The sequence below is a fragment of the Micromonospora maris AB-18-032 genome (assembly GCF_000204155.1).
In the GTDB taxonomy this organism is placed as follows: Bacteria; Actinomycetota; Actinomycetes; order Mycobacteriales; family Micromonosporaceae; genus Micromonospora; species Micromonospora gifhornensis.
The window spans coordinates 2919247-3034589 of sequence record NC_015434.1 but is presented as its reverse complement, the minus strand read 5'-3'; the positions used below and the strand labels follow the sequence as shown (position 1 = coordinate 3034589).

Here is a 115343-nt window from a genome sequence, read left to right as displayed (position 1 = left end):
AGCGAGTGGTACCGGATCCTCGGTGAGAGCTTCATCGACCTGACCTTCGAATACGCCGACGAGGCGTTCAACGACGTGTACGCCGCCGAGGGCGCTGACCGTCCGGTCACCCTGTTCATCAACGACTACAACACCGAGCAGAGCGGCAAGCAGGCCCGTTACCTGGCCCTGGTGCAGCGACTGCTCGCCCGCGACGTGCCGGTGCACGGGGTGGGTCACCAGTTCCACGTCTCGCTGGCCATGCCGGTCAGCGCCCTGGAGACCGCGTTGGAGACGTTCGCCGACCTGCCGGTCACCCAGGCCGTCACCGAACTCGACGTCACCACCGGCACCCCGGCCACCCAGGCGAAGTTCATCGACCAGGGCTACTACTACCGGGACGCCTTCCGGATCTTCCGGGCGTACGCCGAGGATCTGCTGGCCGTCACGGTCTGGGGGCTCACCGACGGGCGGTCCTGGCGCTCCGGCAACGGCGGTCCGCTGCTGTTCGACGACAACCTGCGCGCCAAGCCGGCCTATTACGGGGCGGTCGACGGTGAGCTGCCCGCCCGGCTGCGGACCGCGAACGTCTTCGCCGGTGACGTGCCGCTGGCCGCCGCCGCACCGACGGACCTGACCTGGCGCAAGCTGCCGCTGCACTCCGTCGAGGACGTCGCCGGGTTCCAGCTGCGCTGGGCGCCGGACCACCTGACCGCGTACGTCACGGTCGACGACACCACGGTCTCCGGCACCGACCGGGTCAGCTTCGTGCTGGGCGGCGAGACCTACCACGTCGGCCGGGACGGCAGCGGTGACGTACCGGCCGTGGCGGCCGCCCGGGACGGCGGTTACCACCTGGTCGCCCACCTGCCGCTGGCCGCAGCGGCCGAGGGCGACACCCGCACCCTGGACGTGCAGGTGCGCGACGGTGACATCACCTCCGGGTGGAACACCCCGGGCGCGGTGGGCACCCTGACCCTGGTCGAGGAACTGTCCTACGTGGAGGTACGGGAGGCCGCCGAGGCACCGGTGATCGACGGCTCGGTCGACGCCGGCTGGGCGAACGCGACCACGGTGACCACGGACAAGCAGGTCTCCGGCACCGACGGGGCGAGCGCGCAGGTCCGTACCCTCTGGCGGGGTCAGACGCTCTACGTGCTGGCCGAGGTCACCGACCCGGTGGTGGACGTCTCCGGTTCCGATCCGTGGATCCAGGACTCGGTCGAAATCTACGTCGACGCCGGCAACTTCAAGAACGGCAGCTTCCGGTACGACGACACGCAGATCCGGATCAACGCCGACAACGTGGTGTCGTTCGGCACCGGCGACGAGGGGTTCCAGGCGAACCGGCTGGAGAGCGCGACGGTTCGCACCCCGACGGGTTACACCGTCGAGGCGGCGATCAGCCTGCTCGAATACGGTGGCCTGGGCACCTTCCACGGCCTGGACTTCCAGGTCAACGACGCCTCCGACGGGGCCCGGACGAGCATCCGCAACTGGGCCGAGCAGGAGGGCGCGGGCTACCAGAGCACCGCGCGCTGGGGGGTCGGCCGGTTGGTGGCCGGGTCGAACGTGGAGGTGGCGCTGAAGCAGATCACCCGCTGGTACTCCGACAGCGGCGGCGGCTACTGCGCGACCATCACCGCGACCAACACCAGCGACAAGCCGGTCGACTGGTCCGCCGTGGTGCAGCTCGAAGGAGACATCTACGACGCCTGGAACTTCAAGCGCGAACGCCTGGCCGACGGTAGCTACCGGATCAGGGGTGTGGACTGGAACCGCACCCTGAAGCCGGGGGCCAGCACCTTCAGCGTCGGTTACTGCGCCAACCTGTAGCGACACGTACGACGGGAGGGCACATCGTTGTCGGATGTGCCCTCCCGTGCTGTCCGGGTGGCCTGTCACTGCGGGGAACCGACGGCGCGGCTCAGTTCAGGCCGGCCGACCACCTGCCCTCGTCGGCGAGCAGCTCGGCCAGGTCGACCAGGTCAACTGCCGACCGAGGGCCAGCCCGGTCTGGTACACGGCCGGCGGCGGGCGACGGGTTATCCGGCGGCAGTGCGGACACGGAGGCAGACACGACGCTGGGGTGCCGGCGATTGCCGACACCCCAGCGTTGCCGTTCAGATCAGCCGGTGGAGCACGTCGCGGTGGGCGTCGTGCTGTTGCCGTTCTTGTAGAGCGTGATGCCGAAGTTGTTGCCGTTGCCGTTGGGCGGGCAGTGAGCGTGCCGCTGTTGCCACTGATCGAGGCGTTCCAGCTGCTCTGCAGGCTCTGGCCACCGTTGGTGCGGATGGTGACCACCCAGTTGTTGGTGCCACCTCCCTGCAACTTCCGGAAATATTCCGAAACGTTGACTCCGCAGCTGCTCGTCGCGTACGCCCGTTGTCGCTGTTCAGTAGCCGCATGCCGGTGCCGCGCGCAGCAGGAATTCGCCCGACCGCCGCCCGATGACCACGCTCCGAGGCCGCCGGTGTCGGAAGTCCAGCCCGCTTTCGCCGGTCGATCGGGGAAGAGCGCCGCCACGAGGCCGGTCGGCGTTCACGAACGCCGGGGCCGCACCGGTCGACCGGCACCCGGGTACGCGCGCCGATCACACAGTACCGCCGACGTCGCACAACACGATCGGATCATCGCCCTGTGCGCAGCAGGTGATGTCGCGGGGGCGGCGGCCGCCACCCGCGCCAACACCGACACCCCTGGGTCACCCGGCTGAGGTCGCACACCAGCCCTCCACCGCCCCGGCCGCTTCGCGCGTTCCGCTCTCGAGACGCCCCTTTAGTTCGTGACGCTCAGGGCGCCGCCGAGGGCGCGACCGGCCTCCCGCGCCGACTCCAACGCCCCGGCATGCATCTCCGCGGCCACGTCGGCGAAGGCGTCGAGCGCGGGTGCGACCCCGACCAGGGTGAACTCCCGTTCGATCACGGTGAGGTCGGCGCCCCAGCAGTCGGCGAGGATCCGGCGCAGGTACGCCGTCGAGTGGTCCCAGCCCTCCCGGGGAGTACCGGCACCGTACGCGCCACCACGCACCGTGGCGAGCACGACGGGCTTGCCCGCCAGGAACGGCTGCCCATTGGCCCGAGGGTCGGTCAACACCAGGTCGATGTACGTCTTGAAGTGCTGGGAGACGCCGTAGTTGTAGAGCGGCACGGCGAACAGCAACGCCTCGGCGGCCAGCAACTCGTCCACCAACGTCGCGGCGAGAGCGACCGCCTCCTGCTGCTCGGGGGTGTGTTCCTCGGCCGGCGTCATCGAGGCGGACAGCGCCGCCGCCCACGCGGTCGACGGCAGGGTGTCCACGCCGACATGACGGCGCTCGACGGTGTCACCGGGACGGTTGGCCAGCCACTCCTGTTCGACGATGTCCGCGATCTCCCGACTCGCGGACCCGTGCGTACGGATGCTGGCGTCCAGCCTGAACAGGGTCACGGTTACTCTCCTCGGCATGTAGGTTCAAGGTTGAATCCGAGGCTAGAGCATCTGCTTCAAGTTTGAAGTAGGTTGAGAGATGCCTCACTCATGGCCGAACCGAGCGGCATACTCTTGCGACATGTCTGACGAACCTCGGTGGTTGACCGACCACGAGCGCGACGCCTGGCTTGCGCTGGCCAAGCTGATGTTCAACCTGCCGAGTGCCCTCGACGCCCAACTGCTGCGCGACAGCCACCTCACGCTGTTCGACTATTTCGTGCTCAGCGGCCTGTCCATGACACCCGGCCGGACCATGCGCCTCAGTGACCTGGCCAGTTTCGTCAGCTCTTCGCTGTCGCGCCTGTCGAACGTCGTCAAACGGCTTGAGCAACGAGGGCTGCTGCGCCGCGCGCCCGACCCGGAGAGCCCTCGCTACACCGTGGCCACGCTCACCGACGCCGGCTGGGATCTCGTGGTCGCGGCGGCCCCGGGGCACGTCGCGGCCGTGCGCCACTACGTCATCGACGGTCTGACCCCGAGCCAGATCGACGTCCTGCGCGAGGTGGCCTGCCACGTGACCCGCCAGATCGCCGCGGCGCCGGAGTCCGCTAGCCAACCCCGGTGACACCAGTCCCCCGCGTGCTGTTCGAATGCCGTGCGGGCCACCCGGGTAGATCGCGAGGGAGGGGCCTTCGGCGAGGTTCCCGGCACTGCTGCGAACCGGGCCGACGTCCGGGCCACCTCGCCACCGCCGGTGGAGGAGCCGATCAGCGTCGCCCTCCGCAGGTCCAGAGCCGTCAGCACGGCGGCCAGGCGTCCGCGTAGTGGTCCATTTGGTGCCGGCGTGCGTCACAAATTTTGGCGTGACGACCATCTGTCTGAAATATTATCGGCAGTGCCGAGCATTTCATTGAGCGACAACAGCGGCACCAGCCCGCCGAGGGCCGGCTGCGACAGAGGTCAGACCGCGCGGAGACGACTCCTCGTGGGCACGAGTCCGGGATGAGGAATGGTCATGGAGATCGGCATCGCTCTCGACGTGTCACGGTTGGCCCACGCCCCGCAGGAGACCGTCGCGCTGGCCCGCCTGGCCGAGGAACGCGACCTGGACCTGGTGGTCGTCGCCGACGGGACGGCGGAGCGGGCCACCGGCCTCGACCCGTGGACGGCGGCGGTCTGGCTCGCCGGATCGACCAGCCGGATCACCATCGGCGCCCCCGCCAGCGACATGTCACCACCCGATCCGACCGACCCCGAGGCGCCGTACCCGAAGGTCCAGGCCAAGGCAGCGGACAGCCTCGACATCCTGGCGCCGGGTCGGATCATCTCCGACCCGGCAGGCTGGGTCGTCGCGTCACCGGACGCGACGCCGGAGGATCTGGCCGGCGCTGCCGAGACCGATCTGCCCGTCGTGGTCCCGGTGCAATCGCGCGAGGACGTCGAGCGTCTCGCCGCGCTGGTCGCCGGGCGCGACGACCGAGCCGGGGTACGCCGACGCCCGGCGGCGGTACGCGCGCACCGCAAGCCGGCCATCGACTACGACGGCGTACCGGCGTCACTCGCCGAGACGGCGGTCGAGCCCGGTGACCCGCCCTACCGCGCCCTGTCCTCGACCTACCTGCGCGGTGGTGCTCCCGGACTCGTGCTGCGACCCCGGACACCGGCGGAGGTGTCGGACGCGATCGAGTTCGCCCGGCGACACCGGCACCTGCCGCTGGGCATCCGCAGCGCCGGCCACGGCATCAGTGGCCGCTCCACGAACCGTGGCGGCCTGGTGATCGACCTGGGCGCGATGAACACCATCGAGGTGGTGGACCCCGCCCGCCGGCTCGTACGCACCGGTCCCGCCGCGACCTGGAAGCAGATCGCCGCGGCCCTGGCCCCGCACGGGTGGGCGCTGGGCTCGGGAGACTACGGCGGGGTCGGCGTCGGCGGGCTCGCCACGGCGGGCGGGATCGGCCTGCTCTCCCGCAACCACGGCCTGACGATCGATCATCTCCGGTCGGTGGACCTCGTGCTCGCCGACGGCCGGCAGGTGCGGGCCAGCAGGCAGCAGCACCCGGAGCTGTTCTGGGCCGTACGTGGCGCGGGCGCCAACTTCGGCATCGCCACCTCGTTCGAATTCGAGGTCGACGAGGTGGGTGAGGTCGGCTGGGCGCAACTCGCCCTGGTCTCCACCGACATCGAACAGTCGCTCCGACGCTACGGCGAACTGGCAAGCGCCGCGCCCAGGGACACGACGGTCTTCCTCGTCACCGGGCAACCCCGCGACGGCCTCTCGACCATCCAGCTCTTCGCGGTGGTCGACAACCCGGATCCCGACATCGTCGTGGCGCGCCTGACACCGTTCCTGGAGCTCGGCATGCTCGCCCGCCAGCAGGTGGTGATGACCCCGTACGCGGGTGTCATGGGTAGCGCCGCCGACGTCGGACCGGACGGCCAGCACGGCTTCGGCGAGCCGAACTCCCGGTCGGCGTTCCTGCCCACGCTGACCACCGAGTTCGCCCGCGACGCCGCCGCGATGCTGCGCAGCGGCGCCGTCTACTTCTTCGAGCTGCGGGCGATGGGCGGCGCGATCGCCGACGTGGCACCCGACGACACCGCCTTCACCCACCGCACCCCGGCCTTCCAACTGGCCGCGATGGGCCAGAACGACAAGCGCCTCACCGCGGTGTGGGAGCCACTGCGCCGGCATTTCGACGGCCTCTACCTCAGCTTCGAGACCGACCGCAGCCCGGCGCGGCTGCTCGACGCCTTCCCGGCACCGGTGCTGGAGCGCCTGCGCGCGTTGAAACGCCGGTACGACCCGGACAACCTCTTCCGGGACAACTTCAACATCGACCCGACGGTCGACCCCGCAGCGGTGCAGGAGGCACGCGCATGACCGACTACGGACACGACCTGCTCTTCGGCGTCTTCGCCACGCCCGTCGCGCAGCAGGCCCGACAGGTTGTCGACCTGGCCGTCACCGCCGACCGGGCCGGTCTCGACCTGGTCAGCTTTCAGGACCACCCGTACCAGCCCTCGTTCCTGGACACCTCGACCCTGCTCGCCTTCACCGCGGCCCGCACCGAGCGCATCCACGTCAACGCCAACGTCGCCAGCCTGCCGCTGCGACCGCCGGCGGTGCTGGCCCGGGCCGCCGCCTCCCTCGACATCCTCAGTGGCGGCCGCTTCGCACTCGGCATCGGTGCCGGTGCGTTCTGGGACGGCATCGCCGCCATGGGGGGACGGCGGCTGAGCGCCGCCCAGGGCGTCACCGCGCTGGGCGAAGGCATCGAGATCATCCGCGAGATCTGGGACACCGATGCCACCGGGGCCGTGAACTACGACGGGCGGTACTACTCGGTGAAGGGGGCCCGACGTGGCCCGCGGCCCGCCCACGACATCCCGATCTGGGTCGGCGCGTACAAGCCGAAGATGCTCGCCCTCACCGGTGCGGTCGGCGACGGCTGGCTGCCCACCATCGAGTACCTGCCCCGGGGGGCCGATTCCCTACCCGAACTCCATGCCCGGATCGACGCCGCGGCGCACGACGCCGGTCGCGACCCGGCCGCCGTACGACGGCTGATGAACTTCATGAACGTCCAGTTCTCGTCGGCGCCGCGCGGGCTGCTCAACGGCCCGTCCGACGCCTGGGTCGACCAGATCGCCGAGCTGGCCCTGCGGCACGGCGTCAGCGCCTTCATCATCGGCGGCGACGACCCGAGCATGACGCAGCGCTTCGGCGCCGAGATCGCACCTGCGGTACGGGCGATCGTCGAACGGGAACGCCGACCCGCCGCGCCGGATCGGACGCAGGGCGAGGGGTGACCGCGTGGTGGGGTGGCCCGACCCACCCCACCACGCGGGGATCAGCTGCGCAGGGACCACTGCTGGTTGGTGCCGCCGTGGCAGGCCCAGAGGTGGACCTTTGTGCCGTTGGCGGTGCCGTATCCGCTGGCGTCGAGACAGAGCCCGGACGCGACACCGGTGATGGTGCCGTTGCTGTTGACGTTCCACTGCTGGTTGGTCTGACCGTTGCAGTCCCAGATGATCGCCAGGGTGCCGTTGGCGGTGCCCTGACCGGAGGCGTCGAGGCACTTGTTGCCGTACACCATCAGTTGCTTGCCGGCGGTGTACGTCCACCGCTGGTTGGTGCCGCCGTGGCAGTCCCAGAGCTGCGCCTGGGTGCCGTTGGTGGTGCTCGACCCACCGATCTCCAGGCAGCGGCCGGACTGCCCACCGACGATCTGCACGCTCTGCGGGGTGCCGCCGCCCTGCGGTCCGGCGGCGGCCATCACGGCCTGGGCGCCCGAGGGCCAGTTGCCGCCCGTCACCGTCACGTTGCCGGAGACGACGTTGCCCCGGTCGCCGTTCGTCACGTTGGTGCTGCCGTTTGTCGACCAGTTGTTGGTGACGGTGAAGTTGCCCATGTTCTCGGCGTACCAGTAGTTGGCCGTGGCCCACGTGCCGGTCGAGGAGAAGACGTTGTTGCGGGCGGTGAAGAAGCGTGAGCCCTCGTCGAAGTAGAGCCCGAAGTGGCCGTTGGTCCGCAGGCAGTAGTTGTCGCTGATCAGTGCGCCCGGGTTCGCCGACAGGGTGTAGATGCAGCCGCCGTCGTTCATCTGCTGCATGACGTCGTGCACGTAGTTGCCGATCAGCCGGTTGTTGGCCGCCGTGGTGGCGGTGGTGTAGCGCGGCTGGTAGTTGTACAGGCCCCGGTCGGCGTAGTGGTTGCTGCCGCCGGCGTCGTTGGAGCCCCAGCCGTAGCCGATGGACATGCCGGTGTACGGCATGTTGTAGACCTCGTTGTACGAGATGGTGGCGTTGGTGACGTACGTGGTCAGCACCGAGACGATGCCCCGGTACTCGATGCCCAGGTCGTGCAGCCGGTTGTTGCTGATGGTGATGTCCCGGTTGACCATCCGCTGGTCGCTCGGGTGGTGGGCGTCGGCCCGTACGCCGCCGACGACGATGCCCCCGGCCGCGTTGCGGGCGATCTCGGATCGGGTGACGGTGATGTTGCTGGCCCCGAGGCCGACCCCGCTGGCGTGGGCGTTGGCGTCGTTGCCGATGCCGATGGCCGTCTGACCGAGGTTGACGAACGCGGAGTCGGTGAAGGTGATGTTGTCGGCGGCGGAGATCTGCACGGCGGCCGGCATCTGCTGCCAGTTCGGTCGGGTCGCCTCGAACTGCGAGCAGCCGTTGTGGCACGAACTGAAGGCCGGCCAGTTCCAGTTGCCGTAGATGTACGCGCCGGTCTGCTGATCCACGTAGCCCTGGTTGCTGCTGGCGCCCAGCCAACTCGTGCCGGTGAAGGTGATCCCGGAGAACGTCACGTGGTGCGCGGGCGCGGCGTACGTGCCGCCGAGCTGGAGCAGGGACTGCAGCGTCGGCAACTCCACCCGGGCGGTGCTCATGTTCTGCCCGGCGAGCGGGATGTAGGACAGCGCGCCGCTGCCCGGATCCAGATACCACTCCCCCGGCGAGTCCAGGAACTCGTAGGCGTTGCTCAGGTAGAGCGGGCCGGGCCGGTGCGGGCTGGTGAAGGTGTCGTACCCGAAGTTGTTGTTGCTCCAGCCCGGCTGCTGCATCCGGATCTGGTTGCCGCTGATGCTCTGCACCGACACGTACCGGTCGGTGAAGGAGTTGACGCTCTCCATCTGGATGCGGCTCTGGTTGGCCAGGTTGTTCAGGTAACTCAACGCGCTGCTGGTGAACCGCATGCCGGTGCTGTCGGCGGTGAAGTCGGCCCGGTTGACCTGGGTACGGGCCCGGGTGGCGACGGCACCGTCGACATAGAGTTGCCGGCTGTCCAGCCCGGCGCCGACGTTGGCGCGCCAGATGTTGCGGCCGGCGTCGACCAGCGACCAGCCGGTGACCGCCCGCGCGCCACTGATCACGGGTCGGGCCGACGGTGCCGCCTGCCACAGCACCCGGTAGCCGTTGGTGCCGGAGTCGGCGGCGGTGAACCGCAGTGGCGACGACAGCCGGTACACCCCGTCGGCGAGTTGCACGACGATGTCGCCGGACATCGAGCTGTTCAGCGCCCGTACCGCGGTCTGCGCGGCGGTCAACGAGCACGGCTGGGCGGCGCTGCAACTGCTGCCGCTACCGGACGGGGATGCGTACAGGGTGGTGGTGGCCGCGAGGGCGGGTGCGGCGGAGGCGGCCACGACGGTGGCGGTGACCGCGCCGGTGAGCGTCACCGCCGCGATCGCGGCCAGCACCCGTCCGGGTGCGGCCGACAAGGGAGGTACGGACACAGAGGTCTCCTTACCTGGGACGGGAGTGTGGTGGGTGGGGGTGCGTGCTCAGGGCTGCACGGGATGTCGCTGGCAGGTCAGCCGAGGATTCCGCGCAGGTGGGCCAGGCCGTCGAGGGCGAGCCGGTCCGGTGAGGGAGCCAACGGTCGCCAGATCGAGGCGGCGGTGGCGATCGTGTCGTTGTCCGGGGTGAACGACTCGATGCAGACCGCGCCCCGGTATCCGGTCGTGGTCAGCACGGCGAGGAACCGGGGCCAGTCCAGGTGGTCGGCGCCGGGAGCACCCCGGTTGGTGCCGCTGACCTGCACGTGCTTGATGTGCGAGCCGGCGACGGCGAGCGCAGCGTACGGGTCGGCCTCCTCGATGTTCATGTGGTACGTGTCGATCATGAGACCGACGTTCGGCGGCAGACCGTCGATCAGGTCCAACGTCTGCTCGATGGTGTTGACCACGCTCGTCTCGTAGCGGTTGAGCGCCTCCACGCCGATGGCCACACCCCGCTCCCCGGCGTAGTCGGCGACCGGCGTCAGCGCCCGACGGAAGTCGGCGTAGCAGGCGGCGCGCTCGGCCACGCTCATCCGCCAGGTCCGGCCCACCGAGGCGTAGACCGGCCCGCCGACGGTCGGCGCGCCGACGGCCACCGCAGCGTCCACACAGCCCCGCAGGTACGCCCGGGTCGCCTCGACCACCTCCGGGGTGGCGTCGACCAGGTCCCGACCGGGCGGGGTGACCGCGCAGACGCCGGCGGCGGTCAGGCCGTGGGCCGTGAGCAGGTCCCGGGTCCGTGCCGGATCCCAGTCCCCGGGCTGCTCGATCGGCAACTCCACCGCGTCGAAGCCGAACCGGGCGATCCGGGGCACCAGGTCGGCGAGGGCCGCGTCGTCGACCGGTGAGGCCCACACCCACGGGTTGACGCCGATCTCGTACATCGGGCCTACTTCCAGCGCTGGGGGTATCCGGGCAGGTCGGTGCAGCCGCACATCGCGTAGTGCAGCGGCGGCATGTCCGCATCCAGGTAGCTGTCGAGGTTGTCCTGCGTGATCGTCGGCTGGGGCAGCTTCCACGGGCTGGACACCTGCTGGCCGTCGAGGATGCGCAGCGCCGCGATGATCGGGGTGCGCCACTGGTAGGTCGGGTAGGTCGGCGCGATCGCGGTGAGACCGGCCTCCTTCCACACCTTCAGGAAGTCGAGCTGGTCCTCGCCGTTGATCGGGGGCACCGGCTTGCCGGCGTCCTGGAACGCCTCGACCGCCGCGACCGCGACCGCCCCGGCGTCCATCCAGACGCCGTCGATGGTGCCGTACCGCTGGAGGTAGTCGTCGACGATCTTCTTGGTCTTGGCCGGGTCACCGTCGGTGAACTCGACCCCGACGACGTCGACGCCCGCCTTGTCGAAGGCGACCTTCGCGGCGGACCAGCGGGTCTCCAGCACGTCCACGCCGGGCAGGATGCGCAGGGCGAGCAGCTTGCCGCCGGGCTTCATCCGCTGGCTGACGAACTCCGCGCCGACATGACCGAAGCCGTACCCGCCGATGGGGTTGATGAAGGTCACCGGGCAGTCGGTGTCGACGCCACGGTCGAAGACGATCACGGGCAGACCGGTCTGGCAGGCCGCTTCCACGGCAGGGGTGAGGGTGGCGGTGGTGTTCGGCGAGACGATCAGGGCGTCGCAGTCCTTGCCGAGCAGGTCGTTGATGTCGGCGATCTGCTTCTGGTCCTTGCCCTCGGCCTCGACGTGCACGAACTCCTTGATCCGGTCGCCCTGCGCCGCCACCTCGGCCTGCATGGTCTTGTAACCGACCTGCCGCCACGGGTTGTTCAACGCCGCGTTGGAGAAACAGATCTTGTACGGGCCGGCCTTCTTGAACTTCGTGGTGTCCACAAGCGTGGGGTTGAGCGCCTGCTCCCACGGCTTGTCCGCCGGCCCGGTGGCGGTGGCGTCGAGCAGTGCCAACTCGTTGTCGTAGTCGGCCTGGTCGAAGAACTTCGACTGCTCGCCGGTGCCGGCGCCGGCAGGTGCGGACTCGGTGCTCGATCCGGTGGCCACCGGCGTGTCCGTGGCGCAGCCGGCGAGCGTCAACAAGGTCACCGCGGCGACCGCGGCCAGGCAACGTTTCATGAGGCAATCCCCTTTATCTGGATGAGAAACGCCGGGCCGAGACCGCCACGGCGAGCAGGATGATGGCGCCTTGCACGCTCGGTCTGAGCGCGCCGGAGACGCCGTAGAAATTCATCAACGCGAAGAGCAGTTCGAGGGTCAGCGCGCCGAGCATCGCGCCGACGACCGAGCCTCGGCCGCCGCCCAGGGCGACCCCGCCGAGGACGACCGCGGTGATGGCACCGAACTCCAGGCCCGCGCCGGCCTGGAAGGAGACGCCGCCGTAGCCGCCGATCAGGATCGCCGCGACCGCCGCGGCGAGGCCACTGAGGACGAAGGCGATGGTGCGGGTCCGCCACACCCGCACCCCGCTCAGCTGTGCGGTCCGCGGGTTGTCGCCGACGGCGACCAGGGTCCGACCGAAGTCGGAGCGCATCAGCAGCACCGCGGCCACCGCGAGGACCAGCAGGACCAGCAGCGCGTACGGCAGCCGACCGAGCACCGGTACGTCCTCGACGGCCCGGCGACCGAGTTGGCGGAACTGGTCGGTGAGGCCGCCCTTGGGTGCGCCGTCGGACCAGAGGTAGACCGCGCCGACGAGGATCAGGAACATGCCGAGGGTGGTGACGAACGAGGGCACCCGCAGCCGGGTGGTGATCAGGCCGTTGACCAGGCCGACGAGCGCACCTCCGGCGAGCAGCACCAGCACCACCGGCCAGGTCCGCGACGGGTCGCTGTCGATGAGCCGGGCGGCGACCACCACCTGCGCGGTGACCAGGGAGCCGACGGACAGGTCGAACTCCCCGGAGACGATCACGAAGTACTGACCGGCGGCGAGCAGGATGATCGGCGCCGAGCGGCCGAGGAACGACATCAGCGACGGCGGGCTGAGGAAGTCGGGTTGGCGGGCGGCGACGAGGGCCAGGAGCACCACCAGCACCGCGAGGATCGGCAGGATCCCACCGGCGTTGCCCCGCCGCAGCGGTGCGAGGCGGCGCGAGACGGTCTGTGCGGTCACCGGTCCGCCTTCCGCAGGGCCCGACGGGCGTAGACGGCCACGGCGGCGATGATGATCACGCCTCGGACGACCTGCTTGGCGAAGGCGTCCACCGCGAGCTGGTTGAAGATGGCGTCGATGCCGGCGAGCAGCAGCACGCCGCCGACGGTGCCGACGACCCCGCCCCGGCCGCCGGCGAGGGCGGTGCCGCCGATCACCACCGCGGCGATCGATTCCAGGTCGTAGAGGCCCTCGGTGCCGACCCGGGGAGCGCCGGAGCCGAGGCGGCTGGCGAGGTAGATCCCGGCGAGCCCGGCGCACAGGGAGCAGAGCACGTGGGCGGTCACCCGTACCCGGTCGTTGCGGACACCGGAGAGCCGGGCCACCTCCGGGTCACCGCCGACGGCGATCAGGTGGTGACCGAACCGGGTCCGCGACAGCAGGAACCAGCAGGCCCCGGCGACCGCGAGCAGCAGCAGGAAGGACAGCGGTACGGGCCCGACCCGCTGGTAGCCGAGGGTCTGCACGAGGGCCGGGGCGGTGCTGCCGGCCGGGCCGTCGTACCTGCTGTCGAGATAGCCCTTGAGCAGCAGCCCGACACCGAGGGTGGCGATGAACGGGTTGATCTGACCGGTGGTGACGAGCAACCCGTTGAACAGCCCGATGCCGGCGCTGACGAGCAGGGCGAGGCCGATCGCGGGCAGCAGCGCCGCGTCGCTGCCGTTCATCGTCTCGGCCGCGACGAGGGTGCTGAGGCTGACCACGTACGCCACCGAGAGGTCCAGTGAGCCGCCGAGGATGACCAGGGTCTGGCCGACCGCGACGAACCCGAGCCCGGCGGCGACGTGCAGCAGACTCACCGTCGTCGACTGGTTGAACAGTTGGCCGCCGTCGATCGCGACGACCAGCCAGCCGATGGCGAGGGTGAGGCCCAGGGCCACGAACACGCCCGGCACCGGTCGGCGGGCGGGCAGCAGGGGCAGGGCGCTCACGCGGCCGTCTCCCGTACCGTGCCGACGGCGAGCGCGACGACGTCCTCCTCGGTGGCGCCGGCCGACAGTTCACCGGCGATCCGCCCGTCGCGCATGACGATCATGCGGTCGCTCATGCCGAGCAGTTCGGGCAGGTCCGACGAGATCATCAGTACCGCCGCGCCGTCGCGGGCGAGTCGGCGCACCAGGTCGTGGATCGCCGACTTGGCACCCACGTCGATGCCCCGGGTGGGTTCGTCGAAGAGCAGGATCCGCGGGTTCACGGCGAGCCAGCGGGCCAGCACCACCTTCTGCTGGTTGCCGCCGGACAGGTACCGGATCTCCTGCTGGTCACCGGCGCTGCGGACCTCGACGGCGGCGAGCAGTTCCCGGACCCGTACGGTGCGGGCGGCGCGGCCGGAGCGGAGGGCGAAGACGGCGCGGCTGGCCAGCAGCGCGTTGTCCAGTACGGACTGGCGGGCGACGATCCCCTCGCCCTTGCGGTCCTCGCTGACGTAGGCGACCCCGGCCCGCATCGCGGTACGCGGGGAACGCAGGCGGGTCGGGGTGCCGTCGACGACGACCTCGCCGGCGGTGAACGGTGCCACCCCGAACAGGGCCCGGGCCAGGGCGGAGCGCCCGGAGCCCTGGAGGCCGCCGACGCCGAGCACCTCTCCCGCGCGCAACGTCAGGTCGATGTCGCGCAGCTTGCGGTTGCCGCCCGCGCGGACGGTGAGCCGGACCTCGCCGATGTCCTGCGGGGCGGCTCGCGGCGGGTAGTAGTGGGACAGTTCCCGCCCGACCATGTGCCGGACCAGCTCGTCGGCGGTGGTGTCGGCGGTGGGCACGGTGGTCACCCGTCGGCCGTCCTTGAGCACGGTGATCCGGCTGGACAGGTCGAAGACCTCGGTGAGCCGGTGCGAGACGTAGAGGATGCCGATGCCCTGCTCCTGAAGGCGGCGTACCAGGCGGTAGAGCAGGGCCACCTCGTGGTCGGCCAGCGCGGCGGTGGGTTCGTCCATGATGATCAGTCGCGCGTCGAGGGCGAGCGCCTTGACGATCTCGACGACCTGTTGCTGGGCGACGCTGAGGCGTCCGACCGGCGCGTCGGCGGGCAGGGCCGTCTCGCCGATCGAGTCCAGCAGACGTCGGGTGGAGGCGAGCATCTGACGCCGGTCGACCAGGCCGCGGCGTACCGGCTCGTGGCCCAGGTAGACGTTCTCGGCGACGGTGCGCTCCGGCAGCAGGTTGAACTCCTGGTGGATGATGCCGACGCCGGACCGCTGGGCGTCGCGTGGGCTGCCGAACACCTGCGGCTGCCCGGCCAGGGTGATGGTGCCGGCGTCCGGGGCGTACCCGCCGGAGACGATCTTCATCATGGTGGACTTGCCGGCGCCGTTCTCGCCGACGACCGCGTGCACCTCGCCGGCCGCGACGTCGAGGTCGACCTCGTGCAGGACACCGACGCCGAAGAAGGACTTGCTGATGCCCCGCAGGGCGAGCAGGGCACCGGAGTGTCCGTCTGGCATCGTCGAAATCCCTTACGGATAGTAGTCAGAATCGAGGTGCATCGGCGGCGCACAGAGCACTTCCGCGTCGGCGACCCGCCCGTTTTCGTCGCCGAGCACGGCACTTCCTGTGGTCGTGCTCAAACTTTCGCTTGACACAACCGAAACATCACACGTATGAAGATAGATGTTCGGGTATGAGTTCGCAATCCCCCACCTGGCAGCGGCTTTCGATCATCTCACCGCCCAGGTGAGCGTCCATACGGGCACCTTCAGGACGCGCGCTACCGCACCACACCGCTCCAGATGTTGTCGTTAACATCAACGACTTCCCATATATAGAGCTTCCGGCCCCGGCCCTCCCGACCACGGGACGGCAACCGATCCGGCATGACGCTGCGTGACCGCCGGCCGTGCGACCGGGCGACGCCAGGCACGACGACGCGACCAGGCTCGCGCCCACCGCACGGCACCCTGCGCCGTGCCCGGACCGGTGACCGGCTCCGTGGTCGCACCACAGTTGCCCCGCCCCACCCCGCACCGCACCGCCACAGAGGAGACGGAATGCGTCGTAAGACAACAATCATCGGTGTGACCCTGGGTCTGTTACTGGCGCTCGCGCTGGTCAACCCGGCGTCGGCGGCGCCCGCCTTCCGGGCGCTGCTGTTCACCAAGACCACCGGCTACCGGCACGACTCGATCCCCGCCGGGGTGTCGATGTTCCAGCAGCAGGCGGCAGCCGACAACTTCGAGCTCGTGCACAGTGAGGACTCGAGCGTCTTCACCCCGGCCAACCTGGCCACCTTCGACGTCCTCATCATGTTCCAGACCTCCGGCATGGTCTGGACCTCGGCCGCCCAACGCCAGGCGGTGGAGGGCTACCTCGCCTCGGGCAAGGGAATCGTCGCCATCCACAACGCCACCGACATGGGCATCGAGGGCGAATACCCGTGGTGGGACCAGACCATCAACGCCGGCGCGCACATGCCCGAGCACTCCCCCGGCGTGCTGCCCGGCACCGCGATCGTGGCCGACAGGAAGCACCCGTCCACAGCCAGCCTGCCGGATCGCTGGAACCGCAGCGAGGAGTGGTACAACTTCGACAAGAACCCCCGCGGCGACGTGCACGTGCTGGTGACCGCCGACGAACGGACGTACAACCCCGGTTCCCGGGCGATGGGCCCGGATCACCCGATCTCCTGGTGCCGCAGCGTCGGCGGCGGTCGGGTCTGGGCCACGGCCATGGGTCACGCCATCGCGTCCTACAGCGAGACCCACTTCCGCAACCACGTCCTCGGTGGCGTCAAGTGGGCCGCCGGCAACCAGCCCGGCGACTGCGGTGGCACCGTCTGGGGCAACTTCGAGAAGCGCACCCTCGACGACAACACCGTCGACCCGATGGCGCTGGCGGTGGCACCCGACGGCCGGGTGCTCTACGTGCAACGCGGCGGCCAGGTCAAGATCTTCAAGCCGAGTACGAACAGCACCGTCACCGCCGGCACGCTGAGCGTCTACACCGGTGGCGAGGACGGACTCACCGGGCTGGCCCTGGACCCGAACTTCGCCAGCAACGGGTACGTCTACCTGTACCACTCACCGGCGAGCAGCAGCACGGACGTCAACCGGGTGTCCCGCTACACGTTGACCGGTGACACGCTCAACATGTCCAGCGGTGTCACCATCATCGACATCCCGGCGTACCGGGACCGGACCTACCCGGAGCCCGGCCACACCGGCGGGTACATCGACTTCGGTCCGGACGGCAACCTCTACATCGGCACCGGCGACGACGTGGCACCGAACCTCGACCCCAACTGGCAGGGCTACGCCCCGCTGGACTGGCGGTCGGGCAAGCACATGCTCGACGCCGCCCGTACCGCCGGCAACACCAACGACCTGCGTGGCAAGCTGCTGCGGATCCGGCCCTCGGCCGGCGGCGGCTACACCATCCCGTCGGGCAACCTCTACCCGCAGGGCACCGCGCAGACCCGCCCGGAGATCTACGCGATGGGTTTCCGCAACCCCTTCCGCTTCTCCATCGATCCGGCCAACGGCTGGGTCTACCTGGCCGACTACGGGCCCGACCGCAATCCCCCGACGACCAACCGCGGCCCCGAAGGTCTCGTCGAACTCAATGTGATCAAGGCACCGGGGAACTACGGCTGGCCGTTCTGCCACGGCGACAACCAGCCGTACGCGCCGTACAACCCGGACACCGGTGCGGTGGGCGCCAAGTTCAACTGCGCGGCGCCGGTGAACAACTCGCCCAACAACACCGGCCTGACCAGCCTGCGGCCGGTGGTCGCGCCCAACATCTGGTACGGCTACGGCACCTCGCAGACCTTCCCCGAACTGGGCTCCGGCGGCTCCGCCCCGATGGGTGGACCGGTCTACCGGTACAACGCGGCGAACCCGTCGGCGACCAAGTTCCCGCCCTACTACGACGGCGTGCACTTCTTCTACGAGTGGTCCCGCAACTACATCAAGGAGGTGCACTTCGACTCCGCCACGGCGGTCACCCGCACCAACCCGTTCCTGCCGACCACCCGGTTCAACAAGCCGATGGACATGGAGTTCGGCCCGGACGGTTCGCTGTATCTGCTGGAGTGGGGCACCAACTTCGGCGGCGGCAACAGCGACTCGGGTCTCTACCGGATCGACTACATCCAGGGCGGACGTACCCCGATCGCGAAGGCGAGCGGGACGCCGACCAGCGGCAACGCCCCGCTGACCGTGCAGTTCTCCAGTGCCGGGTCGATGGACCCCGATCCGGGCGACACGCTCAGCTACCAGTGGACCTTCGGTGACGGCACCACCTCGACGGCGGCCAACCCGTCCAAGGTCTACACCAGCAACGGCAACTACACGGCCCAGTTGAAGGTGACCGACAGTTCGGGCAAGAGCGGCTTCGCCAACGTCCAGATCACCGTCGGCAACACCGCCCCGGTGGTCACCATCACCACCCCGGCCAACGGAGGCATGCTTACCTTCGGCGACCGGGTCTCGTACCAGATCTCCGTCTCCGACCCGGGTGGCGCGGCGATCGACTGCTCCAAGGTGTTCCTCAATCCCGCGCTCGGGCACGACGACCACGCCCACGAGACCACCGACTATCCCGGCTGCTCGGGCACGATCCCGACCGACCTGCTCGGCGGGCACCCCGACGGCGCCAACCTGTTCTACGTGCTCAACGCCCGCTACACCGACAACGGCGGGGCGGGTGGCGCGGCGCCGCTCACCGGTCACGCGCAGGTGATCCTCCAACCCAAGCACAAGCAGGCCGAGTACTACAGCAGCCAGTCCGGCACCCGGGTCGTCGAGCAGGCCGGCGCGCAGAGCGGCAAGCGCATCGGGGACATCTCCAACAACGACTGGGTGGCGTTCACCCCGATGAGCCTGTCGGGGATCAACACGGTCAGCTACCGGCTGTCGTCGCCGTCGGGCGGCGGCACGATCGAACTGCGGGCCGGCTCACCCACCGGCACGCTGCTGGCCACCACGCCGGTGCCCGCCACCGGCGGCTGGGACAACTACCAGTCCACGCCGCCGGTGAACGTCACCGCCCTGGCCGGGACCCACACCCTGTATCTGGTGTTCAAGGGCAGCGGCAACAACTGGTTCGACCTCGACTCGCACACCTTCGGTGGCCCCGGGGTCGGCACCGGCGGCCCGGTCACCCCTCCTCCCGGTGACGGGGTGGCGGGCCGGACCTGGACGCTTACCGCGCAGCACAGCGGCAAGCTGATGGACGTCAACGGTGTCTCCACCGCCGACGGCGCGCAGATCCATCAGTGGGCGTCCACCGGCGGCAACAACCAGAAGTGGCAGGCCGTCGACGCCGGTAATGGCGCGGTCTACCTGAAGGCGGTGCACAGTGGCAAGTGCGCCGAGGTGATCGGCGGCTCCACCACAGCGGGGGCCTTCCTCCAGCAGGCCACCTGCAACAACAGCAACCAACAGAAGTTCACCGCCACCCCGACCGGCACCTCCGGGGTCTACACGGTGAAGAGTGTGCCGAGCGGGCTCTGCCTGGACGTCAACTCCGCCGCCACCACCGACGGAGCCCGACTGTTGCAGTGGACCTGCCACGGTGGCACCAACCAGCAGTGGCGGTTCAGCCAGGCCTGACCGGCCACAGCTGACCAGTGACACCTCCGATCGGGACCGGCGTCGCACCACGGCGCCGGTCCCGACACCGTTGGCACCCGAGTCGCTCAGGGAAGCAGCCGGCGCCCCTCCCAGGTTCCGTGTTCGGACAACGGGCGGAATCGCATGAACGCGGACTCGTGGTGGAAGTCCCGGCGATGCTGTTCGACCATGGCGACGGCGTGGGTGTCAGCTTGTGGGACGGCGCTACGGCCGTGGACCATGTCGGTCATCTCGCGGACGCTGCGCCAGATCGTGAAGGTGGAGAAGGTGTGCGGCGGGCGCATCGCTGCGGTGGCGAAGGTGGCGCCAGGGTGGCTGGCGACCAGGCGTTCGACCGGCCGCCCCCACTTCAGGAACCGGGGCAGTTCGAGAAGCTTGAGCCGGGCGAGGGTGACGGCCACCATCGGCTCCTCCGGATCCCACCGGCCCGCCTGCACCGGCAGGCCGGCGAGCGCGGCCACCTCGCCGTAACGCCGCAGGTACTGCAATCGCACATGCCATCCGGCGGCGAGCCGCCGCCCCAGCGCGTCGTCTGCGAGGAACCGTTCCAACGCCGATTCATCGGCCCACTCGGCGAACATCGCCAGGCGTCGCAGCTGCATCCGTTCCACCGACAGCACCGGGGAACCGAGCCGCATGAGCGGGAAACACTCGGCATGCCGCAGCCCAGCCGCCCGAGGCCCGCGCCGCAGTGTGCGCAAGGTCAAGGCCGGTGGAAGCAGTACGAGATGGAACGAATGAATCATCGGCCCATCCTTCCAGTCCTCACAGCCTGACCGCGGATCGCGGCTGATGCGGGCACCTGCTCGGAGTCGGCTTGGCTAACGACGCAGTTTGGTGCCAACCACCGTTGCGATGGGTTCAGGTTCGTCGGTGGCCGCGTCACAGCCAGCGGCTGGGGTCGACGACGCATGTCCTGGCCAAGCGCGCTTCTCTCCGTCAGGCGCGGCAGACGATCTCGCCGTGCAGCACGGCGAACCAGGCATCCGCTGCTTCGGCCCACTCCCGCCAGCCGTCCGAGATGTTGCGTAGGTCCTGCGCCGTGGCGACGCCTGCGGCCAGCACCTGTCGGGCCAGGTCCGAATTCAGGATCCGCTCGGCCCACATCCCGCCCCACCATTCCCGGTCCTCCGGCGTGGCGAAGCACCAGGTGCTCGCCGTCGCCCTGACGTCGGTGAACCCGGCGGCGTGCGCCCAGGAGAGCAGACGCCGCCCGGCGTCCGGTTCGCCTCCGTTGGCGCGGGCGGCCTGCTGGTACAGGGCGAGCCAGTCGTCGAGCGCCGGCACGCGCGGAAACCAGGTGAACGCCGCATAGTCGCTGTCCCGCGCGGCGACGATTCCACCGGGACGGCAGACCCGGCGCATCTCGCGCAGGGCCTGGATCGGATCGGCGACATGCTGAAGCACCTGGTGGGCGTGGACGACGTCGAACGTACCGTCGGAGAGGTCCAGCGCGTGCACGTCGGCGACCGCGAAGTCGATGTTGCCCTGACCACGGGCGTCGGCCTCCGTGCGGGCGAGTTGGAGTGCGTCGTCGGTGATCTCGACGGCGGTGACTCGTCCGGGTGCCACGCGGGCGGCCAGGTCGACGGTGATGGTGCCCGGTCCGCAGCCGACGTCGAGCACCGACGAGCCCGGCGCGAGGTGCGGCAGCAGGTACGCCGCCGAGTTCTCGGCGGTACGCCACCGGTGTGAGCGCAGCACCGACTCATGGTGCCCGTGGGTGTAGACGTTCGGTGCGGCCGGCATGCACGAGTCCCCTCGATCGACTACCGCAACCCTAACCATCCATCCCACTATTCGGTAAGGACTTCCCATGATATGAACCGCGCCGATCAAGACCCGTACTGCCACCAGCGCCGAGCGCCGCAGCCGCGTTATTCAACTCGGTGAGGCGCGCCGTCGGCGGCAGCGGCAAGGACCCTCATGACGCCACCGTCCGGTGGATCTGTCCGTCGGGCTCGTGGTTGTCACGGGACGCTGGGGTGGGTGCCGCGACGGGCCACCGCCGGTGGGGAGGTACCCCGTCGGCCTCCGCCAGCAGGCGGCGTCCGGCCTGCTCCGGCCGTACGTTCGGGCTGTCATCCGGGTGGGCCTGCGGACGCCGGCCGGCGGCGATCACCCGTTCGTCGACGTGGATGCCGAGCCCCGGCGAGTCGCCGAGGACGAAGGCACCGTCCTCGACGTGCAGGTCGACGGTGAGGCCGACCGGTGGACGCAGATCCTGCAACTCGCTGGTCAGGTGGTTCGGCACCGAGGTCGCCGCGTGCAGCAGCCCGACCGGGCTGTTGCCGATCGGGCTGATCGGCAGGTCGTGCGCGTGGGCCAGGGCCGAGGCGCGCAGGAAGTGCGTGACCCCCCAGACGGCGGCCGTCTGGATGATGTCGACCGCGCCGGCGGCGATCAACGGGCGGTACTGTTCGAGCCCGGTGAGGTTCTCGCCGGTGGCGACCGAGGCGCGGATGCCCCGGCCGACTGTGGCGAGGCCTTCGGCGTCCCAGCGTCGGACGGGTTCCTCGATCCAGATCAGGTCCAGCACGCGTTCGATCTCGCTGACGTGTCGGACCGCCTGTTTGCGGGTCCACGCCTCGTTGACGTCGAGCATGAGGCCCGGCCTGCGGCCCTGACCGGCCTCGGTCAGCACGTCCCTGATCAGGCACAGCCGGTGCCGGTCACGCTCGATGTCCAGGCCGCCCTTGAGTTTGGCGGCCCGTAGGCCGTACTGGGCGTACTCCTGGTATGCCTTGACCAGTTCGTCGTCGGTGAGGCCGATGTCGAGACCGGAGGCGTAGGCCGGGACCCGCCGGTCGCGGCCGCCGAGCAGCCGCCACAGCGGCTCACCGGCGGCCTGCGCCTTGATGTCCCACAGGGCGGTGTCGAGCGCGCCGATGGTGCCGAAGACCGGGCCCGCGTGCCCGGCCTTGAAGGTGTGCCGCAGCATCCGGTCGTAGAGCGTGGTGACGGCGCGGGGATCCTCGCCGTCGATCGCCGCGAAGATCCGTTCGATCTCCACGGACGGGCCGATGCCCACTCCGCGGATGCCCTCGTCGGTGTCGACGACGACGATCGGCACCGGGACGACCCCGTCGGCGAAGACGCCGTTGGCGTCGCCGACGGGCCGCCCCCATTCCTGCACGGTGGTGAGCGTCCGATATCCGGTGATCCGCATGTCAACCCTTCGTGGAGCCGGCGGCGACGCCGTCGGCGATCTGGCGCTGGAGGAAGAGGTAGACCACCAGGACGGGGATGGCGGCGATCAGCACACCGGACGCGAAGGTGGGGATGTCGTCGGAGTACTGCCCCCGCAGCGAGGTCACCCCCACCATGAGCGTGCGGTGTTCGGCCGACGGCATCATCACCAACGACATGAGTACGTCGTTCCAGCAGAACAGCGCGTTGAGGATGCCGACGGACAGCAGCGCCGGTGTGCCCAGGGGCAGCATGATCCGGCGGTACACGCCGTAGATGCTGTTGCCGTCGATCCGGGCCGCGTCGATGATCTCCGGTGGCACGCCCCGGTAGTAGCTCGTCATCAGAAAGACGGTGAAGGGCAGGAACTGCGCCACGTAGACGAGGACCAGCCCCGGGTACGTGTCGATGAGCGCCGTGTCGGCCATGATCCGGGCCAGCGGCACCATGATCACCTGGAACGGCACGAACAGGCCCGCGAGGCAGCCCAGGAACAGCGCCGACGAGCCGCGGAAGCGCAGTTGGCTCAGGGCGAAACCGGCCATCGAGCCGAGCAGCAGCAGCAGGATCACCGACGAGGTCACCACGACCAGCGAGTTGATGAAGTAGCGGCCCATCCCGACGCTGGTCCACGCGGTAATGATGTTGTCCCAGCGCAGGGCATCGGTGAGGGCGAACCGGTCGAGGATGTAGTCGCGTCGGGTCTTCATCGCCACGTTGGCGGTGAACAGCAGGGGGTAGATCGTCGCCAGGGCGAGCAACGACATCGGAAGGGCGATCAGCCATCGCCCGCGTCGCAGGTGGGACATCAACTCTCCTTCCCCGCCCGCCTGAGCAGCTGGATCTGCAACAGCCCGACGACGAGCATGATCACGAAGAGCACGGTCGAGGCCGCCGAGGCGAGGGCGGGGCGGTTCATCTGGCCCTGCTGGATCCAGATGTAGTACTCCGGCAGGTAGGTCGAGCCCTCGGGGCCGCCGCTGGTCATCACGTAGAGCAGGCCGAACATCGAGGTCAGCATCCCGATCATCGTGGTCACGAAGACGAACTGGATGGTCCGGGACAGCCCTGGGATGATCACGTGCCGGATCACCTGTGGCAGCGATGCCCCGTCCACCCGGGCCGCGTCCAGCAGGGCGCTGTCCAGCGTCGCGAAGCCGGCCAGGAAGACCACCAGGGACATGCCGAACGTGGCCCAGACGTGCACCCCGACCACCACGAACATGGCGATGTCCGGGTTGCCGAGCCAGTCGGTCGGCGGGACGCCGACCGCGCCCAGGACGGCGTTGAGCGGGCCGTCGAAGGCGAGCAGCAGGTTGAAGATCGCGCCCACGATGACCGGGGAGAGCACCGCAGGGAAGAAGTAGACGCTGCGGTAGACGCGGTGGCCGGGCACCCGGAGGTAGATGAAGGTGGCCAGCAGCCCGGGGATCGCCACCGCCACCGGCAGCAGCAGCACCAGCCACCCGACGTTGCCCAGCGCGGTACGGAACAGCGGGTCCGTCAACAGCTCGCGGTAGTTGTCGATGCCCACCGCCGTTCCGTTGCGTGCCCCGTCCCCGGTGAAGGAGAAGTTGACTCCGAGCAGCAGCGGATAGAGCCGCAGCAGCACGATGATCAGTACTGCCGGTGCGACCAGGATGTAGGGGGCGAGGCGCTCGGCCCGCAGGCCGCCGCCGCTGCCGGCGCGGCGCGCAGGGCGGCGGGCGGAGGTGTCACCCGCGGGACCGTCGGTCCGACCGGACAGAGCCGGACGGACCGACGGCTGCGTGTTTCCGATCGGCACGCGCTCAGCCCGCCTGGTCGGAAGCGGCCAACTGCTTCACCACCTCGTCGACGGTGATCGAGCCGCTGAGCAGCTGCTGGGAGAGCCGCCCCATCAGGTCGATCGTCTTGGAGGAGAGCGCCACGTGCAGGGCCGGCTTGCCGCCCTTGAGCTCGGCGACGATGCCGGCGACGGCCGCGCCGCCCTGGGAGACGTCGATGGTGGTGTCGGCCGCGACCGCGCCCGCGTCGGCGTAGAACGCCTTGAGCGCGTCGGTCGAGGTCAGGGAGCGCACCAGGTCGGCGGCGACCTTGGGGTCCTTCGTCCACTTCGCGACCGCGTACCCGATGCCGCCGTCGTAGGCCAGGCTGGGCGTGGTGCCCTCGGTGACCACCGGTGCGCTCATCACGCCGAGGTTCTCGGGGGTGAGGAACTCGTTGAAGTCCTTCCAGTGCCCCACGTCGGACATCAGTCCGATGATGTGGGCCGCCTTGCCGGACTGGAAGATGGCGAAGGAGTCGTTGAACATGGCGGTCGAGTTGGCGCCGTCGTTGTTGAGGCCCGCCGCGCCGGCCTCCTTCCAGAGCGCGAAGACCCGCTTGACGTTCGGCGAGTTCCAGTCACGCTTGCCGGCGATCCAGTCGTCGTACTCCCCGGCGGTGAGGATGCCCGAGCCCAGGGCGGAGAGCCAGAACTGGATGCCCACGCCTTCCTTGTTGCCCAGGGCGAAGCACTTGGCGCCGGCCCGGGCGATGGCGGTGCAGTCGGCGAGGAACTTGCTCCAGGTGGTGGCCGGCGTCGCCGGGTCGAGCCCGGCCTTGGCGTAGAGCGCCTTGTTGTAGTAGATGGGGTGGCCCTGCAACGTCACCGGGCCGGCATAGGTCTTGCCGTCGGAGGTGAAGGCGTCCCAGCCGGCGAGTCGCTGCTTGTCCTCGGCCACGTACTCGTCCAGCGGCACCAGGGCGTCCACCCGGTCGCGGATCTGGCCGCCGCCGTTGAAGAGCATGACGTCCGGGCCCTTGCCGGCCTGGATCGCGGCGCCGAGCAGGGTGTAGTACTGGTCGAACGGCTGCGCGACGAACTCGACCGTCACGTCGGGGTGCTTCTTGGCAAAGTCGGCCTTCGCCTTGTCGAGGTACTGTGCGGCGGAAGCCTCGCCCGACTTCCAGTCCCACACCACCAGCTTGTCTGCGGAGCCGCCGGAGGAGTTGCCCGATCCGGTGGCACTTCCGCAGCCCGCCATCGTCACCAGTCCGACAACAAGGGCGGCTGACCATAACGCGCGCTGTTTCATCGTTGTTCACCTCTGAACGGGGTTGGCTGACGGCCCGGCCGCCACGCCGACAATCGATCGATGGAACGTAACTCGTATGACGTCTGATGGTCAACAGGCGGGACGTACACTGATCTCTTGGACGTCGTGCCACGGCAAAGCAAATCGGAGGGGACATGACGCCACCGGAGACGACCCTCGAAGGCCTCGTGACCCCGGCCTGGGTCCGGCGACCCACAAACCTCGCCAGGGCGGTCACCGCCGAGCTGGTGCAGCGAATCGTCCGTGGGGTGCACCCCTCGGGCACGGCCCTGCCACCGGAACCGGTCCTCTGCGAGACCTTCTCGGTGAGCCGCACCGTGGTGCGGGAGGCGGTCAAGGTGCTCCAGGAGAAAGGCCTGGTGCAGGTCCGCCAGGGTGCCGGCACGATGGTCACCCCGCAGTCGATGTGGGACATGCTCGACGAACTGGTCCTGGCGGCCACCATCGCCGAGGACGACAGCCTCGCCATCCTCGACGACCTCGTGGTCACCCGGCGGCTGCTGGAATCGGACATGGCCCACGTCGCCGCCCGGCTGGCCGGCCAGGAGACCCTCGACCGACTCCGCGCCCTGGTGGACCGGATGGACGAGCTCGTCGACGACCAGGTCGCCTACCACGACCACGACCGGGCCTTCCACGACGTGATCATGCAGGCCTCGGGCAATCGCATCGCCCGTGGCGTCGTCCGGTCGTTGGAGAGCCAGGTCGTCAACACCGCGCGCTACATGGGTCGGACCCAGCGTTCGCTGTGCGTGGCGTCCAACCGCGGGCATCGCCGCATCTACGAACGGATCGCCGCCCGGGATCCCGACGGTGCCGCCGAGGCGATGTTCACCCACATCACCGAGGCGTGGCTGGTCCGCCGCAAGGGCTCCGGCAAGGTGCCCCGACTCCAGCGCTGATCGACGGCCGGGCCCCGCTGGCAACGGCGGCCGGCCGGCGCAGGTCAGGAGAACTGGGCGAAGAACCGCCAGATCTCACCCTTGGTCCAGGTGGTGACGCCGCTCTCGGCGTACGTGCCGTCCACCGGCCCGGGCATGTGCCCGTTGTCGAAGGCAGCCCACTGCACCGGGTAACCCGCCCGGCAACCGGAGTACGCGGTGGTGATGTGGGTACGGCTGCCCGCTCCCGGCTCCGGCGGGTTCTGCGCGGTGCATCCGTTGTTGCGGACGAACGTGTCGCGCAGCGACCGCCCCTGGCCGATGCTGAGCACGTTGTCCGAGATGCCGTGCAGCCCGAAGTACGCGATCGGCTGCGAACCACCGGAACAGCCGCTGATCTGCGCACCGGCGATCACCGCGACGGCCCGGAACACGTCGGCCCGGGCACAGGCGAGGGCGTAGCTCATGCCGCCACCCCAGCTGAAACCGAGCGCGAAGCGCTGCCGCGGGTTGACGCAGAGGGCGCTCTCGATGTGCCTGATCATGTCGTCGACGAAGACGACGTCCTCACCACCGGCATTGCCCCAGCCGTTGCCGAGCCCCTGCGGGGCGACCAGGATGGCCGAGTTGTTCGACTGTTCCTGCTGGCCGTAGTAGGACCAGGCGGCGCCGCTGGTGCCGCCGGAGGAGACGTCCTGCATGGTGCCGCCCCGCCAGTGGAAGCCGAAGATCAACCGGTAGGGGTTGTTCTGGTTGTAGTTGGCGGGCACCCGCAGGATGAACGACCGGCTCTTGCCGCCGCTGGAGATCGTGTGCGTGCCGCTGTTCAGGGTGGGCGCCTTGCCGCAGCCCGTGCCGCCGGTGGGGGGTGGCGGGGTGGTGCCCCCGCCGTCGACGCGGACGAGTTGCCACTGCTGGTTGGCGCCGTTCCAGTCGGCGTACTGCACGATGTTGCCGCCGTCGGCGGTGGACGCGCCCTGCACCTCCACGACCTTGTTGCTGTGCCGGCTGATCAGCCGGACGTGACCGCCGTCGGAGTCGGCCAACCGGAACTGCTGGTTGGTCCCGTTGTGGTCCGACCATTGCACGATCGCCGCACCGTCGGCGGTCGAGAAGCTGTAGACGTCGAGAACCTTGCCGGAATGCCGGGACTTGATCCGGTAGTAGCCGCCGCCGGAGTCCACGAACTGCCACTGCTGGTTGGCGCCGTTGTTGCGGGTCCACTGGCTGATCCGGGCGCCGTCGGCGGTCGACGAGGCGTACAGGTCCAGCGCCTTGCCGCTGTTGCGGTTCACCAGGACGTACCAGGCGTTGGTGTCAGGCGTCGCCGCGGCGGCCGGGGCGGCGTGCACCGCGACGAGGGTGCCGGCGGTCAGGACGGCGGCAGCGACCGCCGCCAGTCCTGACCGCCATCTGCGGCGTGGTGGAGAGGCGGGACGGGCCTCACCGATGACGTTCATGGCCGACTCCTTCGATCGGGGTCTCACCCGGGGCGTGCGCCCGAGCGTGCCCGGCCGCGCCGGCATGGTGGTGGCGCCGGCCGAGCAACCCAGCCATCGAAAGTTAACTATGAAAACGTCATACGTCAAACGACAGAGGTCTATCCGGCGGAGTGCGCGTGCCGGGCCGCCCGCTCGGCCAGCCACAACCAGCGTCGCTGCACCTCGCCGCTGGTGGCGGCAACCATCGCCAGGGCGTCGCCGCGCACCTTGCCCAGCGCGTCGGCGTCGGTTGCCGGGTCGTCCAGCAGGGCCGCGCCGTCGCGGAACGCCTCCGCCTCGGCCGAGCCGCCGAACCGGGGGGCCACCTCGTCGCGCCAGAAGTCGGCCCAGGCCAGCTCCGGGTTCCAGGAGAACCGGGCGTACGCCAGGTAGCTGACCTCGTTGGTCGGGTGGTACGCGGACGCCTCGGCGAAGATGGTCAGTCCGCGCATGCCGGCGGCGGCGGTCCGGGTCGCCATGTCGGTGTACATCTCCGGCACCCAGGAGTGGCGCTGGCGGTTCCACTGCGATCCGGCGTGGGTGCGCAGCACGTTCGTGGTGTGCGGCAGCGCCGCCACGTGCTCGGCGGTCAGCCGCTCCCGGTTGTCGTACCAGAAGCCCCGGTTGATGCAGTACTGGTAGGCCACGTCGTCGGGCAGGTCGGCCAGCGGGCGCTGCGCGTCCAGGTCGAAGATGTTGTCCCAGTACACCTCGACCAGGTGCCGCAGCGGCACCCCGGCCGGGCCGGTACGCCGGGCGGTGTCCAGCAGGGTCGGGTACACCGACCGCATCGCCTCGTACGACCAGGAGGTGCGCTCGCCACCGGTGTGCGCGGTGCAGCGCGCGCAGGCACAGCTGCCGTAGTCGCCGGTCTCGAAGTTGATCCCGCCGACCGGCAGGGTGTCCAGCAGCCAGTCGATGGCGTCGCGGTTCCAGGCCAGGTTCTCCGGCTGCGACGGGCAGGCGGCCATCATGTACTCGCTGGCCGGGAAGTGCAGGTCGCCGAACTCGTCGATGTCGAAGCCGACCTTCTTCGGCAGCTCGGCCGCCAGGTCGGGGCGCTGACGCAGCCAGGTGGCGAGGTTGTACCGGTGTCGGCCGTCGAAGTAGACGCCGCCGTAGGCGTTGATGCCCACCCCGGCGATGATCCGCACACCTCGGGCGTTGGCGTACTCGCACAGGTCGCGGGCCGCGTCGACGCCGCCGTGGGCGTCGCGCAGCAGCCCGTACACCACGATCCCGCCGATGCGTTCGGCGCTGCAGAAGTCCACCAGCCGCCGGTAGTCGGCCCCGAAGGCGTCGGCACCCTTGGCGTACGGGTTCAGCGCGCCGATCTCCTGCAGGCCCAGTTGACGCAGGTCCCAGTTGGTGGAGTGGTCCCAGGTCCAGAGGGTGCGCAGCGGCAGCCCGGGGGCGCTGTCGTAGGTCCCGACGGGCAGCCCGGCCGGGGTGGCCCGGGCCAGCAGGTCCCGCACGCCGTAGATCAGCCCGGCGAACGGGTCACCGACGATGCGGATCTCCCCGGTGGCCGGCACCTCGATCCGGAAGCCCCCCTCCGGCAACGCCGGGTCGGGCGTGAGCCGTACCGGCTCCGTGCCCTGCCCCAACGCCTCGACCAGCAGCGTGGCCGCGAACGGCGCGTGTTCGGCGCCGAGCACCTGGACGCCGGAGAACGGACGGTACGACATCATGACCTCCCGAGGGATTCAAGGGGTGGCGGCGAGGTAGTCGACGACGTCGATGGCCGTCCACACCCCGTTGCGCCAGTAGGGATCGTGTTCGACGAGGGCGCGGGCCGCCGCCGCGTCGGCCGCCCGCAGCACGAGCACGGAGGCGCGCAGGTCGGCGTGGGCGCCGGCGATCAGGGCGGTGCCGTCGGCCAGCAGGTGCCGCACGTACGCCAGGTGGGCCGGCCGGTGCGGCTCGCGGCGCACGGCGGCGTCGGCGGTGAAGGTGGCGGTGACCAGCCAGGTCTGTTCGAATCTCACGCGTCCGCCCCGATCGCCCCGACGAGACGTTGCAGGGCCACCCGGTAGACGGTCTGCGGCCGGCCCGCGCCGGTGCTGACGTGCACCCCGACCTCCTCGGCGAACCCGGCCGCGCGCAGCGCCTTGAGCAGCCGGCGCGCCGATCGGGCCTCCACCCCGTACGCGTCGGCCAGTCCTCGGGCGGTCACCTGATTCGGGTCCATCTGGTGCAGCGCCTCCAGCAGCCGCCGGGTGGACAGCGGCCCGAGGCGCAGTTGCTCGGAGACACGCAGCACGCCGGGGGCGGTCTCGCGCAGCCGCTGCTTGACCGCGCTGCCCCGGGTGGAGTAGATCTCGCCGTCCGGGAAGACCACGTGCGTGTCGCCACCGCCCCGGCCGAGGGCGAGGGCCTGGCGGGCGTTGGCCTCGGCGGCGGCGATGGTGGTGCCGGCGCCGAAGCCGACGGTGTGTTCCCCGTCCACCCCGCGCAGGGTGAGCAGGGAGGCGTGTCCGGCCCGGTGCCGGGCGATGGCGCTCTCCACGGTGCCCCGGGTGGTGGTGATGACCAGGGTGCGGTCGTCGATGGTGTTGAGTCGTCCGCGCATCCGCTCGGCGTGCTCCAGCAACGCCTCGCGCAACCGCAGGCGCTGCCGTTCGGCCTGGTACGGGTCCTGGGGTCGGGTGGCCGACTCGGCCACCTCGATCATCATCACCGCGATCTGGGTGGCCCGGGACTGGCGTACCTCGGCGGCGAGCCAGGCCCGACGCAGCGCGTCGCGCACCGACGCGCGGGTGTGCTCGACACGCCACACCGGCACCCCGCGTTCGCGCAGCTCCCGGTGCACCGCGCCGAGGCAGGTCAGGCACGCCTCGACCGCTCCGGATTCGTACCGCTCGCGGTGGTAGGCGGTGACCTCGGCCAGCGACGACAGCAGCAGGCCGGACGAGTCGGCGATGGGCAGGATCTCGGTGGGCGGGGCCAGCTCGATGTCGTGGTACGTCTCCCGGACGGTGTCCGCCTCGATGGTGTCCACACTGACCCGGGGCAGCTGGCCGGCACCGGCCAGCAGCATCCGGGACAGGGTGCGGTACAGGTCGATCCCGGCGTGCCGGATGTAGTCGATCTCGGCGCGCAGCCCACCGGCCGCGGCGGCGAAGCTGTACGGGATGCGCCCGGTGAACAGCAGCACCTGGCACACGTCGTCCAGCTCGCGAGCCAGCTCGGGGGCCTGCTCCGGGTCGGTGTACGTGCGGACGCTCACCTCCTCCGCGCGACCTTCCCCGGCTGCCACCTCCTGCACGAGCCGGATCGAGTCCTCCGGGCCGATGATCCCGATCACGCTGCCGCCTCCACGTCGTCGCCCTGTCTGCCGGTCGGGCTGCTCAGCCGGTGTAGACGGTGCCGGCGATGCCGGCGCTGGCCGGTGAGGCCAGCAGCACCAGCACCGACGCCACGTCCTCGGGGCGGCCCAGGGCCGCCTCGATCCGGGCGACCTGGGCACCGTTGACGCCGTTGGCCCGCGCCTCGTCCAGCGACCGCCGCATCAGCGGGGTGTCGATGTCGCCGGGGCACAGGGTGTGCACCCGGATCCCCTGTGGACCGAGGTGCCGGGCCAGCGTCAGGGCCAGGCCGTGCAGTCCTCCCTTACTCGCGCCGTAGGGTACCGATCCGGATCCGGTCAACACGCCGGCCTTGGAGCCGACCAGCACCAGCACCCCGTCACCGCCGCCGAGGTGCCGTACGGCGTGCTTGGCGACGAGGAACGGCCCGGTGAGGTTGACCGCGATGACCTGCTGCCACAGCTCCAGCGGCAGGTCGGCCAGCTCCGTGCCCTGACCTCGCATGACGCCCGCGACGTGCAGCACCGCGTCGATTCCGCCCAGCTCGGCGGCGACCGCGTCGAGGGCCGCGGACACCTGCGCCTCGGCGGTCACGTCGACCGGATGGGCGCAGGCGGTCGCCCCGGCGGCCTGGGCCTGCTCGGCGGCGTCGGCCGCGCCGGTGGCGTCGGCGTCGAGCACGGCGACGGCCGCGCCGGCCGCGGCAGCGGCCCGCACGGTGGCCAGCCCGATGCCGGAGGCACCGCCGACGACGACCACCCGACGGCCGGTGAGCAGGCCGGCCGCCGGGGCGACGCCGGTCACCGGTTGACCGTCCGCCGGACCGCCTCGACCACGTGCGCCGCCTCGGGCACGACTGCCTTCTGCAGCGCCGGTGCGGCGGGCATCGGCACGTCCGGCGCGGCCACCCGGGCGACCGGGGCGCGCAGGTCGGTGAAGCACTCCGACGCGGCCCGTGCGGCGATCTCCGCGCCGAACCCGCCGGTCAGGTTCGCCTCGTGGGCGACGACCAGCCGGCCGGTGCGGGAGATCGAGGCACCGACGGTCTCGAAGTCCAGCGGGTTGAGCCAGCGCAGGTCGATCACCTCGGTCTCGATGCCCTCGGCGGCGAGTTCGTCGGCGGCGGCCAGTGCCGCCGGAACCATCCGGGACCAGGCCACCACTGTGGCGTCCCGGCCGTCGCGGACCACCCGAGCCCCGCCGATCGGCTCGACCGGCGCGTCGGTGCGGACCGGACCGCGGGTCGGGTAGAGCATCCGGGCCTCCGCGACCACCACCGGGTCGTCGCTGACCACGGCGGTCCGCAACATCTGGTACGCGTCGTCCGGCGTGGACGGCAACGCCACCCGCAGACCCGGGGTGTGCGCGAGGTACGCCTCGATCGACTGCGAGTGCTGGGCGCACGCGCCCGGCGAGTACCCCTGCTGCATCCGGATCACCAACGGCGCCTTCCACCGGCCGGCGCTGGAGTAGCGGATGTTGGCGATCTGGTTGACGATCTGGTCCATCGCCACGAAGCTGAAGTCGGCGTACATGATCTCGGCGATCGGCCGCAGGCCGGTCATGGCCGCGCCGAGCGCCATGCCGAGGAAGCCGGTCTCCGAGATCGGGGTGTCGAAGATCCGCTCGGAGCCGAACCGCTTGTGCAGGCCCTTGGTGGCGCCGAACGGGCCACCGGGCAGGGCGACGTCCTCACCGAAGTAGACGGTGTCGGACCGGCTGTCCAGCGCCCAGGTGAGCGCGGCGTTGACGGCCTGGATGTACCGCAACGACTCAGACATAGACGTACTCCTTGACGGTCGCCGGGTCCGGGTACGGCACGGCGCGGGCGGCGGCGATGGCGGCCTCGACCTCGGCGGCCACCTCGGCGTCGATGACGTCGAGGCGGGCGGCCAGGTCGGCGTCGGCGGCGGCACGGATGCGGGCCAGCGGCTCGCGTTCGCGGGCGGCTGCCACCTCACCGGCCGGCCGGTAGTGCTGCACGTCGCCGCTGTAGTGGCCGACGAGGCGTTCGGTCATCGCCTCCACGATGGACGGACCCGAGCCTTCCCGGGCGCGGGTGACCGCCTCGCCGACCGCGTCGGCGACCGCGTCGGGGTCGTTGCCGTCGACGACCCGGCCGGGGATCCCGTACCCGGCGGCCCGCTCGGCGAGTTGACGGACGCGGACCATGTCCTCGATGCGGGACATCTCCGAGTAGACGTTGTTCTCCACCACCAGGACCAGCGGCAGGTCGAGCACGGCGGCCATGTTGAGCGCCTCGTGCACGTTGCCCTGGTTCATCGCGCCGTCACCGATGCTGACCACCGAGACCGCACCGCTGCCGGTGCGCTGCGCGGTGAGCGCGGCGCCGGTGGCGATCGGCACCCCGGCGCCGACGATCGAGTTCTCCCCCACGAACCAGCGGCCCGGGTCGGACAGGTACGGCGAGGCGGCCCGACCGCCGTTGACGGCCGAGTCGCGGCCCATCATCTCGGCGAACAGCCCGGTCATGTCCACGCCGCGGGCCAGCGCCCAGCCGTGCCCCCGGTAGGTCGCCGTCACGTAGTCACCGTCGCGCAGTGTGCGCGCGGCGCCGACCGGGATGGCTTCCTGCCCGTTGCACAGGTGGATCGAGCCCGGGATCTCGCCGGCGTCCTTGAGGGCGGTCAGCCGCTCCTCGAACCGGCGGATCCGGGCCATCGCCCGGTAGTCGTCCGGCAGACCCATCACACCCCCTGAAGATTTAGAGCCCTATTCCGGCTCGTTCGGATTGGAGCCTAGACCAGGGGCGTCATGCTATGGAAGAGTGCAGGAGCAAGTTTGTGGCCGTTATAGGTCTCTAATTTGGGGGCAGCATGGAGATCACCGCCGTCGAGTCGGTGGTGCGGGGCGACGCGCACTTTGTCGCGATACACACGTCGACCGGGCTGGTCGGCGTCGGACAGTCCGCCTGCTGGGGCTATCCGGGTGCCGTGCACGCGGTCGTGGAGACGTTCCGCCCGTACCTGCTCGGCGCCGACCCGAACCGGATCGAGCACCACTGGCACCACCTCTACCGGATGGGTCCGTTCCGGGGATCGGTGCTCACCGCCGCCGTCTCCGCGATCGACCTGGCACTGTGGGACCTGCTCGGCAAACGCCTGGAGGTGCCGGTCTGGCAATTGCTCGGCGGCCGGGTGCGCGAGAAGATCCGGCTGCACCTGCTGCTGCCCGGCACCGGCGCGCAGGCCCTCGCCGAGCAGGCGGCCGCGGCGGCCGCCGACGGGTTCACCGCGGTGAAGTTCGACCCGCTGCCGGCGAACTACGGTGACCTGTCGCTGGCCCGGCTGGTCGCCGAGACCGAGGCGACCACCGCCGCCGTCCGGGACACCGTCGGCCCCGACGTCGACCTGCTCATCGAACTGCACCGCAAGCTCACCCCGTTGCAGGCCGAGGCCGTGGTGCCGGCGGTCGGCCGGTTGCATCCGCTGCTGGTCGAGGACCCGATCCAGATCGACAGCGTGAGCAGCCAGGCCGAGGTGACCCGCCGGGCGCTCGGGGTGCCGATGGCCAACGGGGAGCGGCTGCACACCATCTGGGAGTTCAAGGAACTGCTGGCTCAGGGCGGCGCCCAGTACGTCCGTCCCGACCTCGGTCTGGCCGGTGGAATCAGCCACGCCCGCAAGATCGCCGCGCTGGCCGAGTCGTACCACGCGGCCGTGGTCAGCCACAACTGCCTCGGGCCGCTGCTCACCATGGCCTCGGTGCAGCTGGACACCGCGATCCCCAACTTCGTGACCCAGGAGTACTCCCCTCTCGACGACACCCTCGCCGACGGCCCGGCCCGCGCCTGCGTACGCCGCCGGGGCGGTTTCCTGCCGGTGCCCGAGGCACCTGGCCTCGGCGTCACCCTGGACCTCGCCGACGAGACCCCGCTGGACCTCACCGGCCGGCCCCTGACCCGCATCCCCTACCGCGCCGACGGCTCCGTCGCGTACGCGGTGTAAGGAAGGGCACCTTATTAACGCCTGCGGTAGAGCACGGGCCCCTTGTTAACACCGTGCGCCGGATCGCCCGAGGACGGGCGATCCGGCGCACCGGCGTTTGCGTGCTCAGCCGGCCGGCGGACGGCCGGGATGGTGGAAGACCGGGTACGCCCACAGTGGCTCGCCGTCGGCGTCGGCGATCTCGGCGAACAGGTGGGCCAGCGAGGCGCTCCAGCGCGCCTGCACCGGCGAGGCACCGGTGACCCGACGGGCGTGGTCGAAGCCCCACCGGGTACGCAGCACACAGATCAGCAGCAGGCCGTGCCGGTAGATGTGGTAGTCGTACATGCCCGCCTCGTCGAGCAGGGCGGCCATCTCCGGCCACAGCGCGGCGTGCCGGCGCTCGTACTCGGCCTCCGCCCCCGGGCGCAGGCGGTACAGGTAGCACATTTGCGCGCCGGGCCCGGATGCCGGTCCCGTCCCCGATCCGGTGCCGGGATCGGGAACGGAACCGGTGTGACCCGTGCCCGGACGATGAGGAGTATCCGGGCCAGGGTGGTGCACCGGGTCGCTCACTTGCCGGAGCCGGCGAGCGCGCCGGAGATGAGTTGCCGTTGGAACACCAGGTAGATGATCAGCACCGGCAGCAGGGCCACGATCAGGCCGGCGCTGACCAGCGGCACCGACACGTCGTACTGGCCGCTGAGCAGGGAGACGCCGACCATCAGGGTCTTGGAGTCCGAGCCGCCCATGATGACCAGCGGCAGCAGCAGGTCGTTCCACATCCAGACGAAGTTGAAGATGGCCAGGGCGGCCAGCGCCGGGGTGGCGATCGGGGCGAGCAACCGGAACAGGATGGTGAAGTGTCCGGCACCGTCGACCCGGGCCGCCTCGATCAACTCGTCGGGTACCTGCTGGAAGTAGCCGGCGAGCTGGTAGGTGCCCAACGGCAGGCCGAAGGCCGCGTACGCCAGGATCAGGCCCTGGTACTCCCCGGACATGCCCAGGTCCAGCACCGTCTGGTAGAGCGGGTAGATGATCGCCTGGCTGGGGATGGTCAGGGTGACGATGATGAACAGGAAGACCAGCTTGCCGCCGCGGAAACGCAGCTTGGTCACGGTGTACGCGACAAGCATCGCGGCCAGCACCGACAGCACCAGCCCACCGACCGTGGTGATGATCGAGTTGAGCAGCAGTCGGGGCATGTTCATCCGCTTGAACGCCTCGACGTAGTTGTCGAAGGTGATCCCGGACGGCAGTCCGAGCGGATCGCGGGCGAACCCGGTCTGCGTCTTGAGCGAGCTGACCACGGTGAACAGCAGCGGGTAGAGGGCCGCCACCGCGACCACCACCAACGCGAAGACCAACAGGTAGCGCCCGATCTGGGCGGAGTATCGCCGGTTCATCGCGGCTTCCGGGTCCCCTCTTTGAACATGTGCCGCACGCTGAAGACGGAGATCAGGGCGACGAAGACGAACAGGGCGATGCCGATGGCCGAGCCGTACCCGCGGTCGAGGAACTGGAAGGTGGTGAGGAAGACCAGGTACTCGGGGAGCATGGTGGCGTCACCGGGGCCGCCCTGGGTCAGCGCGTAGATCAGCGGGAAGAGCCAGATCAGCACGCCGGAGGCGCAGAGCACGCTCCAGTACGCCACGGTCGGGCGCAGCATCGGCACGACCACGGAGAACAGCCGCCGCCAGAAGCCGGCGCCGTCGAGGTACGCGGCCTCCAGCACCTCGTCGGGAATGGTCGCCAGCCCGGCCAGGTAGGTCATCACACCCAGGCCGAAGAAGCTCCACAGCGCCACCGCGACAAGCGAGAACAGGGCGCTGTTGCGACCGTTGAGCCATTCCAGGGCGAGCGGTTCCAACCCGACCGTACGCAGCAGGGCGTTGATCGGTCCGTCCGGCGCGAGGATCTGCCGGAACATGATGCCGACGACGATCGGCGCGATGGTGTACGGGATGAAGTAGACGGCCCGGAAGAACTTCCAGCCCGGTGCCCGCTGGTGGATCAGCACCGCCAGCACCAGCGGCACCACGATCCAGACCGGCAGGGTGGCCACCACCAGCAACGCGTTGCGGAAGCTGGCCAGCACCATCGGGTCGTCGAACATGCGGGTGTAGTTGTCGAACCCGGCGAAGGAACTGTCACCGAACCCGCTGGAGGATTCGAAGCTGGTGGTGACGCCCCGCACCAGCGGCACCAGCTTGAAGGTGAACGCCAGGGCCAACGCCGGCAGGACCAGCAGGGCGCCCAGCCACCACTCCCGGGCGTGCCGGAAACGCCGGGTACGGCGTACCGGCGCAGGTGGCGTCGTCGCGGCGGCCGGCTCGGCGGCCGGCGCGGTGGAGATGCTCATCGGGTTGTCCTCCCCCGGGAAGCTGGCGGGTGGGGTGGCGCTGGGCCACCCCACCCGATGCGACTAGTTGCCCTGCTTCTTCGTCGGGCTGCGCTCCAGCGCCTGCTGCATCTGGTCGGCCCACTTGTCGACGGTGAGCTGGCCGAGGGTGACCTGCTGCCAGCCGCGGGCCAGCGCGTCGGCCTCCGGGCCGGAGAGCATCACACCTGCGTGCAGGGTCGGCTCGGCGATCAGCTCCTGGATCTTCTTGAAGGCCGGCGACTCCGGCAGCAGCGCCGGGTCCACGTTCTTGTTCAGCGGCTGGCCCTTGGCGTACTTCACCCAGAGCTCGCCGTTCTCCTTGCCGGCCAGCCAGGTGATGAACTTCAGGCCGGCTTCCTTCTTCTCGCTCCACTTGGTCACGCCGTAGACGGCGCCCTCGATGCCGGAGAACTTGCCGGCCAGCGGCGCGGACGGGTTGATGGCCGGCCAGCGGGTGACGCCGAGCTTGTCGTCGCCGAGGGCCTTGCCGAACGCCTCCCAGTTCACCGCGTCGGAGATGATGGTGCCGGCGAAGGCGGCGTCACCGCGCTGGAAGATGTCGGCGCCGTCGGGCAGCATGGTGATCGACGGGGCGTTCTTGTTGGCCCAGCCCTTGGTGGTGATCTCGGCCAGCTTCTCCAGGACCTGGACCAGCTTCGGGTCCTTCCAGGACAGGGTGCCGTTGAGCACGCCGCGGATGTCGTCCTCGGTCAGGTAGTTGCGGGCGATCTCCGGGAAGTCCCAGTACGCCGGGAAGGTGCCGGACAGGCCCAGGGCCAGGCAGGTCTTGCCGGCCTTCTTGACCGCGTCGCAGGCCGCCCCGAACTCGTCCCAGGTGGCCGGCGGGTTCTCCGGGTCGAGCCCGGCCGCGGTCAGCACGTCCTTGTTGTAGTAGAGGACGTTGCCCTGGTAGGAGAAGGGCACCCCGTAGCAGGGCTTGCTGGTGTCGAACTCCTCGCAGGCGCCGCTGTAGGTGACCAGATCCTTGTTGATCTCGGCCGCCTTGTCGCCCAGCGGCGTGTACGCCCCCCGCCTGTCGAACAGCTCCAGGCCGGCGTTGTTGGCCATCACGTCCGGGCCGGACTGCGAGGTGATGTACGGCCCCTGCACCTCGGGGTACTTGTCGAACGGGACCGACTGCAGCTCCAGCTTGATGTCCTGGTGGCTGGCCTCGAAGGTGCTCTTCACCTGCTGCCAGTACTCGGTGCCACCCGGCTCCCAGGTGAGCACCTTGAGGGTCACCGGGCCGTCGGCGGCGTCGTCACCGCCGCCGCCACAGGCGGCGAGCAGCGCAGCGGTGGCCACACCGGCGGCGAGGACACCTGTCAATCTACGTCGAAACATCGGCGCAAACTCCTGTCAGGAAAGGGGTTCGGGGGAGATCCGACGAGGCGCGCCACCGGCGGCGGCACTGTCGGCCATGGCCGTGGCGACCTGCACCACGTGCAATCCGTCGGCGAGCGGGACGACCGCCGCCGACTCGACGCCGGTCACCTGACCGACGAAGTGGCGCAGTTCGGCGGCGAGTGCACCGCCGCCGTCGACCGGCGACAGCAGCCAGTCCGGCGCCTCGGTCTGCTCGCCCTGGACGAGCAGCGTGGGGTGGCCGAGGTCGACGTGTGCGACCCCGTCGGTGCCGTACACCTCGACCAGGTCCGAGGTGTGGTTGGGCGTGTGTGCAGGCAGGAGGTAGCTGTTGCGGATCGACGACACGACGTCGTTGGCGTGCCGAAGCTCCGCCCACACCAGGACCGGCGTCGCCGATCCGGGTCGGGTCCGGGCCGCCGCGCGGACCTCGACCACCGGCGACTGGGCGTACCAGATGGCCAGGTCGATGTCGTGCACGGCGGTGAGGAGGGCGGGGTGCTCGTCGGGGAAGAGCCGGCTGAGGGTGCGCGGCCGGTCCCGGCGCGACGAGATGGCCAGCACCTGACCGAGTCGGCCGGCGCGGACCGCGTCGTACAGCGCCCGGTGGGGTGCGCTGTGCCGCAGGATGTGTCCCGGCTGGCAGAGCACCCCGTGGGTGCGGGCCGCGGCGACGATGGCCTCGGCGTCGGCGACCGTCGCCGCGAGGGGCTTCTCCACCAGGACCGGCACGCCGGCGGCCAGCAGCGCGACCGCGACGTCGCGGTGCGCGGGACCGGGCACGCAGACCGAGGCCGCCTGCGGCGTCCCGGCGGCGAGCAGCTCCTCGACCGTGCCGAAGGTGCGGGTCACGTCGTGCTCGGCGGCGACCTGCCGGCGTACGCCCGGGTTCGGGTCGACAAGCGCGGTCACCGGCACCCCGAGGGACCGGTACGCGGCGACGTGCCGCAGCCCGAAGGCTCCCGCGCCGATCACGGCGACCTCGACCCGCTGGCTCATGCCGCCACCGCCGCGCTGTCGGTGTCGGTGTCGTCCGCGGCGGCGGCCGGGGTCGGCACGGAGGCGATGGTCGGGGCGGTGAGTCGGCCGTCCAGGACGGCCCGGGTGAGCCGCTCCAGCGCGTTCACGCCGTATTCGAGGCAGCGCTCGTCGACGTCGAAGGAACCGGAGTGCAGGGGCGCGCCGCCCCGCTCGCCGGTGACGCCGAGCTTGACGTACAGGCTGGGGCCGAGCGCGCCGAGCAGCGCGAAGTCGTCGGTGGTCAGCGGCGGCACCGCGAGGTCGACCACCTCCACCAGGTCGGGCAGTTCGGTGTGGGCGAGCGCGACGAGTTCGGCCGCGTTGCGTACCGGGGGCATCTCGTTGGCCCAGGTGAAGCGGACGCCGAGGTCGAGCGCGGCGGCCTGCTGGCGGGCGACCCGCTCGATGACCACCTTGAGCCGCTCGCGGGTGCCCTCGTCGAGGGTCCGCAGGGTGCCGGTCGCCTCGGCGTACGCGGCGACCTGGCTCTGGCTGGCGCCGCCGGAGATGGTGCCGATGTTGAAGGCCACCAGCTCGTCGGCGTTGCGGGACCGGGCGACCGCGGCGTGCAGCAGGTTCACGATGCCGCTGAGGCCGAGGATGGCGTCGCGGCCCAGCGCCGGGGTGGCGGCGTGCGCGGCCCGGCCGAGCACCTCGATGCGGAAGGCGTCCTTGGCCGCCATCGCCGTGTGGCGGTCCACGCCCACCGTGCCGACCCGCAGGTCCGGCCAGCAGTGCAGGCCGAGTACGGCGTCGAAGCGGCGACCGCTCAGGGCCTCGTGCAGAAGGGCGGCGGCGGCACCGGAGGCCTCGCCGAAGGGGATTTCCTCGGCCGGCTGGAACAGCACGGCGACCGAGCCCCGGGCCGGTGGCGTGGCGGCGAGCCGGGCGGCCACGCCGTAGGCGACGGTCATGTGCACGTCGTGTCCGCAGGCGTGGCAGACCCCGGGGTTGGTGGAGGCGTACGGCTCGGTCTTGGCGTCCTGGACCGGATAGGCATCCATATCGGCCCGAAGGAGGACCGTCGGTCCCGGAAGCGCACCTTCGAGTTCCAGGAGCAGTCCGGTGCCGGCGATGCCGGTGCGCACCCGACCGAACGGCTGGAGCTTCTCGGCCAGCGTCACGGCCGTCTGATGCTCGGTAAACCGCAGCTCCGGGTGGCGATGAAGCTGACGCCGTAGCCGTACCAGCCCCTCGACCCCGTCGTGTCCCAGCTCCACCCAGCCCACTCCTCGCTCACGGCCTGCAATCCGGACCTAATTGAGACAAGAACCTAAAGCCGGGGGGCGGTCACGTCAATAACCAGGCCGGATTTGGGTTATCGTCCGTGACCATGGACCTCGCTGACGCCCACCTGCACCTGTTCGCCAACGGCTACCCGGGCCGCTACGGACGCTCCCCCGCCGGCGCCGAGGAGCTGGCCGCATACCAGGACATCCGCCGCGTGCACGGCATCGATCGGGCGCTGGTGGTGGGCTACGAGGGCGAGGAACACTTCGCCGGCAACAACGACTACCTGGCCTCGCTCGTCGGCAGCCATCCCTGGATCGCCCCGGTCGCCTACGTCTCACCAGATGGGCCGGCAGACGGCCAACTGGCCCGCTGGTGGGCGGCCGGATTCGTGGGCGTCTCCGCCTACCTCGCCGACACCGAGCAGGCCGACCGCTTCGCGGCCTGGCTGACCACGGCGGTCCCGCAGCTCACCGCCGCCCGGGCGCTGCTCAGCCTCAACGCCACCCCGGCCGCCACCGCCCGGCTCGGCACCGCCCTGGCCGGGCTGGACGCCTGCCCGGTGCTGTTCAGCCACCTCGGACTGCCCGGCAGCCGTCCCACACCCCCGACCCCGCAGCAGGCGGCCGAGACGTTGGCGCCGCTGCTCGACCTGGCCCGGCTGCCGCAGGTCGGGGTGAAGGTGTCCGGCCTATACGCGGTCAGCGAGCCCGCGCACGCCTGGCCGCACTCCGCCGCCCGGCCCTTCGTCGACCTGCTGCTGGAGCGCTTCGGCAGCCGGCGGCTCTACTGGGGCTCGGACTTCCCGCCCAGTCTGGACCATGTCTCGTTCAGCCAGACCCTGGAGCCGGTCGGCCTGGCGCAGCTCTCCCGCACCGAGCAGGCCGACATCTTCGGCGCGAACCTGCGGCGCGCCCTCGACGGCGTCCAGGCGGCACGCTGATGACGGCGATCCGGGCGGTCCTGCTCGACCTGGAAGGCACCCTGTACGCCAACGCACGGGTGATCGACGGCGCGAGTGATGCGATCGCCGAGCTGCGCGAGCGGGGCCTGGGCGTACGGTTTCTGACCAACACCGACTCGAAGACCGCCGAGCGGATCCGCACCGAACTGGCCGGCTACGGGCTTTCCGTCGCCGCGGACGAACTGTTCACTCCGGTGGTGGCCGCCGAGCGGCTGCTCACCGCAGCGCAGGCCCGTACGTTCGCGCTGCTCTCCCGGGAGCTGACCGCGCTGATGCCGACGGTGGCGGCCGTTGGCCCGTACACCCATGTGCTGGTCGGCGACTGCCGCGAGACGCTTGACTACCCGGCGTTGGACGAGGCGTTCCGGGCGGTCCGCGCCGGCGCGGAACTGGTGGCGTTGCAGCGCGGCCGGTACTTCAAGCGCGCCGACGGCGACCACGTCGACACCGGCGCGGTGGTCGCGGCGATCGAGTACGCCGCCGGGGTCACCGCCCGGGTGCTCGGCAAGCCGTCGCCGGACTTCTTCCGGCTGGCCGCCACCTCGCTGGGCGTCGAGGCCACCGAGTGTCTGGTGGTCGGCGACGACGCCACCACGGATGTCGCCGGTGGCCGGGCCGCCGGGCTGGGAACCGTGCAGGTGCGCACCGGCAAGTACGCCGACCAGCGCGCCGAGGGACTCACCGGCGACGCCGATCACGAGGTGGACTCGGTGGCGGATCTGCCCGCGCTGCTGCGCAGGCTGACCGCCGCATGACCCGAGGGCGGGCTCGGTGTGTGCCGAGCCCGCCCGCCTTTCACGTCACTCGTTGTGGAACTGGGTCACCTGGTCAGCGTTGCAGAGTCAGCAGCCCCGGGCGGTACGGCAGCAGGCCGTAGTCGCCGCCGGAGTTCGGGGCACGGCCCTGGTACAGCAGTTGCAGGTTGCACGGGTCGACGGTCATCGTCTGGTCGGCGTTGGAGCGGATCAACTCGCCGTGGCTGATGTCGTTGGTCCAGGTCGCGTTGCTGTTGGCCTTACCCGCGAACGGGTTGCTCTCGGTGGCCGCCTGCGGCGTCCACGTCCCACCCAGACTCGTCGCGGTGAACGACCGGAAGTAACGACCCTGCGAACCGATCGCCTCCACCAGCATCAGGTACCGCTGCTGACCCTGCAGCTTGTACACCTGCACACCCTCGAACAGGTTGTTCGTGGTGTCCGTCATGATCGTGGTGTAGTTCGACCCGAAGCTGCCCGGGAAGTTCCCGATCGGCATGCTCGCCCGGTAGATCCGACCATTGTCACCGGCGAAGAACAGGTACATGTTCTGGTCATCACCGATCAACGCCTGATCGATCGGCCCGGTACCCGAGTTCGAGATGCTGCCCGTGAACAACGTCTGATGCGCCGACCAACTGTTCACATTCGCCGGGTTCGTCGACGTCCGATACGAGAACGCCGGCCCACCCCACTGATACGCAAGCACCCAGATGTTGCGCGGCGCGAAGTAGAACAACGACGGCGCCACCGCCGCGAACGGCATCTGGTTCTGACTCGCCGAACCCATCTGGTTCCAGTTCGAGAACAGACCGAAGTTCATCGAACCCCAGGTCGTACCCGTGTCGTGGGTGGTGGCGTACACCAGGTGCTGACCGTTGTACGGGGCGTGCGTGAAGTCCTTCAACGACACCCAACCCGCCCGAGGCTGCGCGAGCGCACCGGTCGACGACCACCGGTACGACGACGGCAGGTTGCAGGTGCCCGTCGGCGGCGGAGTCGTCGGGGGCGGGGTGGTCGGCGGCGGAGTGGTGCCGGGTGGCGGGGTGGTGCCGGGTGGCGGAGTGGTGGGGGTGGTGCCGCCGGTGCAGGTCACGCCGTTGAGGGCGAAGCTGGTGGGCACCGGGTTGCTGCCGCTCCAGGACCCGTTGAAGCCGAACGAGGTGGTGCCGTTGGTGGCGATGGTGCCGTTGTAGCTGACATTGCGGGCGGTTACCGCCGCCCCGCTCTGGGTCAGCTCGGTGTTCCAGAACTGGGTGACCCGCTGCCCGGCACCGAAGGACCAGGTCAGGGTCCAGCTGGTCACCGGGTCGCCGAGGTTCGTGATGGTGATGTTGGCGCCGAAGCCGTCCTGCCACTGCGACGGCACCTCGTACTTCACCGAACAGCCGGCAGCCGCGGCACTGGCCGGCAGGGCCACGATGGCCGCCGAGGACGCCAGCAGCGCGACCCCGACCGATGCCAGGTACATATTGGTTCGTCTGGATCTTGGCATAACGCAACCTCCCGGCTGACATGACCGCATCGCATTGTCGAAGGTCGATGCAGGTTAACGTTAACAGCTGCGTCCGGTACATTACGGGAGCGCTCCCATCTCATCAACCACGGTCGATGTCGATCACCTCTCCGACCCAAGTCCGAAACACGAGTTGTGGCCGGGATCGTCCACCCAGGAGCGCACCGGGACCAACGCAGCGCGGCGTCGGGACTCAGCCAGCAGGTGAACGTTCACTCACGAAGGGCACGGCAGCGATGAGACACGTCAAGGACAGATTCAGGGTCAACGCCGCTCGGGTGACGACCGGTGCCGTGCTCCTGGCATCGGCCGCCGTCACCGTGGCGTTGCCGGCCGGCGCGGCAGCGGCCGGCTGCTCGGCCACCTACGCGGTGTCGTCACAGTGGCAGGGCGGCTTCGGCGCCAACGTGACGATCACCAACCTCGGTGACCCGGTCACCAGTTGGACGCTCAACTGGAACTACGGCGCCGGCCAGCGTGTCGCGGAGGCCTGGAACGCCACGGTGAGTCAGAGCGGCGCGGCCGTCACGGCCCGCAACGTCGGCTACAACGGCACCATCCCGACCAACGGGTCGACGTCGTTCGGCTTCAACGGAACCTGGTCGGGCAGCAATCCCGACCCGACCAGCTTCACGCTCAACGGCGTGACCTGCACCGGCAGCACCACCCCCACCACACCGCCGCCGACCACCCCACCGCCGACCACCCCACCGCCGACCGGCCCGGCGGACATCACGGTCAACAGCACCACCCGGTACCAGACGGTCGACGGATTCGGCGCGGCCACCCCGATCTGGGGCGGCACCTGGTCGACCTCCGACACCCAGACCCTGGTCGGCCTGGGCGCCAACCAGCTCGGCCTGTCGATCGTGCGTACCGGCATCTCGCCGGTCTCCAGCGAGTGGTCGAGCCAGGTCAACGCCCTGCGTACGGCGAAGTCCGCCGGATCGAACGTGAAGATCCTCGCCTCGCCGTGGACCGCGCCTGCGGAGTGGAAGACGAACAACAGCCGGATCAACGGCGGCAAGCTGCGCACCGACCGCTACGCCGACTACGCCAACCACCTCAACAGCTACGTGCAGTACATGCGCAACCAGGGCGTGACCATCGACGTCACCTCCGTGCAGAACGAGCCGGACTGGCACCCGGACTACGACTCGATGGACTGGAGCGGCACCGAGCTGCGCAACTTCGTCCGCGACCACGGCACCCGGGTGCAGAACACCAGACTGATGGTCGCCGAGGCGGTGAACCTGAACTACACGTACACCGACCCGACCCTCAACGACGCCACCGCCCGCAACAACATCGGCTACATCGGCGGCCACCTGTACGGCACCGAGGCCTCCGGCCGGCTGCGCTCGTATCCCCTGGCCGACCAGCACAACAAGCCGGTGTGGATGACCGAGTGGAACCTGCACGCGGCCGACGGGAACGGCTCCAACATCTGGGGCAACCCCGCCAACCTCGCGGTCTGGAACGAGACGCTCGACGACATCATGCGGACGGTGCACCGGTCGATGGAGTCGAACTGGACCGCCTACATCTGGTGGTACGGCAAGCGGTACTACTCGTTCATCGGTGACGGCGAGGCCGCCTTCGGCACCACGGCCGGAGCACCCCTCAAGCGGGGGTACGCCTTCTCGCAGTACGCCAAGTACGTCCGCCCCGGCTACCAGCGGGTCGCCCTGACCAAGAGCACCAAGGCCAATCCGCTGGAGGTGACCGCCTACACCGGCGGCGGCAAGACCACGCTGGTGATCCTGAACCGCTCGACCAGCGCGGTCAACAACGCGGTGATCCAGGTGCCGCAGAACGTCACCCGGGCCGAGCACTACCTGACCTCGCAGAACGCCAACGCGGCCAGTCAGTCGGTCGGCGTGAACGGCGGCCAGGTCAGCGTCAACGTCGGCGCCCGCAGCATCTCCACGGTCGTCCTCACCCACTGAGCGACCACCCTCCACCGGCTGGCAGTCGGGAGCGGTGGCAGTTCAGCTGTCCCGTGTGCAGCACGTCGGACAGTCCAACTGCCACCGCTCGCCAGGCGCGCGATCCCGGCCGTGGGCAGAACCACCAGCACTCCTCGACGCCGCCTCTGCCGCCCGCTGGCAGCCTTCCCGTGACAGTTCCGCCGGCCCGGGTGCGCCGGATCGGCGGCCGTCTTCGAACTGAGGAGCGCGCGGTGGCCGAGAAGCATCCGTCGACAGTCGCCCGTGCCGCGGTGCCGGCCAACCGCCGCCGGGGCGGCGACATCCGGGTCCTGCTGAGCCCACGAACGGTGGGGGCGACGGCGGGGTTCATGGGCAGCCTGACCTTGGCGCCGGGCGAGTACGTCAGCGAGCACTACCACCCGTACTCGGAGGAGTACCTCTACGTCGTCGCCGGCGTCCTGACGATGACGATCGACGGGCACACCGTCGAAGTCGGGCCGGATCACGCCGTACTGGTGCCGATCGGTGCCCGGCACCGGGCGGAGAACCGGGGCGGGGCGCTCGTACGGGCTGTCTATCACCTCGGCCCGCTGGCGCCCCGACCGGACCTGGGGCACGTCGACACCGAGGAACCGCCACACCGGGCGGAAAGCCAGATCGTGGTGGGTGATCAGGCGTGAGCCGCCGCCGTATCGTGATCACCGGCATCGGCGTGGTCGCGCCGGGCGGGATCGGACGCAAGGCATTCTGGGACCTGATCTCTGCCGGGCGTACGGCCACCCGGCAGATCTCCCTGTTCGACGCGACCGGCTTCCGATCCCGGATCGCCGCCGAGTGCGACTTCGATCCGCTGCTCGAGGGGCTCAGTCCGCAGGAGGTCCGCCGGATGGACCGTGCCGCGCAGATGGCAGTCGTCGGCGCGCGCGAGGCGGTGACCGACAGCGGGCTCACGTTCGAGGCGCTGCCGCCGGACCGCACCACGGTGAGCGTAGGCAGCGCCGTCGGCTGCACGACCGGCCTGGAAGAGGAGTACGTCGTGCTCAGCGACGGCGGTCGTCAATGGCTCGTCGACCACACGTACGGCGTGCCGCACCTCTACGGCTACATGGTCCCGAGCACCATCGTCAGCGAGGTGGCCTGGACTGTGGGTGCGGAGGGGCCGGTCGCGCTGATCTCCACCGGCTGCACCTCCGGCCTGGACGCGGTGGGCCACGCGGTGGAGGTGATCAGGGAGGGGACGGCGGACGTCGCCCTGGCCGGTGCGACCGACGCACCGATCTCACCGATTACTGTCGCCTGCTTCGACGCGATCAAGGCGACGTCGGCGAGGAACGACGAGCCGGACAGCGCGTCCCGCCCGTTCGACCGCTACCGGGACGGCTTCGTGCTCGGCGAGGGCGCGGCGATGTTCGTGCTGGAGGAGTACGAGCATGCCCGCCGCCGGGGTGCGGAGCCCTATGCCGAGGTGGCCGGGTTCGCCAGCCGGAGCAATGCCTTCCACATGACCGGGCTGAGGCCCGACGGCCGAGAGATGGCCGAGGCCATCGACGCGGCACTGCGGCAGGCCGGCCGGGCGCCCGGCGATGTGGACCACATCAACGCACACGGCTCCGGGACCAAGCAGAACGACCGGCACGAGACAGCCGCGTTCAAGCGCAGCCTGGGCGGTCGGGCGTACGAGGTGCCGGTCAGTTCCATCAAGTCGATGGTCGGGCATTCACTGGGCGCTATCGGCTCGATCGAGATCGCGGCGTGTGCGCTCGCGCTGCGCCACCAGGTCGTGCCCCCGACGGCCAACCTCCACCACGCCGATCCCGAGTGCGACCTGGACTACACCCCGCTGGTGGCCCGCGAGGCGCGGCTACGGACTGTACTCAGCGTGGGCAGTGGTTTCGGCGGCTTCCAGACCGCGATGGTGCTGACCGCGGAGCGGTCATGAGTACCGCCGTGGTCACAGGGCTGGGTGTTCTAGCGCCGACCGGCTGCACGGTGGCCGACCACTGGTCGTCGGTGCTGGCCGGGCGTTCGGCACTGGCCGGAATCACCCTCTTCGACGCGTCCGCCTACCCGACACGAGTTGCTGGCACCGTGGCCGGGTTCGCGGCGCACGAGCACGTGCCTGGCCGGCTCGTGCCGCAGACCGACCGGTGGACCCACTTCGGGCTGGCTGCGGCGGCGCAGGCGCTCGACGACGCCGCGCTCGACCCGGCTGCCCTGCCGGAGTACGAGATGGGTGTCGTCACCGCCAGCTCCTCCGGCGGCACGGAGTTCGGCCAGCGGGAAATCGAGGCGCTGTGGCGGGACGGTCCGGGGCACGTCGGGGCGTACCAGTCGATCGCCTGGTTCTATGCGGCGACGACCGGGCAGATCTCCATCCGGCACGGGATGCGCGGTCCCTGCGGCGTGCTGGTCACCGAACAGGCCGGCGGGCTGGACGCGATCGGCCAGGCCCGCCGGCTGGTCCGCGGCGGTCTGCGCACGGTGGTGACCGGCGGCACGGATGCGTCGCTGTGCCCGTACGGGCTGGTGGCCCAGCTCAGCTCCCGCCGGCTAAGCCCCGGCACCGACCCGGCCCGGGCGTACGTGCCGTTCGACGCGGACGCCGCGGGACATGTGCCTGGCGAGGGCGGTGGCATGCTGATCGTCGAGGAGGCCGGTGCGGCGGCCGAGCGCGGCGCGCGCCGGTACGGCGTCGTCGCGGGTTACGCCGCCACGTTCGACCCGCCGCCCGGTTCGGCCCGGCCGTCGGCGCTCGGGCGGGCGATCACCGCCGCGCTGGCCGACGCCGGGTTACGGCCGGGGCGAATCGGGGCAGTCTTCGCCGACGCCGCCGCGGTCCCCGAGTTGGACCGGCAGGAGGCGGCCGCGATCGCCGGGGTCTTCGGCCCGTACGGGGTGCCGGTCACCGCACCGAAGACGATGACCGGCCGGCTTTACGCCGGCGGTGCAGCACTCGACCTGGTGACCGCGTTGTTGGCGCTGCGCGACGGCGTGATCCCGCCGACGACCGGCGTCCGGCACCCGCTCGACGAGCTGCGGCTCGACCTGGTGTGCGACCGGCCGCGGCAGGCCGATCTGGAGCACGTGCTGGTGCTCGGCCGCGGAATCGGTGGATTCAACGCTGCGGTGGTCCTGTCCCGATGAGTTCCGACGAACGAGGAGTGAGCATGCCCGAACTGACCTTGGCGGATCTGACGCGAATCCTGCGTGCGGCCGGCGGTGAGGACGATCCCGAGACGCTCCAGGGTGACATCCTCGACGTGCCCTTCACCGACCTCGGCTACGACTCGCTGGCAATGTTGGAGACGGTGAGCCGGATCGAACGTGAGTTCGACCTCTCCCTGCCGGACGATCTGGTACCGGAGATGCCCACACCCCGCATCGCACTGGACACCATCAATTCCCGGCTGCGCGCGGCGGCCTGATCGCCCAGCCGGCCGGGGAGTACCCGGCCGGCCACGACGGGAGGGAGGCGACCGCATGACATCGGCCGAAGTGACCGCCGAAACCGCGAGGGGATTCGCGCGCTGTCCGGCGTGTGGTCTGATCACGTACACCCGCCGGCTGGTTCGGACGGGCCGGGTGTGCCCGGAGTGCGGGGCGCACGGTCGGCTGTCCGCGCCGGAGCGGCTCGCGCAGTTACTGGACGAGGGCAGCGCGACCGCGCTTCCCGCGGACGATCCCGTGCGCGACCCGCTGGCGTTCACGGACGCCCGAGCGTACCCGGACCGGCTCGCGCTCGCCCGCCGCGCCACCGGGCTGACCGAGGCCGTGGTGTGCGCGCGCGGCACGATCGGCGGCCAGCCCGTGACGGTGGCGGTGATGGACTTCGGCTTCCTGGGCGGCAGCCTCGGCACGGTGGTTGGTGACCGGATCACCCGCGCGGCCGAGGCCGCCCTCGCGGAACGGACGCCACTGATCATCGTCACCGCGTCCGGCGGTGCGCGCATGCAGGAGGGGGTGTTCTCGTTGATGCAGATGGCGAAGGTCAGCCAAGCCGTCGCGGCCTTGGACGACGCCGGCCTGCTCACCGTCTCGATCATCACCGAGCCCACCTTCGGTGGGGTCGCGGCGTCGTTCGCGACCTGCACTGACGTGCTGATCGCCGAGCCCGGTGCCCGGATGGGTTTCGCCGGTCCACGGGTGATCGAGCAGACGGTCCGGGAACGCCTACCGGAGGGTTTCCAGACTGCCGGCTTCCTGCTCGAGCACGGCATGATCGACATGGTGGTGCCCCGGGGGGAGCTGCGCCCCGTGCTGTGCCGTCTGCTCGCGGTGACTCGGCCGGCGGTGTTCGCCGAGGTTGCTGACGTGGTGATCCGCGACCCGGCCACGCTGCCGGAGGTGGACGCGTGGGACGTCGTACGGGCAGCCCGCGACCCGGCCAGACCGACCACGCTGGACTACGCCACCGCTTTGCTCGACGGCTTCGTCGAGCTGCACGGCGACCGGCTCGCGGGTGACTGCCCGGCAATCGTCGGCGGAGTGGGTGTCCTGCGTGGACGGCCGGTGCTTCTGCTCGGTCACCAGAAGGGACACGACACTCGCGAACTGGTCAGGCGCCGGTTCGGCATGGCCTCCCCGGAGGGGTACCGCAAGTCGTCGCGGCTTCTGCGGCTGGCCGCCAAGCTCAAGCTACCGGTCGTGACGCTGGTTGACACGCCGGGCGCCTACCCGGGCATCGCGGCTGAGCAACGCGGTCAGGCGCTCGCCATCGCCGAGATCATCAAGCAGCTGTGCTCACTGCCCGTACCCGTCGTCTCGGTGGTGACCGGCGAGGGCGGCAGCGGTGGAGCGCTCGCGCTCGCAGTGGCCGACCGGGTGCTCTGCCGGGAGAGCGGCTTCTACTCGGTGATCAGCCCAGAGGGTTGCTCGGCGATCCTGTGGAAGGACGCCGCAGCCGCCCCGCAGGCCGCTCGCGCGTTGCGGCTCGGTGCCCGGCATCTGCTGGCCTCCTCGGTCGTCGACGGGGTCGTGCCGGAGCCGTCCGATCCGGCGGCGGCCATGGCGGCCGTGGGCGATGCTGTCGCGGTCACCCTCGCAGCGCTTGACCACACTGATCGCAGGGAACTCGTCGCAAACCGCCGGGCGCGATTCCGCCGGTTCTGACCGCCGGTGTCCGCCGGCTCACTGGCGCAGATGCGCCAGATCGTCGGGCGGCAGCGGCAGGTCGCCCTTGACCTCCGGCGCCGGGATCAACGCGGCGCTGATCGCCTTGTTGACCGCGTCGATGCGCGACACCGCGTTGAGCTTTTTGAACACGTGCCGCATATGCCGCTTGACGGTGCCTTCACTGATGTAGAGGCGCCGGGCGATCTGCGAGTTGCTCAGCGCCTCCGCCGCCAGTGACAGCACGTCGTGCTCCCGCTCTGAGAGCCGCACCGAGTGCGGTGCCGCACGGGAACCGCCGCGCTCCCGCGGGAACTCGCCACCGCCGGGCACCACCGGGCGGCGCCCGGCTGACAGGATCAGGTGCACCCGACCTTCTTCGCGGCTCACGCTGCGGATGGTGGCGAGCAGCTCGTCGCTGGTGACGCTCTTGGACAGGTACGCCCGGACGCCCAGCGCCAGTAGCTCCGGCACGATCCGCGGGTCGTCCCGCCCGCTCAACACGACGATCCTGCTCTCCGGCGCGTGCGTGCGCAATGCCCCGACCATGTCCAGGGTGGTGGGTCCGGCCAGCTCCCAGTCGACGAGCACGACGTGTGGACGGTGAAGAGAGGTCAGCACGACCGCGTCGGGCGTGCGTGGATCGGGCGCGTCGTGGATCACCGACAGGTCGGACTCGACGTCGATGATGCAGCGGACCCCGTCCCAGAACAACGTCGGGCCCCCCAGTGTCAACACCCGCAGCGGCTCGTCCGCCTGGGCTGCGGAAATATGCACCTGGTGAGGCGAAGCGGTGGTTCCTCGTGGCGGTGAAAAACCTCTCAACATGACTCCCCCGTGCCGCTTTTCAGCCACCACGAGAATACCGCCGTATCGTCGAGCCGCCGTCCAGACGGTGACGCCGAAAAAACGATTCCGGAAAACCCGGAAACGCACCCGATGTCCAGCTTAGACTTATATGATCCATTTAGTCGGCCCGCGGCCTTGATCCACCGACGCCGTTGACGCCTGTCGTCAAATGATCATCTTTGGTGTCCGTGATTTGGCGGGCGGGCGGCACTCGCCGATCGCGTGACCGGCCTGCTCCGCCGAGTCCGCTCGCACCACGATCTCGCCCGTCACGCCGCACGATCGGGCACCTCGCTGATCATGCTGGCCCCACCCGGACCGAGCCGGCGTTACCCGACCGGCAGCCTCGCGGCGGCGATCACCGGCGCCGGCAGTGGATCGAGGCTGAGATCCGGTCAGTTCGGGCATTCCGGCGGCAGATCGGGTTACTCCGAAGGGGGTATGGCGTCCACCCCTTCCGGCCAAAATTGTTTCCCGCAATCGACGACATAGTCGTTGCTTAATATCCTCAACGTGCGGCACACACTATCCGGCGCACCGCTGATGTCGCAATTCACAATGTTCACAAATCGGGGGTGACAAGTGCTCCACTACCGCCTTCTCGGTCCGCTCGAGGTCGACGTCGACGGCACCAATCGCACGCCGACAGCGCCGAAGGTCCGGCAGGTTCTCGCACTGCTGCTGCTGAGTCCGGACCGGGTCGTCTCGATCGAGTCGTTCATCGAAGAGGTCTGGGACGCCGGACCACCGGCGAGCGCGGTGACGACGACCCAGACGTACATGTACCAACTCCGCAAGATCCTGCACGGCGTCCGTCGCGAGCCCGTGCTGCTCACCCGCGCGCCCGGCTACCTGCTCCGGATGCAGAACGCGCAGACCGACCTGGACGCGTTCGATCGGTTCGCCGCGCAGGGCCGGGCGTTGTTCGCCGCGAACGAGTTGGAGCGGGCTGCGGAACGACTGCGCCAAGCCCTCGCACTCTGGCGTGGCCCGGTGGCGATGCCGGACGTCACGCGGGGCCCGCTGCTCCGGGCTCACCTCGCGGCGCTCGAGGAACGGCGAATCCGGGTCCTGCACGAGCGGATCCAGGTGGACCTGACGCTGGGTCGTTACGCCGACCTGGTCGTCGAACTGCGCCGGCTGGCGGCCGAGCGTCCGCTGGACGAGTGGTTGCACTGCAGGCTGATGGCCGCGCTCCACGGTCTGGGCCGCCGCGGCGAGGCCCTGAGCGCCTACCAACGGGCCCGCAATGTGCTGCAGGAGCAACTGGGGCTCGACCCCTCCGCCGAGCTGCGGCGGATGCAGCGGCTGGTGCTCGCCGGGCTGCCGCTCGACACCGCGTCGGCACCCTCACTGGCCTCCTGAACAACACGCTGCCCCGGGCGGGGGTGACCGGCGCGTGACGCGCGCCGGGCACCCCCGCCCGGGGGATCAGCCGGTCTCGACGGTGGTGACCGGGGACCGCTCGGCGACCGTCAGCGACGGGACCGGCAACCGCACCGCCGCCACGACGCCGACCACCAGCAGCAGGGCCGTCAGCCCGAACACCGTCTGCGCCGCGTCCAACGTCGACGTGCTCCCGCCGGCTGCCAACCGGCTGTGGAAGACCGCCGACAGCACGGCCAGCACCAGAGAGCCGCCGACCTGACGGCTCAGCGACTGCATGGCGAGCGCGGCACCCAGGTGTACTCGTGGGGCATGTCGGAGCAAGGTCAGCGTGTAGACCTGGAACCCCAGACCGATGCCAACACCGATCGCCATCGTCGCCAACGCCCAGCCGGCCCAGCCGCCCGGTCCGAGGTCCGGGTGTGTGAACGCCAGCCATGCCGTGCCGGCCGCCAACAGCACCGTGCCGGTCACACCGAACCACTGCGTACGGGCGGCGCGGGCCAGCAGGGGCGTCCCCGCCAGCGACACCACCAGCGTGCCGAAGGTCAGTGTCAAGAGGTACATTCCGGCGTCGGCGGCCGAGGCGCCGAGCGAGACGAACACGATGGGCAGGAACGTGACCACGACGAGCATGCCCGCACCGGTGTTCCAGCCCTGGACCGCCACCGATCGCACCACCCGGTCGCGCAGCAGCGCCGGTGGCAGGACGGGATCGGCCGCCCGGTGGGCGGACCGCCACCACAGGGCCAGCAGGACGGCGGCGGCCACCACCAGCGCGATCACCCCAGGTGACGCAAAGGCCCACTGGGTGCCGGCCACGCCGGCCAGCAGCACCAGCGTGGTGAGCGCGGCACCCAACCACAGCATCCCGGCGTAGTCGACTCGCCCGCCGGCAGCGACGGGTGGCAACCGCAGCGTGGCGACGAGAAGCAGGGCCAGCACCGACGGGGGCACGGTGGCCAGGAACACCCAGCGCCAGCCGAAGCTGTCGGTCAGGACGCCGCCGGCCAACGGACCGAACGCGGTGCCGATGTTGACCAGCGTCGCGGTGACGATCTGATAGCGCACCAGCCGGCGTGGGTCCAGCAGCTCGGCGTAGACCGCGTACGCGGAGATCATCAGGCCACCGGCCCCGGCACCCTGCACCGCACGGGCCGCGATCAGCTGGTTCATCGACTGCGCCAAGCCACACAGCAGCGAGCCGAGAGTGAGTACAGCCAGCGCGGCAACCAGCAACGCCCGCCGGCCGTACACGTCGCTGAGCTTGCCGTACAACGGAGTGGTCACCGTCGACGCGAGCACGGCGGCGGTGACCACCCAGGCGAACCGGTCGGTGCCGCCCAGGTCCGCAGCGATCACCGGAAGCGCGGCCGCCGTCAGGTTGAGATCGACCATCGCGAGCAGCTGAGCCAGCACCACCCCGGACAGGGGCACCATGATCCGCCGGTCAGCCATGGCCGAGCCCGCCACGCTCGTCGACGGGGTCCGGACGGCCTGCGGCCGGCGGCAGCGGGCGGCGCGGCGAGCGCGGCATCGGCGGGCCCATCGGATGGGTGAGGGCGCTGTACCAGCCGTACGCCGCCAGCACCCGCGCGACCGGGCGGCCGAGTCGCCGCCACAGCTCGCTCACCGCCGCTGCCCCACGGGGGTGGGCACGGCGTCGGCGCGGCCGCGTACCGCGCCCGCCGCGGTGGCGAGCGCCGCGTCGTCCGGTGCCGGCGCCCGCCAGGCGACGTAGCCGTCGGGGCGTAGCAGGATCGCCTCGCCCGGTGCCGCCCGGAAGCGCCGTTCCCAGCCACCGTCCGGGTCGGTGTCCCCGTCGAATGCGACCAGCGTCAGCTCGTTCCGTGCCGCGGCGGTGCGCCAGCCGTCGCCGACCGGTCCCGCGAGCAGCACCGGACCGGCCACCGGCAGATCCAGGGTGGAGATCCGACGCCCGAGGTGGCGCAGCCACACGTGCGGCAGCCGGGTACCTGGCCGGCCGGTCAGGTCTGCCGGTCCGTACGCAGACACGTCTGGGTCGACGCCCTCGTCCAGGACGGCTCCGGAGCGATATCGCAATCCGAAGGTCAGCGTGAGGTCATCCAACATGCCCTCGCCGCGCTGCGGCGCCGCGAACCCGGTACCGTTGGTCACCCGCCGGCGGCACTGGTCGACGGTGAGGGCCGCCACCGCGAGCCGCTCCTGCTCGTAGCTGTCGAGCAGTCGAGCACCAGCCTCGCCGGACACCACCGCGGCCAGCTTCCACGCCAGATTCTGGGCGTCCTGGATACCGGTGCTGGCACCGAAGCCGCTGACGGGTGGCATCACGTGCGCGGCGTCGCCGGCCAGGAAGACCCGGCCGTCCCGGAAGCGGGCCGCCGTCACCGCCGACAGCTCCCAGGGCTGCGTGTCGCGGATCGACAGCGGCAGGTCGGGGTCGCCGATCGCCGCCCGCACCAGCTCGGCGCAGCGCTGCCGGGTGAAGGCATCCATCCCGCCCTCCGCGGACGGGTCGAAGCGGACGTAGAGCGTGCCCTGCCGCAGCGTGTCGTCGTGCACCAGCAGGCCATCGACGACGTCGTTCTGCACTTGGCAGATCGCGAACCGGCGCCCACGCAGCGGTGCCGCCAGGTCCGCGTCGAAGACGATGCTGAGCTGATGGTGCAAGCCCCAGCGGCCGTGCACCGGGATGCTGAGCCGCTCCCGCACCCTGCTGCGCGGCCCGTCCGCCGCGACGAGGTAGTTGGCCCGCACCTCGGCGACCCGGCCGGTCGCCCGGTGCACGACCTGCGCCCGCACGCCGTCGTCCTCCTGCTCGAATGTGGTCAGCTCGGTGCCGAACCGGACATCCGCGCCGAGCTCCTCGGCCCGCGCCCGAATCAGCGGCTCCAGCCGGTCCTGGCTGAGCAACGCCCACCGGCACGGGGTGAGGCCACCCAGGTCGGCCCCGCCCGGCAGGTCGTGCCGGAGCAGTTCCTCGCCGGTCAGGCTCCGTACCCTGGCGCGCAGCGTATGTCCGTCGAAGCCCCGGCTGGCCTCGGCCACCGCGGCCTCCAGGCCCACCGCCCGGAGCACCTCGACGGCGCGGGGATTGAACCCGCGCGCCCGCGGGTGCGGCGAGGGTGCCGGACGTCGCTCGACCAGGACGGTGGGCACGCCCCGGCTGGCGAGGTACGCAGCCGTGGTCAGCCCGGTCACCCCGCCGCCGGCCACGAGTACGGATGTATGCACGTGCTGCACGGTCACTCCCCTCTGGCGTGCTCAAGCCGGCCGGACGCCGGAGAGCAGGGTGTTGTGCACGCCGATCGGCACCGCCGTGATGCCGGTGAAGCCCGCCTCGGTGAGCCAGTCACGCGCCTCCGCAGCGGTGTACTCCGCACCGTGCGGAGTCACCATCAGCATGTTGAGGCTGGTCAGTAGTGCTCCCGCCGTCCCCCGGCGGTCGTCGTCGATCATCGGGTCGATCACCATGAGCCGACCCCCCGGTGCCAACGCGTCGAACGCGCGGGACACCAGGGCCTGTCGCTCCTGGAGGGCCCAGTCGTGCAGCACGTGGCTCAGGATCAGCACGTCCGCGGCGGGCATCGGCACGGTGAAGAAGTCGCCCGCGTGGAAGGTCACCCGGTCGGCGATGCCGAGCTGCGTCATGTGCTCGATGAAGACCGGCTCCACCCCGGGCAGGTCGAAGACGCCCGCCTTGAGGTGCGGGTGGCGGCGCAGCAGCGCGGCCACCAGATTGCCGCGGGCCCCGCCGACGTCCACGACGCTATCCACCGACGTCCAGTCGAACGCCTCCGCCACCGGCGGTCCGATCATGCCGTTGAGGTAGTCCATGCCGGCGGTGAAGTTCCGCCAGGCGGCGGTCGTCCGGTACTGCTCCGTGAACATCTGCGGGCCGGCACCCCAACGGTTCTGCGGTTCGCCGGTACGCAGCGCGTCGGCCAGCCGGTCCCACCGCGCGTCGGCGGCGGAAAGGAACGCGCCGACGTACGAGGGCCGCTTCTCGTTCAGAAAGTGGTCGGACAGCGGCGTGTTGCGGTACTGGTCGCCGTCGCGCTCCAACATGTCCAGAGCGACAAGAGCGTCCAGGAAGTCGGGCACGCCACGCGGGTGCAGCTCCAGTCGTATGCGTAGCTGCTCGGCGGTCAGTGGACCGTCGGCGAGGACGGTGAAGACACCGAGCTCGGCGGCGGTCAACGTCACCTTACGGCTGAAGTACGCCGTGCCGAGCCGCCACAGGGGCTCGGCGCTGACCGGCTGCGTGTCGAGGGATTCGGGCACGTCGGGACCTCCGCTCGATGAGTTGCTGCAAGCAGGCTGCGCGGCCGGCCTGGAGTGCGGGTCGTCCGGCGGTCCAGCCCTCCCCTTCGACCGGGCCTCGATCGCCGCCCGAGCGAGGTCCGGCAGGCTCCAGGCGGCCACCGACGGAGGGGACGAGCGGATGCGCTCCACCGACACCACCGACACCACCGACCTACCGGCCTTCCCGATGCCGTCGCCGTTCCCCGGCGAGCCGCCGATCGCGTTTGCCCAGCTACGCGAGGAGAAGCCGGTCGCCCGGGTCAGGTTGCCCACCGGGGACGAGGCATGGTTGGTCACCGGCCACGCTGAGAACCGGATCGTGCTGACCGACGCCCGGTTCAGCCGAGCCGCCGCTGCTGCACCCGGTGCTCCCCGGCTGCAACCGATCCCGCCGGACCCGGGATCGATGCTCAACATGGACCCCCCTGAGCACACCCGACTACGCCGCCTGGTCGCGCCGGCGTTCACTCCACGCCGCATCGAGGACCTCCGGCCGGCGCTGCGTCGCGACGTGGACGCGCTGCTCGACGACTTGCTGGCGGCCGGGCCACCGGCCGACCTCGTCACCGGCTTCGCCCGCCGGCTGCCGGTCGCCGTGATCTGCGAGTTGCTCGGCGTGCCCGGTTCCGACCGCCGGCGGATCACGGAATGGGTCGACCTGCTGCTGAGCCTCACCACGCATCCGCCACAGCGGATCGCCGCCGCTCGGCGCGAGATGAAGGCGTACCTGGCGGGCCTAGTCGAGTCGGCCCGGGACCGGCCTGGCAACGGCCTGCTCAGTCAAGTGATCGAGGCATACGACGAGATCGGTGGCACCGACGACGAGGAGGTCGTGATGCTCGCCGCGACCATCCTCACCGGCGGTTTCCTGACCACCGCCGGGGAGATCGCGCTGTCGATCGTCACGCTGCTGCGCCATCCGGAGCAGCTGGCCGCCCTTCGTCGCGAGCCGGAGACCCTACCGAGGGCCGTCGAGGAGTTGCTGCGCTACAACGTGCTCACCACCGGCGGCGGCCTGCTCCGGGTGGCCACTGAGGACGTCGTGCTGGGCGGGGTGAGGATCCGCGCCGGTGAGGCCGTGCTACCGGCGATCAGCGCGGCGAACCGCGACCCACGCGTCTACACCGAGCCGGACGTGCTCGACTTCCGGCGGCCGGACAACCCGCACATCACCTTCGGTCTCGGCGTGCACTACTGCCTTGGCGCCAAGCTGGCCCGGATCGAGCTGGAGGAGGCGCTGGCCGGCGTGCTGCGTCGGCTGCCGCCGACGCTGCGCCTGGCGGGCGACATGACGGCGCTGGCCGTGCACCCCGGGCACCTGGTGCGCGGCCTGCCGGAGCTGCCGATCACCTGGTGACCGGACCCGCATCCCGCCAGCCGGGCTGCACCAGGCCCCATTCGTAGGCCAGCACCACGACCTGCACACGGTCCCGGGCGCCCAGCTTCATCATCACGCGGCTCACGTGTGTCTTTGCGGTCGCGACACTGCAGCTCATCCGCTCGGCGAGTTCCTGGTTCGTCAGGCCACGGGCGATCAGCATCAGCACCTCACGTTCCCGCGCGGTGAGCTGGTCGAGGCCGGGCGAGGCCGGCGGCTCGTGGCTGCGCGCCGCGTACTCCGCGATGAGCCGGCGCGTCACCGACGGCGCGAGTAGTGCCTCACCGGCGGCGACCACGCGCACCGCCTGCAGCAGCGCGGCCGGCTCGATGTCCTTCACGAGGAAGCCGCTCGCCCCGGCGCGCAGGCTGCGGAAGATGTACTGGTCGTGCTCGAATGTGGTGAGAATGACGATGCGGATGTCGGACAGCTCGGGCCGAGCGGCGATCCGGCGGGTCGCCTCGATGCCGTCCATCCGGGGCATGCGGATGTCCATCAGCAGCACGTCCGGTCGCACCTGCGCCGCGACCCGTAGGGTCTGCTCGCCGTCGGCGGCCTCACCGACGAACTCGATGTCCGGCTCGGACTGCAGCAGCGCGCGCAGACCGGCCCGTACCAGGGTCTGGTCGTCGGCCAGCATCACCCGGATCATCGGGCGTCGCTGCGCAGCGGCATCCGGGCGCTGACCACGAAACCGCCGTCGTCGGCACCGCGCGCCTCGAACGTCCCGTTCACCGCGGCCACCCGCTCCCGCATGCCGAGCAGGCCGTTACCCTGCGAGAACGGCTCGGGCGGCGCACCCCGACCGTCGTCGCGGACCTCGACCTCCACCTCGCCGCGCTCGTGGACGATCCGGACCCGGGCACGGACGGCACCGGAGTGCCGGATCACGTTGGTCAGCGACTCCTGCACGATGCGGTAGAGCGCGAGGTCGAGGCTGGCCGGCAGGACGGCCGGCACGTCGACCACGTCGAGCGCGACGTCGACCCCGTTGGCCTCCGCGTCCCGGACGAGACTGTCGAGGTCGGCCATGCCGGGCACCGGGTCGGTGGGCAGCTCGTCCTCGTCGACCCGGCGCAGCATGCCGAGCGTCGACCGCATCTCGACGAGCACCCCGCGGCTGGTCTCCCGGATGGCCAGCAGGGCCTCACGCGCCTGGTCGACGTCGCGGTCGATCAGATGGGCCGCGACCCCAGCCTGGATCGTCACGGTCGAGATGCGGTGGGCCAGCACGTCGTGCAACTCGCGGGCGATCCGCATCCGTTCCTCCACCGCGCGGCGCCGGGCTTCTTCCTCGCGGGTGGCCTCGGCCAGGGCTGCCCGCTCCTGCACCTGGCGCAGCCGTTCCTGGTGGCTGCGGGCCGCCTCCCCCACCGCCATGATCAGCGAGAGCCAGGCGACCAGCCAGACCGCGCCCTGCGTGTTGGGCTCACGGTCGTGCAGCGGTCCGAGCAGGAACACCCCGGCCAGGAAGGCGAGGGCGGTCAGCCCGGCCGCAAGCCGGTGCCGCGACACGACGGCGAAGTAGATCGCCACGGCGGGCGGGATGGTGAACGCACCGCCGGGAAAATTCAGGCCGTGGTACGTGAGGGACAGCGCGAGCGTGCCGGCGAGCATCACCAACGGCCAGCGGCGGTGCAGCGCGATCAGGGCGGCATCGATGGTCAACAGCAGATAGCCGAACGGCAGCGGGGGGTGCGGCGAGCCGTCCTGCCAGCCGATGATGGCCGTGGCCGACAGGCTCACCGCAAGCACGACCAGCGCCGGCCCGATCTCCCCGGCAAGGCCGTGTCGCGCCGTCCGGCTCCAGCGGGCCACCGGACCCGGTGAGCCCGTCACGCCTGGGCCGGGGGAATCCCGGTGGGGCGGCAACCGGTCAGCGAACACCCACCCAGATTAGTCGGCCGGTCGCAGCCCGTCGCCCGACCGGCAGCGGACCCGTGCGTACATCCTGAGGCCAGCCGTTGCCCGCGAACCTGGCCCCAGGATGTAGCCGAAGCGTCGTCCGTCGCCCGACGCCCCTTCGAGCATGCTTCGGCAGACTCGTCGCCATGGACGCCGTCGAGATCAGCAGGCTGCAGTTCGCCGTCACGGGCTCGGTCCACTACCTCTTCGTGACACTCTCGCTGGGGCTGGTGCTCTTCGTCGTGGCGTTCCAGACGCTGTGGACCATCCGGAAGAATCCGGCCTACGAGCGGATGACCAAGTTCTGGGGCCGGCTCTACGTCATCAACTACGGTGCCGGCATCATCGGTGGCCTGGTGATGGAGTTTCAGTTCGGGCTCAACTGGTCCGGCCTCGTGCACGCCACCGGCAACGTCTTCGGCGGACTGATCGCGATCGAGACGCTGGTGGCCTTCTTCATCGAGGCGACGTTCCTCGGCATGTGGATCTTCGGCTGGGGTCGGATCCCCCGCGTGCTGCACCTAGGGCTGATCTGGGTGGTGGCCGCCACGGCGTACGTCTCGGCCTACTGGATCCTCGCGGCCAATGCGTTCCTGCAACACCCGGTCGGGTACGAGATGCGCGACGGGGTGGCCTTCCTGACCGACTTCAGTGCGCTGCTGCGCAATCCCAACCTGGTCGACGCGCTGTTGCACATCGTATCCGCGGCGGTGGTCACCGGCGCGCTGTTCGTGGCCGGCGTGAGCGCATGGCAGTTCCTGCGTCGCACGCCCGATGTCGCCGAGTTCCGCCGGTCCCTGCGGTTCGCCGTCGTCGCCCTGCCGCTCGGTGTCTACCCGGCCATTCACTTCGGGTTCCTGCAGGAGGTCGTCATCGAGCAGAGCCAGCCCGCCAAGCTCGCGGCGATATACGCCGACCCGGAGCGCAGCCTGCGGGTGCAGCGGGAGCTCGCGGCGCAGTTCGGCCCAGGCGACTGGATACCACCCGACTGGGTGTCGGTGCCCTACCAGATCATGATGCAGACGACGTTCGGCCTGGCCCTGGTGTCGATCACGCTGCTGGTGCTGCTGACCCGCGACTGGCTGGTGCGGTTGCGTGTGCCGCTGTACGTGCTCGTCGGGCTCATCCCGGTGCCGTTCGTGCTGGTGGTCTGCGGATGGCTGGTGCGCGAGGTCGGGCGCCAACCGTGGGCGGTCTACGGCCTGCTGTCGACAACGGACGCCGCCAGCCCGCTCTCCACCGGCGCCGCCGCGGCGTCGTTCGCGGGCTTCTCCGTGCTGCTGGGCGGGCTGGTGCTGCTCAACGTCACATTGCTCTGGCGGTTCGCCCGCCGGGGCATCGAGGACGACGCCCTGGGCATGCCGCTGGGCGCGGCGCTCGGCCCGTCGACCTCTGACGACGACACCCTACTCGTGGGCAGGTGAGGGCCGTGGATCTGTTCTTCGTCCTGGTGCTGGGCCTGCTGTTCGGCGGCTACCTGGTGCTCGACGGCTTCGACATCGGCAGCGGCATGCTGGTGCGCCCGCTCGGCCGCACCGAGTGGGAACGCCGGGCGATGATCACCGCCTTCGGACCGTTCCTCCTCGCGAACGAGGTCTGGCTTGTCGCCACCGGCGGGGTGTTGTTCGGCGCCTTTCCCCTGCTCGAGAAGGAGATGCTCGGTGAACTGCGGGCTCTGGTCTGGCCGCTGCTGGTCGTCTGGATGGTTCGCGACGTGGCCGTGTGGTCGCGCAGCAGGTTACCGGGCGTTCGCTGGCGCGGCTGGTGGGACGTGGTTCTCGCCGTGTCCAGCACGGTCTTCGCGGCCGGCTGGGGGATGCTGATCGCCAACCTACTGGTCCGGTTCGGCGGCGGCGGTGCCGACTTCCCGGTGTACGGCTGGTTCTCGCTGCTCTGGGCCGTGACCATGGTGGCTGTCTTCGCGGGACACGGCGCCGTGTTCCTGACCACCCGGCTGCCTCAGGTGCTTGCCGCCGCGGTGGCGGTCACCGCGCGGCGGGTGCTGCCGGCCGGTGCGGGCCTGCTCACGGTCGCGACCGTGGTCACGGTGGTCGCCGGTGTGCTGCCGCAGCGGACGGGTGCGCTGGTGCCGGCGGCACTGGCGGGGCTCGTCGCGTCCGCCGCACCGCTGGCCGCACGGGCGCTGCTGGACAAGGGACGATCCGGCCCGGCGTTGGCCATGACCGCCGGTGCTGTCGTGGGCCCGTTGCTGGTGTTGGCGACTACCGGGGCGGACAGCGTCCGGACGGCAGCGGCCGACATGGCGTCGCTCTCCGCACTCGGCGGTATCACGGCCGTCGTGCTGCCGGTTGTCATGATCGGGCAGGTGTACCTGTGGTGGGTGTTCCGACACCGGGTCGACGACCGTTCGGTGGTGTTCTTCTGATGCGGCGCCCGGTCGTGCCCGCGCCGCGACCCCCGGTGCCGGGGCGGCCCGCGGCAACCAGGGCGGCCCCGGCCGACCGGGCGTGGTCAGGCCAGGCAGCGGCCGCCGACGAGGGTCTCCCCGTAGCTGAAGACGGTGCCGGTGCCCACCTCACGCGGCGCCAAGGACCCGAGGTCGGCGAACGCCGAGTCATCGGTCAGCCACAGGTCGGCTGGGCCGGAGCGCAGCCCGGTGAACGTCACGTCGGTCACCTGAGAGGCGACCAAGCCGGTGACCGGCTCTTCGCCCGGCACCCAGCCCGGGAAGAGGCGGCTGTGCACCAGCGGCAGCGCGAAGAGCGGCGGAGGGTCACCGTGCTCCGTCCGGGTGTGCACTGCGCCGCGGGCGATCCGCTGACCGAACACCGACGCCACCCCGTTGAACGTGCCGGCGCCGCTCATCGGCGGCCCGGCCCGGCCCGCCGGCACCGCCCGTGTCTGGTTGATCTCGCCGAACTGCTTCGGCATGCCCTGGATCCAACCCCGCACCAGGGACACGGCGCTGTCCACCCATGCATAGGGACAGCGCACCACCGGCACGCCCCGGTGCTGGCAGGCCAGCAGGATGAGGAACTCGGCGAACTGGCACCGTTCCGGTGCTTCCAACTCGTCGCCCGAGTCGGAGCACCACTGCCACTGCGCCCACACGGCGGCGGCCGCCCCGGCGTCGGGACCGGGTTCAAGCCCCGGTGGCAGGTGACGGGCGACTGCGTCCGGGTCGGCCCGGTACTCCACCATCACCACCTCTCCGGAGAAGTGCCAGGGCGGCGGAGTGACCATGGCCGCCGCGCCGGTGGGCGACAACGGCAGTGAGTATCCGTACGGTTCCGTACGGGTGACGGGATCATCCATGCCGTACAGCGTAGGAACGGATGATCCGGTCGTTTTCGTGCACGGCTGGAGCATCCAGGCAGGGCGTCGACCGAGGAGGAGCGCGACGGAATGCGGGCGGACGAGACAACGGCGAGCAGTGCGGCCGTCACTACACAGGACCTGACGCGGGTGTACGGCAGCGGTGCCGGGGCGGTCCGCGCGTTGGACGGTGTGTCGGCGTCCTTCGCCCGGGGCCGTTTCACGGCGGTGATGGGCCCGTCCGGCTCGGGCAAGTCGACGTTCCTGCACTGCCTGGCCGGCCTCGACCGGCCGACGTCCGGTGCGGTGGTGGTCGCCGGTCAGCAGCTCGCCCGGTTGAACCGGACCGCGCTGGCCAAGCTCCGCCGGGAGCGGATGGGCTTCGTGTTCCAGGCGTTCAACCTGCTGCCGGTGCTCACGGCGGAGGAGAACATCACCATGATCGCTCATCTCGCCCGCCGCCGGGTCGACCGCGCCTGGATGGCCCAGTTGGTGGCCCGGCTCGGCCTCGCCGACCGGCTGGACCATCGGCCGGCCCAACTCTCCGGCGGTCAGCAGCAGCGGGTGGCGATCGCCCGAGCGTTGCTCACCCGGCCGGACGTGGTCTTCGCCGACGAGCCGACGGGCAACCTCGACTCCCGTTCCGGCACGGAGGTGCTGCGGTTCCTGCGCGAGGCGGTCGAGACGGAGAACGCGAGCATCGTGATGGTCACACATGATCCGACCGCCGCGGCCTACGCCGACGAGGTGCTGTTCCTCGCCGACGGCCGGATCGTCGACACACTCGCCGAGCCGACCGTCGACGAGGTTCTGGCGCGGCTGCGGCGGATCTCGGAGCCGAGCTGATGGCCGGCGTGCGGATCCTCTGGCTGATCACCCGCCGCACGGTGGCCGAGCGGTGGCCCCGGCTCGTCGGCACCATCGCGGCAGGTGCGCTCGCCACCGGTCTGCTCGCGGGGTCGTTGCAGTTCATCCTCCAGTTCGCAGCCGCGACGGACGACGTCGGCGGCAGCGAGTACGCCACCGTCTCGCTGGTCGCGCGGCCCGGTGACGCACCCGTGCGGGGTCCGGAGAGCGGTTCCGGGGCTCGGGTGTCCGCGGCGACGGTCGAACAGGTCGCCGCATTGCCGGGCGTCGTCGCGGCGGCCGGTGACGCCGCGGTGCCGGCCGAGATCGTCGGTGCCGAAGGGCGGGTCGTCGCCCCACCGGTCGGCGGCGGCAGCCACCTGCGGCCGTGGATCGCCGCCCCGCAGCTGTCGCCGTACGCGCTCGTGGCGGGCCGGGCGCCGGAGGCGGCCGACGAGGTCGTCATCGACCGGCAGACCGCGCGCGGCGGCGACCTTCGGCCGGGTGATGTCACCGTCCTGCTCCTGCCGGACGAGGCGATCCGGGTGACGGTCGTCGGCGTGGTGACGGTCGGCGGCGGTGACGGGTCGGTGAGCGGCCTCACCGTGCTCACCGAGCCCGCCCGGGTACGGCGGACCGCCGGGCTCGGCGACGACTGGCAGGCGCTCTGGGTTGCCGCCGCACCCGGGATCGACCGGGCGGCGCTGGCGACACGCGTCCGGGACGTGGTCGCCGGCGCCAACCCCGATGCGCAGGTGTGGGTGGGTACCGGCGCGGAGGTACAGGCGTCCCAACGGCGTACGCTCGCTGAGCTGGCCGCCCAGATCACGACCAACCTCGGCATGCTGGCCCTGGTCGGTGCGTTCGTCGGGGTGTTCGTGCTGGCGGGCACGTTCGGCACGCTCGCCCGCCAGCGCTCGCGCGAGCTGGCGTTGCTGCTGACCGTCGGCATGACGCCGCGCCAGGTGCGGCTGCTGCTGCGCGCCGAGGCGGTCGTCGTCGGCCTCGCCGCGGGTCTGCTCGGCCTCCTCCTCGGTCTCGGCGTCGCGCGCCTGCTGGCCGCGTCGCTGGCCGGCACCGGCCTGGACACCGGTGGCGTCGGTCCACAGCTCGGCCTCGCCTATCTGCTGCCGCCGCTTGCCGCAGGTCTGCTGATTGCCTGGTCGGCGTCCGCCCGGCCGGCATGGCGGGCGTCGCTGGCGCCGCCGGTCGAGTCGCTCGCCGCGTCGTCGGCCGATCCGTCGGGCCGGTCCCGGCGGCGCCTGGTCGCTGCCCTGCCGGTGCTCGCCCTGGCCGGCATGTTCGTGGCCCTCAGCTTCCTCGCTCGGCGGGAGGATCCGACGCCCCAGGGCGTGACGTCGGCCGGCGCGGCCGCCATCCTGGCAGGCCTGCTGCTGCTCTCCGCGCTGGCGGTGCTCGGGCCGTACGTGGTGCCGCCGCTCGGCCGGCTGGTCGGCGCACTCGCCGTCACGCTGCGCCCGGACGTCGGCCGGATGGCGCGTGCCTTCATCGTGCGCAGCCCGCGCCGGGTGGCCGCGGCCGCCTCCCTGTTGATGCTGACCGTGGCCCTGGCGACGGTGACCTGGTCGTTGGTCACCTCGATCACCGAAGGCCGGGCCGACCGGGGAACGGTCGCCGTCCGGGCCGACCTGGTGGTGAGCACCGACGGAGGGAGTGGGCTGCCCGCCTCGGTCGCGGCCGACGTGGCCGCGGTGGCCGGCGTGCGGGAGTCCGCCGACCTGGTGCGGGCACGTACCACGGTCACCGATCCGATCCCGCCGCCGCGGGTCCGTGGCCGGCCGACCGTCGTGCCGCCGCTCGCCGTCACCGGCGCGCGGGGGGCTGCGGTGGCCACGCTCGTCGACCTCGGGGCCGCCGGCCCGCCGGTGTCCCGACTCACCGACGGGCAGATCGCCGTGGCCGCGGAACTCGCCGAGGCGTACGACTGGCCGGTGGGTACCCGGTTGACCGTGCGGGACGCGGCGGGCGTACAGAGCCTGGAGGTTGTCGCGACGTACTCACCCGAAGCACAGGTGATGCTCGGGGACGCGCTCGTCAGCCCGGCCACGATCCGGGCGATCGATCCGGTGGCGTTCGTCTCCGCGGTTCTGATCGCCGGGCCCGGCCCGGTCGCCGACGGGCTTCGGGAAGCGGTGGCCGACGTCCCCACCGCGCGGATCGACCCGCCCCGCGCCTACCTGACCGGGCCGGGCGGCGGGCTGGTCTTCGATCCCATGCTGCTCTACGTCTTCCTGGGCGTCGCCATCGTGACGGCGCTGTTCGGTGTCGCGACAACGCTGTCACTGTCGGTCGCCGAGCGCACCCGCGAGTTCGGCGTCCTCGGCGCGGTCGGCGCCGCGGAGCGGCAGATCCAGGCACTGGTCCGGTGGGAGGCGGCGACGGTCGTCGTGCTGGGCACGGGGCTCGGCGTGACGACCGCGCTGGGCGTGGTGCGCCTGGCGCAGGTCGTCACCGACAGCGATCTGATCGCGGCCCGGTTGCCCGGCTACGCGCTGCCGGTGATCGTCCTCGGCGCCGTCGCCGTGACCCTCCTGGCTTCGGTGCTGCCCGGTCGCCGGGCGGCGCGGGTCCCGGTGCTGCTCGCGGTGCACCGGGAGTAGGGCTCGAATCGTCCTCGACCGGTGGGCGATGCGCTCCTGTGACTCTTCGCGAGAACGGCGATCGTCGCGAGGAGGACGGCTGATGGGCGGTATCGCGGGCTGGCTCGATTTCGAGCGTGACCTGAGCACGTACCGAGGGGTGGTGCTCGCCCAGCTGGGCACGCTCGCCCCGCGAGGGCCGGACGACGAAGGCGTCTTCGTCGCACCACACCTCGTCGCCGGCCATCGGGCCCGGGCGGTCGTCGAGCGCGGCCGGGCGAAGCAGCCGGTGACCGCGCGGGGGCCCGGCGGCGAGCAGGTGACCCTGCTGCTCGACGGCCAGGTCTACAACTGGCGCGACCTGCGCGCGGAGCTGGCTGCGGCCGGCCACGAGTTCACCGGCGGCGACGCGGAAACGGCCGCGCACGCGTACCTGCGCTGGGGCTCGGCGTTCGCCGAGCGGCTGGACGGCATGTTCGCGATCGTCGTCTGGGATGCCGACCGGGAGCGTCTGCTGCTGGTACGCGACCGGCTGGGCGTGAAGCCGCTGTTCTACCAGCGGGTGGGCGGCGGCCTGACGTTCGGCTCCGAGCCGAAGGCGTTGCTCGCCCACCCGCTGGCCACCCGCGAGGTGGATGCCGAGGGCCTACGCGAGCTGCTCGCCTTCACCAGCACACCCGGCCGCGCGGTCTTCCGCCACATGCGGCGGGTGCTGCCGGGCGGCGCCGTGGAGGTGACCCGTGACGGCGTCACGGAGCACCGCTACTGGGAGCTGACCGCCGCGCCGCACCCCGACGACCGGGAAACGACCATCGCCCGGGTACGGGAGCTGCTCGACGCGTCGGTCGCCCGGCAGCTCGGCGCGGACACGCCGCCAGGCGTTCTGCTCTCCGGCGGCGTCGACTCGTCGACGGTCGCGGCGCTCGCCGCCCGGGAGCTGGCCCGGCGCGGTGCGGGACCGCTACGCACCTACACCATCGGCTACCCGGGCGGTGCGGCGCCGAATACTCCCGGGCCGATGCGCAGCGCCGAGGACGCGCCCTTCGCGGCCGCGGTGGCCGCGCACATCGGTGCTGAGCACACCTACCTCGAGCTGGATCCGGCCGAGCTGCTCGACCCCGTGGCCCGCGGCTCGGCGGTGGCAGCGCAGCAGGACATGCCGGTGGCGGCGCCGCAGTTCCCGGCCTCGCTGCGGCTGCTGTGCCGTCACATCGGTGCGCACAGCAACGTGGTCCTCGCCGGCGAGCAGGCGGACACCGTGTTCGCCTCGTTCATGGGCATGGACGACCCGGCGGTGATAGGCGCAGACACCTATCCGTGGATCGCCGCCACCCGCGACCGGCTGCCCCCGGCGGGTCTCGGCACCGGGCTGTTCGCCCCGGACCTGCTGGCCAAGCTCGACCTGCCCGGCTACCTCGCCGACGCGTACCACGCCGACCTTGCCCGGGTGCCACGCCTCGACGGCGAGGACCGCACCGAGGCACGGATGCGGGAGATCTACTTCCTGCACCTGCAGGGGTGGCAGGAGTTCGGCTGCGCGTTGGACGACGGCGTGAGCGCGGCCGAGGGCGTCGAGCTGCGGTGGCCGTACTGCGACCACCGGCTCGTGCAGTACCTGTACAACGTCCCCTGGTCGATGAAGACCTCGGGCGGCCCCAAGGGGCTGTTGCGCGCCGCGGCGGCTGATTTGCTGCCAGCGTCCGTGCTGAATCGCGCCCCCAGCCAGTTCCCGACCGGACGGAGTCCAGCCTACGTTCAGGCACTGCGCCGCGAGGCCGCCGACGTGCTGTCCGATCCGCACGCGCCGGTGCGCCGGCTCGTGGACCTGCCGGCTGTCCGACGGGCGCTGCGCGCACCGTTCGAACCTGCTCGCGCGTGGCGGGATCTGACCGATCTGGAGCTGGTCCTGCAACTCAACCAGTGGCTGACGAGCACGGCCGCGCGGCTGTCGCTCTGAACCCCAAGCCACCACCGACACCTGGAGTGCCCACATGAGTCCCAGCACGCCCCTGCTGCGTGGGGTCAACCTGACGGAGATCGAGTCACTCGCGCTCAGCAGCCAACTCAACATGGCCGACGGTCACGCACGACAGGAACTCACCAAGGCGCAGCGCAGCATCGTTGACGAGCTTCCCGACCTGTTCGCCAAGGCCGCCGCACAGCCGGTTGACGACCTCGAACGCGAGGCGCACCGCGCGTACCTGCACCTGTTGCACCAGCACAGCTACCCCACCCGGCCGGGTGGGGTGCTGACCTGCTACTCGTCGTCGGTCGCCATGGAGATCCTGGCCCGGTCGCTGGTGCCGGCCGGCGGCGGCCCCGTCGCACTGGTGCACCCGACCTTCGACAATATCCCCGACCTGCTGCGCGGCAATGGCCTCCGGCTGCTGCCGGTCGAGGAGGACGTGCTGCACGAGGGATCGGTGAGTGCGGCGGTACCCGAGGGGGTCCGTTGTCTCTTCATCACCACCCCGAACAACCCGACGGGCCGGGTACTGGCCGAGCAGCGGCTGGCGGCGATCGCCGCCGAGTGCGCCGCCCGGGACGTGGTGCTCGCCTTGGACACGTCGTTTCGTGGCTTCGACACCCGGAGCCACTACGACCACTACGCCGTCCTGCGGGACAGTGGCTGTCGCTGGGTGGTCATCGAGGACACCGGCAAGCTCTGGGCCACCCTGGACCTCAAGGTCGGGCTGCTGGCCTCCAGCGACCACGTCGGGCTGCCACTCGCCAAGATTCACTCTGACATCCTGCTCGGCGTGTCACCCTTCGTCCTGGTGCTGGTCACCCGGTTCGCCGAGGACGCCGCCGCGGGTGGCCTGGCCGACCTGCACCGCTTCATCGCGGACAACCGGGCACTGGTCCGCGCGACGCTGGCCGACGTGCCGGACCTGGCGTTCCCTGACGGCGACGCCCGGGTCAGCGTCGAGCGGGTCGACCTCGGCGAACGCCGCTGCCTGGACGTCTGGACCAGGCTCCGGCAGAGCGGCATCTACGTTCTGCCGTGCAGCCAGTTCCACTGGGCCGACCCGGCACGTGGCGACCACTCGCTGCGGATCGCGCTCGCCCGGGTGCCCGGAGCCCTGGAGGCCGCCGTCCGCGCGCTGCGGGCCGTGCTGCTGCGCCCATGACCGGCGGAGGGTACTGGCGGGCGGGCGTCGTACAGTCCGTCCCGCCGACCGGCACGACCGACCTCGGGCCGGGCTACCTGGATCCGGCGCTGCTGCCGGTGCGGCTGTTGGCGCAGGCGTACGCGCAGGCGCTGGACGAGTTCGGTCCGGCGGCCCTGACGTACGGCGAGAACCGCGGTCCCGCACCTCTGCGCGAGGCGATCGCCGCCCGGGTCGGAACCGGGCCGGAGCACGTGCTGGTCACCGCCGGGACCTCACAGGGACTGCACCTGGTGGCCGGGCTGTTCGGCCGCCCGGATGACGTGGTGCTGGCCGAACCGCTCAGCTACGACTACGGCCTCCGCATTCTCACGGACCGCAGGTTGCGGATCGAGGTGATCGAATCCGACATGGACGGCCCGGTGCCCGGCGCGCTGACGGCCGCCGTCCGCCGCGTCCGCAGGGCCGGGCGGCGAGTGGGTTTCGCCTACCTGATCCCGACGCACCGGAACCCGACCGGCGTGACCGTTCCGGACGAGCGCCGTCGCGCGCTGGTGACGGAGGCGGCGGACGTCGGGGTGCCGATCGTCGAGGACGACGCGTACGCCGGGCTGCGCTACGACGGCCCGCCCGAACCGCCGTCGCTGCACGCCCTCGCCGGCCGGCGGGGCGTCGTACGGCTCGGCACGTTCGCCAAGACGCTCGCGCCCGGCCTGCGTCTGGGCTGGTTGGAGGCCGATCCGCGGCTGGTCGACCGGTGCGCCGCCACCGGTTGGGCGGACAGCGGGGGCGGTTTCAACCACCTGGCCGCGCTGGCGGTGGCCGGGCTGCTGTCCGGTGGGGACTACGACCGCCACGTCGCGTGGTTGCGCGAGGAACTGCGCGCCCGGCGGGACGCGCTCGTCGACGCGCTCGGCGTCGTACCCCCATACGGCGGGTTCTTCGTCTGGTTGCCCGCGCCCGCCGGCGACGGCCAAGCCCTGCGGGAGCGGGCGGCGGCGGCGCGGGTGTCCGTGGCCGACGGACGGCGCTTCGGGGCGGCGGGCGCGGGCGCTGTACGGGTGGCGTTCAGCTTCCAACCGCCGCCGGTCCTGTCCGCGGCCGGGCACCGGCTCGCCGCTGCCCGGGCGGCTTCAGCACGACTGGACGCGACGACCACTTCGGATTGACAGCATCACCGACAACGGAGGGGGCTGCGATGGCCGGACACACCGACAACAGCATCATCATCGACGCGCCGATGGATCTGGTCTGGCGCATGACCAACGACGTGGCGACCTGGCCGGAGCTGTTCAGCGAGTACGCCAAGGCCGAGATCCTCCGCCGGGACGGCGACACGGTCCGGTTCCGGCTCACCATGCACCCGGACGAGCAGGGTAACGAGTGGTGCTGGGTCAGCGAGCGGACGCCGGACGCCGGGCGGCGCACGGTCCGCGCCCAGCGGGTGGAGCCGGGCTGGTTCAAGTACATGAGCCTGTTCTGGGAGTACCGCGAGGTGGCGGGCGGCGTCGAGATGCGCTGGGTGCAGGACTTCGAGATGCGTCCGGACGCGCCGGCCGACGACGCGCAGATGACCAATCGGCTGAACCGGAACACGGCCGTGCAGATGGAGCGCATCCGTACGCTTGTCGAGTCCGCCGCACGGGCGGCCTGACGTGGCGCTGCTGCTGCCGATCGCCCTGTTCACCGGGGGTCTGGTCGCCGGGATGCTGCTCTGGTCGGCGATCGGCGGTGTGCCGTGGATGCGGCGGCTGAGCGGGGCCGAGTACGTGCGGCTGCACCGCTTCTGGTCGCCGCGCTTCGATCCGCTCGGACCGATCGCCGTCGTGGTCACCGCCGCAGCCGATCTCGCGCTGCTCACCGCCGGGACGGCCCGGGAGGCCCGCCCCGCGCTGACCGTCGCCGTCGCCGCGCTGACCGGCGTGGTCATCGTCTCGGCGGCCCGGGCGGCGCCACTCAAGCGGCGGGTGACCGCGCTCGATCCGGACCGGCTACCGGACGACTTTGCCGCCCGCGACCCGCGCGCCGCCTGGCAGCGATGGAACCTGATCCGCACCGTGCTGGCGGTCGGCGCGTTCGCCGCGAACACCGTCGCCGTCGGCCTGCTGTTGCCCGCCTGAGCGGACGAGAGACGAGGAAGAAGATGACGATCGACACGACCACCGCTATCCGGGTGATCCTTTGGTACCGGACCCCGGAGCGCGATGTGGCGGGCCTGGCCGAGACGTACCGCCAGATCGGCGAACACCTTGCCGGCACCCCCGGCATGGTCAGCAGCGAACTGCTCGTCTCGCGCGACGAGCCCGGGGTGCTGATGGTGACCAGCCGCTGGCGCACCGCGGAGGACCTGCAGCGCTGGGTGCACTCCGACACCCACCGGCACACCACGCCACTGCGTCCATACCTGGACACCGGCCGCACCCGGCCCTGGGAGACGTTCAGCGTCGTCTCCGAGACCTGATCCGCCGCCTGCGAAGGGAGTGCCGTGAACGACCAGGAAGCCTCGCTCGACCAGTTGCGCCGCACCGCCGCGGCCCTGCTCGAACTCTCCCCGCACCCACCATCCGGGCTGCGCCTGCGGACCGGGGACCTCAGCGTCGAGGTCGACTGGGCACAGCCGGCGGGTCCGGCCGGCACACCCGCTATTGCGACGAGCGGCGTCGCGCCCGCCGCGGTGGCTGCGCTCTCCGCCGTCAGCGACGCGGTGGCGGCCGTGCGGGCCCCCCTGCTGGGAACGTTCTACCGGGCGTCCGCCCCGGAGGCGCCGCCGTTCGTGGCACTGGGCGACCGGGTGGAGGTCGGCCAGCAGATCGGCATCGTCGAGTCGATGAAGCTGATGAATCCGGTGGAGTCGGACGTGGCTGGCGAGGTGCTGGAGGTACTGGTCGCGGACGGCGCCCCGGTCGAGTACGACCAGGTGCTGCTCATGGTCGCCACCGATCGCGCCGTCGACGGCTGCGCACAGATTTTCGGCGGGAAGGATCCGTCATGAGGTTCCGATCCGTCCTGGTCGCCAATCGTGGCGAGATCGCGGTACGCATCGTGCGAGCGTGTCGGGAGCTCGGCATCCGGACCGTCGCCGTCTACTCCAGCGCCGACCGAGACGCGGTCCGTGACCGGCTGGGTGACGAGCAGGTCCACATCGGACCGGCAGCGGCCCGGCGCAGCTATCTGAACGCCGCCGCGATCATCGAGGCGGCCCTGCAACGCGGGGCGGAGGCCGTCCATCCGGGGTACGGCTTCCTCTCGGAGGACCCGGACTTCGCCGCCGTCTGCGCAGCGAACGGACTGACATTCGTGGGACCTCCCCCGGACGTGATCGGCCAGTTCGGCGACAAGGCAGCGGCACGTGCCGCGATGGCCGACGCCGGGCTGCCGGTCCTACCCGGAACCGGCGCGGCCGTCGAGGAGGCCGAGGCGCGTGCCACTGCGGACGACCTCGGCTACCCGGTGATCATCAAGGCGGTAGTCGGCGGCGGCGGACGTGGCATGGAGATTGTCACTGCGCCGGAGGCGTTCGTCGCGGCGTACCGGCGAACCCGGGACAGCGCCCGCCTGCTCTTCGGCGACGACCGGGTCTGTGTCGAACGGTTCCTGGCCGCCGCGCACCACGTCGAGGTGCAGATACTCTGCGACGACCACGGCAACGCCGTGCACCTGGGGCTGCGGGACTGCTCCGTACAGCGGCGGCGGCAGAAGCTCGTCGAGGAGAGCCCGTCGCCGGTGGTCAGTGCGGAGCTGGCCGAGCGGATCGCCGCCGCAGCACTACGCGGTGCCCGAGCGGTCGGTTACCGGGGCGCCGGGACCTTCGAGTTCCTGCTCGACGCCGACCGCCGCGACTTCTACTTCATCGAGGCCAACTGCCGAATTCAGGTCGAACATCCGGTGACCGAGATGGTGACCGGCGTGGACCTGGTCCGCGAGCAGCTGCTCATCGCGGCCGGTCATCCGCTCTCGATACGCCAGGAAGAAGTGCGCCCGCAGGGTGTCGCGGTCGAGTGCCGGATCAACGCCGAGGACCCGGACCGGAACTTCACGCCCTCACCCGGACCGCTCGCCGAGTTCGTCCCGCCCGGCGGCCCGTTCGTTCGGGTGGACACCCACGCGTACCCGGGGATGACGATCACACCACACTACGATCCGCTGATCGCCAAGGTCATCTGCTGGGGGCCGGACCGGGAGGTCGCCCTGAACCGCATGGACCGGGCGCTCGCCGAGCTGCGCGTCGCCGGTCCCGGCGTCCGCACCACCACCGACTTTCTCCGCGAGCTGATCGCCCACCCGCTGTTTCGCAAGGGCGTGCACACCACATCTCTGGTCGACCGGGTCGTCGCCGAGCGGCAGCCCCAACTCACCGGGAGCACCACATGACCTCGACACCCGACATCTCGCTGGTCCACGACGCGAACGGCGGGGTGACCCTGCTCATCGACGGCGTTCAGGCGATGCAGGGCTGGGAGGCGGAGCTGATGTGGCGCTCGGCGGACCTGCTGTGCGCCGACGGCGGGGACTTCCTCGAAGTCGGGCTCGGCCTGGGCTACTCCGCGCTCCGCATCGCCGGCCACCCCGGGACCCGTCGGCACACCGTGATCGAGAAGCATGCTGACGTCATCGATCTGTTCCGGACCGGGCACCCGGCGGTGCCAGGCAACCTGGAGATCGTCCACGCGGACTTCTTCGACCACCTGGAGCGCCTGCCGCAGGCGGCTTACGACGGCATCTTCTTCGACCCGGAGCTGCCACGTGACCTCTTCGAGGACCGCGCCCTGCTGGACGAGTTCATGCCCCGGCTGATCAATGCGCTGCGGCCGGGAGGCCGGTTCGTGCCGATGTTCGCGCTCGACGGCGCGGTGCCGGATGCCGCCACCTGCACCACCACCCCGGCCGCGATGCTCGACCGCTACCTGCGCTACTTCGACCGGGTGGAGATGGTGCGCCACCCGTACCGGGCGTACGTCGGCACCGAATACACCCCGTCGGACAGCGGCGACGCATTCATCCTCTGCTTCGGCAGGGCCTGAAGCCTCGATCTCCGGAGGAACCAAGATGGCACAACGCACCCTGATCATCGCGCGGATGGATGAGGCCGACAAGCAGGCGGTCGCCGACATCTTCGCCGAGTCCGACGCCACCGACCTGCCGGTCCTGCTCGGCGCCTCTCGGCGCACGCTGTTCTTCTACCGCGGCCTCTACCTGCACCTCATCGAGGCCCAGGACGGCCTGACCGAGCGGCTGTACGACGCGCGCCGGCACCGCCTGTTCGACGACGTCAACACCAAGCTCAGCGCCCACATCTCGCCGTACGACCCGGGCTGGAAGGAGCCCCGGGACGCGATGGCGGAGCCGTTCTACACCTGGGCCCGGTGATCGGCGTGTTCCGCGTCCTGCTGACCATGCAGGTCGACCCCGACCGCAGTACGGAGTTCGAACAGGTCTGGGGCGAGGTGGCCCGATCGATCGGGCAGGAGTCCGCGAACCTCGCGCAGGAGCTGTACCGCGAGCCCGGGTCGGTCTACCACGTTGTCACGGACTGGACCGACGAGGAGTCGTTCCGCCGATTCGAGACCAGCGAGTCCCACCGGGGGCACCGGGCGCGGCTCGATCCGTTCCGTTGCGCCGTGCGCATGACGACCATGCGCCTGGTCCACCGCCTACCAGCCGATAGGAGCGCCTGATGCCGGCGACCACCGCCCCGCCCGTCACCCGTGAACGTCTGAACGGCCTGATGCAGGCCTACAAGTCCACCAGCCTGCTTCGTACGGCCGTCGAGCTGGGCGTCTTCGATGCGCTTGCCGATGGGCCGGCGACGGCCGACGCGCTGGCCACGCGGCTCGGCGCGCATCCGCGAGGCATGCGGATCCTGCTCGACGCGATGGTCGCGATCTCGCTGGCCGGCGTCGAGGACGGCACCTACCGTCTGCCGCCCGGCGCCGACCAGTTTCTGGTCAGCAAGAGCCCGTACTACCTCGGCGACATGACCAAGGTGATCTCCAGCGACTGGGAGTGGGACGCGCTGAAGCGGCTCACCGACGCGGTCCGGCACGGCGGTACGGTCATGGACGAACACGCCGAGACGGCCGAGTACGAGTACTGGGTGGACTTCGCGTCGTTCGCCTCGGCGATCGCCACGCCCACGGCACGGGTGATGACCAACGCCCTGCAGGAGTTCGCGGCGGCCCGCCCGTCGTTGCGGGTGCTCGACCTGGCCTGCGGGCACGGCATCTACGGCTACACCTTCGCGCAGCGCCACACGCAGGCCACCGTGACGAGCCTCGACTGGGAGAACGTCGTACCGGTCGCCGCCCGCCACGCAGAACGGCTCGGCGTGGCGGACCGGGTCGAGTACCGCACCGGTGACATGTTCACCGCTCCGCTCGGCGGGCCCTACGACGTGGTCATGCTGACGAATGTGCTGCACCACTTCTCCGAGGAGCGCGGCACCGACCTGCTGCGCCGCGCGCGGGAGGCGCTCAAGCCGGACGGCCGCCTCGCGCTGGTCGGCTTCACCACCGGCGACGGCACCCCGGCCGAGGACCCTGCCCCGTACCTCTTCTCCATCCTGATGCTGGTCTGGACCTCGGAGGGCGAGGTGCACTCCCGGGCGGCGTACGACCGGATGCTGACCGAGAGCGGCTTCGTCGAGCCGGAGCTACACAGCGTGGCACACCTGCCGCTGCGGGTTCTGATCGCGTCACCGGCCGAGACTTCCCCACGATGAGCGGGCGGCTCCGCCGGCTCATCGTCGCCGTGGCCGGCACCACGTGGCGCGGCCTGGTCCTCTACGGCTCATCGATGACCGGGGTGCCGCTGGACGAGACCGGGCAGTGGCCAGGGCCTTGGACGCAGACGACCGGGCGGCTTCCCACCGCGTCACCGCCCGACCGGCCGCTCACCGCGCAGGAGCAGATGGCCTGGACGCAGCTCGAGAACCGGATCGCCCCGCCCAGCTAGGCCATGCACCACCACGCCACGCCGGCGGCCCCCTGACCGGACGCGGGCGGGGCCCGGAGGTGGACGCCGTCGCGAGACGAACGAGAGCCACGCTCCAACTGCCCCTTCTACTGTCGGCGCGCGAATCAACTGATGGGAGTCCTGGCATGCCACGCCGTCTGTTCACGTCCGAGTCCGTCACCGAGGGCCATCCGGACAAGATCGCGGACCAGATCAGCGACGCGATCCTCGATGCCCTGCTCGGGCAGGACCCGGGCAGCCGGGTCGCCGTGGAGACCCTCATCACGACCGGCCAGGTGCACGTGGCCGGCGAAGTGACCACCACGGCGTACGCGGACATCCCGACGATCGTGCGCGAGACGATCCTCAGCATCGGCTACGACTCGTCGGCGAAGGGATTCGACGGTGCGTCGTGCGGCGTCAACGTGTCGATCGGGTCGCAGTCGCCGGACATCGCCCGGGGTGTCGACGCCGCGCTGGAGCTGCATACCGACGGGTCGACCAACGTCCTGGACCGGCAGGGTGCCGGTGATCAGGGCATGATGTTCGGCTTCGCCTGCTCCGAGACGCCGGAGCTGATGCCGCTGCCGATCGCTCTCGCGCACCGGCTGGCTCGCCGGCTCGCGGCCGCCCGCAAGGACGGCACGATCCCGTACCTGCGGCCGGACGGCAAGACGCAGGTGACGGTCGAATACGACGGGCTGCGGCCGGTGCGACTCGACACGGTGGTGATCTCGTCGCAACACGCCTCGGGCATCTCGCTGGAGGAGTTGCTGACTCCGGACGTGCGCGAACAGGTCGTCACCCCGGAGCTGGAGGGCCTGGGTCTGGATACGGAGGGCTACCGGCTGCTGGTCAACCCGACCGGTCGCTTCGAGATCGGCGGGCCGATGGGCGACGCCGGCCTGACCGGCCGCAAGATCGTCATCGACACCTACGGCGGCTATGCCCGCCACGGTGGCGGGGCCTTCTCCGGCAAGGATCCATCCAAGGTGGACCGATCGGCCTCGTACGCGATGCGATGGGTCGCCAAGAACGTGGTGGCCGCCGGGCTCGCCGAGCGGTGCGAGACGCAGGTGGCGTACGCGATCGGCAAGGCGCAACCGGTCAGCCTCCTCGTGGAGACGTTCGGTACCGAGACCGTGCCGGTCGAGCGGATCGACAAGGCGATCCGGGAGGTATTCGACCTGCGGCCGGCGGCGATCGTCCGGGACCTCGACCTGTTGCGACCGATATACCGGCAGACCGCGGCGTACGGCCACTTCGGTCGGGAGCTGCCGGAGCTCACGTGGGAGATCACCGACCGCGCCGCCGACCTCAAGTCAGCCGCCGCATGACCGCCCCGGGAGGCCCCATGCCGTCGCCCCGTACCTCCAATCGCCCAACCAACGTCAGGGAGGGCGACTACCGGGTGGCCGATCTGTCACTGGCGGCGCTCGGCCGTCAGGAGATCCAACTCGCCGAGCACGAGATGCCCGGCCTGATGGCGATCCGGCGGGAACTGACCGCGGCGAAACCACTCCGCGGAGCCCGGATCACCGGGTCGCTGCACATGACGATCCAGACCGCCGTCCTGATCGAGACCCTGGTAGCACTCGGCGCCGAGGTCCGCTGGGCCTCCTGCAACATCTACTCCACCCAGGACCATGCGGCCGCGGCGGTGGTAGTGGGCCAGGGCACCGTCGGACAGCCCGCCGGCGTGCCGGTGTACGCCTGGAAGGGCGAGAGCCTACGCGAGTACTGGTGGTGCACGGAGCAGGTACTGCGCTGGCCCGACGGCGCCGGGCCGGACATGCTCCTCGACGACGGTGGAGACGCCACCCTCCTGGTGCACAGGGGCGCCGAGTTCGAGCGCGCCGGTGCGGTGCCGCCGACAGCGTCGGCCGACAGCGAGGAGTACGCGGTCGTGCTGGAAATGCTGCACACCTGCCGGACCGAGGACGACAGCCGGTGGACCCGCATCGCCGCCGGGATCAGGGGTGTCACCGAGGAGACCACCACCGGTGTGCATCGGCTCGACCAGATGCAGCGGACCGGGACGTTGCTGTTCCCCGCGATCAACGTCAACGACAGCGTGACCAAGAGCAAGTTCGACAACAGGTACGGCTGTCGGCACTCGCTGATCGACGGCCTGAACCGGGCCACCGACGTGCTGATCGGTGGGAAGGTGGCGGTGGTGTGCGGCTACGGTGACGTGGGCAAGGGCTGCGCGGAGTCGCTGCGCGGTCAGGGCGCACGGGTGATCGTCACCGAGATCGACCCGATCTGCGCGCTTCAGGCCGCGATGGACGGCTACCAGGTCGCCGTCCTGGACGACGTGGTCGAGCAGGCCGACTTCGTCATCACCGCCACCGGCTGCCGCGACGTCGTCACCGCCGAGCACATGTCGCGGATGAAGCACCAGGCGGTGGTGGGCAACATCGGGCACTTCGACAACGAGATCGACATGGCCGGTCTGGCCAAGCAGGACGGAATTACCCGGATCGGCATCAAGCCGCAGGTCGACGAGTGGCGCTTCGCCGAGGGCCACTCGATCATCGTGCTGTCCGAGGGGCGGCTGCTGAACCTGGGCAACGCGACCGGCCATCCGTCGTTCGTCATGTCCACCAGCTTCGCCAATCAGACGCTTGCGCAGATCGAGCTGTTCACCAAGACAGACCAGTACCCGGTCGGTGTCCACACACTGCCCAAGCATCTCGACGAGCGCATCGCCCGGCTCCACCTCGACGCTCTCGGCGCCGGCCTCACCGCCCTGACCGAGGACCAGGCGGCCTACCTCGGCGTTCCGGTCGAGGGTCCGTACAAGCCCGAGCACTACCGCTACTGAGCTTCGAAGGGCACCCCGTGACCCGCATCCTCGTGTCCGGTTCCATCGCCACCGACCACTTGATGACATTTCCCGGCCGGTTCGCTGAGCAGCTCATCGCCGACCGGTTGCACACCGTGTCGCTGTCGTTCCTCGTCGACGGGCTCGTCGTCCGCGACGGTGGCGTGGCGGCCAACATCGCGTACGGGATGGCACAGCTCGGGATGCCGCCGACCCTCGTGGGCGCGGTGGGTCCCGACTTCGCCGACTACCGGTCCCGGCTGGAACGGCACGGGGTGGACTGCGGGTCGGTCCTGACGAGTCGGTCGTCGTACACCGCCCGGTTCGTCTGCACCACCGACCAGGACTCGTGCCAGATCGCCTCCTTCTATCCGGGCGCGATGGCGGAGGCGGCCGACATCGACCTGGCCGCCGTGATCGGCTCCGAGCCGGTCGACCTGGCCGTCATCGGACCCGATGACCCGGTGGCGATGCGGCGGCATGCCGCCGCCTGCCGTCGTCTCGGCGTGCCCTTCGCCGCCGATCCGTCCCAGCAGCTGGCCCGCATGTCCGGGCCGGACATCGCCGACTTCGTCACCGGCGCGCGGTACCTGCTGACCAACGAGTACGAGTACGACCTGCTGTGCGGCAAGCTCGGCGGAGCCGGCGCCACGGTGCTCGACGCGGTCGACGTCGTGGTGACCACGCTGGGCGAGGACGGGGTCCGAATCCGGGCCGGCGGCGGCATCACCCGGATCCCGGCGGTCACCGGAGCCAGCGTCGTCGACCCGACCGGAGGTGGTGACGCCTTCCGCGCCGGATTCCTGTACGGGGTGACCCACGGGCTGCTGCTCGACGTGGCGGCGGCACTCGGCTGCCAGATGGGGGCGTACGCGATAGGCGCACCAGGTACGCAGGAGTACCGTGTCGTGCCCGACCGGCTCGTCGCGAACCTCTCCGACACCTACGGTCACCGCGTGTCGGTGGCCGTGGCAGAGGTGTTGACGTCGTGCGCCGCAGCGGCGGCCGGGTGACCATGCCCACTGCCTTCGTGGCGCTCAGCGGGTCAGGTGGGTGGGCAGGCTGGTCACGACGATGCCCGGATGTCGGCGCAGGGCCCGCCGCAGTCGCTGTTCGGTGCGGTAGTGCAGCATCCGCTGCCAGGGATGGTCGACCACCACGTCCGGTACGACGACGGTGATGGTCAGGTCGGGGTGGGTCAGGCGCAGCGCGCTGGCGTACCCGGCGATCGGTTGGATGATCACGCGGTGCGGCGACAGGATGGTCTCCAGCGGGATGTGGTCGCCCCAGGTGTTCCATTGCTCACGGAAACGGTCGGCTTCCGTCCGTTCGGGGCTGACGTGCAGCGCCAGCGCCGGTTGGCCGAGCGAGCCGACGTAGGCGAGGGTGCGCAGCGCCGCCTGGTTGAGGCGGGCCACCGGGACGAGGAAGAGATGTCGTACCTGCTGCGGAACGATGGCGGGTGGCGCGTCCTCGGCCGGTTCCACGCCACGCGGATGGTCGGGATGCAGACCGAGGGCCTGCTGGACATGGTCGTAGTGGCGGCGTACCCGACGGAACAGGTAGATCAGCAACGGTACGGCGAGCACCACCGCCCAGGCGCCGGCGGCGAACTTCGTGACCGCGGCGGTCACCAGCACGACGGCCGACAGCACCGCACCGACGCCGTTGATGGCCGCGCGTCGCCGCCAGCCGGGGTCGCGGTGGTGTCGCCAGTGGTTGACCATGCCGGTCTGGGAGAGGGTGAAGGCCAGGAAGACCCCGACCGCGTAGAGCGGGATCAGGGAGTGCGTGTTGCCGCCGAAGGCCACCAGGATCGCCGCGGCGGCGACCGCGAGGGCGATCAGTCCGTTGCTCAGGGCCAGTCGGTCGCCCAGGTGCAGGAAGCGGCGGGGCACGTACCCGTCGCGGGCCATGAAGTACAGCAGACGCGGCAGGTCGTTGAAGGCGGTGTTCGCCGCCAGCAGCAGCACCAGCGCCGTCGCGGCCTGGATGATCGCGTACCAGGGGCCGGTGGGGAAGGTCAGCCGCGCCAACTGCGACAGCAGGGTCTGGTCGGCACGCGGCACCAGACCGTTGAGATGGAACAGCAGGGTCAGCCCGACGAACAGCACGATCAGGATGCTGATCATCCAGGTCAGCACCGTGCGGGCGTTGCGCCACGCGGTGGGGCGGAACACCGGAACCGCGTTGGAGACCGCCTCGACGCCGGTCATCGAGGTCGCGCCGGAGGCGAAGGCGCGCAGCACGACCAGCAGACCGAGCCCTTCCACCGCGGGCGTCGGTGGCGGGGCCACGACGGTGAATCCGCCGGTCGCGGCCCGGACGAACCCGGCGGCGATCAGCCCGAGCACGGCGACGAGGAAGACGTACGTGGGCACGGCGAAGGCGTTGCCGGCGACCCGAATGCCGCGCAGGTTGCCGATCAGCAGCACACCGATGACCACCAGGGCCAGCGGCACCCGGTACGCGGCGAGGGAGGGCAGCGCCGAGGTGATCGCGGCAACCCCGGCGGACACCGAGACCGACACCGTGAGCACGTAGTCGAGGACCAGCCCGGCCGCGGCAGCCAGACCGGCGCGCGGCCCCAGGCTGTCACTGGCCACCAGGTACGACCCGGCGCCGTGCGGATAGGCCCGGACGGTCTGCCGGTACGAGGTGCCGACGGCGACCATCAGCACCACCAGGGCCGCGGCGATCGGCAACGACAGCCCGAGGGCGCCGCTGCCGGCCAGCACCAGCACGGCCAGCATCGCCTCCGGCCCGTACGCCACCGAGGAGAGCAGGTCGGAGGCGAGCACCGGCAACGCGACGATCTTCGACATCCGCTCGCGCAGGATCGACGCGCTGGTCAGCGGCCGACCGAGCAGCAACCGACGCAGACCACCGGCGACCCGCCCCTGGGCGGTGTCGGGCCGCTCCACGACCGGGGTGGCGGTGAGCTGACCCGGGGCGTCCGGCAGGAAGAGCATGGCGGCTCGGTGCGCTCCGCCGACCGCCGACGAGCGGATCTCCCCCGCCTGCGGATCCACCGGCAGCGCCCGTACCGTGTCGCCGATCTGCCATCGCGCGCCGACCTGGCGCAACACGCCGAGGTCGGCCGGGGACAGCGGCGGCAGCTCGGCGGACGGGCTGAAGGTCGGTGACCCCGCGTCCTCTTCCGGGTCGTGCCCCGACCTGCCCACCATCCCCCCGCCCTGTCGGTGGTGCCAGCACCGCAGAACGAACTGGCCATGTCAGGATGGTGGATGTGACGCACGAGGCTGTCGACATTGCGGAAAAATTGTCCCGCTTCTCGCAGTACGATGCCTCCCTGCTCTGACCGCAGCCTGCCGGCCGATGTCGCCGCCGAACTGGTCGAGCGGATGGACCGGGACCAGGAGGCACGCTCCGGGGTGCCGGGCCGGGCCCTCGACGACGCCTTCTGGGCCTGGGCGTGCCAGGTCGACGCCGACAACACGGCGTGGCTCAAGCAGGTCATCGACCGGTACGGCTGGCCCCGGCGGAGCGACGTCGGGCCGGAGGCGGCCACCGCCGCCTGGTTGCTCGCCCAGCACGCCGACCACGACCCGGGCTTCCAACGCCGCTGCCTGGCCCTGCTCGATGAGGCGGTCCGCGACGGCGAGGCCAGACCCCGCCACCTGGCCTACCTCACCGACCGGGTGCTGCGCGCCGAGGGCAGACCCCAGCGGTACGGCACCCAGTTCTGGTACGGCCCCGACAACGCCGGTCCGCTGCAACCCCAGCCGATCGAGGACCCGGAGCAGGTGGACGAGCGCCGCCACAGCGTCGGACTGGACACCCTCGCCGAATACACCGAACGCCTGCGCCAGCGGGAGTCCGGACCTCAGCCGAGTCCTGAGAGCGGCGAACGATACCCTTGCCGAGGTGAGTGAAGTCCAGGTTGGAGTGCCCTCACGCGCCCGATCGTGGCTCGCGGCAGCGACGGTCACCGGCACCGCGGTGGCGGCGTGGGCAGGCTACTGGTGGCTGGCGGTGCCACGCCATGACATCTGCGCGGCAGTCCTACCCGCGTCGGCCGGTTGCCGGATCGCCGACCGGGTGCCCACGGCAACGCTCTGGACGGTGATCGTCGCGGTCCTCTGGTCGGCGACCGTCGTCCTGACCTTCGCCCGCCCGCGCGGCAGCCGGTGGCCGTTCGTCGCCGGAACCACGGTGCTGATCATTGCGGCGTTGGTCGGCTATCGGAGCGTGCTGTACCAGTCCTGACGGGTGTAGGTTCTGTCGATGATCAACACCGACCTGCCCGCCACCCGCGCCGCACTCGCCGACAACCTGGCGTCGCTCGGGGTACGGCGCGGTTCGGTGCTGCTCGTCCACTCGTCGCTGAAGGCGCTCGGCTGGGTCTGCGGTGGCCCGGTCGCGGTGGTCCAGGCGCTGCTCGACGCGGTGGGCCCCGACGGCACACTCGTGGTACCGACCCTCGCCCCGGCGAACACCGACCCCGGCGGTTGGCAGAACCCGCCCGTGCCGGAGCCTTGGTGGCCGGTGATCCGGGAACACATGCCGGCGTTCGATCCGGCGGTGACCCCCAGCCAGTGGATGGGGGTGATCGCGGAGACCGTTCGCACCTGGCCGGGGGCGCAACGCAGCGACCATCCGCAGGTGTCCTTCGCGGCCCTCGGCCCGGCCGCCGAAGCAGTGGTGACCGGGCACCAACTCGACGACATGCTGGGCGAGCGCTCTCCCCTGGGTGCGGTGTACCGGCTCGACGGTGACGTCCTGCTGCTCGGCGTGGGACATGGCAACAACACCTCGCTGCACCTGGCCGAATACCGGGTGCCGGACCCGCCGCGCCGGCAGGAAAGCTCAGCCGTACGCACCGACACCGGCCAGAGGTGGGCCCGCTGGGAGGACGTCGCCACCGACGAGGGCGACTTCGACCAGTTGGGCGCCGCCTTCGAGGCCACCGGCCGGGCACGGATCGGGCAGGTGGGCGCGGCCGAGTCCCGCCTGATGCGCCAACGCGAACTTGTCGACTTCGCCGTGGACTGGCTCGCCACCCACCGCCCGCACCGCTGACCGGGCGCCCTCGCCCGGCCCCGGTCGCAGGCGCAGAGACGTGATGGACAAGGGCAATACTCTGCCGTCGTCCGTGGACCTCCGGGTGGCCGGGGTGCCCAACTGCCAGCTTTCGTGATCAGGGCGTCCAGGAGAACGATCCGGTGCACGCCGTCCCTGGTGTCGGATCTTGGTCGTTGCGGTCTGTCTGATCGATGTCGGCCGTATCGTGCTGGCCGATGTGGAGGATCTTTTGACGTACGGTAGGTCGGCCGCCACGGTCAAGCAGTGGGTAAAGGTGCACCGGCTGGCGGTGGCGGGCCGGGAGCCGAAGATCGCCCGGGACGTCGGCAGACGGGTAGCGAGGGTGTGGTTGCGTACGTCCCGATTCGCGGATGTCGCGACCCTCATGGCCGAGCTTCAATATGGCCGTTCTGCTCTCGCGGATGGAGCAACTGGACGAGGCCATTGAATGCCAGCGTCGGGCGGTGGATCTGGCCGAGCAGAGCAGCCATCCAGCGAAGGAAGAGATGCGAGCATTCCTCGTTCAGCTTGAACAAACCAAGAAGGGATAGACGGTGGGAACTGCCGTACTTGAGGTCTCGGGGCCGGAGGCCGCGCGCTGGGCTATGGAGTTGCGCGCCGCTCTCGCCGCGAACGCGGGGCCGGGTGATGACGTCGGCCCGGTCGAGGTGCAGCGATCCGCCGAGATGGCGATCGCCGTCATCGGGCTGGTGTTCGCCGGGGTCGGCACCGCGAAGACCATCTGGGACTGGTGGAACTCTCGCCGCACACATGGGGTCACCGTCACGGTGCTGCTCGGCGACGGCACCCGGATCGAGGTGTCGAACCTCAACGACGGGCAGTTGGAGATCACCTTCCAGCAGGCCGAGACGCGGGAACGCTGAGAGCGGAGATCAGCGTGACGGAGATGCGCACGTACGAGCTGGAGATTTTCGACCAGACCTCCGACTACTCCGAGCTGCGCCTGTCGACAGGTGTGGGCGCGCCGAAGACCCGTGGGGTGGACCGGGCCGCCATCGGTCGGCTGATCGGGTTGATGGAGCGTGACTACAGCCAACATGCGGTCGTGCAGCGGGTGTTCGGTGCGCCGCAGCTGCGTGATCTCGGCACGAAGCTGGCTGAATTCCTCGACGGGGATGAGCGGTGGCTGACAGCGGTCCTGGGTCGTCCGCCCGGCACCACGCTGCGTATCACCGCCGCCGAAGGTTTCCGGCACCTGCCGTGGGAGTTGCTGGCCGCGGACGGCTCGTATCTGGCCGTGTCCGGTCACGCGCCGCTGCTACCGGTACGGGCCATCGGCACCCACGCGGCCCTCACCGCCCCGGTCGAACCCGCGAACCGGCCGTTGCGGGTGCTGTTCATGGCCACCTCTCCCGAGGGCGTCGAGCCGGTGCTCAGCTTCGAGGCGGAGGAGGCGGCCATCCTGGACGCCACTCGACGCACCGGCACCGAACTGGTCGTGGAGGAAAGCGGCACCCTGGACGGGCTTCGCTTCCTCAACCTCGACTACGGCGCGGGATACTTCGACATCCTGCATCTCAGCGGCCACGCCAACATCAGCGCAGACGGTCAACCCGTATTCCTGGTGGAGAACGAGTTCGGTGGGCTCGCCTACGCCACCGCCGACCAGATCGCCCAGGCCGTGTCCGGGCGCTGGCCCCGTCTGGTTTTCGTCTCCGGCTGCCTCACCGGCAACTCCCCCGGCTCTGGGGCGTTTCCCTCGATGAGTGAGAGTCTGGTTCGCGCCGGGGCACCTGCGGTGCTGGGGTGGGCGCTGCCGGTCGGTGACGTGTCCGCGACCGAGTTCGCCGCTGAACTCTACCGTTCACTGGCCGACGGGCAGCCCCTCGACCGGGCCGTAGTCGAGGCCCGTCAGCACCTGTACGCGAACAAGCGCGCCAACTGGCATCTGCTGCGCGTCTACGCCGACAGATCCCCACTAGCTCGCATGGTCACGCCCCTACACACCAAGGGGCGTGCGCGCATTCAGATCCGGGCCGCCGACCAGGAGTTCCTGGACCCGCAGACCCAACTGTCCCGGGTCGCCTCCCGTGCCACCTTCGTCGGACGGCGGCGGGCCATCCAGCGGTGCCTGCGTACCCTCAAACAACCGCAGGGTGGCGACGGCGCGGCCGATGCCCTGGTCCTGCAAGGCATGGGTGGCCTCGGTAAGAGCAGCCTTGCCTCCCGGCTGCTGGAGCGGATGCCCACCCACCAGCGTGCCGTCTGGTACGGCCGCGTCGACCTGACCAAGTTCCGCGAACTCACCGACAAGGTCGACTTCCCCACCAGGGAACAGCAGGTCGAAGCGAATGAGCTGCTGGAGGACCAACGGCTCTCCCTGGCCGTCCGGCTGCGCCGTCTGCTGCACGTCGACGGGCCGCTCGGGCAGACGCCCTGCCTGTTCGTCTTCGACGACTTCGAGGACGGCAACCTCGACGAACGCGACGGCGGCCATGTGCTCGCCCCGGAGATGGCCGACATCCTCCCGGCCCTGCTCAAGGCTATCCGCGACACCGGCAGCCCCAGCCGGGTCATCATCACGAGCCGCTACCGCTTTCACCCACCGGCCGGGACCAGTATTCGCTTCGAGTCGCTGGAAACCCTCACCGACGTCGAACAGGTCAAGAAGCTCACCAACCTGCCGAACCTGCGCCCCGGCTCCCCCGTCGACCCCGACATCCGGGATCGCGCCATCGAGGCCGCTGCGGGCAACCCCCGCCTGCTCGACTGGCTCGACCTGATCGTCGCCGCCCCCAACCTCGACATCGATAGCCTGATCACCGCAATCGAGGCGGAAGCCGACCGGTTCCGCCGGGAGACCATCCTCGCGAAGAACCTCCTCGACTCCCAGAACCCCGAGTTGCAGAACATGCTCGCCAAGGTCAACGTCGTGGAACTCCCCGTCCCCGCCGACACCGTCCGCGCCCTACACGACCATCCCGATGCCACCGCCCACATCGCACGCGCCGTCCAGCTCGGACTGATGGAAGAAGGCACCGACCCGGAGACCAACCAGCCGCGCTACTACGTCTCCAACGTCCTACGCCCCCTCATCCGCCCCCTGATCACCGACGACGAATACACCCAGGCCTGCGCCGCCGCCGCACGGTCCCTCTACAAACTCTGGATCACCGACCCTGCTACTTCCGGGTCCGTGTCATGACCACCCTCGCTCAATGGGTGGAGCTGCACCGGCTGGCGGTGGCGGGCCGGGAGCCGGAAATCGCCCGGGACGTCGGCGACCGGGTGGCGAGATTGTGGCTGCGTACGTCCCGGTTCGCGGATGTGGAGGCTCTTGCGAACGCGACCCTGACCCTCGGCCCGGACGCAGATGCGCTTTATAACCTGGGTTGGGCGCAAACGGTCATAGGGCAGCCCCGGCATGCCCTGAAAAGCTACGAGCAGGCCCTACACCTGTACCGCGAGGCCGACGACCGCGGTAACGAAGCAGCCGCCCTCAACAGCATCGGCCTCGTGCACGACGTGCTCGGGGACCGAGAGCAGGCCCTGACCTACTACCAACACGCCCTGCCCATCCGGCGAGAAGTCGGCGACCGCGCCGGCGAAGCCACCACCCTCAACAACATCGGCGCCGTGTACGACGAGCTCGGGGACCGACAGCAAGCCCTGACCTACTACCAACAGGCCCTGCCCATCCGGCGAGAAGTCGGCGACCGCGCCGGCGAAGCCACCACCCTCAACAACATCGGTCACACGTACCACGGGCTCGGGGACCGACAGCAGGCCCTGACCTACTACCAACACGCCCTGCCCATCCGGCGAGAAGTCGGCGACCGCGCCGGCGAAGCCACCACCCTCAACAACATCGGCAACGTGTACGACGAGCTCGGGGACCGACAGCAAGCCCTGACCTACTACCAACAGGCCCTATCGATCCAGCGAGATGTCGGCGACCGCGCCGGCGAAGCTAGAACCCTCAACAACATCGGCCTCGTGCACGACGAGCTCGGGGACCGACAGCAAGCCCTGACCTACTACCAACAGGCGCTCCCGATCCGGCAGCAAGTCGGCGACCGTGTCGGCGAAGCCACCACCCTCAACAACATCGGCGCCGTGTACGACGTGCTCGGGGACCGAGAGCAGGCCCTGACCTACTACCAACAGGCGCTCCCGATCCGGCAGCAAGTCGGCGACCGTGTCGGCGAAGCCACCACCCTCAACAACATCGGTCTGGTGTACAAAGAGCTCGGGGACCGACAGCAAGCCCTGACCTACTACCAACAGGCCCTGCCCATCCGGCGAGAAGTCGGCGACCGTGTCGGCGAAGCAGTCACCCGGTACAACATCGCGATGATCCATCGCGATGAGGGGAATCTCGACAAGGCGATCGGTGAACTTGAGCTCGTCGTTGAGCTCGATCGCCAAGTAGGCCACCCGGATTTCGCATCCGACACGGCCATGCTCGAACAACTACGCCAAGATCGAACTGCGCGGGCCCGGATTAACCCCCTGGTGAGTGAGACGGCTGAACATCGAGTCACCACATGGATCGGCAAGTTGAAGGCGAAGTTCAACAACAGCGGAACAACCGCCTGATCCTGGCAATGGATGAAACGCCGTGCTGACTATCCCTCAGTTCTATATATCGGCGGGTTTGCCATCGGCCCACAGCGACGCGAAGTGCTCCACGTACCGGTCGAACACCCCGCCGCCCTGCGTACGCCGCAGGTGCAGCGTCACAGAGTCCTGCCCGAGCCCGGAACCGATATGGGTGGCAACGATGGCCTCGTCGTCGAAGACCCACACGGACATGGCGATATGACGATCTGACAGCCGGACCGGAACTGCGGCATCGACTTTGCCGATCTCCGCGCGCGTCATCGCGATGCGGGTCGCCAGCGTGAGCGGAGTCGCTTCCAGTCGGTCACGCTCGGCCGTGATCGGGCTGTCCGGGTCACCGAGCAGGAATCGCAGGTCGGCCCCGGCGTTGGCCTTGGCGGCGAGAGTGGTGGCCGCGTCGGGCACTTCCAGCCATACGAAATAGCTGGTGTACCCGCCAAACCAGATTCGCGATTGGGCGCGCTCGATCGCCTCGCGGAAGACCGCTCGGGGCAGGTCTGCGCGGCGCGGGTACATGCCGACCAACTCCCGATCGGTCCCTACCTTCGCAGCGCGTCGGATGATCTCAGGCCACAGCACACCTACATCTTTGCCCAGCACCGCTGCCGCACGCACCCTTGAGCGGGGGTGCGGCACGCGCCCTCGACTGACCCACCTTTCCACGGTCTTCGCGTCCACTTCGCAGCGTTCGGCCAGGTCAGCAGCGGTGAGTCCGGCTGTCGCCATCGCTTGCCTGAGGCCATCGTTGCGTGCCATGGCAGGGGACCTTTCGTAGACGTCCCCTTATGGTCACACGCCAGCGGTGCAACCGTCCGTGACGCACCGGCAACCTTTCGCATACATCGCGAACTGCCACGAGGGGGCATCGATGCAGCAAGTCCGGCCCCTCGACCCCAATCACGAGATGAGGGAGATCATGCTTCACATGGTCGTGTCGGTTGTACTCGGCGGGCTGTTACCAGGTTTCCTGCTCGGGCTGCTGGCGTTCAAGGTGAAGTCGCGGTGGTGTCCGCGTTGCGGGGAGTCCACTCACACGATGCCGCCCGCCGAGGGCAGTCGATGACCCACCGGCGCGATCACAACTCCGTACCGCTCGGGCGGCGGGTCGCTGAGTTGCGGGCCCACCGGGGCATGAGCCAGCAGGCGTTCGCCGATCGGCTCGGCAAGTCGAAAAGCTGGGTCGACAAGGTCGAACGCGGCGTACGTCGGCTCGACCGGTACTCGGTGATCCGGGACATCGCCGAGGTGCTGCGTCTCGATCCGACGATGCTCCTGGGCCCCCGCCAACCACCGACCCCCGCAGCCGCCGAGAACGGGATCGACGCGGTCCGGGCCGCCCTGGCCCGCTGTCACCACCGACCCCAGCCCACGGTCACCGCACAGCAGGCCGGCGGCCAGGTCGCGTACGCCTGGCTGGCCTACCAGCACGCCCGCTACCCGCAACTGCTCGGCGTGCTGCCCGACCTGCTCGACGCGACCCACGGGACCCGGGGCCTGCTGGTTTCCGCGTACCGGCTGACCGCTCACGTGCTGGTCAAGCTCGACCACGCCGACCTTGCCTGGCTGGCCGCCGACCGCGCCGTCACCACCTCCGCCGGTGACCCCACCCGCACCGCCAGCGCGACCATCGCTGTCGCCCAGGCCCTGCGCGCCCTGGGCCACCACCGGATCGCCCTCACCGCCGCCCTGGCGGCGGCGGACCCCGCAGACGACGACACCGTACGCGGCAGCCTCTACGTCCAGGCCGGGCTCGCCGCCGCCGGCTACGGGGACCGCCGCAACGCCCACGACCTGCTCGATCATGCCGCCGCCCTCGCCGACCGGCAGGTCAGCGACACCGACCCCCATTACACCGGCTTCGGAGCGGCTGCCGTTCAGACGGCCCGGTCCCTGGCCGCGCACCGCCTCGGCGACACCGCCGAGGCGATCCTGCGCCACGACCATGTCATCCGCAGCGACGCCTGGTCGCGCCTGCCGCCCGAGCATCGCGCCGCCCACCTCATCGACGCTGCCCGCGCCCACCTCGACGCCAGCCGCCACAGCCGAGCCGGGCAGGCGCTACTGGCGGCTGACCGCATCGCGCCCGCCGAGGTCCGCAACCGTCCGGTCGCCCGTACCCTGCTCGCCGAGATCATCCGGGGCGGACCGGCGGCGGCCGACGTCGCGCGACTGGCCACGGCCGTCGGCCTCACCTACTGACAGCCCTGTCTGCTGGTCGGCCGTGAGGTGGGCGGCACGACCGGCATCGCCGTCAATTCTCATGGTCAACAGGATGTCTCCGCCGGTGGCGTCCCGAGGCTCGGACGGGACGGCGGAAGTGTCGTAGCCATCCGTCATGATCCTCCCGTCATGGCGGCGCCGACACCGGTCGGTGCGGCTTCACCACGCGCGGACGCTGTCCGCGACGGGGCGGGGAGGACACAGGTGACGGACGCTGACGGGACGGCCTGGCGGCGCAGTAGCGTGCTGGCGGTGGTGCCGCCCGCCCGGCCGCGCAAGTTGGCGAAGGTGCCCTTCGTCGAGTTGGCCGACGGGCGGCTACAGGGTGTGGTCTCCAGCGGTTCGGACATCGAACGGGTCTACGTCTCGTCGGTGACCGCCGGCAGCCACGCCTACCACTGCAGCACCAACAACAACCGGCCCTGCGGTGGGCTGCGCGGCGCGCCCTGCAAGCATCTGGAGGCCCTCGCCGAGGAGGCCGTCCTGCAGTACGGCGTGGACCGGGTCGCCCGCTATCTGCGGGTCGACGCCGGTGAGGGGGTACGCGGCGGAGCCGACCTGCTGGCCCGGATGGACACCCGGCACGAGCCGACCCCGGCCGCGGTGGTGTTCAGCCGGTTCCTGCGTCACCTGGCGTACCTCGAACTGCCGGACAGCACCACCGCGCTGCCCGAGCTGCACTGGTTCCCGGCCACCGGGGCGGTGCGCTGATGCTGAGCACACAGCTGGCGCAGTTGCAGGAGAACGTCCCGGTGGGGCTGGCCGACGCCGATGCGGTGGTCGCCGGGTTCGACGACGCCCTGGTCGGTGGGTTCGCGCGGATCGGTGACGAGGCTGCTGCCGCGCTGGCGGCCCTGGCCGGAGCGGTCGCCGGCACCCCGCTGCACGACCGGGTGGCCGAGGCGGTGGCCAAGGTGACCGCCGGGTCGTTCAGCCAGGAGGACCTCGCCGCCCTGGCCGGTGCCCGGTCGGCCCTGCTGGGTGCGGCCCACGACGCGCTGCTCGGCCAGTTCGACGCCGCCGTCGGGCGCGAGCGGACGCCGTGGTCGGCGCCGGTGGGCGTACCGGCGGAGGTGTCTGCGCCTCGTGGCGCGGCGCGGGCCTGGTTGCACGAGACGGCCGTGGCGGGGTGGCGGGGGGTCGACCACGACCTGCTGTCGGCGGTCGGGACGCCGGTCGAGGCGGCCCTGGCCGAGCCGGGGCTGCGCCGGTTGGCGGTGCTGCTCGACGGTATCGCCGCCGAACTGCGGGCCAGCCTTCCGGTGGCGATGATGGCGCAGGTGCCGGCGCGGCGCTGGGCGGATCTGTGGTCCCGGGCCGTGCTGCTGGCCCAGGACTGGTCGGTGCCGGACGGCGACGTCGAGACGATCACCGGTCGTCTGTTGCCGCTCGGCGTGGACATCCACGAGCACGGCACGGCCATCGGGGTGCAGGTGCACGGTGTTCTCGAACCGGCCGACGGCGGAGCGGTCCGGCTGGTGCGTACGACGGTGGTGGCGGCGAAGGTCGAGACGATCACCGGGCCGGCGGTGTGGCGGCTGTTGCAGGCGCATCCGGTCCTGCTGGCCGCGCTGGCGCAACGGCGGGCGGTGACCGTGACCGACCTGCCGTTGCACGGCGGTGACCTGCGGTGGATCGAGGCTCAGGCCCGCGTCGGTGAGCCGGCCGATCCGTTCGCCGCCGCCCGGTTGCTGCTCGGCACGGCGGTCGCGGCGGCCACCGCGCCGCTGGACCGACACCCGACGGCGATCGCCGAACCGGTGCTGTTGGAGGGCTACACGGTGCGGCAGGACGACGACAGGCTCACCGTCGAGTGGGACGGTCGGCAACTTCCGGTCGCCGTCGACCGGCTGCCGGCGGCCGGTCCGCTCACGCCCGCGCTGGTGGCCGCCTCGTCGTGCTGTGTCGGGTTGCTGCGCTTCGACGGGGGTCGCTGGCTGGTGCAGCCGTTGGCGGTGCAGGCCACCGTCAAACGCAAGCCCGTCGAGGCGCACAACGGTGACTGGGCCGAAGGGATCACCGATCCGAAGGTGGCGAAGGTCGAGGCGAAGGCGGGCGACGCGGTGGCGGTGCTGCGCGAGCGGGCGGGACGGTTGCTGCGCCGATGACCGACTCCGACCTCTCCCCCGACGACATCAGCCCCGGCGACCTAGCCGCCGCCAACCGCCGCCAGGTGCTCTACTGGCGGCTGCTGGGCCGCATCTTCGACCCGGACGAGCAGCCCACCCTGGAATCGGCGAGCATGGCCGTGGTCGACGACCTGGGTCTGCCCGCCATGCTGCTGGACCCGACGGTGTCGGTGGACACCGTGGTCCAGCGGTTCCCGCAGCTCGCCGACGAACTGCGCGGCCTGCTCGCGGACACCGAAGCGGACCCCGCCGACGAGGCCGCCGGGCCGCACCGGCCGGGCGAGGCCGAGGTACGCCGAGCGGCGCTGGTGTCGAAGCTGCTGCTCAACGTCTTCGCCACCGGTGCGGGGCCGGTCAGCGCCGGGCAGTTGGCCCGGTGGCAGTCCGACGCGGGCTGGTTCGAGCAGGCCCTCGGTGGCGAACCCGGCGAGCTGCGCCGGCAGGGCACCGGGCTGGGCCCGACCCTGGCCGGCATCGAGGGTGACCTGGTCAACCGGATGCATCTGCGGGAGGTGCTGGCGGATCCGGCGTTGGCCCGGCAGCTCACCCCGAGCATGTCGCTGATCGAGCAGTTGCTGCGGGACAAGGCCAACCTGTCCGGGGTGGCGCTGGCCAACGCCAAGGCGCTGATCCGGCGCTTCGTCGACGAGGTCGCGCAGGTGCTGCGTACCCAGGTGGAGCAGACCACGGTCGGGGCGATCGACCGGTCGGTGCCACCGAAGCGGGTGTTCCGCAACCTGGACCTGGACCGCACCATCTGGAAGAACCTGCCCAACTGGAGCCCGGAGGACGAACGGCTCTACGTCGACCGGCTCTACTACCGGCAGACGGCCCGCAAGACCACGCCGTCGCGGCTGATCGTGGTGGTGGACCAGTCCGGGTCGATGGTCGACTCGATGGTCAACTGCACCATCCTGGCGTCGATCTTCGCCGGGCTGCCCAAGGTCGACGTGCACCTGATCGCCTACGACACCCGGGCGTTGGACCTGACACCGTGGGTGCACGACCCGTTCGAGGTGCTGCTGCGGACCAACCTGGGTGGGGGCAACGACGGGCCGGTGGCGATGGCGATGGCCCGCCCGAAGATCGTCGAGCCGAGGAACACCGTGATGGTGTGGATCTCGGACTTCTACGAGTTCGACCGCTCCCAGCCGCTGTTCGACGGCATCGAGGCGGTGCACCGCTCGGGGGTCAGGTTCATCCCGGTCGGCTCGGTCAGCAGCTCCGGCCAGCAGAGCGTCAACCCGTGGTTCCGGCAACGCCTCAAGGACCTGGGCACCCCGGTCATCTCCGGCCACATCCGCAAACTCGTCTTCGAGCTCAAGAGCTTCCTCACCTAGGAGAGACACCCCTCATGTCCGAGATGTTGCGTGCCCCCGCCGAGGTCAAGTACGCCGACGAACTCGACTACCTGGAGTCGGTCGACACCGGCCCCAAGCCGTACTCGTGGCGGCTGAGCCCCCGCATGATCCGGTTGTTCGTCCTGGGTTCGGAGCGCGCCGACGGCCTGGACCGGGAGATCCCGCAGAAGTGGTTCGGTGACCGCAGCTTCGTCGAGCGCAGCATCGTCACGCTGGCCTCGGATCGGGGTCTGCTGCTCATCGGTGACCCGGGCACCGGCAAGAGCTGGCTGGCCGAGCTGCTGTCCGCGGCGATCTGCCGTAACTCGACCCTGGTCGTGCAGGGCACCGCCGGCACCACCGAGGACCACATCAAGTACTCGTGGAACGTCTCCATGGTCATCGCCAAGGGGCAGTCCCGCGAGTCGATGATCCCGTCGCCGATCATGACGGCGATGGAGCAGGGAGTGATCGGCCGGTTCGAGGAGCTGACCCGCTCCACAAGCGACGTGCAGGACGCCCTGATCTCCATCCTGTCGGAGAAGTACGTCTCCATCCCCGAGCTCAACGACGACAACATCGTCTTCGCCAAGCCCGGGTTCTCCATCATCGCCACCGCGAACAGCCGGGACCGGGGCGTCAACGACCTGTCCTCGGCGTTGAAGCGGCGATTCAACTTCGTCCGCATCCCGGTGGTCACCAACAAGCGCAGCGAGGCGGAGATCGTCCGGTTCCGTACCGAGGAGTTGCTGCGCCGCCACCATGTCGAACTGGAGGTGCCGCCGACTCTGTTGGACATCCTGTTGCAGAGCTTCGCCGACCTGCGGGCCGCCGCCACCTCGGCCACCAGCGACGACGAGAAGCTGGAGTCGGCGCTGTCCACCGCCGAGCAGATCGGGGTGTTGGAGGACGCCATCCTGCACAGTCAGTTCTTCGGTGACCGCACCCTGCGGGCCGGCACGCTGGCCGGGTCGCTTGTGGGGTCGTTGGCCCGGCGCAGCCCGGAGGACCTGGCGATCCTCAACAAGTACCTGCACGCGGTGGTGGAGCCGCGGGCCAAGCAGGACGGCGGCGAGTGGAACGACTTCCTCGACGGTGGCCGCCAGACGATCGCCGCCCTGTCGTGACCGCCCCCGCCCCCGCCAACAACGCCGTCTCCACCTCCACCGCGGCCCCGGCCTCCGCCGCCGTCGGCGCGTTCGCCGCGTTGCGGGAGCAGCTCACCGACGCCGCCGCCGCGTTCGCCGGTGGCCCCGACGCCCTCGCCGACATCCTCACCGGGATCGTCGACGACGTCGACCGGGCGCTGGGCGAACGGCTGGAGATCTTCCCGGTGTGCCATCACTCGCCGGCCTCCGCGCTGGCCATGGTGCGACGGTTGCGGCAGAAGCAGCCCCGGGTGATCTACCTGGAGCTCTGCGAGGATCTCCAGCCGGTCCTGACGGAGCTGCGCAACTGCCGGCTGCCGGTGGCGGTGCAGGCGTTCGCTTCGGAACTCGACGGTTTTCCCGCCGCGTGGGCGCCGTTGAGTGTGATCGCGCCGGTCACCGAGGCGTCGGCGGAATACCAGGCCATCGCGTACGCGCTGGAGACGCCGGGCGTGGAGTTGGTGCTGGTGGACCGGTCCACCGACCACGTCTTCCAGTGGTCGCCGCGTGACGAGTCCCCGGCGTCGGAGGAGTCCACTGTCGACGGGTCCGATGACCAGGCCGCGCTGCACGGTGATGCGGTCGGGGTGGAGATCGGCGACCTGCGGCCCCGGTTCGCCGAGTTGGAGGCGTACCTGCTGCACCACGGCAAGGTGCGGCACTGGTCGGAGTGGTGGGACAGCTACGTCGAACGGCCCCTGGCGACCGCCGACCACGACACCTACCGCCAGGTGATGGTGCTGATCGGCAGCCTGTTCCGGCGGCTGCGTCCATCGTCGTCGGAGCGTACCGACCGCGACGAGGACCGCGAGCGCTACATGTGGACCAGGATCCGGCAGCACCTGGCCGCCACCGGCGCGGACCCGGCCGACTGTCTGTACGTCTGCGGGGCGTTCCACGCCGCCAGCCGGGTCGAACAGTTCGGCCTCGACTCCCCCGCCCCCGACTTCGACATCACCGACCGCACCGCGACCAGGTGGCAGTACGGGCTGATCCCGTCCAGCCACTCGGCGATCGAGGCGCAGTTCGGTCTCGCCCCCGGGTCGGTGTCGATCGCCGCCGCCACCTGGAACAAGGCGGTGAGCGCCTCGGGTGTGACGCCGTACCGGTTGGGGGGTCAGCGGGGTGCGACGGGCCGTAAGCGACGTGGCAAGCCGGAGGCCGTGCCGGTCGGGCCGGTCACCGACCGGCTCTCCGGTTTCCTCGCCGCGCCGCCGACCCCGGACGGGCTGGACGAGGCGGAGCTGCGCAGGTGGTGCGTGGACATCGTCCGGTTGGCCCGCCGCAACGGGTACCTGGCCAGCACTGCCGACGCGATAGCGGTGTTCGAGACCTCGATCCTGCTGGCCGGGCTGCGCAACCGGGCCCGACCCACCCCGTACGACTTCGCCGACGCGGCGGTGACCTGCATCGAGAAGGACGTCGTACCGGGTCGGCGGGACGTGCGGCGGCTCTGCGAGATCCTGCTCGGCGGGGACCGGATCGGCCAGGTCGGCTACGACGCCCTGCCGCCGTTGGCCCGTGACGTGTTGCACCGCCTTGAGCCGCTCGGGCTGGACCTGGAGAAACGCACCGTGCAGCGGGCGCTGCTGGACCTGCAGGGCAGTCCGGAGCTGGCCGGCTGCTCGGATCTGCTGTGGATGCTGCGGCATCTGCTGCCGCCGGGGGCGGTCCGGCCGATCATGGGTGAGCGTCGGCTGGGCCACCGGTCGATCCAGGAGAGTTGGGATCTGGCGGTGGGTCGCCACCAACGGGCGCTCATCGAACTCGGCTACGAGGGGGTGACCGTCGAGCAGGTGCTGGAGCAGCGGCTGCGGCGGGCGGCGCACGGGCCCGAGGCGACGGCCGTCAGCGCTCTCGCGGCGGTCGAGGACGCCATCACGCTGTTGAACAGCCCTCGGCTGGTCGAGGAGTTGGGTGCCCGGGCGGTCGAGTTGCTCGCCGGCGAACGTACCGTCGACGACGCCCCGGAGGTGCTGCGCCGCATCCGCCGCCTGCTCGCCCACCACCAGGCCACCGCGACGGGGCTGCCGGCCTGGTGCGAGGCGTTCGTGACCACCGGGTACGCCCACTACTGCACGCTGCTGCCGACCGCGTTCGTCGACGGCGAGACCGGCGTACGGCAGGTCGGGGCGATGCTCGGTTTCCTGTTCAGCCTGGAGAGTCTGGCGCTGTCGCTGGGCTGCGACCGGTCCCAGCTCGAACTCGCGGTGGGCCAGTCCCATCCCGAGGCGCCGCCCAAGGTCGCCCTGCTCTGGGCGGCCCACCACCAGCTCGGCATGCTGCCGTTGGCGCAGTTGCGGCAGCGGTGCCGGCAGCTGCTGTCCAATCCGCTGGTGGTGCCGGCCTTCCCGCAGTACCTGTCCGGGTTCGTGCACGCGCTGGAGCCGGTGCCGGGGCTCACGCCGTTCGTGGTGGAGACGATGTCCACCGCGTTCGCCCGGCTACCCGACCCGGTGCTGCTGCCCTGGCTGCCCAACCTGATCACCGCGCTGCGTGCGCACGGGCCGGAGTTGGTGCCGTTGCTGGTCAGGGAGGCCGGGCGGACCTTCCCGGGCACGCTGTCCGCGCTGGATTCCTGGGTGCCGCCCTGGTCGGGCACGGCTCCCGCGGCCGCGCCGGTCATCGGGCAGCGGCCCGTGGGGCAGGTGCACGGTCTGCTGGCCGAGTACCGGGAGCCGGTGGACGCGGTCGCCGCGCTGCTCGGTGTCGAGGGTGGTTGGCAAAGCCCCGACGACGGCGTCACGGATTCGGGCGTCCTCGTGCAGGCCCATCCGGGATCCGCCGAGGCGATCGCGAGGGTGTTGCGGCTGTCGTGATCCGTCGCTCCGGGCAGCGAACGGGTGCTTCGGGCAGACCCGACGTGTCCGCCCGCTCAGTGGGGGCGGCGGATGGTCAGCAGGGCGACGTCGTCGGTCGGGGGCTCGTCGACCGCTGCGGCCATGATGTGGTCGCACAGCGCCTCGGCGGGCCCCGACTCGATGGCGTCGGCGAGACGCGCGATGCCGGTGTCGATCAGTTCGCCGCGGCGTTCCACAAGTCCGTCGGTGTAGAAGACGAGCGTCGAGCCGGGCGGCAGGTCGACCACTGTGGTGTGGCGGCTGGCCGGGGGTGGGCCGACACCGAACGGTCGGTCCACGACGACGTCCACCAGGCGGGTGGGTTCGCCGGGGACGGCCAGCAGCGGCCGGAGGTGACCTGCGCAGGAGAGGTGCACCGTGGCGCGGTCGGGTGCGATGAGGGCGTAGAGGGCGGTGGTGAGGGTGCCCGCCTCGAAATGGTGGATCTTGCGGTCGAGGGCGGTCAGCACCTCGGCAGGATTGTCGCGGTCGAGGGCGTAGGCGCGTAGCGCGCTGCGGATGCGACCCATGACGACGGCGGAGGGCAGTCCGTGACCGGAGACGTCGCCGATGACCGCGCCGAGCCAGCCCGACGGCAGGCTGAACACGTCGTACCAGTCGCCGCCGATGCCGAGGTCGTGGCCGGGCACGTACCGGGCGGCCAGATCCAGGCCAGAGATGTCGGGCAGCCGGCTGGGCAGCAGGCTGCGTTGCAGGGCCAGCGCCGCCTGCCGGTCGAGGATCTGCGCCCGGACCTGCCCGGCGGAGCTGGCCCGGTCGGCGACGAGTTGCAGCAGCTGCACGTCGTCGGGGCCGAAGCGCCGCAGGGTCAGGGAACCGATGTGCAGCACGCCGACGAGGTTGCCGTTGGCGATCATGGGCACGCCCAGCAGGGCGCGTACGCCTGCGTCGAGCAGGATGGGGTTGATCACGTCGTTCGGGGTGACGTCGTAGATCATCACGGGGGCGGCGGTGGCCGCGACGCGGCCGGCGAAACCCTCGCCGACCCGGATCCGGAATCCGCGACGTACCTCTTCTTCCAGGCCTTTGGCCGCGGTGGCGACGAGTTCGCCGGAGTGCCCGTCCAGCAGCAGGATGGTGGCGGTATCGACCTTGAGCAGGTCTCGGACCCGCTCGAGCAGCTCGTCGAAGAGATCGACGATGTTCAGACCCGAGAGAGCCCGGTCGGTGATCGCCTCGAATCGGCGCAACCGCTCCTCGTTCGTCATCAGCTCGCCATCGGCCACGCAGGCAGCCTAGCCGCCGGGGGGCTGTCGATGCCCGTCAGGAGCCGGTGCGCAGGCTCGGCGTGGCAGAGCGCCCGGGGGCCGTCGCGCCCGGCGCGCCCGGGGTTCGGCTACCTCTGCTCGTCGTCGTGCGCTGCCGGTTTTCCGGCCGGCGGGTCGGCCCGCCGCACCGCGAAACGCAGGCGGACGATGGTGCCGCCGGACTCGGCGTACGCGGTCACCTCGTCGCAGATGCGCGCCACGATGGCAAGTCCTCGTCCCCGCTCCGCATCCGGCGTCGGCATGGCGCGGCGCACCGGGCGCATCGGGCCGCTGTCGACGACCTCGCAGTAGACCGACGCGTCGTCGTACCAGATCCGGACCTGCCCGCCGCCGCTGGTGTGCTGCAGGGTGTTGGTGACCAGTTCGTTGACCGCGAGCGCCAGCGCGTCGGTCGAGTCGGCCGTCAAGCCGAGACGGTGTGCCTGCTCCCGTACGAAGGCCCGGACCAGGGGAAGATCGTCGACGACGCGGTAGGGCATCACGGTGGCGTTGCGCATGGTCTCGTTTCGAGCGCCTTCCCGGAAGCAGGAACCTACCGTACCGCGCGGATCCTGCCAGGATCTTCGGCCTGCCTCGGCACTGTCAACCGCGACCGGCCGGTTCCCCCGCCGCCCCAGCCGATCGGGCGATCGTTCAGCCGGGCGTGGTCGAGGCGAGTCGGCCTCGACCCGCCGGAGGTCGCGGCTCACGGTGGCGCCGCCGGGCCCGGGCGGTGACGAAACCGCTGGCCCCGATCATCAGGTACAGCCCGCCGAACAGCCAGAAGGCCGCGAACAGCAGGCCCCGGTCGACCATCGCGAAGACCATGACCAGCGCGCCGGCCAGCGCGGTCAGCGCGTACCCGGCCCGGAGGCCGTACGCACACAGTGCGCCGACGACGAGCGGCCCGACGATCCACAGCACCACACCGAGCCACTCGACGCCCACCGAGCCGGTAGCGGCCGAGAACGCGAGCAGCAGCCCGGGCAGCATCACCACCGCCGTGGCGGCCAGGCGCCACATCCGTACGGCGACCCGGCCGAGGTTTCGCCGCATCACCCACGGCACGACCGTCGCCGCCCAGAGCATGAGCACGAGGGGTACGTAGTAGAGGCCGATCTCGCCGCCGGCGCACGCGAGCGCCGTGAGCACTCCGGCACCGGCGAGCCCCGCCCCGCCGCGCAGCCGGGCGGGCAGCACCAGGGGCGCAGCCGCGATCAGTGCGGGCAGCAGGGTGAGCAAGGCGAATCCGGGGCCGAAGCGCTGCATGATGCTCTGCCCGTCGGGCCCAGCCTGGGTCAGGTCCGACGGCAGCGCGGCGGACGGCAGCAGGAAGCTCACGCAGACGGCGGTCAGTACGCCGAGTGCCACCGCGATCGACCGCAGGGTCCGCCCGGCCCGGCCTGCGCGGTCCGCGGTGCCGTCGGCGAGGGCGAGTTCGTCGCGCGCCTGCCTCGCCACGTCCTGCGGGCTGCCGAGCCCGGCCAGGGCCTGGTCGATGCTCCGTCCGCTGTCCAGGGCGTCGACGAGGTGCGCGCGGACATCCTCGATGATCTCCTGCACCGTGTCGGGTGGCGCGTCGGCCAGTTCCGCGCCGAGCGCCCGCAGGTAGCTCTCCGCCGCTTCGGGCAGGGCGCCGTTGCTCATGTTTCCTCCGCTATCAGTTGGTCCACGTGCGGCTGGATGTCACGCCACACCGCCGCGAACACCCGCAACTGCGTCCGGCCCTGAGTGGTGATCGCGTAGTACCGCCGGGCGTGCCCCTGTTCGGGGGTCAGCCAGTGGGTCTCGACGCTGCCCGCCTGTCGCATCCGGGCCAGCAGCGGGTACAGGCTGCCCTCGCTGGCGATCAGACCGCGGGCGGCGAGCCAGTCCGCCAACTCCAGGCCGTACATGTCGCGCTGCGAGAGCAACGCGAGCACGCAGTACTCAAGGACGCCCTTGCGGATGTTTGTGGTGATCCGCTCGCGCGTGTTGTCCATGGCAACAAGATACCTTGCATAGCAAGACCTCTGGCGACGAGGGGTGGTCAGCAATCCGAAGATCACCAACACCGGATAACGCAAACGTTCGTTTGCACAAACGGAGGTTTGCATTAGGGTGGGTTCATGACGCCCCCGCTCGTCGCATCCGGGCCGGAGCTCGACTCGGCCTTCGCCGCCCTCGGCGACCCCGTCCGCCGCGCCCTGGTGACTCGGCTCGCGCGCGGCGACGCCACCGTGGGTGAACTCGCCGAGCCCTTCGACCTGACTCCACAGGCGATCTCGCACCATGTTGGTGTCCTGCGCCGATGTGGCCTGGTCGAGCAGCGGCGCGAGGGCACCCGACGCCCCTGCCGGCTCAGGGTCGACCAGCTGGCACGGCTCGGCACCTGGATCGACGAGCAGCGCCGCGCCTGGGACGACCGCCTCGACGCCCTTGAACAGCACCTCAGCCAGGACGGAGCGACCCGTTGACCGCCAGCGCCGAACGTCGTGGCGACGAACTCATCGCGAGACGTCGTCTCCCCGCCGAGCCGGAGCGGGTCTGGGCCGCCCTCACCTCACCGACGAGCGTGGCGGCCTTCGCCCGTCGACAAGGATGAGTCGGACGAGGCGAACCGTCCGGTGGAGCCGGTCAGCGCCTGTTGATCCGCGCGGCATCACCGGCCCGGGGCGTGGTGTCCGGGGCCGGTGATACCTGTTCGCATCCGGTGATCCCAGTCCAGTTCCCAGAGCTGGACGTGGAAGTAGCCCAGGACAGCCAGGAAGCCGCTACCGTCGGACGCCATCTCCACCGCCATGACGTCCCGGCTGCATTCGACCTCGGTGACGAGCGCGCCGGTCGGCAGGTGCCACAGGCGGATCTGTCGGCGGGATGCGACCAGCAGGAGATCACCGTCGGCGGTCAGCGCCATCGACACCACTGCTGCGTCGGCCGCCTTGAGCACGGTGTCGGGGCGTCCCGCCACACACAACGCGACCTCGCCACCGTTTGCGAACTCGTGCCGGGTCGCGGCGATCACCCGGCCGTCGGCGCTGGCCACCAGGGGCCCTTCGGCGGTCACCTCGACCGCATCGCCGGGGTGCACGCGCCGCACCTGCACCAGTCCACCGGCGGGCAGCAGCGTCCGACGCACGGTGTTCAGGTCGGCGTCGAGGACGCGGGTGCGTCCGTCGTCCTCGACCCGGAGCACGACGTCACCGCAGAGCGCCACCCGCTCGTCCGGGTACGCCGACCACCCGTACACCCGCTGGCCGGTGACCCGGTTGGCCAGGACACTGATGCCGTCCCGGCGGACGAACTCGAAGGTGGGGTTGGGCACCTCCAGTGTCGGGTCACCGCTGTCGTCGCGCACCACGACGCCGACCCGTCGGGCCGTCCTGAGGTCCCACAGCGTCTCCGCCTGATCGTCCCTCGTCACCAGCACATGCCGGTCGTCGGCGCAGGCTGTCACCTTCTCCACCGACGTGTCCCGGCCGTCCCGACTGTCCGACACCTCACCGGTTCGCAGGTCGAGCACCCGCACTCCCTGATGGAACGACTCGAGGAAGGCGTGGCGCAGGTTCCGGGTGACCGCCCAGTGGCCCCGCGACTCCTGCTCGAAACGGCGAGTGGGCCACACGCCCGTGAACGCCGTCCGCTCGCTGAACGCGCCGACGCGCCGCCAGAGCGCCCGCAGGCGCGGATGCCGACGGTAGGCGGGCATCCGGCGCACGATGTCGAGGTGGCGTCGGGCTTCGGTCAGCCGGCCGGTGTCGAGAAGGTCGTCGGCCAGGTCGAGGTTCTCCTCGGCCACCAGCGCGTCACCGACGAGACGATCGGCGGGTTGCGGGCGGGCGTAGCTCCAGGGTGCGGCGGGACCGGGCTCAGGGACGTGCACGACGCTCGTGGTGCGCTCCGCAGCGCCACGGCCGAGTTCGACGAGCGCCACCCGGCCGTGCGCATCCAGGGCGACGTGCATCGGGTCGCGGGACTCGATCGGTGTGGTGAACACGCACCGCACCTGGTCGAGGCGCCACACCTGGACGACACGCTCGAACGCGTTGACGGCGGTGCGGCCGTCGTCGCTGACCGCCAGCCAACTGAAGCCGTTGTTCCACAGTGCGGCGCTGCCGAGATCGGTGATCTGGAAGGCGGTCAGGTCCAGCAGCCACATCCGGCCGTCGTCCGTGGCGGACAGGGCGAACCGCGCGTTGGCACTGACGGTGCCGTGCCACCGCAGGCCACCGACTGACCACAGCAGCTCACCGGTGTCGACGTCCAGCACCTGAAGGTGCCACGACCACTCGTCGAAGACGACCACCCGGTGGTTGTCGGGGGTCACCGCCACCGTCGTGCCGTGGCGCGACATGGACGAGTCGGCCGGCGCGACGGTGGCCCGGCCGACGACGTGGATCGGGTCGCCCAGCAGGCGTACGACCCTGTCCTGTCCGACGGCGACGACCACCGTCCCGTCGGGACTCACCGCGACCGACCCGGCCACGGTCGGCGGTACGTCGACACGGCGGGTGCACCCGCCACTGGTGGTGTCCCACACCCGTACCTGTCCGGTGTCGTCCGCGGACACCAGAACGCGGCCGTCGGCGCTGAGCGACACCGACGTGACGGCGCCGGTGTGGCCGGTCAGTTCGTGCCGTATCCGTCCGGTCTGAAGCGACCACACCCGCAGTTGCCGGTCCCGGAAGGTCACTGCGGCCAACCGGCCGTCGGCGCTGAGGGCGAACGGGTGCTGCTGGTCGAGGTACACCGGACTCGGCCCGGCTGGGACCGGACGGTGCGGTACGGCGTCGGCTGCCGTGCGCGCAGCGGCGACGTCCGGCCCGTCCGGCAGATCGCGCAGCAGTCGGACAGCGGCGTCCTTGTCTGCGCGTTCGATGTGCACGAGCGCCAGCAGATGGTCGACGATCCGGTCGTCCTTCTGGCTCAGGCGTGCCGCATCCAGTTGCATGATCAGCTCGCGGTCGGTCTGCTGCCCCGACCGCCATCTGCGCAGGCCCCGGTTGTAGGTGGCGTGCGGATGGTGCGGATCGATCCGCAGCGCCTCCTCCCACAGGTGGTCGACGTCGTCGGCGTGCCCGAGGTCCGACAGGGACAGGGCGCGGTTGGACAGAGCGTCGGCCAGCAGCGGCGCTTCGTCGGGAGGCTGCCGTGGGTACGGTGTGAACACCGTGTCGAGGTAGATCGCCGCCAGTTCGTCGGCGATGACGTCGAAGCCCGACGGGCGTTCTGCGGCGTCCTCGGCGAAGCAGCGTCGCAGCAGGTCGGCGACGCTCGGCGGTAACGCGGGAATGGTCGGGTCCGCCGCGCCCGTGTCGACAAAGCGCGCGAGCGCACCGGCTGCCGCATACCCGAACAGGGTCGGCGGCCGGCCGGCGAACATCTCGAACACACTCACCGCCCACGACCACACGTCGGTCGCGGGGCCGAGGCGCTCACCCCGTGCCTGCTCCGGTGAGCAGTACTCCAGGGTCATGCCGTTGACCGTGGTCAGCGCTTCCGGCCCGGGGCGTGGTGGCCGGACGGTGGCGAGCCCGAAGTCGGTGATCTTCGCGGTGTCGTTCCGGTCGAGCATGACATTCGCGGGTTTGACGTCCTGGTGCACCAGGCCTCTGCGGTGCGCGTACCCCAGGCCCCAGGCGCACTGGATCGCCACGTCGAGGATGCGGCGGACCGCGCGTCGGTGGCCGCCACGGTAGAGCGAGCGGTCCCCGACGGCCTGGGCCAGGCTGCCACCGTCGACCCATTCGGCGAAGACCCGGGGGATGCCGTCGATGCGGCGTACGTAGGCGCAGCTGACCACCTGCGGGTGCACGCCCAGACCGACCCATGCCTGGGCCTCGGCCTCGAACCGCCGCATGTCGTCCGGGGAGGTGACCAGTTCCTGGCGTGGTGTCTTGACCGCCAGTTCCATCCCCCACTGGCGGTGCCACACCCGGTAGACCAGGCCCATGCCGCCGGTGTCGATGACCTCGCGGACCTCGTACGCCCCGAGCAGCACGTCCCCCGGGGACCACATCTAGTCGACCAGTGCCACGTACAGCGGGGTGCCGAGCAGCACGTCGAGGCCGTCGGTCGTGGGACTGGGCCCGTGCAGCAGGCGTTTGGCGACGAACTCCAGGTGCTGATGGGGCCCCGGCATCAGCTCGTTGGCCCGATGCACGGCGCTCAGGGCGTCGCGTTCCTGCGCCTCGTCCTCCTGAGTGATCGCCTCGGTCAGCGCGCTGATCTGCGGATCGGTACGCAGCCCGGCCAGCAGGGACGGGGTCAACGACCGGGGCATTCCGGACGTCGTCGCGGCGGGCGCGCCCAGCACGTGGTGACCGGAGCCGCCGAGCCCGAGCACGGTGCGCTCGGTGGCACCGCCGAAGTAGACCAGGGTCGGCTCGGTGGGAAACGGTCCCCAGCGCAGCGGCAGCAACCCCCAGAAGAACTGACCGGGCTCGTCGACCGTGCCGAGGTCGCCGTGATCCTCCAGGTGGCGCACCACCCGTTGCAGGCGCGCCGTACGCTCGCCACCCTCGGGTGTCTCCGAGGCCCGCTTACCGGCCAGGACTGTCAGGTTCAGACTCAGCTCGGTGGTGCGTTTACGGGTGAAGGCCGGGTCGACCTGTGCGAGCAGCATGTCGACCTTGCTGTCACTGACGTAGAGGTAATACCGGATCGACACAGGCGCTCCCCGTACGCTTTGCCACCACGGCGATCCTATCGGTGAATGTAGTCGTCGAGCGGCCCCGTGTCCGGCCGTGGATGCCGTGACCATCGGCACTGTGCCCGGCGACAGCTCGATCGATGTACTGGGACCGCCGGAGATTCCGGCACGCAGCGGGGGAAGAGGACGCACGTGGTCTTGTGGGCGGGTGCCGCCGCAGCGGTGTTGTTCGTGCTGGTGTTCCTCGTCGACGGCGGGAGCCGACCGCACTACGCGTCAGCGCGCCACCCGGTCAGCGCGCTGGCGCTGGGCAGCCGAGGCTGGATCCAGACGGCCAACTTCGTGGTCTGCGGTTCCGCCATCACGGCAGGGGCGGTCGCAGTGATCGTCGAGGGCCCGCGCGTCCTGCTCGGTGTTGTTCTGAGCATCTTCGGGCTCGGTCTTGTCGCCTCCGGGGTGTTCCGGATGGATCCGATGCTCGGCTACCCGCCGGGTGCTCCGGCCGGCATACCCGAGCAGCACAGCACCGCGCACCGGGTCCACGACATCGCCGGTGCCGTCGTCTTCCTGTCCCTGCCCCTCGCCGCGGCCATCAGCGCGTTCACCCTGTCCGCGACGTCCTGGCGAGTCACCTCGGGTTGCGTCGCGGTGGCCCTGTTCCTCGGGCTCGGCCAGTTCGGCAGAGCCTGGGAGCGGGTGTCACCACGCATCGGCCTCATCCAGCGCGCTGTGATCATTCCGGGATGGGGCTGGCTCGCCGCGCTGTTCACCGCGCTGGCGCTCGGGCTGAGCTAGTCAGGGTGCCGACCCGCACCTCGGGCGGAGCGGGTCGGCCCGCGGACCGCGCTGCCGGGTCAGCAGCCGATGCGCTTGGTGGACAGCGCGATGTCGTCGATCCAGAGGTCGAACTCACCCGGGGTGGTACCGCCCTGGTAGAGCTGCCAGCCGATCTTCACGGTGTTCACCGTCGGCAGGATGAACGGCACGTCGTTGCCGCCGTGCCGGGTGGTGGAGGCGGTCAGCTCCGGGTTCGCCACCCCGTCGATCCACACCACCACGCGGTTGTCCTTCGGGTCGAGTTGCCACTCGAAGCACTGCCAGGTGTCTTCGACCACGGGCGCCGACTCCCGCCAGTTGGTCCAGTCGCCGGTCGGTCCGCCGTCGGCGCCCACGCCCCAGAAGATGCCGGGGACCGTGGGTGCGTACTGGCCGCCGATCGGCCGGACGATCTCCGAACTGCCGGTGCCGGTCGCCTCCACAAGTGTGAAGTGCGCCCAGTCGGGGGCGGTGGGGAAGGCGTCGACGCGCAGCCGCATCCGGCCGTAGAAGCGGTTGCCCGGTGCCGCGAAGTCGTCGACGCGCAGGAAGGCGCGCCCGTTGTCGACGGTGTGGATGTGCAGCACCTGATTGCCGCGGCGGGCGCGTTCCACGGTGAGGGTGCCGTTGCGCGTGTCGATGCCCCAGTCCAGGGTGCTGGCGCCGCCGGGCCGTAAGCCCTCGAAGTCCTCGCAGAAGAGCAGGTGCCGGGGACAGGAGCCGTGGTGTGCGGCGTTCGCGGCGTCAGTGGGCACGCTGCCGGCCGTGACGCCGAGCATCAGGGCGGTCAACGCGGCGAGAAGGTTACGCATGGTTCCTCCGTGAGTTGGTTCCCAGCGTGCCGGGGACAGGCCGCCCGTGGAAGCGTTCCCATATATAGCAGATATTCGATGCGCTGGTGGCCCGTCACCGCTTCGGTGCGCCGCCTTCACGGGCAGGTCCTGCCGGCTACCGCACCCCGGCAGCACCCCGGTCGAGCACGACCCGGCCGGTGGTGTCGACGACCTGGAAGACGACGCCGAGGCGACGCCGCCAGATCCGGACCGTCAGGGTGGTGCCTGGATACACGGGTGCGGTGAAGCGGGCGTCGAGGCCGCGCAGCCGGGCCGGATCCGATCCGGCGACCGCGTGCAGCAGGGCACGCCCCGCGTAGCCGTAGGTGCAGAGTCCGTGCAGCAACGGCTGCGGCAGGCCGGCGCGTACGGCGACTGTCGGGTCGCTGTGCAGCGGGTTGCGGTCGCCGCTGAGGCGGTAGAGCAGCGCCTGGTCGCGGGGCACCGGGTAGTGGATCTCGTGGTCGGGTGCTGCGGCGGGAGTCGGCCAGGCCGCCGCGGGTGCCCGGTCGCCACCGAAGCCGCCCGCGCCGACGACGAAGAAGCCCGCCCGGGCGGTGGCCAGTGGGCGACCGTGCCCGTCGCTGATCCGGGAGAGCACCCGGACCAGAGCGCCGCTGCCCTGGTCATGGACGGCGGTGACGGCGGCGGTGATGCGGGCGACGCCTGCGACGGGTAGTGCGCGGTGCAGCAGCAGGGACTGTTCGGCGTGGCGGACGTTCGCCGGGTCGCCCAGGGGCGGCGGGTCGGCGGCGAGCAGCGCGGCGAAGGTCGGCAGGGCGGCCTGCGGGTGCCCGGCGGAGTTCTCGGTGGTGAAGCGCAACTCGGCGGCGGGGTCGTCCTGGCCGGCACCGACGCCGAGGGCGTACAGCAGCGAGTCGGTGTTGTCCCAGTGCCGTTCGGCGGTGCACCGCCAGTGCAGCAGCGACGCGGGGTGCGGGCGGGCGTCGAGCGCTCCGGGGTCGGCAGTCAGGGCCATGGGACCTCGTTTCTGGGCCGGTGCCAACAAAGTGCTGGTCAGCGCCTTGGGAATCTCTTGACGCTGTGGTTGGCAGCACAGTACCGTCCCACATTAAGCAACACGGACCACCATATGAGCCAGTCGAAGGACTGAGGTAGCCATGAAGATGCGCACGTTGCGGGTAGCAGCCGCGGCCCTGCTGATTACGGTCGCTGGGGCCGCATGCGCGGAGAACCAGACGGCAGACGGCTCCGGTGGCTCCGCCGCCGAACCGTCCGCCAACGTCACGTTCGGTGTGGGGGTGGACCCGGCCTACTCGCCGATCTACCTGGCCGACCAGGACAAGCTGTTCGCCGCGTCGGGGGTCAACGTGACGGTGACCCAGTTCCAGGAGGGCACCGGCGGCCTCGACGCGATCCTGGCCAAGCAGGGTCAGTTCACCGCCAGCACCGAGTCCAGCCTACTCAACCGGGCTACTCGCGGTGACATCAAGGGCCTGGCCGTCTTCTCCCAGTCGCCCAGCTTCATCAAGCTCGTCGCCCGCGACGGAATCTCCGACGTGACCGGCATCAAGAAGTACGGCGTCGTGCCCGGCACGGTCAACGAGTACGCCACCAACAAGGTGCTCGCGGCCAAGAACATCAGCCGGGACTCCGTCGAGTTCGTCAACGCCTCCCCCGCCGAGATGCCGGCGCTGCTGCAGCGCGGCGACGTCGACGGTTACATCATGTGGGAGCCGTGGCCGTCGCGCGGTGTCGCCAACGGCGGCAAGATCCTGCTCACCAGCGGCGACATCGGCTACGTCTACAACCTCGTGATCGGCGTGGACGGCGCCTGGTACGAGGCGAACAAGGACGCCGCCAAGAAGGTCGTCGACACCATCGGCAAGGCGTGTGACCAGCTCACCGCCGACCCCGCCAAGGCCGGCTCGGTCACCGAGAAGGCGATCAAGGTTCCGGCCGCCGAGGCGGAGAACCTGCTCAAGGGCGTGGAGTGCAAGGTCCGCGACTTCACCGACGAGGACCTGAAGCGCTACGCCGAGATCGCCCAGTTCCAGCAGGACAGCAAGATCGTGGAGAAGGCGGCCGACCCTGCGACGGTGATGATCAGGGGTCTGGTGTGACGCCCCACAGCACCCGTACGGCAGCCCCGACCGGCCGGTCATCGTCGACCGGCCGGGGCGGGGCCCCCGTCTCCCTGCGCGACGTCGACATCCGCTTCGGCGACTTCGACGCGGTACGCGGGGCGACGCTCGACATCGCGGCAGGCGAGTTCGTCTGCCTGCTCGGGCCCAGCGGTTGCGGCAAGTCGACCCTGCTCAACGCGGTCGCCGGGTTCGTCACTCCGGCCGGCGGCGAGGTCACCTGCGGCAACGCCCCGGTTACCGGGCCGGACGTGTCGCGCGGTGTGGTCTTCCAGAGCGCGGAGGCACTGTTCCCCTGGTTGAGCGTCCGGCAGAACGTCAGCTTCGGTCCCCGGATGCGGCGCATGCCGAAGGCGCAACGCGCCGCCGTGGAGGACCGCTACCTGGCGATGGTCGGGCTCAGCCACAGCGCGGACAAGTTCCCCAGCCAGCTCTCCGGCGGCATGCGGCAGCGGGCGCAGCTGGCCCGGGTGCTGGCCAACGAGCCCTCCGTCGTCCTGATGGACGAGCCGTTCGGGGCCCTGGACGCGCAGACCCGGCTGGTCATGCAGGTCGAGCTGGACCGGATCTGGCGCGACACCGGTGCCACCATCCTGTTCGTCACCCACGACATCGGCGAGGCGATCCTGCTCAGCGACCGCATCGTCACCATGACGGCCGGCCCGGCCGCCGCCATCAAGAACGTCTACCCGTGCGACCTGCCCCGACCGCGTGACCTCACCGACCCGGCCAGCGCCGCCCTGTTCCGGCAGCTGCGCGAGGACATCGGCGAGGAGGTGGCCCGGACCCTGCGGGCCCAGGGGCTCGACGACGGGCACGACGGCCGGTCGACCGGCGATCAGAAGGGGGCGGGACGATGACCGTCGACGTACGCACCGACCCGGCGCCGGCCTCGGTCGCGCCGCGCCGCCCGGCACGGCGCCGTAGCGCCAAGCCCCGGTTGACCCGGATCGGGCTGTCGGTGCTCTCCGTGGCCCTCGGCATCCTCGTCTGGGACCTGGTCAGCCGCAACTACACGGCGTTCTTCCTGCCGTCGCCGATGCTGACCTGGCAGGGCGCCGTCGACCTGGTCCGGGACGGCACCCTGTGGGACTCGGTCACCGCCTCGTCGACCCGCATCCTGACCGGCTGGGCGCTCGGTGTGGTGATCGGTGTGCCGGTGGGGCTGCTCATGGGATGCATCCCCTGGCTGCGGCTGATGCTCGATCCGTACATCCAGTTCTTCCGGTTCGTGCCGCCGATCGCCTTCGTCACCCTGGCGATCATCTGGCTCGGCCCGGGCGAGGCGTCCAAGGTCGCGCTGATCTTCTACACCACCGTCTTCATCGTCGCGCTCAACACCCTCGCCGGTGTGCTGGCCGTCGACGATCTGCGGTTGCGGGCCGCCCGTGCGCTGGGCGCCTCGCCGCTGCGCACCCTCGTGTCGGTCGTGCTGCCGTCCACGGTGCCGCACGTCGTCACCGGTGCCCGGCTCGCCATGGGCAACTCGTTCCTGACGATCGTCTCCGCCGAGATCGTCGCGGCGCAGAGCGGGCTGGGCTCGCTGATCTGGACCGCCCGCAACTACGCCAAGACCGAGTGGGTCTTCGTCGGCATCCTCGCCCTCGGACTGCTCGGCTACCTCTTCGACTGGATCTTGCGCACCGTCACGCGGACCACCCTGCGCCGCTACGGCGTCACCTTCTGACGCCGCCGCCGCACACCGCCTGACGGTCGGTCTCCCCTCTCCACGAAAGGCACTTCCGCATGCTCTGCATCGGCGTCGACATCGGCGGCACGTTCACCGACGTGATCGTCTACGAGCCGGCCACCGCACGGCTCGCCGAGGCGAAGACGCTGTCGACGCCGCACGATCCCGCGGCGGCGATCTTCGAAGGGCTGGCCAAGCTCGGCGTCTCCCTGGACGCGGTGGACCGCTTCGTGCACGGCACCACCCGGGTGACCAACGCCCTGCTGGAGGGCTCCGGCGCCCCGGTCAGCGTGGTCACCACCGACGGCTTCCGCGACGTGCTGGAGATGGGCCTCGGGCACCGGCCGCAGCTCTACAGCGTCAAGGAGGCGGCCCGCCCGTCGTTGGTGCCCCGTTCCCTGCGGCACACGCTGCGGGAGCGGGTCGCCGCCGACGGCTCGGTCATCGAAGCGCTCGACACCAGCCACCTGGACGAGGTCCTGGACCGGGTCGCCGCCGCCGGTCCGGGCACCGTCGCGGTCTGCCTGCTGCACTCGTACCGCAACCCGGCTCACGAGCGGGCCGCGGCGCGACGGCTCGCCGAGCGCTACCCGAACCTGGTCTGCACGGTCTCCTCGGACGTGGTGCCGGAGCAGGGCGAGTACGAGCGGTTCGCCACCACGGTGCTCAACGCCAGTGTCCGGGGCACCGTCGCCGACTACCTGCGCGGGCTCGGCACCGCCCTGGCCGGTGCCGGCTACCTGCATCCACTGTCGATCATGACCAGCAGCGGCGGCGTCGTCTCCACCGACGAGGCCAGCCGGCTGCCCATCAACCTGGCGCTGTCCGGCCCGGCCGGCGGTGTCGCCGCTGCCGTCTACGTCGCCGGGCTGGCCGGCCACTCGAACGTGATCACCTGTGACATCGGTGGCACCAGCACCGACGTCTGCCTGATCAAGGACGGCGCGCCGCTGATGACGAGCGACGGGACGATCGCCGGCTACCCGAACCGCACGTTCCAGGTGGAGATCAACACGATCGGGGCCGGCGGTGGTTCCATCGCCTGGCGTGACCTCGGCGGCGAGCTGCGGATCGGCCCCCGCAGCGCCGGCTCCACACCCGGCCCGGCCTGCTACGGCCGCGGCGGCACCGAACCGACCACCACCGACGCCCACCTGCTGGTCGGGCACCTCGACCCGCAGGAGAGCCTGGGCGGCGAGGTGCAGCTGGACCCGGCACCCGCGCAGGCGGCCACCGAGGTGCTCGCCGAGCAGCTCGGGCTGGACGCGATGGAGCTGGCGCACGGCATCCTGCGGCTGGCCACCATCAAGATGACAAGCGCGATCAAGGAAATCTCGGTGGCCCGCGGCCACGACCCCCGCGACTTCGTGCTGATGCCCTTCGGTGGCGCCGGTCCGATGCACGCCACGGCGCTCGCCGACGAACTGGGCATCAGCCGGGTGCTGGTGCCGCCGGTGCCGGGCAACTTCTCCGCGCTCGGGTTCGTCACCGCCCGCGCCCGGCACGACTACGTGCGTACCGTCCTGGCCGCCGCCGACGAGTCCGGCCTGGCCTCGGCGCGGGCCGTCGTCGCCGAGTTGGAGGACGCCGCCCGGGCGCAGCTCAAGGCGGAGGACGGGGTCGAGGCCGACCAGGTGTCATTCGCGCTGACGGTGGGGATGCGCTTCCGCGGCCAGAGCCACCACCTGGCCGTCGCCGTCGACGGCCTGCCCGCCACCGCCGAGGACCTGGTCGCGGCCTTCCACGCCGCGTACGCCG

General features: G+C 70.7%; 101 protein-coding genes and 1 pseudogene (2 of these 102 only partly in view). 57 read left to right on the top strand and 45 right to left on the bottom strand.

Translation table 11 applies throughout. The annotated features are described in order from the left end of the window. Positions 1 to 1815, top strand: the 3' portion of a protein-coding gene (locus tag VAB18032_RS30090) for an endo-1,4-beta-xylanase (RefSeq protein WP_013733430.1). 1560 nt of this gene lie to the left of the window's left edge; the window shows 1815 of its 3375 coding nt (coding positions 1561–3375); the start codon falls outside the window, past its left edge; the stop codon is at positions 1813 to 1815. A gap of 942 nt (positions 1816 to 2757) precedes the next feature. Here VAB18032_RS30090 and VAB18032_RS13620 read toward each other — a convergent pair. Further along, on the bottom strand, positions 2758 to 3408 hold the full coding sequence (locus VAB18032_RS13620) for an FMN-dependent NADH-azoreductase (protein ID WP_013733429.1): 651 nt from the start codon (positions 3406 to 3408) through the stop codon (positions 2758 to 2760). Positions 3409 to 3529: 121 nt separating this feature from the next. On the opposite strand from VAB18032_RS13620, the gene VAB18032_RS13615 reads away from it, so the two are divergent. The 3 genes from VAB18032_RS13615 to VAB18032_RS13605 all read left to right on the top strand — a co-directional run bounded on the left by VAB18032_RS13615 (position 3530) and on the right by VAB18032_RS13605 (position 7203). After that, positions 3530 to 4015, top strand: a complete 486-nt coding sequence (locus VAB18032_RS13615) for a MarR family winged helix-turn-helix transcriptional regulator (RefSeq protein WP_043720626.1) — start codon at positions 3530 to 3532, stop codon at positions 4013 to 4015. Positions 4016 to 4405: 390 nt separating this feature from the next. After that, positions 4406 to 6274: an FAD-binding protein gene (locus tag VAB18032_RS13610; protein WP_013733427.1), complete on the top strand. Its 1869-nt coding sequence runs from the start codon at positions 4406 to 4408 to the stop codon at positions 6272 to 6274. Then, entirely contained in the window at positions 6271 to 7203 is a 933-nt protein-coding gene (locus tag VAB18032_RS13605) for an LLM class flavin-dependent oxidoreductase (RefSeq protein ID WP_013733426.1), read from the top strand. Before VAB18032_RS13610 ends, VAB18032_RS13605 begins: the two co-directional genes overlap by 4 nt. A gap of 41 nt (positions 7204 to 7244) precedes the next feature. Here VAB18032_RS13605 and VAB18032_RS13600 read toward each other — a convergent pair whose 3' ends face one another. The 6 genes from VAB18032_RS13600 to VAB18032_RS13575 all read right to left on the bottom strand — a co-directional run bounded on the left by VAB18032_RS13600 (position 7245) and on the right by VAB18032_RS13575 (position 15233). Beyond that, a complete protein-coding gene (locus VAB18032_RS13600; RefSeq protein WP_013733425.1) occupies positions 7245 to 9638 on the bottom strand; it encodes an RICIN domain-containing protein in 2394 nt (797 codons plus the stop codon). Positions 9639 to 9715: 77 nt separating this feature from the next. Continuing rightward, positions 9716 to 10567, bottom strand: coding sequence for a sugar phosphate isomerase/epimerase family protein (locus VAB18032_RS13595; protein ID WP_013733424.1), 852 nt, complete (start codon positions 10565 to 10567; stop codon positions 9716 to 9718). A 5-nt stretch (positions 10568 to 10572) separates the two neighbouring features. Beyond that, a complete protein-coding gene (locus VAB18032_RS13590; RefSeq protein WP_013733423.1) occupies positions 10573 to 11757 on the bottom strand; it encodes a substrate-binding domain-containing protein in 1185 nt (394 codons plus the stop codon). A gap of 13 nt (positions 11758 to 11770) precedes the next feature. Continuing rightward, positions 11771 to 12754 (bottom strand): ABC transporter permease, encoded by a 984-nt coding sequence (locus VAB18032_RS13585; RefSeq protein WP_013733422.1) that lies wholly within the window; start codon positions 12752 to 12754, stop codon positions 11771 to 11773. Further along, on the bottom strand, positions 12751 to 13725 hold the full coding sequence (locus tag VAB18032_RS13580; RefSeq protein WP_013733421.1) for an ABC transporter permease: 975 nt from the start codon (positions 13723 to 13725) through the stop codon (positions 12751 to 12753). Before VAB18032_RS13580 ends, VAB18032_RS13585 begins: the two co-directional genes overlap by 4 nt. After that, positions 13722 to 15233 (bottom strand): sugar ABC transporter ATP-binding protein, encoded by a 1512-nt coding sequence (locus tag VAB18032_RS13575; RefSeq protein ID WP_013733420.1) that lies wholly within the window; start codon positions 15231 to 15233, stop codon positions 13722 to 13724. Before VAB18032_RS13575 ends, VAB18032_RS13580 begins: the two co-directional genes overlap by 4 nt. A 543-nt stretch (positions 15234 to 15776) precedes the next feature. Here VAB18032_RS13575 and VAB18032_RS13570 point away from each other — a divergent pair. Then, positions 15777 to 19340 (top strand): ThuA domain-containing protein, encoded by a 3564-nt coding sequence (locus tag VAB18032_RS13570; protein ID WP_013733419.1) that lies wholly within the window; start codon positions 15777 to 15779, stop codon positions 19338 to 19340. 86 nt (positions 19341 to 19426) lie between these two features. On the opposite strand, the gene VAB18032_RS13565 is transcribed toward VAB18032_RS13570, so the two are convergent. The 6 genes from VAB18032_RS13565 to VAB18032_RS13540 form a co-directional block, all read right to left on the bottom strand. After that, positions 19427 to 20107: a hypothetical protein gene (locus tag VAB18032_RS13565; RefSeq protein WP_043720623.1), complete on the bottom strand. Its 681-nt coding sequence runs from the start codon at positions 20105 to 20107 to the stop codon at positions 19427 to 19429. A gap of 193 nt (positions 20108 to 20300) precedes the next feature. Continuing rightward, positions 20301 to 21110 (bottom strand): class I SAM-dependent methyltransferase, encoded by an 810-nt coding sequence (locus tag VAB18032_RS13560; protein WP_013733417.1) that lies wholly within the window; start codon positions 21108 to 21110, stop codon positions 20301 to 20303. Positions 21111 to 21285: 175 nt separating this feature from the next. Beyond that, a complete protein-coding gene (locus tag VAB18032_RS13555; protein WP_013733416.1) occupies positions 21286 to 22530 on the bottom strand; it encodes a mandelate racemase/muconate lactonizing enzyme family protein in 1245 nt (414 codons plus the stop codon). Between the two features lies 1 nt (position 22531). Then, the gene (locus VAB18032_RS13550) at positions 22532 to 23359 is read right to left on the bottom strand and encodes a carbohydrate ABC transporter permease (protein WP_013733415.1); all 828 of its coding nucleotides are present in this window, start codon (positions 23357 to 23359) and stop codon (positions 22532 to 22534) included. Beyond that, the gene (locus tag VAB18032_RS13545) at positions 23359 to 24336 is read right to left on the bottom strand and encodes a carbohydrate ABC transporter permease (protein WP_013733414.1); all 978 of its coding nucleotides are present in this window, start codon (positions 24334 to 24336) and stop codon (positions 23359 to 23361) included. The genes VAB18032_RS13550 and VAB18032_RS13545 overlap by 1 nt, the downstream gene beginning before the upstream one ends. 4 nt (positions 24337 to 24340) lie before the next feature. Continuing rightward, entirely contained in the window at positions 24341 to 25558 is a 1218-nt protein-coding gene (locus VAB18032_RS13540; RefSeq protein WP_232510796.1) for an ABC transporter substrate-binding protein, read from the bottom strand. 206 nt (positions 25559 to 25764) lie between these two features. Between VAB18032_RS13540 and VAB18032_RS13535 the strand changes: the two genes are divergently transcribed. Further along, positions 25765 to 26532, top strand: coding sequence for a FadR/GntR family transcriptional regulator (locus VAB18032_RS13535; RefSeq protein WP_013733412.1), 768 nt, complete (start codon positions 25765 to 25767; stop codon positions 26530 to 26532). Between the two features lie 44 nt (positions 26533 to 26576). Here VAB18032_RS13535 and VAB18032_RS13530 read toward each other — a convergent pair whose 3' ends face one another. The 7 genes from VAB18032_RS13530 to VAB18032_RS31255 form a co-directional block, all read right to left on the bottom strand. Next, on the bottom strand, positions 26577 to 27971 hold the full coding sequence (locus VAB18032_RS13530; RefSeq protein WP_013733411.1) for an RICIN domain-containing protein: 1395 nt from the start codon (positions 27969 to 27971) through the stop codon (positions 26577 to 26579). A 140-nt stretch (positions 27972 to 28111) separates the two neighbouring features. Beyond that, positions 28112 to 29680, bottom strand: coding sequence for a hypothetical protein (locus VAB18032_RS13525; protein WP_148272269.1), 1569 nt, complete (start codon positions 29678 to 29680; stop codon positions 28112 to 28114). Between the two features lie 18 nt (positions 29681 to 29698). After that, on the bottom strand, positions 29699 to 29980 hold the full coding sequence (locus VAB18032_RS32110) for a YciI family protein (RefSeq protein WP_013733409.1): 282 nt from the start codon (positions 29978 to 29980) through the stop codon (positions 29699 to 29701). Continuing rightward, on the bottom strand, positions 29977 to 31299 hold the full coding sequence (locus VAB18032_RS31265; protein WP_013733408.1) for a helix-turn-helix domain-containing protein: 1323 nt from the start codon (positions 31297 to 31299) through the stop codon (positions 29977 to 29979). The genes VAB18032_RS32110 and VAB18032_RS31265 overlap by 4 nt, the downstream gene beginning before the upstream one ends. Positions 31300 to 31342: 43 nt before the next feature. Further along, complete coding sequence (locus VAB18032_RS13510) at positions 31343 to 32104, bottom strand: SDR family NAD(P)-dependent oxidoreductase (RefSeq protein ID WP_013733407.1); 762 nt, start codon at positions 32102 to 32104, stop codon at positions 31343 to 31345. Then, positions 32101 to 33081, bottom strand: a complete 981-nt coding sequence (locus VAB18032_RS31260) for an alpha-ketoacid dehydrogenase subunit beta (protein ID WP_013733406.1) — start codon at positions 33079 to 33081, stop codon at positions 32101 to 32103. The genes VAB18032_RS13510 and VAB18032_RS31260 overlap by 4 nt, the downstream gene beginning before the upstream one ends. Next, on the bottom strand, positions 33074 to 34009 hold the full coding sequence (locus VAB18032_RS31255; protein ID WP_013733405.1) for a thiamine pyrophosphate-dependent dehydrogenase E1 component subunit alpha: 936 nt from the start codon (positions 34007 to 34009) through the stop codon (positions 33074 to 33076). Before VAB18032_RS31255 ends, VAB18032_RS31260 begins: the two co-directional genes overlap by 8 nt. 128 nt (positions 34010 to 34137) lie before the next feature. On the opposite strand from VAB18032_RS31255, the gene VAB18032_RS13495 reads away from it, so the two are divergent. Next, positions 34138 to 35268 carry a mandelate racemase/muconate lactonizing enzyme family protein gene (locus VAB18032_RS13495; RefSeq protein WP_013733404.1) on the top strand — a complete coding sequence of 377 codons (1131 nt, stop codon included), beginning with the start codon at positions 34138 to 34140 and terminating at the stop codon, positions 35266 to 35268. A gap of 105 nt (positions 35269 to 35373) precedes the next feature. On the opposite strand, the gene VAB18032_RS13490 is transcribed toward VAB18032_RS13495, so the two are convergent. The 6 genes from VAB18032_RS13490 to VAB18032_RS13465 form a co-directional block, all read right to left on the bottom strand. Beyond that, positions 35374 to 35697: an L-rhamnose mutarotase gene (locus VAB18032_RS13490; RefSeq protein WP_013733403.1), complete on the bottom strand. Its 324-nt coding sequence runs from the start codon at positions 35695 to 35697 to the stop codon at positions 35374 to 35376. 122 nt (positions 35698 to 35819) lie between these two features. Next, the gene (locus VAB18032_RS13485; protein ID WP_013733402.1) at positions 35820 to 36653 is read right to left on the bottom strand and encodes a carbohydrate ABC transporter permease; all 834 of its coding nucleotides are present in this window, start codon (positions 36651 to 36653) and stop codon (positions 35820 to 35822) included. Then, positions 36650 to 37609: a carbohydrate ABC transporter permease gene (locus VAB18032_RS13480; RefSeq protein WP_013733401.1), complete on the bottom strand. Its 960-nt coding sequence runs from the start codon at positions 37607 to 37609 to the stop codon at positions 36650 to 36652. The genes VAB18032_RS13485 and VAB18032_RS13480 overlap by 4 nt, the downstream gene beginning before the upstream one ends. Positions 37610 to 37672: 63 nt before the next feature. Continuing rightward, a complete protein-coding gene (locus VAB18032_RS13475) occupies positions 37673 to 38974 on the bottom strand; it encodes an ABC transporter substrate-binding protein (RefSeq protein WP_081476108.1) in 1302 nt (433 codons plus the stop codon). Between the two features lie 15 nt (positions 38975 to 38989). Next, entirely contained in the window at positions 38990 to 39994 is a 1005-nt protein-coding gene (locus tag VAB18032_RS30085; protein WP_013733399.1) for a Gfo/Idh/MocA family protein, read from the bottom strand. Then, complete coding sequence (locus VAB18032_RS13465) at positions 39991 to 41235, bottom strand: M20 metallopeptidase family protein (RefSeq protein ID WP_013733398.1); 1245 nt, start codon at positions 41233 to 41235, stop codon at positions 39991 to 39993. The genes VAB18032_RS30085 and VAB18032_RS13465 overlap by 4 nt, the downstream gene beginning before the upstream one ends. Positions 41236 to 41348: 113 nt before the next feature. On the opposite strand from VAB18032_RS13465, the gene VAB18032_RS13460 reads away from it, so the two are divergent. After that, positions 41349 to 42188, top strand: coding sequence for an amidohydrolase family protein (locus VAB18032_RS13460; protein ID WP_013733397.1), 840 nt, complete (start codon positions 41349 to 41351; stop codon positions 42186 to 42188). Continuing rightward, complete coding sequence (locus tag VAB18032_RS13455; RefSeq protein WP_013733396.1) at positions 42188 to 42964, top strand: HAD-IIA family hydrolase; 777 nt, start codon at positions 42188 to 42190, stop codon at positions 42962 to 42964. The genes VAB18032_RS13460 and VAB18032_RS13455 overlap by 1 nt, the downstream gene beginning before the upstream one ends. A 73-nt stretch (positions 42965 to 43037) precedes the next feature. Here VAB18032_RS13455 and VAB18032_RS13450 read toward each other — a convergent pair whose 3' ends face one another. Next, entirely contained in the window at positions 43038 to 44459 is a 1422-nt protein-coding gene (locus tag VAB18032_RS13450; RefSeq protein ID WP_043720612.1) for a non-reducing end alpha-L-arabinofuranosidase family hydrolase, read from the bottom strand. Positions 44460 to 44716: 257 nt separating this feature from the next. Here VAB18032_RS13450 and VAB18032_RS13445 point away from each other — a divergent pair, with 257 nt between their 5' ends. The 6 genes from VAB18032_RS13445 (at position 44717) to accD (ending at position 51520) form a co-directional block, all read left to right on the top strand. Next, entirely contained in the window at positions 44717 to 46429 is a 1713-nt protein-coding gene (locus VAB18032_RS13445) for a cellulose binding domain-containing protein (RefSeq protein ID WP_013733394.1), read from the top strand. Positions 46430 to 46662: 233 nt separating this feature from the next. Beyond that, on the top strand, positions 46663 to 47091 hold the full coding sequence (locus VAB18032_RS13440; protein WP_013733393.1) for a cupin domain-containing protein: 429 nt from the start codon (positions 46663 to 46665) through the stop codon (positions 47089 to 47091). Beyond that, positions 47088 to 48350, top strand: a complete 1263-nt coding sequence (locus tag VAB18032_RS13435) for a beta-ketoacyl-[acyl-carrier-protein] synthase family protein (protein WP_013733392.1) — start codon at positions 47088 to 47090, stop codon at positions 48348 to 48350. The genes VAB18032_RS13440 and VAB18032_RS13435 overlap by 4 nt, the downstream gene beginning before the upstream one ends. Then, entirely contained in the window at positions 48347 to 49555 is a 1209-nt protein-coding gene (locus VAB18032_RS13430; RefSeq protein WP_013733391.1) for a ketosynthase chain-length factor, read from the top strand. Before VAB18032_RS13435 ends, VAB18032_RS13430 begins: the two co-directional genes overlap by 4 nt. A gap of 23 nt (positions 49556 to 49578) precedes the next feature. Continuing rightward, entirely contained in the window at positions 49579 to 49836 is a 258-nt protein-coding gene (locus VAB18032_RS13425; RefSeq protein ID WP_013733390.1) for an acyl carrier protein, read from the top strand. A gap of 55 nt (positions 49837 to 49891) precedes the next feature. Further along, on the top strand, positions 49892 to 51520 hold the full coding sequence (gene accD, locus VAB18032_RS13420) for an acetyl-CoA carboxylase, carboxyltransferase subunit beta (RefSeq protein ID WP_013733389.1): 1629 nt from the start codon (positions 49892 to 49894) through the stop codon (positions 51518 to 51520). An 18-nt stretch (positions 51521 to 51538) separates the two neighbouring features. Here the strand turns inward: accD and VAB18032_RS13415 are convergent, their stop codons facing one another. Further along, positions 51539 to 52456: a LuxR C-terminal-related transcriptional regulator gene (locus VAB18032_RS13415; protein ID WP_148272268.1), complete on the bottom strand. Its 918-nt coding sequence runs from the start codon at positions 52454 to 52456 to the stop codon at positions 51539 to 51541. 495 nt (positions 52457 to 52951) lie between these two features. Between VAB18032_RS13415 and VAB18032_RS13410 the strand changes: the two genes are divergently transcribed. After that, the gene (locus VAB18032_RS13410; RefSeq protein ID WP_013733387.1) at positions 52952 to 53734 is read left to right on the top strand and encodes an AfsR/SARP family transcriptional regulator; all 783 of its coding nucleotides are present in this window, start codon (positions 52952 to 52954) and stop codon (positions 53732 to 53734) included. A 66-nt stretch (positions 53735 to 53800) separates the two neighbouring features. Here the strand turns inward: VAB18032_RS13410 and VAB18032_RS13405 are convergent, their stop codons facing one another. The 4 genes from VAB18032_RS13405 to VAB18032_RS31250 are packed head-to-tail and all read right to left on the bottom strand — an operon-like array spanning position 53801 to position 58021. Continuing rightward, on the bottom strand, positions 53801 to 55213 hold the full coding sequence (locus VAB18032_RS13405) for an MFS transporter (protein ID WP_232510795.1): 1413 nt from the start codon (positions 55211 to 55213) through the stop codon (positions 53801 to 53803). Further along, positions 55206 to 55388, bottom strand: a complete 183-nt coding sequence (locus tag VAB18032_RS32105) for a hypothetical protein (protein WP_013733385.1) — start codon at positions 55386 to 55388, stop codon at positions 55206 to 55208. Before VAB18032_RS32105 ends, VAB18032_RS13405 begins: the two co-directional genes overlap by 8 nt. Then, positions 55385 to 56980: an FAD-dependent monooxygenase gene (locus VAB18032_RS13395; RefSeq protein ID WP_043724107.1), complete on the bottom strand. Its 1596-nt coding sequence runs from the start codon at positions 56978 to 56980 to the stop codon at positions 55385 to 55387. The genes VAB18032_RS32105 and VAB18032_RS13395 overlap by 4 nt, the downstream gene beginning before the upstream one ends. Positions 56981 to 57001: 21 nt before the next feature. Continuing rightward, complete coding sequence (locus VAB18032_RS31250) at positions 57002 to 58021, bottom strand: methyltransferase (protein WP_013733383.1); 1020 nt, start codon at positions 58019 to 58021, stop codon at positions 57002 to 57004. A 160-nt stretch (positions 58022 to 58181) separates the two neighbouring features. Between VAB18032_RS31250 and VAB18032_RS31245 the strand changes: the two genes are divergently transcribed. After that, a complete protein-coding gene (locus tag VAB18032_RS31245) occupies positions 58182 to 59399 on the top strand; it encodes a cytochrome P450 (protein WP_013733382.1) in 1218 nt (405 codons plus the stop codon). On the opposite strand, the gene VAB18032_RS13380 is transcribed toward VAB18032_RS31245, so the two are convergent. Continuing rightward, positions 59389 to 60072 (bottom strand): response regulator, encoded by a 684-nt coding sequence (locus VAB18032_RS13380; RefSeq protein ID WP_013733381.1) that lies wholly within the window; start codon positions 60070 to 60072, stop codon positions 59389 to 59391. The genes VAB18032_RS31245 and VAB18032_RS13380 overlap by 11 nt on opposite strands. Next, positions 60069 to 61259 (bottom strand): sensor histidine kinase, encoded by a 1191-nt coding sequence (locus VAB18032_RS13375; RefSeq protein ID WP_232510794.1) that lies wholly within the window; start codon positions 61257 to 61259, stop codon positions 60069 to 60071. Before VAB18032_RS13375 ends, VAB18032_RS13380 begins: the two co-directional genes overlap by 4 nt. Before the next feature lie 212 nt (positions 61260 to 61471). Here VAB18032_RS13375 and VAB18032_RS13370 point away from each other — a divergent pair, with 212 nt between their 5' ends. Next, positions 61472 to 62749 carry a cytochrome ubiquinol oxidase subunit I gene (locus VAB18032_RS13370; protein ID WP_013733379.1) on the top strand — a complete coding sequence of 426 codons (1278 nt, stop codon included), beginning with the start codon at positions 61472 to 61474 and terminating at the stop codon, positions 62747 to 62749. A 5-nt stretch (positions 62750 to 62754) separates the two neighbouring features. Then, positions 62755 to 63711 carry a cytochrome d ubiquinol oxidase subunit II gene (locus VAB18032_RS30080; protein WP_013733378.1) on the top strand — a complete coding sequence of 319 codons (957 nt, stop codon included), beginning with the start codon at positions 62755 to 62757 and terminating at the stop codon, positions 63709 to 63711. An 86-nt stretch (positions 63712 to 63797) separates the two neighbouring features. On the opposite strand, the gene mppR is transcribed toward VAB18032_RS30080, so the two are convergent. After that, entirely contained in the window at positions 63798 to 64601 is an 804-nt protein-coding gene (gene mppR, locus VAB18032_RS13360; RefSeq protein ID WP_013733377.1) for an enduracididine biosynthesis enzyme MppR, read from the bottom strand. A 90-nt stretch (positions 64602 to 64691) separates the two neighbouring features. Between mppR and VAB18032_RS13355 the strand changes: the two genes are divergently transcribed. From VAB18032_RS13355 to VAB18032_RS13270, 18 genes and pseudogenes are all read left to right on the top strand, one after another. Next, on the top strand, positions 64692 to 65447 hold the full coding sequence (locus VAB18032_RS13355) for an ABC transporter ATP-binding protein (RefSeq protein ID WP_013733376.1): 756 nt from the start codon (positions 64692 to 64694) through the stop codon (positions 65445 to 65447). Continuing rightward, positions 65447 to 68068: an ABC transporter permease gene (locus VAB18032_RS13350; RefSeq protein WP_013733375.1), complete on the top strand. Its 2622-nt coding sequence runs from the start codon at positions 65447 to 65449 to the stop codon at positions 68066 to 68068. Before VAB18032_RS13355 ends, VAB18032_RS13350 begins: the two co-directional genes overlap by 1 nt. Positions 68069 to 68150: 82 nt before the next feature. Next, complete coding sequence (gene asnB, locus VAB18032_RS13345; protein WP_013733374.1) at positions 68151 to 70004, top strand: asparagine synthase (glutamine-hydrolyzing); 1854 nt, start codon at positions 68151 to 68153, stop codon at positions 70002 to 70004. 34 nt (positions 70005 to 70038) lie between these two features. Further along, on the top strand, positions 70039 to 71178 hold the full coding sequence (gene mppP / locus VAB18032_RS13340; RefSeq protein WP_013733373.1) for an enduracididine biosynthesis enzyme MppP: 1140 nt from the start codon (positions 70039 to 70041) through the stop codon (positions 71176 to 71178). Beyond that, on the top strand, positions 71175 to 72326 hold the full coding sequence (gene mppQ, locus VAB18032_RS13335) for an enduracididine biosynthesis enzyme MppQ (RefSeq protein ID WP_013733372.1): 1152 nt from the start codon (positions 71175 to 71177) through the stop codon (positions 72324 to 72326). The genes mppP and mppQ overlap by 4 nt, the downstream gene beginning before the upstream one ends. Positions 72327 to 72358: 32 nt before the next feature. Then, positions 72359 to 72811: pseudogene (locus VAB18032_RS13330) on the top strand (SRPBCC family protein); the annotation flags it as partial. A 1-nt stretch (position 72812) separates the two neighbouring features. Continuing rightward, positions 72813 to 73277 (top strand): anthrone oxygenase family protein, encoded by a 465-nt coding sequence (locus VAB18032_RS13325; RefSeq protein ID WP_013733370.1) that lies wholly within the window; start codon positions 72813 to 72815, stop codon positions 73275 to 73277. Positions 73278 to 73300: 23 nt separating this feature from the next. Next, positions 73301 to 73618: an antibiotic biosynthesis monooxygenase family protein gene (locus VAB18032_RS13320; protein WP_013733369.1), complete on the top strand. Its 318-nt coding sequence runs from the start codon at positions 73301 to 73303 to the stop codon at positions 73616 to 73618. Positions 73619 to 73642: 24 nt separating this feature from the next. Then, positions 73643 to 74149 carry an acetyl-CoA carboxylase biotin carboxyl carrier protein gene (locus VAB18032_RS13315; protein WP_013733368.1) on the top strand — a complete coding sequence of 169 codons (507 nt, stop codon included), beginning with the start codon at positions 73643 to 73645 and terminating at the stop codon, positions 74147 to 74149. Then, the gene (locus VAB18032_RS13310; protein WP_013733367.1) at positions 74146 to 75528 is read left to right on the top strand and encodes an acetyl-CoA carboxylase biotin carboxylase subunit; all 1383 of its coding nucleotides are present in this window, start codon (positions 74146 to 74148) and stop codon (positions 75526 to 75528) included. Before VAB18032_RS13315 ends, VAB18032_RS13310 begins: the two co-directional genes overlap by 4 nt. Further along, positions 75525 to 76178, top strand: a complete 654-nt coding sequence (locus VAB18032_RS13305) for a class I SAM-dependent methyltransferase (protein WP_013733366.1) — start codon at positions 75525 to 75527, stop codon at positions 76176 to 76178. Before VAB18032_RS13310 ends, VAB18032_RS13305 begins: the two co-directional genes overlap by 4 nt. A 25-nt stretch (positions 76179 to 76203) precedes the next feature. Continuing rightward, complete coding sequence (locus tag VAB18032_RS13300) at positions 76204 to 76524, top strand: TcmI family type II polyketide cyclase (protein WP_013733365.1); 321 nt, start codon at positions 76204 to 76206, stop codon at positions 76522 to 76524. Continuing rightward, positions 76521 to 76832, top strand: coding sequence for an antibiotic biosynthesis monooxygenase family protein (locus tag VAB18032_RS13295; protein WP_013733364.1), 312 nt, complete (start codon positions 76521 to 76523; stop codon positions 76830 to 76832). The genes VAB18032_RS13300 and VAB18032_RS13295 overlap by 4 nt, the downstream gene beginning before the upstream one ends. Further along, complete coding sequence (locus tag VAB18032_RS13290; protein WP_013733363.1) at positions 76832 to 77875, top strand: class I SAM-dependent methyltransferase; 1044 nt, start codon at positions 76832 to 76834, stop codon at positions 77873 to 77875. Before VAB18032_RS13295 ends, VAB18032_RS13290 begins: the two co-directional genes overlap by 1 nt. Then, entirely contained in the window at positions 77872 to 78108 is a 237-nt protein-coding gene (locus tag VAB18032_RS13285; protein WP_013733362.1) for a hypothetical protein, read from the top strand. The genes VAB18032_RS13290 and VAB18032_RS13285 overlap by 4 nt, the downstream gene beginning before the upstream one ends. A gap of 146 nt (positions 78109 to 78254) precedes the next feature. Further along, a complete protein-coding gene (metK, locus tag VAB18032_RS13280; RefSeq protein ID WP_013733361.1) occupies positions 78255 to 79445 on the top strand; it encodes a methionine adenosyltransferase in 1191 nt (396 codons plus the stop codon). Between the two features lie 17 nt (positions 79446 to 79462). Then, positions 79463 to 80935 carry an adenosylhomocysteinase gene (ahcY, locus tag VAB18032_RS13275; RefSeq protein ID WP_013733360.1) on the top strand — a complete coding sequence of 491 codons (1473 nt, stop codon included), beginning with the start codon at positions 79463 to 79465 and terminating at the stop codon, positions 80933 to 80935. 62 nt (positions 80936 to 80997) lie between these two features. Beyond that, complete coding sequence (locus tag VAB18032_RS13270; protein ID WP_081476272.1) at positions 80998 to 81948, top strand: carbohydrate kinase family protein; 951 nt, start codon at positions 80998 to 81000, stop codon at positions 81946 to 81948. Positions 81949 to 81972: 24 nt separating this feature from the next. Here VAB18032_RS13270 and VAB18032_RS13265 read toward each other — a convergent pair whose 3' ends face one another. Next, the gene (locus VAB18032_RS13265; RefSeq protein WP_013733358.1) at positions 81973 to 84123 is read right to left on the bottom strand and encodes an APC family permease; all 2151 of its coding nucleotides are present in this window, start codon (positions 84121 to 84123) and stop codon (positions 81973 to 81975) included. A gap of 117 nt (positions 84124 to 84240) precedes the next feature. On the opposite strand from VAB18032_RS13265, the gene VAB18032_RS13260 reads away from it, so the two are divergent. The 7 genes from VAB18032_RS13260 (at position 84241) to VAB18032_RS13235 (ending at position 90541) form a co-directional block, all read left to right on the top strand. Further along, the gene (locus VAB18032_RS13260) at positions 84241 to 84831 is read left to right on the top strand and encodes a DUF6624 domain-containing protein (RefSeq protein ID WP_013733357.1); all 591 of its coding nucleotides are present in this window, start codon (positions 84241 to 84243) and stop codon (positions 84829 to 84831) included. Continuing rightward, positions 84824 to 85165: a hypothetical protein gene (locus VAB18032_RS13255; protein WP_148272267.1), complete on the top strand. Its 342-nt coding sequence runs from the start codon at positions 84824 to 84826 to the stop codon at positions 85163 to 85165. The genes VAB18032_RS13260 and VAB18032_RS13255 overlap by 8 nt, the downstream gene beginning before the upstream one ends. An 18-nt stretch (positions 85166 to 85183) precedes the next feature. Beyond that, complete coding sequence (locus tag VAB18032_RS13250; protein WP_013733355.1) at positions 85184 to 85978, top strand: AAC(3) family N-acetyltransferase; 795 nt, start codon at positions 85184 to 85186, stop codon at positions 85976 to 85978. Positions 85979 to 86403: 425 nt separating this feature from the next. Next, positions 86404 to 86532, top strand: a complete 129-nt coding sequence (locus VAB18032_RS33205; protein ID WP_269764256.1) for a hypothetical protein — start codon at positions 86404 to 86406, stop codon at positions 86530 to 86532. A 3-nt stretch (positions 86533 to 86535) separates the two neighbouring features. Next, positions 86536 to 86865 carry an effector-associated constant component EACC1 gene (locus VAB18032_RS13245; RefSeq protein WP_148272266.1) on the top strand — a complete coding sequence of 110 codons (330 nt, stop codon included), beginning with the start codon at positions 86536 to 86538 and terminating at the stop codon, positions 86863 to 86865. A gap of 23 nt (positions 86866 to 86888) precedes the next feature. Next, positions 86889 to 89147 carry a CHAT domain-containing protein gene (locus VAB18032_RS13240; RefSeq protein ID WP_043724078.1) on the top strand — a complete coding sequence of 753 codons (2259 nt, stop codon included), beginning with the start codon at positions 86889 to 86891 and terminating at the stop codon, positions 89145 to 89147. Further along, entirely contained in the window at positions 89144 to 90541 is a 1398-nt protein-coding gene (locus tag VAB18032_RS13235) for a tetratricopeptide repeat protein (protein ID WP_050814601.1), read from the top strand. The genes VAB18032_RS13240 and VAB18032_RS13235 overlap by 4 nt, the downstream gene beginning before the upstream one ends. A 42-nt stretch (positions 90542 to 90583) precedes the next feature. Here VAB18032_RS13235 and VAB18032_RS13230 read toward each other — a convergent pair whose 3' ends face one another. Next, complete coding sequence (locus VAB18032_RS13230) at positions 90584 to 91321, bottom strand: helix-turn-helix domain-containing protein (RefSeq protein WP_232510793.1); 738 nt, start codon at positions 91319 to 91321, stop codon at positions 90584 to 90586. Positions 91322 to 91624: 303 nt separating this feature from the next. Between VAB18032_RS13230 and VAB18032_RS13220 the strand changes: the two genes are divergently transcribed. The 6 genes from VAB18032_RS13220 (at position 91625) to VAB18032_RS13195 (ending at position 100221) form a co-directional block, all read left to right on the top strand. Then, the gene (locus tag VAB18032_RS13220) at positions 91625 to 92764 is read left to right on the top strand and encodes a helix-turn-helix domain-containing protein (RefSeq protein ID WP_013733348.1); all 1140 of its coding nucleotides are present in this window, start codon (positions 91625 to 91627) and stop codon (positions 92762 to 92764) included. A 264-nt stretch (positions 92765 to 93028) separates the two neighbouring features. Beyond that, positions 93029 to 93496, top strand: a complete 468-nt coding sequence (locus tag VAB18032_RS13215; protein WP_050814730.1) for a hypothetical protein — start codon at positions 93029 to 93031, stop codon at positions 93494 to 93496. Next, positions 93496 to 94893 carry a hypothetical protein gene (locus VAB18032_RS13210; RefSeq protein ID WP_013733346.1) on the top strand — a complete coding sequence of 466 codons (1398 nt, stop codon included), beginning with the start codon at positions 93496 to 93498 and terminating at the stop codon, positions 94891 to 94893. Before VAB18032_RS13215 ends, VAB18032_RS13210 begins: the two co-directional genes overlap by 1 nt. Next, positions 94890 to 96254: a VWA domain-containing protein gene (locus tag VAB18032_RS13205; protein WP_013733345.1), complete on the top strand. Its 1365-nt coding sequence runs from the start codon at positions 94890 to 94892 to the stop codon at positions 96252 to 96254. Before VAB18032_RS13210 ends, VAB18032_RS13205 begins: the two co-directional genes overlap by 4 nt. Positions 96255 to 96268: 14 nt before the next feature. Continuing rightward, positions 96269 to 97381 carry an ATP-binding protein gene (locus VAB18032_RS13200; protein WP_013733344.1) on the top strand — a complete coding sequence of 371 codons (1113 nt, stop codon included), beginning with the start codon at positions 96269 to 96271 and terminating at the stop codon, positions 97379 to 97381. Continuing rightward, a complete protein-coding gene (locus VAB18032_RS13195) occupies positions 97378 to 100221 on the top strand; it encodes a DUF5682 family protein (RefSeq protein WP_013733343.1) in 2844 nt (947 codons plus the stop codon). Before VAB18032_RS13200 ends, VAB18032_RS13195 begins: the two co-directional genes overlap by 4 nt. A 56-nt stretch (positions 100222 to 100277) precedes the next feature. On the opposite strand, the gene VAB18032_RS13190 is transcribed toward VAB18032_RS13195, so the two are convergent. The 4 genes from VAB18032_RS13190 to VAB18032_RS13175 form a co-directional block, all read right to left on the bottom strand. Continuing rightward, complete coding sequence (locus VAB18032_RS13190) at positions 100278 to 101489, bottom strand: PP2C family protein-serine/threonine phosphatase (RefSeq protein WP_013733342.1); 1212 nt, start codon at positions 101487 to 101489, stop codon at positions 100278 to 100280. A 110-nt stretch (positions 101490 to 101599) separates the two neighbouring features. Further along, a complete protein-coding gene (locus tag VAB18032_RS13185) occupies positions 101600 to 102028 on the bottom strand; it encodes an ATP-binding protein (RefSeq protein WP_013733341.1) in 429 nt (142 codons plus the stop codon). A gap of 136 nt (positions 102029 to 102164) precedes the next feature. Next, a complete protein-coding gene (locus VAB18032_RS13180) occupies positions 102165 to 103157 on the bottom strand; it encodes a DUF1700 domain-containing protein (RefSeq protein WP_013733340.1) in 993 nt (330 codons plus the stop codon). Further along, positions 103154 to 103492, bottom strand: a complete 339-nt coding sequence (locus VAB18032_RS13175) for a PadR family transcriptional regulator (protein WP_013733339.1) — start codon at positions 103490 to 103492, stop codon at positions 103154 to 103156. Before VAB18032_RS13175 ends, VAB18032_RS13180 begins: the two co-directional genes overlap by 4 nt. A gap of 126 nt (positions 103493 to 103618) precedes the next feature. Between VAB18032_RS13175 and VAB18032_RS13170 the strand changes: the two genes are divergently transcribed. Further along, the gene (locus VAB18032_RS13170; RefSeq protein ID WP_013733338.1) at positions 103619 to 103966 is read left to right on the top strand and encodes an ArsR/SmtB family transcription factor; all 348 of its coding nucleotides are present in this window, start codon (positions 103619 to 103621) and stop codon (positions 103964 to 103966) included. Continuing rightward, positions 103963 to 104094 (top strand): hypothetical protein, encoded by a 132-nt coding sequence (locus VAB18032_RS33200; protein WP_269764255.1) that lies wholly within the window; start codon positions 103963 to 103965, stop codon positions 104092 to 104094. Before VAB18032_RS13170 ends, VAB18032_RS33200 begins: the two co-directional genes overlap by 4 nt. A 57-nt stretch (positions 104095 to 104151) precedes the next feature. Here the strand turns inward: VAB18032_RS33200 and VAB18032_RS13165 are convergent, their stop codons facing one another. Both VAB18032_RS13165 and VAB18032_RS13160 read right to left on the bottom strand, forming a co-directional pair. Continuing rightward, positions 104152 to 107508 carry a serine/threonine-protein kinase gene (locus VAB18032_RS13165; protein WP_013733337.1) on the bottom strand — a complete coding sequence of 1119 codons (3357 nt, stop codon included), beginning with the start codon at positions 107506 to 107508 and terminating at the stop codon, positions 104152 to 104154. Then, on the bottom strand, positions 107509 to 108159 hold the full coding sequence (locus VAB18032_RS13160) for a DUF7019 family protein (RefSeq protein WP_013733336.1): 651 nt from the start codon (positions 108157 to 108159) through the stop codon (positions 107509 to 107511). 174 nt (positions 108160 to 108333) lie between these two features. Here VAB18032_RS13160 and VAB18032_RS13155 point away from each other — a divergent pair, with 174 nt between their 5' ends. Beyond that, positions 108334 to 108936 (top strand): DUF998 domain-containing protein, encoded by a 603-nt coding sequence (locus VAB18032_RS13155; RefSeq protein WP_013733335.1) that lies wholly within the window; start codon positions 108334 to 108336, stop codon positions 108934 to 108936. A 59-nt stretch (positions 108937 to 108995) separates the two neighbouring features. Here VAB18032_RS13155 and VAB18032_RS13150 read toward each other — a convergent pair whose 3' ends face one another. Both VAB18032_RS13150 and VAB18032_RS13145 read right to left on the bottom strand, forming a co-directional pair. Then, positions 108996 to 109769, bottom strand: coding sequence for a hypothetical protein (locus VAB18032_RS13150; RefSeq protein WP_013733334.1), 774 nt, complete (start codon positions 109767 to 109769; stop codon positions 108996 to 108998). A gap of 136 nt (positions 109770 to 109905) precedes the next feature. Beyond that, on the bottom strand, positions 109906 to 110769 hold the full coding sequence (locus VAB18032_RS13145) for a MaoC family dehydratase (protein ID WP_013733333.1): 864 nt from the start codon (positions 110767 to 110769) through the stop codon (positions 109906 to 109908). A 142-nt stretch (positions 110770 to 110911) separates the two neighbouring features. Here VAB18032_RS13145 and VAB18032_RS13140 point away from each other — a divergent pair, with 142 nt between their 5' ends. The 4 genes in view from VAB18032_RS13140 to VAB18032_RS13125 are tightly spaced (at most 59 nt apart) and all read left to right on the top strand, a layout consistent with a single transcriptional unit that may run on beyond the window. Beyond that, entirely contained in the window at positions 110912 to 111874 is a 963-nt protein-coding gene (locus VAB18032_RS13140) for an ABC transporter substrate-binding protein (protein ID WP_013733332.1), read from the top strand. Next, on the top strand, positions 111871 to 112755 hold the full coding sequence (locus VAB18032_RS13135) for an ABC transporter ATP-binding protein (protein ID WP_013733331.1): 885 nt from the start codon (positions 111871 to 111873) through the stop codon (positions 112753 to 112755). Before VAB18032_RS13140 ends, VAB18032_RS13135 begins: the two co-directional genes overlap by 4 nt. Then, complete coding sequence (locus tag VAB18032_RS13130; RefSeq protein WP_013733330.1) at positions 112752 to 113582, top strand: ABC transporter permease; 831 nt, start codon at positions 112752 to 112754, stop codon at positions 113580 to 113582. The genes VAB18032_RS13135 and VAB18032_RS13130 overlap by 4 nt, the downstream gene beginning before the upstream one ends. Positions 113583 to 113641: 59 nt before the next feature. Next, positions 113642 to 115343, top strand: the 5' portion of a protein-coding gene (locus tag VAB18032_RS13125) for a hydantoinase/oxoprolinase family protein (RefSeq protein WP_013733329.1). 308 nt of this gene lie beyond the right edge of the window; the window shows 1702 of its 2010 coding nt (coding positions 1–1702); it begins with the start codon at positions 113642 to 113644; its stop codon lies beyond the right edge, outside the window.

Coding starts and splice junctions, on each gene's coding strand:
- VAB18032_RS13615 (WP_043720626.1), top strand. CDS start 3,530: ATGTCTGACGAACCTCGGTGGTTGACCGACCACGAGCGCGACGCCTGG.
- VAB18032_RS13610 (WP_013733427.1), top strand. CDS start 4,406: ATGGAGATCGGCATCGCTCTCGACGTGTCACGGTTGGCCCACGCCCCG.
- VAB18032_RS13605 (WP_013733426.1), top strand. CDS start 6,271: ATGACCGACTACGGACACGACCTGCTCTTCGGCGTCTTCGCCACGCCC.
- VAB18032_RS13595 (WP_013733424.1), bottom strand. CDS start 10,567: ATGTACGAGATCGGCGTCAACCCGTGGGTGTGGGCCTCACCGGTCGAC.
- VAB18032_RS13590 (WP_013733423.1), bottom strand. CDS start 11,757: ATGAAACGTTGCCTGGCCGCGGTCGCCGCGGTGACCTTGTTGACGCTC.
- VAB18032_RS13575 (WP_013733420.1), bottom strand. CDS start 15,233: ATGCCAGACGGACACTCCGGTGCCCTGCTCGCCCTGCGGGGCATCAGC.
- VAB18032_RS13570 (WP_013733419.1), top strand. CDS start 15,777: ATGCGTCGTAAGACAACAATCATCGGTGTGACCCTGGGTCTGTTACTG.
- VAB18032_RS13565 (WP_043720623.1), bottom strand. CDS start 20,107: ATGATTCATTCGTTCCATCTCGTACTGCTTCCACCGGCCTTGACCTTG.
- VAB18032_RS13560 (WP_013733417.1), bottom strand. CDS start 21,110: ATGCCGGCCGCACCGAACGTCTACACCCACGGGCACCATGAGTCGGTG.
- VAB18032_RS13555 (WP_013733416.1), bottom strand. CDS start 22,530: ATGCGGATCACCGGATATCGGACGCTCACCACCGTGCAGGAATGGGGG.
- VAB18032_RS13550 (WP_013733415.1), bottom strand. CDS start 23,359: ATGTCCCACCTGCGACGCGGGCGATGGCTGATCGCCCTTCCGATGTCG.
- VAB18032_RS13540 (WP_232510796.1), bottom strand. CDS start 25,558: ATGGCGGGCTGCGGAAGTGCCACCGGATCGGGCAACTCCTCCGGCGGC.
- VAB18032_RS13535 (WP_013733412.1), top strand. CDS start 25,765: ATGACGCCACCGGAGACGACCCTCGAAGGCCTCGTGACCCCGGCCTGG.
- VAB18032_RS13530 (WP_013733411.1), bottom strand. CDS start 27,971: ATGAACGTCATCGGTGAGGCCCGTCCCGCCTCTCCACCACGCCGCAGA.
- VAB18032_RS13525 (WP_148272269.1), bottom strand. CDS start 29,680: ATGTCGTACCGTCCGTTCTCCGGCGTCCAGGTGCTCGGCGCCGAACAC.
- VAB18032_RS31260 (WP_013733406.1), bottom strand. CDS start 33,081: ATGTCTGAGTCGTTGCGGTACATCCAGGCCGTCAACGCCGCGCTCACC.
- VAB18032_RS31255 (WP_013733405.1), bottom strand. CDS start 34,009: ATGGGTCTGCCGGACGACTACCGGGCGATGGCCCGGATCCGCCGGTTC.
- VAB18032_RS13495 (WP_013733404.1), top strand. CDS start 34,138: ATGGAGATCACCGCCGTCGAGTCGGTGGTGCGGGGCGACGCGCACTTT.
- VAB18032_RS13490 (WP_013733403.1), bottom strand. CDS start 35,697: ATGTGCTACCTGTACCGCCTGCGCCCGGGGGCGGAGGCCGAGTACGAG.
- VAB18032_RS13485 (WP_013733402.1), bottom strand. CDS start 36,653: ATGAACCGGCGATACTCCGCCCAGATCGGGCGCTACCTGTTGGTCTTC.
- VAB18032_RS13480 (WP_013733401.1), bottom strand. CDS start 37,609: ATGAGCATCTCCACCGCGCCGGCCGCCGAGCCGGCCGCCGCGACGACG.
- VAB18032_RS13475 (WP_081476108.1), bottom strand. CDS start 38,974: ATGTTTCGACGTAGATTGACAGGTGTCCTCGCCGCCGGTGTGGCCACC.
- VAB18032_RS30085 (WP_013733399.1), bottom strand. CDS start 39,994: ATGAGCCAGCGGGTCGAGGTCGCCGTGATCGGCGCGGGAGCCTTCGGG.
- VAB18032_RS13460 (WP_013733397.1), top strand. CDS start 41,349: ATGGACCTCGCTGACGCCCACCTGCACCTGTTCGCCAACGGCTACCCG.
- VAB18032_RS13455 (WP_013733396.1), top strand. CDS start 42,188: ATGACGGCGATCCGGGCGGTCCTGCTCGACCTGGAAGGCACCCTGTAC.
- VAB18032_RS13450 (WP_043720612.1), bottom strand. CDS start 44,459: ATGCCAAGATCCAGACGAACCAATATGTACCTGGCATCGGTCGGGGTC.
- VAB18032_RS13445 (WP_013733394.1), top strand. CDS start 44,717: ATGAGACACGTCAAGGACAGATTCAGGGTCAACGCCGCTCGGGTGACG.
- VAB18032_RS13430 (WP_013733391.1), top strand. CDS start 48,347: ATGAGTACCGCCGTGGTCACAGGGCTGGGTGTTCTAGCGCCGACCGGC.
- VAB18032_RS13425 (WP_013733390.1), top strand. CDS start 49,579: ATGCCCGAACTGACCTTGGCGGATCTGACGCGAATCCTGCGTGCGGCC.
- accD (WP_013733389.1), top strand. CDS start 49,892: ATGACATCGGCCGAAGTGACCGCCGAAACCGCGAGGGGATTCGCGCGC.
- VAB18032_RS13405 (WP_232510795.1), bottom strand. CDS start 55,213: ATGGCTGACCGGCGGATCATGGTGCCCCTGTCCGGGGTGGTGCTGGCT.
- VAB18032_RS31245 (WP_013733382.1), top strand. CDS start 58,182: ATGCGCTCCACCGACACCACCGACACCACCGACCTACCGGCCTTCCCG.
- VAB18032_RS13380 (WP_013733381.1), bottom strand. CDS start 60,072: ATGATCCGGGTGATGCTGGCCGACGACCAGACCCTGGTACGGGCCGGT.
- VAB18032_RS13370 (WP_013733379.1), top strand. CDS start 61,472: ATGGACGCCGTCGAGATCAGCAGGCTGCAGTTCGCCGTCACGGGCTCG.
- mppR (WP_013733377.1), bottom strand. CDS start 64,601: ATGGATGATCCCGTCACCCGTACGGAACCGTACGGATACTCACTGCCG.
- VAB18032_RS13355 (WP_013733376.1), top strand. CDS start 64,692: ATGCGGGCGGACGAGACAACGGCGAGCAGTGCGGCCGTCACTACACAG.
- VAB18032_RS13350 (WP_013733375.1), top strand. CDS start 65,447: ATGGCCGGCGTGCGGATCCTCTGGCTGATCACCCGCCGCACGGTGGCC.
- asnB (WP_013733374.1), top strand. CDS start 68,151: ATGGGCGGTATCGCGGGCTGGCTCGATTTCGAGCGTGACCTGAGCACG.
- mppP (WP_013733373.1), top strand. CDS start 70,039: ATGAGTCCCAGCACGCCCCTGCTGCGTGGGGTCAACCTGACGGAGATC.
- mppQ (WP_013733372.1), top strand. CDS start 71,175: ATGACCGGCGGAGGGTACTGGCGGGCGGGCGTCGTACAGTCCGTCCCG.
- VAB18032_RS13320 (WP_013733369.1), top strand. CDS start 73,301: ATGACGATCGACACGACCACCGCTATCCGGGTGATCCTTTGGTACCGG.
- VAB18032_RS13310 (WP_013733367.1), top strand. CDS start 74,146: ATGAGGTTCCGATCCGTCCTGGTCGCCAATCGTGGCGAGATCGCGGTA.
- VAB18032_RS13305 (WP_013733366.1), top strand. CDS start 75,525: ATGACCTCGACACCCGACATCTCGCTGGTCCACGACGCGAACGGCGGG.
- VAB18032_RS13300 (WP_013733365.1), top strand. CDS start 76,204: ATGGCACAACGCACCCTGATCATCGCGCGGATGGATGAGGCCGACAAG.
- VAB18032_RS13290 (WP_013733363.1), top strand. CDS start 76,832: ATGCCGGCGACCACCGCCCCGCCCGTCACCCGTGAACGTCTGAACGGC.
- VAB18032_RS13285 (WP_013733362.1), top strand. CDS start 77,872: ATGAGCGGGCGGCTCCGCCGGCTCATCGTCGCCGTGGCCGGCACCACG.
- metK (WP_013733361.1), top strand. CDS start 78,255: ATGCCACGCCGTCTGTTCACGTCCGAGTCCGTCACCGAGGGCCATCCG.
- ahcY (WP_013733360.1), top strand. CDS start 79,463: ATGCCGTCGCCCCGTACCTCCAATCGCCCAACCAACGTCAGGGAGGGC.
- VAB18032_RS13270 (WP_081476272.1), top strand. CDS start 80,998: ATGACATTTCCCGGCCGGTTCGCTGAGCAGCTCATCGCCGACCGGTTG.
- VAB18032_RS13265 (WP_013733358.1), bottom strand. CDS start 84,123: ATGGTGGGCAGGTCGGGGCACGACCCGGAAGAGGACGCGGGGTCACCG.
- VAB18032_RS13260 (WP_013733357.1), top strand. CDS start 84,241: ATGCCTCCCTGCTCTGACCGCAGCCTGCCGGCCGATGTCGCCGCCGAA.
- VAB18032_RS13250 (WP_013733355.1), top strand. CDS start 85,184: ATGATCAACACCGACCTGCCCGCCACCCGCGCCGCACTCGCCGACAAC.
- VAB18032_RS33205 (WP_269764256.1), top strand. CDS start 86,404: ATGGAGCAACTGGACGAGGCCATTGAATGCCAGCGTCGGGCGGTGGAT.
- VAB18032_RS13240 (WP_043724078.1), top strand. CDS start 86,889: ATGCGCACGTACGAGCTGGAGATTTTCGACCAGACCTCCGACTACTCC.
- VAB18032_RS13235 (WP_050814601.1), top strand. CDS start 89,144: ATGACCACCCTCGCTCAATGGGTGGAGCTGCACCGGCTGGCGGTGGCG.
- VAB18032_RS13230 (WP_232510793.1), bottom strand. CDS start 91,321: ATGGCACGCAACGATGGCCTCAGGCAAGCGATGGCGACAGCCGGACTC.
- VAB18032_RS13220 (WP_013733348.1), top strand. CDS start 91,625: ATGACCCACCGGCGCGATCACAACTCCGTACCGCTCGGGCGGCGGGTC.
- VAB18032_RS13210 (WP_013733346.1), top strand. CDS start 93,496: ATGCTGAGCACACAGCTGGCGCAGTTGCAGGAGAACGTCCCGGTGGGG.
- VAB18032_RS13205 (WP_013733345.1), top strand. CDS start 94,890: ATGACCGACTCCGACCTCTCCCCCGACGACATCAGCCCCGGCGACCTA.
- VAB18032_RS13200 (WP_013733344.1), top strand. CDS start 96,269: ATGTCCGAGATGTTGCGTGCCCCCGCCGAGGTCAAGTACGCCGACGAA.
- VAB18032_RS13185 (WP_013733341.1), bottom strand. CDS start 102,028: ATGCGCAACGCCACCGTGATGCCCTACCGCGTCGTCGACGATCTTCCC.
- VAB18032_RS13180 (WP_013733340.1), bottom strand. CDS start 103,157: ATGAGCAACGGCGCCCTGCCCGAAGCGGCGGAGAGCTACCTGCGGGCG.
- VAB18032_RS13175 (WP_013733339.1), bottom strand. CDS start 103,492: ATGGACAACACGCGCGAGCGGATCACCACAAACATCCGCAAGGGCGTC.
- VAB18032_RS13170 (WP_013733338.1), top strand. CDS start 103,619: ATGACGCCCCCGCTCGTCGCATCCGGGCCGGAGCTCGACTCGGCCTTC.
- VAB18032_RS13165 (WP_013733337.1), bottom strand. CDS start 107,508: ATGTGGTCCCCGGGGGACGTGCTGCTCGGGGCGTACGAGGTCCGCGAG.
- VAB18032_RS13150 (WP_013733334.1), bottom strand. CDS start 109,769: ATGCGTAACCTTCTCGCCGCGTTGACCGCCCTGATGCTCGGCGTCACG.
- VAB18032_RS13145 (WP_013733333.1), bottom strand. CDS start 110,769: ATGGCCCTGACTGCCGACCCCGGAGCGCTCGACGCCCGCCCGCACCCC.
- VAB18032_RS13140 (WP_013733332.1), top strand. CDS start 110,912: ATGAAGATGCGCACGTTGCGGGTAGCAGCCGCGGCCCTGCTGATTACG.
- VAB18032_RS13130 (WP_013733330.1), top strand. CDS start 112,752: ATGACCGTCGACGTACGCACCGACCCGGCGCCGGCCTCGGTCGCGCCG.